Genomic DNA, 115,343 nt, shown 5'->3' with positions numbered 1-115,343 from the left:
AATATTAATGCAGTGGTAGAGAAGTTTGCCGGAAGGATTAGCGCCAGCACTATAAATACCGGAATCCACAACTCAATGAACGACGATTTGAAGGTTATTTCTTTACCTTCAATCTTAGCAAGATACCTCGCCACATATACCATTAGCACTATTGAGGCTAAGGCCGATGTTTGAAAGGTTACCCCAACAAACGGTACTTTTATCCAACGGCTAGCATTAGCCCCGTCTATAACCGTACCCTGAAAAAAGGTATATACCAGCAACAGTGCCACTATAGGCAACAGTATTTTGGACAACCCCTTATAGTAATGATAAGGCACTTTGTGTACAAAATAAATAAGGGTAAAACCTATAAAAATATGTACTAAGTGCTTAACCAGATAACCTATGGTAGAACCCTTACCGATTACATATACAAGGTTTGCACTTGCACTGAAAACCGGCATGAACGATATAAGAGCCAGTAGTACTACAAACGACCAGATCCCTTTATCTCCCTTTAGGCTATTGATTAATTGTTTCATCTTTACTCATTTTTGTCATCCTGACGAAGGAAGGACCTCTACAGATTCTTCGGCTTCATTACATTTAGCTCAGAATGACACCGGTTACTTACTATAAATTTTGCACGGCTGCCTTAAACTGCTTTCCGCGCTCTTCATAATTTTCAAAAAGATCAAAGCTTGCACATGCCGGAGACAGTAAAACCGTATCTCCTTTTTCAGCAAGACTTTGTGCTATTCTTACCGCCTCAGTCATATTTGTGGTTTCAACCATCACGTCTACCACATTACTAAAGGCGTTCATTATTTTATGATTATCTACACCAAGGCATATAATAGCCTTAACTTTTTCTCTTACAAGCGACATCAACTCATCGTAATCGTTACCTTTATCCACACCGCCTACAATCCATACCGTAGGAGTAGTCATACTATCCAGCGCAAAAAACGTAGCGTTTGTATTAGTTGCCTTAGAGTCGTTTATATACTGAACGTTTTGTATTTTCAATACTTTCTCCAAACGGTGTTCAACCCCCTGAAAATTTGAAAGACTCTCCCTAATGGTGTCTTTCCTTATGCGCATAAGTTGCGCTACTGCCGTTGCTGCCATAGCATTTTTTACGTTGTGCTTTCCTTCTAGTGATAATTCATTAATCGGCATAGTAAATTCTTCTTTATTGATGGTTGAAATAATCGTATTGTCTTTTACATAAATCCCTTCTTTTACTTTTCCCGACAGCGAAAAAGGGATGGTTTTCGCTTTGGTTTTATTCTTTTTGAGCCATTTGTTAATCTCTTCGTCATCGGCATCATAAATCAGGTAATCATCTTTTGTCTGATTCATGGTAATCCTGAACTTCGCTTCTATATACAGCTCATAATTGTATTCGTACCTGTCCAAATGATCCGGACTTAAATTTGTTATCACCGCAATGTTAGGACTGTAAGTCTCTATACCATCCAGTTGGAAACTGCTTAACTCCAGTACATAGCCCTCGTGCTTGTTTTCGGCAACCTGCCAGGCAAAACTTTTACCTATGTTACCTGCAAGCCCCATGTTTAAGCCTCCCTGTTTTATAAGGTAATGCGTTAGCATGGTGGTAGTGGTTTTCCCGTTACTCCCTGTTATGCCTATAGTTTTGTAATCCATAAACTTGTAGGCAAACTCAATTTCAGATATTACAGGAATACCTTTCTTTTTAAGTAGCTTTACAATGGGCGACTTATTGGGGATGCCGGGGCTTTTCATTACTACATCAGCATTAAGAATCAGCTCTTCTGTGTGCTTCTCCTCTTCCCATTCCAGTTTATTAAGTGCAAGAACTTCTTTATAGTTGTTTTTTATTTTCCCGAAATCAGACACAAACACGTCATATCCTTTTTTCTTTCCGAGAATCGCGGTTCCTACCCCGCTTTCTCCGCCGCCTAAAACTACTAACCTCATACTACCTTAGTTTTAATGAAACCAGTGAGAAAATAGCTAACAGTATTCCCACAATCCAGAAACGGGCAACAATCTTACTTTCATGGTATCCCTTTTTCTGGTAATGGTGGTGCAGTGGCGACATCAGGAATATCCGTCGGCCTTCCCCATATTTCTTTTTCGTATACTTAAAGTACCCTACCTGCAGTACTACAGAAAGGTTTTCTGCAAGGAAGATTCCGCATAAAATCGGTATCAGTAATTCTTTTCTAACCGCAATAGCCATAACCGCTATTATACCCCCTATGGTAAGGCTACCCGTATCTCCCATAAATACCGATGCGGGATAAGTATTATACCAAAGGAAACCTATAAGCGACCCCACAAAGGCAGAGATAAACACCGTCATCTCTCCCGAGTTGGGTATATACATTATATTGAGGTAATTTGAGAAAATGATATTACCCGAAACGAATGCAAATATCCCGAGGGTGAGCACCGCTATGGCCGATGTTCCTGCCGCGAGCCCGTCTATACCATCGGTAAGGTTAGCTCCGTTAGATACTGCTGTAACAATAAATATTACCATTGGTATAAATATTAACCATGCATAATTTTTATAGTTATCGCCAGTCCAGGCTAACAGCTCAGCATAATCAAACTCATTATTTTTAAAGAACGGGATAGTAGTTGCTGTAGACTTCTCTTCCTGCGGTTTTACGTTTGACTCTACCTGCTCAGTACTGTAAATATTACCTTTAGAAGTATCTGTTCTTACCGTAACTCCCGGATGGAAATACAGTATGTATCCCACTATAAGACCAAGTCCAACCTGACCTACTACCTTAAATCTACCTTTAAGACCTTCTTTATCTTTTTTGAATATCTTGATATAATCATCAATAAACCCAATGGTTCCCATCCAGAGTGTAGTGACTATAAGCAGCATTACATAAATATTATCCAGCTTTGCCAAAAGGATTACCGGAATAAGGGTTGCCATAATAATTATCAATCCACCCATGGTAGGCGTACCCGCTTTTTGAGCCTGTCCTTCAAGTCCAAGTTCCCTTACGGTTTCACCTATTTGCTGTCTTCTTAAAAAGTTGATAATCTTTTTACCGAAAACAGTTGATATAAGCAATGAAAGGATTACCGCCATACCCGAACGGAAGGTAATGTACTGAAACACCCCTGCCCCCGGAACGTCAAAATGTTTGTCTAAATAATCAAATAAATAATACAGCATAAAGAGCGCTTATTTGTTTAGTTCTTTTAAAATTTCCTTTACTATTTGCATATCATCAAAATCATGGCGAACACCTTTTATCTCCTGATAGGTTTCATGTCCTTTGCCCGCTATGAGTATAATGTCGTTCGGTTTAGCCAGTTGGCATGCTATTTTTATAGCCTGCTTTCTCTCAACCACCGAAAGTGTCTTTTTGTAATTTTGAGGCTCTACGCCTTTTTCCATATCCTCTATAATATCTACAGGATCTTCGCTTCGCGGATTGTCCGATGTGAAAATAGCAACATCACTTTTTGATGAAGCTATATGCGCCATTACCGGACGTTTAGTTTTGTCCCTGTCCCCACCACAACCTACAATAGTTATAAGCTGTTCGTTTCTTGTTCGTATATCCTCTATCGTCTTTAAAACATTGTCAAGCGCATCAGGCGTGTGAGCGTAGTCAACAATTGCCGTGATTTGTGAAGGCCCCGAAACGATAAACTGAAAACGTCCTGAAACGCTTTCTAGCTCACTCATTAGGCGAAGCACCTCCATATCTTCCAGTCCTAAATTGATAGCTGCTGCATATATAGCCAGTAAGTTGTACGCATTAAAAGCTCCTATAAGCTTAACCCAAACTTCCTGATCGTTTATTTTTAATAACAGTCCTGAAAACTGACTTTCCAGTATCTGAGCCCTGTAATCGGCATAGGTTTTTAGTGCATAGGTTAGCTTTTTGGCTACCGTATTCTGCAACATTACCAGTCCGTTCTTATCATCAATATTGGTAAGGGCAAATGCCGATTTTGGCAACTTGTCAAAAAACGATTTTTTCACATCTCTGTACTCACTAAATGACTTGTGGTAATCCAGGTGATCATGACTAAGGTTAGTAAAAATCCCCCCGGCAAAATGCAGTCCCTCAGTCCTTTTTTGGTGAATACCGTGCGAACTCACTTCCATAAAGCAGTACTCCACTCCGTCCTGCTGCATTTCGCTCAGGTAGCGGTTAATAGTCAGCGAATCGGGTGTTGTATGTGTTGCTTTATATTCCTTATCCCCTACCAGTATTTTTACTGTAGAAAGCAATCCTACTTTATAGCCTGCCTTTTTAAACAACTGGTACAGCAATGTTGCTATAGTGGTTTTACCGTTTGTACCGGTTATACCAACCAGTTTAAGATTGTTAGACGGGTTACCATAATAGTTAGCCGCCATAAAAGCCAGTGCCTTATGACTGTTTTTTACCAGTACATAGGTAATATTTTCGCTAAGCTCATCCGGGAATTCCTCACAAACTATAGCTTTTGCACCCAGGCTTATGGCCTTATCTATATAATCATGCCCGTTAGAAACCGTACCGTTTATGGCAACAAAAACATCTCCCTTACCTATTTGGCGGGAGTCAAACTCAACTTTATTCACAGTAATATCGGTTGAACCTTTTACTGCTTCAAGAGAGGCTTTGTATAATATGTCTTTTAATACCTTCACGATGATAATTCTAATGTTATAATTTGATCCCTTTCATAAGGCTGCCCGGCAGCCACCGATTGTTTTTTTACCTTACCCATACCTTTTACCTCTACTTTGAGCCCCATGTTCCCTAAAAGGGCTACAGCATCCATTCCGCTCATACCAACAAGGTTAGGTATAGTATTGTATTTTTTTTGAGCCTTAGTATAGTACGACTCATATTTTTTATCCTGTTGCTCTACTTCCCTGTCAAGGTTATCCACCTGATTAGTAGAAGGCACATCTGTAAATATCTTTTGGGCTATCCTTTTAAATACAGGCCCCGATACATCGGCTCCATAATACCCTTTGTAAATACTAGGCTTGTGAATAACCACTATACAGGAGTACTTAGGATTATCTGCCGGGAAATAACCTGCAAAAGACGACGAGTAATACATACCGTTATCTCTACCTTTTCCGCGACCGTAATTTACCTGAGCCGTTCCTGTTTTACCTGCCATCGAGAAATCTTCTGAATACAGCTTAGATCCCGTACCTTTTTTCACTACGTTTTCCAGTACAGCCTTTACCTTATCAATAGTTTCCTGAGAACATATTTTTGGGTTTAAAACCTCTTTATCAAACTTCTTTATGGTTTTATTCCACTCTTTTATCTCCTGAACAAAAAGCGGCTTAACCATCTCCCCGTCGTTTGCCACAGCATTGTACAACGACAGTGTTTGCAGCGGAGTCATACTCACCCCATAACCAAAAGCCATCCATGGTAATGATATTCCAGACCACGACTTGTCTCCCGGTTGCGGGATTCTTGGCCTTCCTTCCCCTTTTATAGAAACTCCAAGCCTGTTGTTTAACCCGAAAGCATTAATGTGATCTACAAACTGCTTAGGATTATCTTTATAATTATCATATACCGCCTGCACAAGTACTGTATTTGAAGAAAGTTCAAAACCTCTTGCCAGTGATATTTTACCGTAACCTCCCTTACGCGAGTCACGTACTTTTCTTTTATAATAGGTCACTATACCATCATGTGTATCATACACCTCACTGGTATCTACTTTTTTATCTTCAAGCAAAGTAATAAGCGATGCCAACTTAAATGTAGAACCCGGCTCCTGCGACTCCCCTACAGCATAATTAATAGTCTCGTAATACGAGCCATCGTTTGCCCTCCCTAAATTTGAAATAGCCCTTACATAACCGGTTTTGGTTTCCATAACCACCACACAACCATGATCGGCCTCATAATATTCCAACTGCTTTAGTAAAGCATGATGAGCAATATCCTGTATGTACACATCTATAGTCGAAACAATATCACATCCGTCTATAGGCTCTATCTGATTATTATCTCCTATTGGCTTCCATTGGTTTTTGGCAATCTTCTGCATCATCTGCTTTCCGTCCTTACCGTCAAGGTATTCGGCAAAAGCACCTTCAATTCCCACTTCACGCTCGTTACCACTACTGTCAAGCCTGTCGTAACCTATAGTTCTTTTCGCAATTTTACCTATAGGATGCTCCCTAACAGTACGTTGCTCTGTAATCATACCTCCTTTGTATGCCCCAAGGTTAAACAGCGGAAAGCTTTTCACCCTCATGTACTGAGTATAGCTTAATCCCCTGGCAATAAACAGGTACCTGTTATGGTTATTACGCGCCCTTTTAAGCGTATTGTAATAATAGCTGGACGGCTTACCAAACATTACCGAAAGTGAATCCGACAACGGTTTTAAATATTCTTTAAAGTTTTCACTTTTAGAAGCCATTGCATCAAACCTTATATCATAATTAGGTATTGATGTTGCCAGCAAACTCCCGTCAGACGAGTACACATTCCCCCTGTTAGCCGGTATGGTTATTTCCCTAACTGTACGTTTTTGTGCCAGTTCACGGTAATATTCACCTTCAACCCATTGAATATTGGTGAGCTTTACAGCTACAAGAATAGCCATCACAAAAATTGCGAAGGCTACCAGGTATATTCTGTAAGAGATATGTTTATCTTCAGCTCCCATATCTTCAATTTATATTTTAATCTTCCGTTTTATAAACCTTTATCTTCTTTGGCGGAACCGATGCCGGATAAATCCCCTTTGGCTCCATTTTTTTTGATATTGTGGACTCCATTTTGAGCTTCATTAACTGAGACCTCATATCCACAAATTCAGATCGCAGCTTTTTAACCTCATCATTCAGTTCGGTTTTACGATATACCTTTTGCTCATAGTTGTGCGAATTTGCAATAAGCACCATAGCTACTAAAATCAGGAACACAATAAAGCGCCAGTTTTTAACCGACCCCTCATCTACCAAATATTTAGCTTTCAGTAAACCGTAAACACCACCTTTCATGACCTTATAGTTTTTCTGCAATTCTTAACTTGGCACTTCTCGCCCTGTTATTCACCTCTATCTCCTCCTCTGTAGGCACTATCAGTTTTCCAACCGCTTTTAAAGGCACTTCAAAATTCCCAAACATATCACGCTCAGGCTCACCTTCAAACATTCCGTTTCTTATAAAGCGTTTCACCAACCTATCTTCAAGCGAGTGGTATGAAATAACACTCAGTCTTCCGCCCGGCTTCAATACCTCCAGAGTTTGCTCTAAAAACTCTTTAAGCACATCAATCTCCTGGTTCACCTCTATACGAATAGCCTGATAGATTTGCGCCAGTATCTTATTGCTTTTATGAGCCGGTAAAAAACGACTAAGCACCTGCTTAAGCTGCTCAGTACTCTTTATATTATTATCACGCCTTGCATTTACAATTGTATTTGCCAGCGCACCTGCATTTTTAAGCTCGCCATACTCAAAAAACATTTTTTTAAGCTGCTGCTCTTCATACTCATTTACCACATTGTAAGCACTAACAGCACTTTTTTGATTCATACGCATATCCAGCTCAGCATCAAAACGGGTAGAAAAACCACGCTCTGCAACATCAAACTGATGCGAGGAAACCCCAAAGTCTCCAAGCACTCCGTCTACCTCCTTAATACCATAAAACCTCAAGTACCTTTTTAAGAACCTGAAGTTTTCCGGAATCAAAGTAAATCTGTCGTCCTGTATTACGTTTGCCTGCGCATCCTCATCCTGATCAAAAGCAAACAGTTTCCCGTTAGGACCCAGCCTACTCATTATCTCCCTGGAGTGCCCTCCGCCACCAAAGGTGACATCCACATACACCCCGTCCGGTTTTATATCGAGTCCGTCTACGGTTTCTTTCAGCAAAACCGGGTTATGATATTCCATCGTCGTCATCATTTAAATTCCCCATTACTTCTTCTGCAAGATCAGCAAAATCAACAACCGAGTCGTCTATTGATTTTTCATACTTATCTTTGTCCCAAATCTCAACAATGTTAACCGCCGAAGAAAGCACAATCTCTTTATCAATCCCTGCAAAAGCAACAAGATCTTTTGAAATCAACAGCCTTCCGGCAGCATCTATCTCCACGATTTTCACACCAGCAGTAAACCTGCGGATGAAATCGTTATTCTTCTTCACAAAACGATTCAGCTTATTTATTTTCTGCATCATTTTATTCCACTCTGTCATCGGATACAATTCAAGACATGGCTGAAAAACCGAGCGTTTTAAAACGAAACCATCTTCCAGACCGGCATGCAGCTGTTTCTTCAAAGGGGCAGGAATCATCAGCCTTCCCTTCGAATCTACCTTACATTCGTATGTCCCTACAATGGTATTCAAGCAGTTACGTTTTGGGTTGTTTATTAGCAAATATATGGAAATATTTACCACTTATTACCACTTTCTACCACTTTGTTAATAAGTTTTACCCACTCATACCCACATGACAGAATTTTCTGCTACTTATCTCATTACTAACCTTTAAATAAATTTTAGCTTTTAAAAAGATATAATGAGGATTTTTTATTTTTTTAAGACTTATTAACACCTGTACTGAAAAAATTTAATTTTTTGAGAATAGATTATTTTTTTAACATTAAAAATTAAAAATCAGGTATTTACACTCTAAAAAAGGGTTAAGCGATGCTTACTGAATAAATTTCGCATGCATGCATAAAAATAAAGCCCGAATATTATCTATAATATTATATATTTGTGCATATTTGAAATTGTTACAAATTTAACATGCATACCACCAAGAAAGAAGGTAAATACACTTATTATGAAGCCGGTGAAGGCACTCCGATAATCATACTTCATGGTCTTATGGGAGGACTGAGTAACTTTGACGGTGTTGCAAAATACTTCCCGAAAGAAGGTTATAAGGTGGTTATTCCGGAACTGCCTATATACACACAGAGTATTTTAAAGACTAATGTAAAGGCTTTTGCTAAGTGGGTTAAAGACTTTATTACCCATATGGGATATGACAGGGTTATAATGCTGGGCAACTCCCTTGGAGGTCATATTGCATTATACCATACTAAAATGTATCCTGAAAAAATGCTGGGACTTATCATAACAGGTAGCTCAGGATTATATGAAAGCGCAATGGGCGACAGCTACCCAAGACGTGGCGACTACGAATACATTAAACGAAAAGCTGAAGATGTATTTTATGACCCGGCAGTAGCTACAAAAGAAATTGTAGACGAGGTTTTTGAAACAGCAAACGACCGACTTAAGCTTATAAAAACCTTAACGATTGCAAAAAGCGCCATACGCCATAACATGGCTAACGACCTGCCTAAAATGCACATCCCTACCTGTATAATATGGGGACGAAACGATAAGGTCACTCCTCCTGAAGTTGCAGAAGAGTTCCACAGCCTGCTACCAAACTCTGATCTTTACTGGATTGAACAGTGCGGACACGCAGCCATGATGGAGCATCCGGATGAGTTTAACAGGCTAATGCACGAATGGCTTAAAAAGTCAAACATATAAAAACACAGAATCCGGCTACTGCCGGATTTTTAATATAATCCCGACACATAATACCGTTTGTATATTTATACCTAAATTTGCAGGCATACGGCCTGGCCGGGAAACCAAATTTTTAAAAGATGAAGATAGATACCGCCGAATTTATTATCAGTAACTCTGACGTAAGCAAATGCCCTAAGGAACCACTTCCTGAGTATGCCTTTATAGGACGCTCTAACGTTGGGAAGTCATCTCTTATTAATATGCTTACCAATAATAAGAATCTGGCTAAAACTTCATCTAAGCCCGGAAAAACACAGCTTATAAACCATTTTAAGATAAACAGCAACTGGTTTTTGGTCGATTTACCTGGATATGGTTATGCCAAGGTTTCTAAGCACACCAAACAGGTTTTCCAAAAGTTCATTACACAATACTTTGAGAAACGCGAACAACTGGTATGCGCTTTTGTTTTGATTGACATTAGGCATGAAGCTCAAAAAATAGACCTTGAGTTTATTAACTACCTTGGTGAGACACAAGTGCCTTTCTGTATTATTTTTACCAAAGCCGATAAAATAAGTAAAGGAAAAATAGATCAACATATTGCAGCCTACAAAAAACAGCTACTGGCAAATAACTGGGAAGAAATGCCTCCGCATTTTGTAACCTCATCACAAGACGGTACAGGTCGCGATACAGTATTAGAGTATATAGACGAGGTAAACCAATCCATATTCAACAATACCGACTTTGTATAACTACAATAGCTTTTCCATAAAGTAATTAGTTAACACCTGTCCGTTTCGCTCCACCTGCTGTTGTTTCAGCACAGTATAACCGTGCTTTTCAAAAAAGGGTTTTGCCGTGATGGAAGCCGCCACTGTTATCCTGCTAATAGTATTAGCAAGGGCATGTTGCTCTATAGCCTCTTTAATTAAGGTAGCCACACCACACCCCTGATGATTTTTATGCACAAACAGATGATCAAAATATCCTGAGGCATCAATATCACCAAAGCCTGCAATAATACCGTTATGCTGCACCACTACTGTATAGTTTTGAGACAGCATCTTAGCCCAGCGCTCATAATCCAGTTCGGCTGGAGCCCAGGCCTCCAGTTGTGCATCGGTGTAATCTTTTTTATTTACTGAATGTACAGTTTGGTAAAACAGCCTTACCACCTCATTACAGTCTTCCTCTTTATATTGGCGAATAGTATACATATATAAAAACAAAAAGCGGCCGGAGCCGCTTTAATTAATTATCGTCTTTTTTAAGCTCAAGCTTCTCGGCAAAGTAATCACAAAAGTCCCTCATGGTCTCTGCCATTTTAGTTTCGGTAGTAGCACGCTCAAAAGTATGTGACATGGAAACCAACGTTTGGTGGAAAAACACCTTCATTTCATCTACAGGCATATCCTTAGTCCATAAATCAATACGCATGCTTTCCTGGCTTTTAGGATCCCATACCGAAAGCATCATAGCCTTGGTTTCCTGATTCACCACACCACCATCGCGGGCAGTCCAGCTTAGTTTCTCAGGAACCCTGTTCTCATCAAGCTCAACGTTTACTTTTATCTCTGATTTAAGTGTATTCTTAGACATTATTTTTTGGGTTTGTATTTAGAGTTATCAAAAATTGTTTTCGCATCCGTGTTTAAAAGATTCTGCAAAGTTACATCTTTATTGTTTTCCATGTATGCCCTAACAATTTGCCATCCCATCCAAACACCTAGCCTGCCCGGAGATTCGTTATCCAGCTCAAGATAAAACTTAGAGAAAGGCGCCGGATTTACAAAGCGTGCTGCCAGTTTAGCATCGGTATCAAATAAAACTTTGTTCTCTATAAAATAACGCCAAATTTCAGATTCGTTTTCCTCTGCCCAAAGCTCCTGCTCATCGGTATACCCCATTTTTGCAGCATCTGTAGCATTAGGGATAATAACATCTTTCATATACAGCTCCTTACCAAAATATACTATTAGCGCAAGGAACGTTCTGTTTTTAGCAGGAGCAATGTAATCTGTCGCAAAAGATGAAATCACATCGGGCACTATCTGGTTTGGCTCAAAAGTCTGCACCTGATAACTCGGCAAACCGTCATACAGTTTATTATCCTTACCTAAGTACAGGTTAATAGGTATAGCCACCACCTCTGGCGAGTATACTGCTCTTTGGCTTTCATTATCAGATATAATAGTAAACACCTCGGGCGTACTGAAATCATTAAAATAATATTTCATATGTTTGAATGCCGACTCTAAATCTGCCTCAAGGGTATTGAATTTAGTGAATTCCTTATCGGTTTCCTCTTTTAGCTGACGCATAAAAGGATCGTTCATATTATTTACCCAAACCGAGTCGGGGAAGTTTTGAGGGAAAAAGTACGGATAAGCCTCTTTCAGTTTAGGCAAATCTTCGGGCTTACTGTTGTAAAACACATCGTCAAACCTTACAATTTTCACCTCACCTACCTCTATTTTTTCAATTTCTTTTTCAATTTCGCTTTTGCCGTTACACGATATTAATACTAACGGAAAGATTAAAAGCAGAAAATATTTCTTCATAATTTGTGTTATCATTTAAAGTTTTCCTGTTTGGAATTATTTACTTTTACAGAGTATTTTTGTGCAAATATACATTACTAAACCTAATACCAAATATAATGGCTGCATCCCGAAAATTTAAAACCGAAACTGCAAACGAATATATAGTAAACTGGCTGCGTGATTATGCAACTAACGCAAAAGTAAAAGGTTTTGTTGTAGGGATATCGGGCGGAATTGATTCGGCAGTAACATCCAGCCTTTGTGCTCAAACCGGTTTACCTACATTATGTGTTGAAATGCCTATACACCAGGCAGAAAATCAGGTTAGCCGCGGCAGGGAACACATAAAGCAGCTTATGGAAAGGTTTGATAACGTATCTACAGTAGAAGCTGATCTTACTCCTGTTTTTGAAACTTTTAGAAAACAGGTTCCCGAAACCGAAAACCAATACCTGCAGGACTTAACCCTTGCTAACACAAGAGCACGACTACGAATGACCACCCTGTACTACTTTGCAGGTATAAACAGCGCCCTTGTAGCAGGAACAGGTAATAAGGTGGAAGATTTTGGGGTTGGTTTCTTTACCAAATATGGTGATGGCGGTGTAGACCTTAGCCCTATTGCCGATTTAATGAAATCGGAAGTACGTGAGCTTGCTAAATTCCTTAAAGTTCCGGAGAGTATTATTGCCGCAAAACCTACCGACGGATTGTTTGGCGATGATCGTAGTGATGAGGACCAATTAGGAGCAAGTTATGACGAATTGGAATGGGCAATGCTCGAAGCTGAAAAAGGGAAAAAGCACGACGACTTTACCGGCAGGCAAAAAGAGGTTTTTAACATTTATTTAAGACTAAACGCTATTAACCAGCACAAAATGAACCCAATACCAGTGTGTGAGATACCATTAAATTTGAAATAAAATTCTTTCATTCACAATACTTTAAGATTTTAATAAGATTTTAATTGCTAACTTTACTGTAAGTTTTAACTCAAAAAATAGCAATTATGATCAAACTATGCTTAGCGGATAATCATCCTGTAGTACACTACGGAATGAAGGCCTATTTTAGCGAAAATCCGGAAATCAGCTTTGCAGGGGTGGTAAACAATCTGGAAGGACTTATGGACGTGCTGAAAAAGAAGACTGTTGATGCCGCCATTATTGACCTGGAGTTAGACGGCTTAACGAGTATAAGCTCTGTTAAATCTCTTGTTAAGGACTATCCCGACACCAAGATTGTGATTTTTACCAATCTTGCCGAACAGATATATGCCCCAAATGCCTTAAAGGCCGGAGTATCGGCTTATGTGCATAAAAATGCAAAAATGGAAGACCTTGAAAACGCCATTAAAAAAGTAATGCAGGGCGAAGTAGTGTTTAGCGATCTTGTTAAAAAGAACCTTGCACTGCTGAATAAGGGTAAAAAATCTGAAAGGCTGTACAGGAAACTTTCTTCACGAGAAATTGAAGTATTACGCTACTTAAGCGAGGGTAAAAAGAATAAGGAAATTGCAAAACTGCTTGACCTTAACGAGAAAACTATAAGTACCTATAAATTAAGGTTACTTACCAAACTGCATGTTACTAACCTAGTAGACTTAGTTAACAAAGCTAAAACGCTGGAAATAGTTTAACCCTAACATTCATTCCGGGAACACAACTCTACCAAACCAATCACCTTTTATATTATCGGATTTTTTTGAGATGCTTTATACCATCATAAATGCATCGTGAAAGTGTATTGCCTATGTGGTACGTATGCGCTCTATACGTTTAAGTACGTTTTTATTAAGCTCGGTATAATCCATAATATCCTGCATGGCATCCCTGTTATCACCATCGGGGGTAATTTGTGCTATAAGCTCGTGTATAAGTTTTGTAATAAGGCGTGACCTCAAATCAAAAATGATTTGGGTTACGTGTTCCTCCACAGTCATGTGTTTAAGCTTTACCGGAATTTGCTGCTTGTCTTCCCATTCACTAAGCAAATACCTGTCATCATCCATATAAATATCAGACACCACATTTTGCAATTCAGACGGAAGATGGTTAACAAAGTTTTCCTGCTTGATTTCTTTATTAAGATAAATATCTATAAGCTCTTTATAAAGGGAACTAAACGTAGGATGAGTAAATTCTACCTCATCCTCCTGCAGATTAAGATAAACCCACTCATACACTTTACAGGCTTGGGTTTCGGTAAAGTTTACCTCATCCCCAAATTCGTTATACTTGGTAAATACGTTTTTAAACTCACAGTCTTTATCGCCATATAACTGTAACGCCTTTACAATTTCATATTCAATGCCGCTTAAATCATCCGGCTTAATTTTCTGCTCTGTTGGCATCTCCTCTACTACAGGCTGTAAGGCTTTAGCCTTTTGCTCCTCCTTCATTTTCTTACCGGCATCGGCTATATCCTTTTGTACCAGCTGCGCCAGTGTACTGATAAGCACCTGCTCAGATATATCCATGATACGGGCACACTCCTGTATATACACCTCCTGCTGAATCCTATCGGGTATTTTAGAGATACTGTTTACAATATCCCTTATAAGTCCGGCCTTTTTTACAGGATCGTTTTTAGCCTCATCCATAAGCAGGGAAGCCTTAAACTGTATAAAGTCTTTCGCATTATCCTGCAAATAAGCAATAAGCTCATCGTATGATGATTTTTTGGCAAAACTATCAGGATCTTCCCCGTCAGGGAATGTACAAACCTTTACATTCATACCTTCCTCCAGGATAAGATCAATACCCCTAAGCGATGCACGAAGTCCTGCCGCATCTCCATCAAAAAGTACCGTAATGTTTTTAGTAAGCCTGTTTACAAGACGAATCTGATCGGGCGTTAAAGCCGTACCGGAAGACGCCACAACGTTCTCCACCCCTGCCTGATGCAACTGTATTACATCGGTATACCCTTCAACCAGGAAACAGTTATCCAATTTGGCTATAGCCTGCTTGGCATGATAAATACCATACAGCACTTTACTCTTGTGGTAAATATCACTCTCGGGAGAGTTAAGGTATTTAGCTACCTTTTTATCATTACCCAAAATACGTCCGCCGAATCCTAAAACACGCCCCGACATACTTTGTATAGGAAACATAACACGCCCGCGGAACCTATCGGCATTTCTGCCATCCTCGCGCACTATGGTTAATCCTGTTTTTTCAAGAAATTCCAGTTTATAACCTTTTCCCAGCGCCTCTTTGCTAAAAGCATCCCACTCTTCCGGCGAATACCCCAAACCAAACTTCTTGATGGTTTCTCCGGTAAATCCTCTTTCCTTAAAATAAGAATAACCAATAGCCTGACCTTCGTCGGTATTTAAAAGTGTACTGTGAAAATATTTTTGTGCAAATTCGGAAACCAGATACATGCTCTCCCTTTCATTGGCTACTGCCTTCTGCTCATCTGTCTGTTCTGTTTCCTCAATTTCAATATTGTATCTTTTCGCCAGGTAGCGAATAGCCTCGGGGTACGAGAAATGTTCGTGTTCCATAAGGAAAGCAACAACATTACCGCCTTTACCCGAACTGAAGTCCTTCCATATCTGTTTTACAGGAGACACCATAAACGACGGTGACTTCTCGTTACTAAACGGACTAAGCCCTTTAAAGTTACTACCGGCACGCTTAAGGTTTATAAAATCGCCTATAACCTCCTCAACGCGGGCAGTCTCAAAAACAGTATCTATGGTACTTGGTGAAATCAAGGCTTAATCAAATATTAAAAAGGGGTGTAAAGTTACAAGAATTAGTAATCAAACTTTACTAAAGATAAAAAATCTTTATCACTCCTTACCTGCCAAACTATCTATCATACCGTTAAAAATAAAGTAATGAAACGGCAGTACCGAATACCAATACAACCTACCCCACAAGCCTTTAGGTCTAAAAACGGCTCTTTGCCACAACTTGCCCTTCTCTATCCTGAATTCCAGCCAAGCCTCACCGGGGAGTTTCATTTCGGCATAAAGTAGTAAACGCTTCTCTTTTTTATCAGCAAATAACACGCGCCAAAAGTCGAGCGCATCACCCGGTTGTAGTTTAGAAACATGAGTACGCCCCCTTCGTAACCCTATACCACCAAACATCTTATCAAGAAAACCTCTTGCTTTCCATAAAAAATCCCCGTAGTACCACCCCGTTTGCCCTCCCAAAGCCCATATACGGTTAAGCACTTCTTCCTCATTAGTCACTTTCCTGAATTTTATATCCTTAAAACAGCCGTATTTAGGAATGGTAATATATTTAGATATCTTCTCGCTAAAACGTCCGCTAACTATAGAATCCTTCCAACTGGAGAGTATGGCATCTTCCTCTATTTTCTGGAAAGCCTTTTCAACCGACTCCCTGTATGTTATAGGGTGTACATTTAGTATTTCGCTAAGGTTATTTGGACGTCCCACAATAGCAATCTTCATACTATCTACCAGTGAAGCTGCCAACTTAAATGTGGTAGAGGTTACAAAATACAACCAGTAAGACGACAGTTTAGGCGTCATTACCGGCAGTGTGAGTATGTATCGTTTAAGCCCCCTTACTTCGGCAAAAATGAGTAACATTTTTTTATAGGTAAGTACTTCGGGGCCATATATATCGTAGTTGTTATTGTAGAGTTGTTTGTTCCCTGCTGCTTTAGAGAGGTAACTCAGTACATCCCTTATGGCAATAGGCTGTGTTTTTGTATTAAGCCACTTTGGGGTAACCATAACCGGAAGCTTCTCTACCAGGTCTCTTATAATTTCGAAGGATGCACTGCCACTGCCTACTATTATACCCGCCCTGAAAGCAGTAAGCGCATAAGTACCGGTACTAAGCACTTGTTCTACCTGTTTCCTGGAACGTAAATGTTTGGAAAGCACCTCCTCATTCACAATACCGCTTAGGTAAATAACCTGCTGTAGCGACGTACTCTTTACATAATCGATAAAATTATAGGCACATGCGAGTTCCTGCTTTTCAAAATCGGCGGAAGCCGACATAGAGTGCATTAAATAATAGGCAGCATCAATATCTTTAGGGATTTGTATAGCCGAGGAATACACCAAAAAATCAATCTCTATAAAGGTTAGTGATTCAAGATCTTTAAATTCCTCTGGTACCCTGTTTAAATCTCTCACACAGCATACCAGTTCATGCCCCGCTTCCAGCAGAAACGGAATCAGTCTTTTTCCGATATAACCTGTAGTACCTGTAACGAGAATTTTCATGGTGTAAGAATAATTCTTATAAAGTTAGTCACAACTTTACAAAAACACACCATAAACAATTGTTATTTAATTACTAAAGACTAACTTAAATCTTCTACATCAAGCAGGTTGTGCTTTAAGGCGAATACAATAACACCAATAAAGTTTTTAGCACCCACTTTGGTTATCATACGTTGCCTATGGGTTTCAACAGTACGCTGGTGAATAAAAAGCTCTTCGGCTATTTCGGCAGAACTTTTCCCTTTACAGATAAGCTGAATAACCTCCTTCTCACGCTCACTTAAAAAATCTTTATCGGGCTGAAATTCGTTCCCTCCCTGCTGATACAACATAAGGTCTTTTAATACCGAACCTAGCTCAGGACCCAAATAAAAACCACTGGTATCCAGATTACGAATAGCCAGTTCTAATTGTTCGGGTTCAGAGTTTTTAGTTACAAAGCCATGAGCACCGCTTTGCATTACATGTCTTATGGTTTCTTTACTGGAAAGCTGAGAAATCATAAGTACTTTTATACTGTCATGTACCTTTAGTACTTTACCGCAAAGTGTATAGCCATCCATTTCGGGCATCTGGATATCCAGGAGGGCTATATCTACATTTTTATTCTCTTTAAGGTGTGATAAGAAGTCCTTACCGCTGTCGCTCTCATAAACTACCTCAACACCTTCAAAAGTACCTATAAGGGCAGCGAGGCTTTTCCTAAAAAGCTTATGATCGTCTACCAGGGCTACTTTAAGCATGGTTTATGTTTTTTATGGTTATGGTAAATTGGTTTCCTTTTGGTTTTTCTTCATTTTGGATTATAGTACCACCTATGGCGTGTAGCCTTGAGGTAATATTTTTAAGTCCGCTTGCGTTTGGCTTAGCTAAATTCTCTTTAAAGTTAAACGGAATACCGTTATCGCTTATTTCGATTTTAAGGCTATGTTTTTCCTGTAACAGATTAATTTCACTCTTACTAACATTGCCATACTTAATCATGTTAGTGGTAAGTTCCTGCAGTACCCTAAAAAGCTGGTATGCTACAAGAGGCGGAAGCTGGTCAACTCCGTTTGGGATAACCTCAAACTCTATTTGAGCTTTAGGCCCTACATTATTCAAATGATTTTTAAGTGCCGGCACCAAGCCTTCAGTATCCAATAAAGGCGGCATAAGATTATGTGATACGGCACGTGTATTTTGCAGGGCAGCATCTACCCCTTCTTTAATCTCATCAAAAATGGTTTTGTTTTCTGATTCTTTTTTAGCTAAAACACTAAGGTAGTTTTTAATAGCACTTAAGTCCCCCGAAACTCCGTCATGCAAATCGGCAGCAATACGGGCGCGTTCGTTTTTCTCGCTCTCCAGGCTAACCCTGAGCATATTTTCGGCTTCTTTGCGTTTCATCCTGAAAAAATGTCTTTGGTAAGTAACTACTATAAACATTAATCCAAACGCTAAAAACAGCATTATAGCTGTACCTATATAAAATAATGATACTACTTCTTCCCCCTGTCCCATCGTGTTGTGTATTCTAAAAAATCAGCAAAATGGTGGATTTTGCTTCTATACATCAAAAATACAATAAATATCGGGGTTTTAACACAATTTTAATTACGGCTTTTTCACAGTTGCTTTTAGTAGTCCTATTATCATCATAACACGCATAATCGTCCCTAAAAAAAGGAAAACCAACCAGTACTTAGTCCATAGCCCTGTAACTTTAAAAAGATATGGAGTCACTAAAGAAGGAACAACTCCCCCACATAAATAAAGTATAATACCTATTACAAAATAAAAAGCTGGTATTTTCCACAATGAAATCAATTCATCACCTTTAAACAGATCCTTAAACCACAAAACTGCCCATATCATAACAAATACAGTTTCCAAGGCTGCATAGTAACCTTCCATTTGATTATGGTTATCAATACTCCAGTAAAATAAAGAAGAAATATAAAAGAAGAGAAAAAGTATGGTAAAGGCAACATACATCCTCGTATATTTACCCAAAATCCTATATAACAAATAATTAAAAACCAAAAACTCTAACAAACCATATAAGCTATGCCAAAAAGCTGTTTGTACAAATAGTATTGTTGTGAAGACTAACTCATAAACACCACCTATAAACATAAGCCAAACAAAAGGTTTAACAGCAGTATATTCATTAGTATATTTTATCTTAGCACTCCTTCGGTAGAATATGAAAATCAATACAATACCAAATATTAGATATTGTATAACAAATGATGTTGATATATGATGCCATATATTATTTCTCATATTTATTTCATATTGATTGAATTATCAATATTCATTACAACCCTATATACAGTAATAAAATATTCTTATAAAATACTTTCAATGATGAGTAATCAAATCTCATAATGACAATGCAGAAAAAACCCTGCACTGTCATTATTTTTTTGTGATTTTTAATTTGACAAAGGACTTGTAGTGTCACAAACATTTGGACACTTTTCTGCCCTATCTAAAAGCAAACCATCTGTCATATCGTTACCGTTTGCATTTACTCCTACAATAACAACATTCTGTTCATTCCTTACTACATCAAAAGCTCTATACATACGTATCCCTACACAACCCTCCTGATCTATAACTGATTGTATTTTGTCGCTTCCTAAAAAGAAACATTTAGGCTCAGTAGGGAATGCAGCCTGATAAGTGTTTGTTAATTCTTTTGCCTCTGTAAGGTCGATAAATTCTCCGGTGTGTTTGTCAATTGGCATATTAATCAATTTTTAAATTTGTTATGCAAAACTACTAATTATGGTTTTCACTACAACATTTGCAGGAAAATACAATTTACATTTGTGGAAAATACGTAATTTATTTTTGTTAACAAAGTGTTAAAAATAAAAAAGCGCTTCCCGAATTACAAGGAAACGCCTTTTTGAAGTACAAAACTAACCCTAATTTGTTTAATTGAAATCAAATCTTATGCCAAGAGATACATTATTTTGATCTATTTCATTATTTTCGAAAACCGGCTGTAAATCATATTTAACATAAAGACTAATCGCCTCATAACCAACATATGCGCTAAGCCCGTAAACAAAATCATTTATATTATAATTACCTCTTCGTCTTTCCTTTACATCATTACCATCTGCATTCTCATATTTTAAAATTTGTTTTTCCTTCACATTTACACCGGCATACCCACCTAAACCAACTCTAAAACTATTATAAGTAGGGTAATATGTTTTACCTTCATTTTCCTGTTTTTTAGTAAAATCAAACTCTAAATGTACCGGAACGACTAGATTAACATACCTTAATCTGGCTAAATCGATATCAGTACCGCTATCAGCAAGAATAGTTTTACCCTCATCTGTTACAAAAACCTTATCGTCCTCCGGCCTTAGGTTATTGTACTGTAAAGACAGTCCGTACTTGGCATGCAGCAGATTATTATTTCTTAATATTCGGGTATTAAAAGTTAATCCCCATTCATAAAAATCAGATCTTAATTTATAGTTGTCATTATCCACTTTACCATCTGTCATCAATCGGTTAAAGCCCAAAGCAAATACAAACTGAGAGGTAGTTCTTTTAAACTCATAATATTTTTTGGTAACAGTCGTATCTTTTTTAAACTTTACAGTACCCGGATCATAAGTAATTGAAAAAGAGCGAAAGCTTTCTTCAATATTACCATCTATTCTGTCCTGCACCAGTTTATCCAGTTTTTCACGCTCTACGGCAACACGTTCTTCAATATTAGCAGCCCTTTTTTCGGCAAAGGCCAGTTTTCTCTTATTTGCCTCCTCTTTAGTTATATCATCTGTTTCAAGTAGTTTATTTACTTCTTCAACCTCAATTTTAAGAGAGTCTTTTTCCTCTTTGGAAATCTGGGCAATGTTATAGGAAATATCCCTAGCTCTCCTTTCAAAGGTCTGAGCCCCCATTTTACTGGCAGCAAGGCATAGCAAAGCCGTCAGATAAAAAATTATTGTTTTCATATCCTGTTTTTGTTTTGGTATTGTTTCAAGATTATTCGATGTTTCTGTTCACTACAGAAGTTTTAACCGCATTGTATTTCTCGGTTATCGTTTGCCATGTTTTACTTCTGTAATTATTGTCTAACTGGTCTTCAACCTCATTAAGTAGTGAGTTAGCACTTACCTTAACAGTTGGTTTCTCTTTAGGAAGTTTTACACTTAACAGCGTTTCCTCTAAAAGCTTTTCAGCCTCCATATCAGGTGTTAACGGAACAGACAAAGGAGTTCCCGACACTGCAAGATCAGAAGTATTATTAGCTATTGCTCCCGGTTGTGTATTTATATGTTTTGTTTTTACCCTGTTTTCCGGATTTTCTTTTACCGGATTTTGAGTATTTGCTACAGACTGTTGGATTACCATTGTAGCAGGCTTAACTACTGATTTTTGATTATTATCTAAAATATTACCTATGGTAATACTATCTGTCCCAAGGGGTGCTGTAGGGGCTACAACAAAACTATTTATATTATTATTAATTACAGGAACAGTCTCCTGATTTTGAGTCACTTTAAAAAACAAACTTGCGGTAAGCAGTATACCTATAAACCCAGCTGCCGCATACATCCATACACGAACCGGTTTTACCTTTTTCTTTTCTGTAACCGAAAGCATCGCATCCAGCCTGTCCCAAGCTGCATCAGTAGGCTGTATATCCCTGCTATTTAGCTTTTCCTTAATTTCTTTCTCCCAATTATTCGGTTCCATTAGAGTAACTCTTTAATTTATTAATTTGTTCCTGCAGCATTTTTCTGGCATGTGAAAGCTGCGATTTTGAAGTCCCTTCGTTAATCCCTAACATTTGGGCAATTTCATGGTGCTTATAACCTTCAATAATGTAGAGGTTAAATACCATTTTATAACCTTCGGGTAAATTATCTATTAAACATTGTATCTCCTCTACCGAAAGCTGCCACTCCACATCATTAACCGTTCCTTCGGTATAGTATTCGTCTTCAAGGAAATTCATTTTTTTATTTACCCTTAAATACGATATACATTCGTTAACCATAACCCTTCTTATCCAGCCTTCAAAACTACCTTTATGTTCAAAGTCCTTTAGCTTTGTAAAGACCTTCATAAATGCAGTAATCATAATATCTTCTGCCTGTTGAAGGTCTTTAATATACTGCCTGCACACGCTTAACATTTTTGGAGAATAGGTAGTATATATCCTGTGCTGGGCGTGACGGTTATTATCGACAGCCAGGCGGATTAAATCCTTTTCTTCCTGATGTAAGGCAATCACTTTCAAAGTGTTGGTTATTGGTTGTTTGTTTGGTGTGGTTACAATTTAACCGACTTCTATATACATAGACGAGTACTTATATAAAATAGTTGCATGAAAGGTAAAAAAAAAATAAAATTAAAAATTAAAGCCACTGAAATTCAGCGGCTTTAAACTATATTTTTCTATCTATAACGTAGTTTACCATGAGGGTAAGCGCATCTTTATATGGAGAAGAAGGATAATCTGAAAGCAACATTAAGGCTTCCTGCTGGAACTCTACCATTTTCTTCTCGGCATAATCAAGTCCTTTATTTTCTTTTACAAAAGCTATAACCTGTTTAACACGCTTTTTATCTTTATTATGATTTTTAATCGAATTGATTAACCACTTCTTTTCGTCTTTAGTACAGGTATTAAGCACATGTATAAGCGGAAGTGTCATTTTTTGTTCCTTGATATCAATACCGGTAGGTTTACCTATAGCATCATCAGTATAATCAAAAAGGTCATCTTTAATTTGAAAAGCCATACCTATTAGCTCACCAAACTTCCTCATTTTCTCCACATGCTCACTATCGGGATCTACAGAACAGGCTCCAAGTGAACAACAGGCAGCTATAAGTGTAGCAGTTTTTTGACGGATAATTTCATAATACACCTCTTCGGTAATATCAAGTCTTCGGGCTTTTTCAATTTGAAGAAGCTCTCCCTCACTCATTTCCCTAACAGCTACCGATATTATTTTTAACAAATCAAAATCTCCGTTATCAATAGAGAGTAATAATCCTTTTGATAAAAGATAATCACCCACTAAAACGGCAATTTTATTTTTCCATAATGCATTAATGGAGAAAAAACCACGACGTTTATTACTATCATCCACTACATCGTCATGAACCAGGGTTGCTGTATGTATAAGCTCTATAACCGAAGCCCCTCTATAAGTACGCTCATTAACCGTACCTTCGCTAATCATCTTAGCGGTAAGAAAAACAAACATAGGTCGCATTTGTTTCCCTTTACGGTTTACAATGTAGTAAGTAATTCTGTTAAGCAGTGCAACCTTAGAAGACATGGATTCATGAAACTTCTTTTCAAAAAGTTCCATCTCCTGTAATATAGGCTGCTTTATTTGCTCTGTGATTTTCATTGCGGTTTCAAAGATAGAAAATTGTTTGTTGTGATTACAATAAGAAACCGCAGTAAAACATGGTTATTACAAAATTAATTTGTTGCCGCTTCATTTTTATTAGCAAGCTGACCACAGGCTGCATCAATATCTTTACCGCGACTTCGCCTAACTTTTGCCACTATACCGTTATTTTCAAGAGCCGTAATATAATCTTCTATTGCCTGTGGTGATGCCTGTTGGAACTCACCATCATCAATAGGATTGTATTCAATAAGATTAACTTTACACGGCACATATTTGCAAAACTTAACCAGTGCATCTATATCGCGTTTGGAATCGTTTATTCCTTTCCAAACCACATACTCATAAGTAACACGACTTTTGGTTTTACTATACCAATATTCCAGCGACTCTCTTAAATCCTTTAACGGAAAGCTTTTACTAAACGGCATTATTTGAGATCTAACCTCATCTACCGCCGAGTGTAGTGATACTGCCAGTTTAAACCTAACCTCGTCATCTGCCAGTTTTTTAATCATTTTTGGCACCCCCGATGTAGAAACGGTAATACGCTTAGGCGACATTCCTAACCCTTCGGGTGATGTAATCATATCTATAGCAGCAATTACATTATTGTAATTCATTAAAGGCTCTCCCATCCCCATAAAAACAATATTGGAAAGAGGCCTGTCATGATACAGTCGGCTTTCATTATCTATTGCCGCTACCTGATCATAAATCTCATCAGGATTAAGGTTACGCATGCGTTTAAGCCTTGCAGTTGCACAAAAGTTACAGTCAAGACTACACCCTACCTGACTGGACACACAGGCTGTAGTACGGGTTTCGGTAGGGATTAGCACCGACTCAACCACCAGTCCGTCATGTAAGCGAACGGCATTTTTTACAGTACCATCACTACTTTTTTGCATTTGGTCTACCCGTATATGATTAATCACAAAGTTGTCTTCCAGCATTTGCCTGGTTGTTTTAGACACATTGGTCATATCATCAAAACTGTGTACACGCTTGCTCCACAGCCACTCATATACCTGATTGCCGCGAAATGCCTTGTCTCCATTTGCCACAAAAAAATCACGAATCTGTTCTTTTGTTAGCGCCCTTATATCTTTCTTTTGCGTTTGCATGGCGCAAAGTTAACAAGTATTAATTAAAAAAATTAGCCCTTAATAAATTAAGGGCTAAAAACTTATTTTTAAAAGGCTTGTTCTCCTCTATCTTTTTACTATTTTTTGAGAGTAAACACTGTTAGTATCGGCATTAACAGTTCTTAATATATAAATACCATTAGTGTAGTTTGAAAGGTCTATACTGTTATTAGATTGTGTTACCTTACCGGTTTTTACAACCTGACCCAATACATTATACACCTCATATTGTAATGATGAAACAGTATTGGCAAACTGAACAGTGAACACTCCGTTTGACGGATTAGGATAAACTTTTATTGTATTTACAGGCGCAGCAATATTGTCAAGACCAAGTGTACCATCATAATAATCAAGCATCATTACATTTGTACCGGAAGGATCTAACCAGTCTTTAAGCCTGCTTGACGATGAGCCTCCCGTATTCCACGAAACATTGAACCTTCCATAAACATCTCCAAGACCATTAGATTGTGTAGTGGTTTCCCATGTTTGTGTATTCAAATTACATTCAGAATCTCCACCAAGAAGCTGCCCTCTTATCCTTCCGTTATTATCAAATAAAGGGGAGCCAGATGAACCACCTTCGGTAACACCTTTATCCCAACTCGCTATTTCCCATACCTGAACATCTCCATACGATTGAACCTGTGTAACTGTTGAGGAAGGTGTATTATTATCTAACGATACTTTCATAATATCACCCGCCGGGTGATGTATACCAAAAGTTTTAGTTGGCGCAGTAACACTCCTGTCCCAGCCAGCATAAATCAAACCCCAGTTTGGATCAATAGGACCTGTTATTTGTACAAGACAAAAATCACTACCTATACGATTTGCTTTTAACTGAGCTCCACTTACTGTATGAAAATCAGAGTTACTAATACTTCCGCCATATGTTGCACACGACGGTGAAGTACTAATCCAGTTAAACCTAAAAGCCCATCCCGATGGTGAACTGGTTCCGCCCGAAGATTGGTAACAGTGGTTTGCCGTTAAAAAGTAAGGAGTACCATCGTTATTGGTATTATTTATTAATGCTCCTGTACATAGACCGCCTCCTACAATTATCATTGCAACCGACTTTTTGTTTATATCTTTTAAATCATCAATACCGCTACCCATAGTACAGTTTACATCATAATGACAGTTACCTGCACTACCAAGGTCATTAGTATTTTTCAATATATCGTTTGAAGTTCTGTAACCATGAATTAACTTATAAAGCTCAAGTTTTCCTTTATTTTTTTGAGCTTTTGGCTCATAATATTCTAACCAGATATCGTCTCCGGTTACCAGCCATGTACCCAAAACTCTTTCAGGGTTGTTTTGTTTTTCATCATAAGCCCCAAGTACATCCTTTCTGTCATTACTGTAAAGGCAAAGACTTGCTCCTTCGGGCATATAAAAATCACTAAACACAAAATTCATTGATTTAGCACCTTCAGAGTAAAAACGTATTCTCCAAATACGATCTCCATTCTCAAGTGTTTGCCAGCTACCACTGTTAGCCAGGTTATAGTCTACTAAAAACTCATAACCAAATCTGTATGGAATATCTTTTCGCTTATCGTTAACCTCATCTTCCTTTCTTAAAGCATCAAGATTTACAGAAGGCATAACAACAGGAGCGACACCATCCATATTTTGAACCTCCCAGCTTACGGGAGTAAAATCATTAGATATTTGCGCCTCACAAAAAGCAAATACGCTAATAAAAAGCAAAGTAAGTATTCTTTTCATTTTTAATTTATGGTTTATATGGAACAGCTAAAATAAGGCTTATATGTTTGCTTTTTAACAGTTACAACTCTTTTTAACATGTTAAAAGCATATATTCACCGCTAGCAGTTCTATATACTATAAACAAGGAACTCCATTTTTTGCCTATTTTTGTTATATATTTAAAAAAGGAACTTATGCATTTTATTTCTGAAGAACTGGAAGATTACGCAGCTCAACATAGTGAAAACGAACCTGATTTACTACAGAGGCTAAACAGGGAAACACATCAAAAAATATTACAGCCAAGAATGCTTAGCGGGCATTTTCAGGGAAGGGTACTTAGCATGATCTCTAAACTTGTTAACCCAAAAAATATACTGGAAATTGGCACTTATACGGGCTATGCAGCATTATGCCTTGCCGAAGGATTGGCTCCTGGCGGTGAACTGGACACTATAGATGTAAATGAGGAACTGGTTGATTTTCAAAGAAAATATTTTGACCTTAGCGATTATAAAAATCAAATACACCAGCATTTAGGAAGTGCCCTTGATATTATCCCTACACTAAACAAAAAGTTTGATCTTGTATTTATTGATGCCGACAAGGAAAACTACATTCACTACTTTAATATGATAGTACCCCTAATGAACAAAGGCGGAATTATACTATCTGACAACGTACTTTGGAGCGGTAAAGTACTTGAAGAACTAAAACCGAATGATATAAGTACTAAGGTATTACTGGAGTATAATAAATTACTTAAAGACGATCCTAGGGTAGAAACCGTACTTTTACCAATAAGAGACGGATTAACTGTTAGCAGGATTATCTAAACCCTGCTGATTTTTGGGAAGGAACTTTCGTAAAAAGCGATATAACATTAATAACAGCGAAGAGGTAAATATACCCCAAACAAATCCAGAAAGTATATCTCCCGGATAATGAAGTGCCAAATATATCCTGCTGTAAGCAAATATTAATGGCCACAGGAAAATAATCCACATGTGCTTAACATGAGGCTTTAAAACATGATACAAAAAGAAAGCACATGCCATGGAGTTAGAAGCATGACCGGAGAAAAAGCTATAGGACGAGCTGTACTTAAAGCCTCTTACAAATCCTGCTATATCCGGGTTATTAAGAGGCCTTAATCGTTGTACTGTATTTTTAAATAAATTAGTAGTCTGGTCTGTAAGGGTTATTAATAACGACAACATTATTATTACCAAAACGGTATTTCTCCAACCCAGGTTTTTAAACGTAAGATATAAAAGGAAAAGAAATACCGGAATCCAGTTTAACTGCTTTGTTATAAAAAGCCAAAAACCATCAAAAGCCGGTGTTCCAAGTGAATTTAGGTAAATTAATAGATTTTTGTCTAATTCAATAAGAGAATCAAGCATTATCTCATACGTTTTATAGGTCCAGAAGCATCTTCAATATTCTCCTTAACCTGATTTATTTCTTCTGTAATATTATTCCCTAAATTTTTTGTGTGCGATGTAACATCAGAACGAACATCGTTAAATGTATTTTTGATATCGTTAAAATCGGCATTCTTATTAATCTCCGACTTAATTTCGTTAGTTGCGTTCTTAAGCTGCTTCATACCCTTACCTAATGAACGGGCTATTTCAGGAATCTTATCAGACCCAAAAAGCATGAGTACCACAAGTATAACGAAGAAAAGTTCTCCTCCTCCTATTCCAAACATATTATGAGATTTTATACTACAAATGTAATTATAAATACGTAGCTAAACCTTTTCCAGATGTTTAAATCTGGATTTTTTACCGCATTTTAACTATTACTTACCTTCAAACTGGTCAAACTTAGACTGCACCTCCTCTTTAGGCCAGGTATTGTTTGTAACATCAATATCAGCAGTTAAAAGCTCTGGGTCAACCACAATTTTCTTAACCTGTTTTTCTGTAGCAAATACACGGGCAGCCGTTTGGTTGTTTTTACGCCAAATTTGTACCGGGAATTTATAATCTTCGGTAGTACCGTCTTCAAAAGTAAGCCTTACCAGTATAGGCATTAGCATATCTCCAGGCTTATTAAATGTCACCTCATAAAAATAACTTGGTTTTTTAAGCTGTGCTTTCTCGGCTGCCGAAAAGTTATCGTCTATGTAATTTTTAAGCAACTTAATATCTTCTGCTTTTTTAGTCTTTTTAGATTTCTCATCAACCATGTAAACAAACGGACCATTATCTCTGCCAAATCTTCCTTTTCTAACAGAATAATCTTCCATTCCTTCAGGCCTGTCATCGGTTACATAAAACTCTTTTACATCTTCAATGCCTATATCCACATAATCTGTAGAATAGAACCATCCTCTCCAAAACCAGTCAAGATCTACTGCCGATGCATCTTCCATTGTCCTGAAAAAATCTTCAGGTGTAGGATGCTTAAACTTCCAGCGGTTGGCATAGGTTTTAAATGCATAATCAAACAGTTCATGCCCCATTACTACCTCTCTCAACATATTAAGACCTGTTGCCGGCTTGGCATAAGCATTAGAACCAAACTGATAAATAAGTTCTGAATTAGTCATAACAGGTGTTAAAAAGTTTTGATCACCACTCATGTAAGGAACAATTTTAGCTGCCGGCCCTCTGTGTGACGGATAATCTTTTTCAAATTCCTGTTCAGTTAAATACTCCAGGAAAGTATTAAGCCCTTCGTCCATCCAGGTCCACTGTCTTTCGTCAGAGTTCACAATCATAGGGAAAAAGTTATGTCCCACCTCATGTATAATAACACTGGTCATACCATATTTTATCCTTTCACTAACAAAACCGTTAGCATCAGGGCGACCGTAATTCCAGCAAATCATTGGGTATTCCATTCCCTGATCTTCTGCCGAAACCGAAACCGCTTTAGGGTAAGGATAATCAAACGTATATTTTGAATAGGTTTTAATAGTGTGCGCCACAACCCTTGTAGACCTGTCGCCCCATAAAGGGTTACTCTCCTTAGGGTAAACAGATACTGCCATTGCCGTTTTACCCGACAGCTGCACTGCCATAGCGTCATAAATAAACTTTCTTGAAGTAGAGAAGGCAAAATCCCTTACGTTATCGGCCTTAAACTTCCATGTTTTCTTTTTATCGCTAAAACCTTTTTCAGCCGCTTCGGCCTCCTCCTGTGTTACAATAACCACAGGATTATCAAAGCTTTTTGTAGCCTGCTCATATCGTTTTACCTGCTCACGGGTAAATACATCTGCCCTGTTACTTAGCTCCCCAGTAGCTTCCATAACGTGATCTGCAGGTACTGTAATATTTACTTCAAAATTTCCAAACGGCAGTGCAAACTCTCCTGCACCCCAAAACTGCATGTTTTGCCATCCTTCCACATCGTTATAAACCGCCATTCTTGGATAAAACTGTGCTATTACATAAAGGTTGTTACCATCTTTATCAAAGTGTTCGTACCCTGAGCGTCCGCCTATTTTTCTGTAGTTATTAATATTATACCACCATTTAATAGAAAAAGACACCGTCTCACCCGATTTTAACGGCTTAGGCAAATTTATTCTCATCATGGTTTCATTTATCACATAGTTTAAAGGCTTGCCCGAAGCATCTTTAACATACTCTATTTTAAAACCTCCGTCAAAACCTTCCTCCATAAAACTACGGGAAAAGTTATCTGCTTTATACGCTTTCCCTATATGCTGATTTTCGGCAAGAGGCGACTGTGAAGTTCTTGATCTCCTGTTTTGATCCAACTGTACCCATAAGTACTCTAAATCTTCGGGCGCATTATTATGATAGGTTATGGTTTCTGTACCATAAAGCTTTGTATTTTTATCATCAAGCTCAATATCCATTTTATAATCGGCCTGCTGCTGATAGTAATCAGGTCCCGGCGCACCCGATGCGGTACGGTAACCGTTTGGGGTAGCCATTAAGTCATACATTTGGCTAAACCTGTTAGTATCATAATGCCCTTTTTCTTTTTTAGGAGCATCTTGTGCAGATAGCTGTGCCGTTGCCAATATGGCCAACAGATATAGTATTTTTTTCATAATCTAAAATTGTAAATTCCCCGTAGGACTATCATTAGTAAGCAAAAGACTCTTTTTGTTACTGTTAATATTAGTATTTATGATATTTTGCTGATCAGGGAATGATTCAAACAAGAGTGTGTTTTTTATTTCAAGGTCTTTTAATTTACCTTTTGCCTCTACGGTAAAGTAACCTATTAGTACGTCATCCTCTATTTCGTGTCCTAAAAAACTAATTGGTTTTTCACGACCGTTTACCTTAATTTTTATTTTTTCGGAAAAATATGCTGCAAGGTAATCATCCATACCCGGAACTTCTTTTTTGGTTGCCAGGTATAATTCTTTACCGTTTTTTTTAGAAAGGGCTGTATCAAGATCGTCTATAAAAACACGGGCTGTAATTTGAAGTTGTTTTTTAGCAGGCGCATGCTCTACTAAAAAAACAGCCACATAGTATTTATGTGCCGCAGCAGCAGTAAGCAGCCCGGCAAGCATAAAAAGGAACATATATCGGATTATAACCTTCACGTTCCAAATGTAATAAAACTTATTTTATTTCTCCCTTTTATGATACTCTTCGCCTTTTTTAAGTAAATACCCTGTAAGTTCAAACTCCTTATCGGGAGCTAAAAGCAATGCTGATTCTTTACCTTCATCGGCAAAAGCCAGAAAAAGCCCTATCTCCTCATGCTTTAGTTTTAGGGTTTCAGTGAAAAAGTAGTACGTATACCTCTCCTGTACCAGCTCGCTAAAAGTCCTGCCCTGCAAGTACTCTTTAGCCATATCTTTTTCTTTTTTCCTGGGTTTAAAAATCAAATCATAAACCTTAATAAAATCTATACCCGGCAATCGTCTTTCATTGCTTGGAAAAGCAGGATTAACCGGAATCTGGTCTTCTACATTAAGTCCTTCTGTAAGTAGTTTTGAGTTTAAATCAGAGGTAAACTTGCGTGTTTTTATATCCTTACTGTCCTCTTCAAGATTACCCGTAAGCGGAATAATAACTATTTCATCTAATACGGTTATGTTAGGTTCCATTCTCATAACCAGTTTTTTTTCCACAAAATGACTCTTATCCAAAACTAAAACCGCAGGCCTAAAACTTATACTGGAAAAATATAAAGTATCTGCCGGTTGGGCATATATGGTAAAATAACCATTATCATCGGTTATCGCCTTAATATTAGTGTTTTTATTAAGTACGGTTATATACTCTACCTTAATGGAATCGGCCACCATTTGTCCGCGGAGTATTTTCCTCCCTCCGCCCTGTGAAAAAACAACAGCTGGTAAAAACGTAATAAGTAATAAGAAGAAAAACTTTTTCATGGTCAGGATTTTTAATTGGGAGAGCTTGTATATAAAGATACAAAAATTAGATATTAAATAGTATTAAGATTATGTTTACTCCTCTTCATTTCCCTTCAGTATTTCAAGATATTTAAAAGCAAGATTCCTTAACAGGAATTTTGCCTTTTCATCATTATTTTCACTAATCGCCATTAGCACATCGCTATTTTCTACCGCATAATAAACAAAACCACCCACATACTCTTTAGGAACACTCAGCTTAGTATTAATATCTTCTTCTGTATACAACGAGTAGATTTGAGTCATAGCTGTAGATTTTGTTTCATACTCCAGTTCTTTTTTAAGCACCTTGGTTCTTCCTGTTATTGCATTTATTATTGCATCCAGAGATGCCATACCTAAAACCATAGCTACCACATCCCAAACCGATTTTATCTCTCCGGCTGTAAAAAGCTTTTTTTCGGCACGGGTATATTGTTTTTGCCCTTTAGGCACCAGCCCTAAACTTTCGGCATTAATATCTCCATATTTATCAATAACCACTTCTTCAAGTTCAAAAGAACCTAAATCTACAACAAGCATTTGCTTTAAATCTTTTTCGCGCACCACAACCCGACGCGTATAATAACTACTGGTTTGCACAACTATAGTATCAGTCACCATAGCCATTATTTTAAAATTACCAAGAGTATCAGACTTAGTATCTGTCCTGGAATTAAGATTCACCACCCCTCTTTGCGATACAGGAATACCTCCTGCCACTACTCTGCCTTTTATAAGCTGTCGCTCCTGCGCATAATTAATCAGAGTAAATAAAAAAGACAGGAGTAAAAGTTTAGTTTTCATCTTTTTCAATATTGGTATTTGGTTTGGTTTGTTGCAAGGTGTCTAACTCTATTAAAGCTCCGTTCTCATCTACCACGCCATCCTGCTTTAGCAATGAAACATACCTTATTGCCAGTTGTGTCATTAAAAACTTAGCGTGTACATCATCCTTTTCTCTTATTGTTTTAGCAAAATTCTTATCTTCAACTGCATAGTATATAAATCCACCTACATAATCTTTAGGAACCTTAAACTCTTTAACGATTTCTTCTTCGGTATAAATGTAATTAATTTTAGCCATGAGTTGCTCTTTTTTCTCATACTCTACAGCTTTTAACAAGGCTTTCTTTTTCCCGTTTAATGCGTTTATAAATCCGTCAAGACCATTGCTTGCGGTATATAGCTTTCTCTCGGCAGGAGTGTTACGCTTTTGTCCTTTCGGTACAAGCCCTAAAGATTCTGAAGTTATATTACCGTAATTCTCTATAACAAGTTCATCAAGCTCGGTAACCATTGCCTCAAGCTCAATAATAAAAAGTTCGCTATCAATATTTTCCTGCTGTACCTCATACTCCCTACCCACAATTTGTATAGCCGAAAAAATAAGAGTATCCTTAGGTTTAACCATAAGCGAGAAATATCCGCCGCGAGCCGTGGTAACATAAGCACCACTGGTTTTGTTCACCACATAAATTCCTTCAAGATCATCGGCAGTCGATTTTATTTTACCCTTTAGCTGTTTGATTTCGGCTTCCTGAGAAATAGCGGGTAATGCGGTAATAACAAGTGTAAACAGAAAAATTATCCTTTTCAATAGTATAGTATAATAAAGTGATGGTGAGTAAAAAAGATAAAGTGTAAAGTAAAAGCCACTCTCTCAGCTTAAAAATCTTTGTAACTTTACCTTTTGTTACAACACATAAAACGAATGAAAAAAATAATTATTGCAAGTACCTCCACTTTACACGGCGGCACTTACCTTGAATATCTTACCGAAACACTTAAAGAACATTTTAAAAACTGTAGCACCTTACTTTTTATACCTTATGCAAGGCCAGGCGGTATAACTCATGATGAGTACACCCAAAAAGCTGCCGAATTCTTTGGAAAGCTTGGCATTGAAGTAAAAGGAATACATGAGTTTGAAAACCCTGTAACAGCCGTACAAAATGCTGAGGCTATTTTTACGGGTGGCGGAAACACCTTTTTACTGGTTACACAACTTTACCAAAACAAAGTTATGGAGGTTGTTAAAACTGCTGTTGGAAACGGAACGCCTTATTTAGGCACTAGTGCAGGCAGTAACATTTGCGGACTTACAATGGAAACCACAAACGACATGCCTATTATCTATCCTCCAAGTTTTGATACTCTGGCACTGGTTCCGTTTAATATCAATCCGCATTACCTTGACCCTATAGCCGGCTCAACACACATGGGAGAAACCCGTGAAACCCGTATTAATGAGTTTCATCACTTTAACCCACAGCCTGTATTAGGACTTAGGGAAGGTAGCTGGCTGGAAGTAAAAGGTGACACCACTACATTAAGAGGCGAACTTGACGCGCGCCTGTTTAGACAAAACACACCACCGGAGGAAATAGCCACCGGAACCGATTTATCATGGCTTAAATAAAAAAATGGCACAAAAATTAGACAAGATACTGGTAGTAGATATTGAAGCTACCTGCTGGAACGGCCCTTTACCCGAGGGTATGACAAATGATATTATAGAAATAGGCATTTGTCTTTTAGATACCGTTACCGGTGAAATTACCGATAACAGAGGTATAATTGTTAAACCCGAACGCAGTACTGTTAGTCTGTTTTGTACCGAACTAACCACTATAACTCAGGAAATGGTAGACCAAGAAGGTATACCCTTTAGTGAAGCCTGTAAAATTTTACGTAAAGAATACCTTTCACAAAGCCGTGCATGGGCAAGTTTTGGCGCTTACGACTTAAAGCAGTTCCAAAAACAATGCACCGCTCTTAACATAGGGTATCCGTTTGGACCTTCACATATTAATGTAAAAACATTATTTGCCCTTAAGCACCAACTGCAACACGAGCAGGGAATGGCAGGAGCATTATCAATACTTAATATTCCGCTGGAAGGCACACACCACCGCGGTGTTGACGATGCAAAAAACATTGCTAAAATACTCAACAGTATATTAAAAAAATAAAGCAGCCCAAAAGGCTGCTTTATTTTTTTACAAACTTCTATAAACAAAAAACCCGGTCTTTTCAGATCGGGTTTTGGTTTTGAGCGGAAGACGAGGCTCGAACTCGCGACAACCAGCTTGGAAGGCTGGAGCTCTACCAACTGAGCTACTTCCGCATTATTGTGGTGCAAATATACGCAATAAGATTTGACAGATGCAAGCTTTTTTTAAAAAAATTTTTATCCTTAACCCGCATTATTACTTAAAATATTTATTATTAATTTGTTACCGTAAAAAAAATTTTAATGTATTCTGTAAAACAAATTAGTTCTCAGGAAACTTATCCTGTAAGACAACCGGTTTTAAGACCCGAAAAACCTATTGAGTCATGTATTTTCCCCGGAGACGACCTCCCTTCTACCACCCACTTTGGTGTTTTTGACAATAACAACCTGGTAGGAATCGCCTCTTTATTCCGCTCTAGCTCTCCGGATATTAAAGGAAGTACACAATACCAACTGCGTGGTATGGCAGTTTTAGCAACCCATCAGAAAAAAGGATTGGGCGATATGTTATTGTCTGCCGCCGAAAAACATGCTGCAAATCTCAATGCAGATGTAATTTGGTTTAATGCCCGCGAAGTTGCCGTTGGCTTTTACAAAAAAGCAGGTTATGAAATTGCAGGAGATATTTTCACAATCCCCGATGTAGGCCCACATTATGTAATGTTTAAATACATTTAGCTGATATTTAGATAAAAACAATGATTATTTAACTAAAACGATATAGTTATATAGCTTAATTTTGTAATTTTATTACAAACCTCAACCCCATGATTTCAAAAGTCTTAATAACAGGCTTTACGCTTTTGTTGTTAGGGTGCGCTAAAGACCCTCACACAGGCAAAAATTTGCCCGCCGCAAAAGCCGAAGTGATAATACTTCATCCCAATAACAAAACCTTTACGATAGACAGTAGTTACTTTAGTAAAGAAACAGCAGAGATAAAAAGTTATTATAAAAACAAAAACTATAACGCCTTGTGGGCTAATGAAAGCGACAGGAAAACCCTATTGCTTTGCATAGCCGCTTCAAAACAGGATGGCCTGCAGCCAAACGACTATAACTATAACACGCTTGCTGCCTTTGAAAAAAACAAAAGCCTCTCGGGTAAAGAGAGTATGGCATACGATTTATTGTTAACACAGTCGTTTTACAAACTGGCACTACACTTATTTAAGGGTAAAACTGAAGCAACCGGAATTTATGAAGACTGGGCATTACAGCAAAAAGAGCTAGACATAAACCCGCTGCTTGAAGAGGCTCTTAATAATCACACAGTTGATAAAATTATGGATCGCTGCAGGCCTCCTCATAAAATGTATGAGAGTTTACGCAAAAGCCTGGCTTACCTTAACAGTCTTCCGGACGACAGTAATCTGGAAAAAATAATTATTGAAGAATCTGTTAAGGAGAATGACTCCCTCCCTCAGGTAATACTAATTAAAAAAAGGCTTACCTACTGGAAAGACCTTGAAGTTAGCGATAGTATTACCTGCGTGTATGACGTCAAAGCCATTGAGGCAGTTAAAAAATTTCAGCAAAGACACGGTTTTTATCCTGACGGTGTTGTAGGTAAAAAAACTGCCGAAGCTTTAAATATATCACTTGAAGAACGAAAAGAACAGGTTATTGTGAACCTGGAACGATGGAGATGGTTCACACACGATTTTGGACAAAGCGCTGTTATTATCAACATACCTGATTACACTCTGGCTTTTGTTAACAACAATGACACCATTGCAACCCACAGAGTAGTAGTTGGAAAACCCGACAGACCTACACCTGTACTGGATTCAAAAATGAATTACCTTGTTATTAACCCTACATGGACCGTACCCCCCACTATACTCGAGAAAGATCTTACCCCAAAAGCCAAGGCTGACCTTAATTATTTTACAGAAAATAACATGCGAATTTTTGATAAGGAGAATAACGAGGTATCCCCCGAGGAATGGAATCCAAAACTTGCGGACACTTACAGATATGTACAAAACCCGGGAAATAGTAATGCCTTAGGCAATATCAAGTTTAATTACTATAACCGATTTTCAGTATACCTGCATGACACCAACCACAGGGAAATGTTCAGCAGATCTCATCGTGCTTTAAGCTCCGGGTGCATACGGGTACAAAACCCATTAGAACTGGCTGAAAAAATACTATCTAAAGAAGACAGCGAATGGAATACCGATAAGCTAAACGAAATGATAGCCGAAGGTGAAACCGAAAAGATTTACCTTAAAAACACTAATAACGTGCATCAGCTATACTGGACCGCCTGGATGGATAAGAACGGCCTACAGTTTAGAAACGATATTTACAATCTGGATAAAGTGCTCTATCAAAAATTAAGAAACTAATTTTGACGTAGAAACATAGTTTTTAGACGGGTGATAGATAAACAGGCATGATTTCCCTTTGATAAGATCAATCACCTCTTTAGATATCCTGTTAGGAAGCGCAGGGCAACCTAAGCTTCTCCCCAGTCTTTTATGTTGCTTGATAAAACCTTCGCTTACATAATCAGCACCATGAATCACTACAGCTCTGCTACGGGCATTACTGTTAATTCCTTTTTCAAGTCCGTCAAGACGAAGTGAGGTACCGTGCTTACCTATGTAAACTTCTCCCGTTGCATAAAAACCTAAACTACTCTTATTAGAGTTAGCAGCGTTAGAGAAAGCAGTAGCAAACTCATTACCACTGTTTCTTCCGTGAGCCACAAGGGTGTTATACAATACGGTTTTGGTACTCATATCAATAATCCAAAGTCTTTTGGTATTAGATGACTTGCTGAAATCAACAAGTGTAAGTAAGTCTTTTTTAATTTTACCCTGCTCCTTTAAAAGTACATAGCCTTCAAAAGCTCTTTCAAACGATTCATAATCCGGTAAGGAAAGGGAATTAGCATCAAGCTGGCTATACACTCCGCTTGCAGTTGCTACTGTAGTAGCTTCGGCAACAAGTGGTGCAGCTTTGGTTTCAGAAACAGTTTTGGTATTGGTGGTAATAGTAACAGGTGAGTTTACAGCTGACAGTAAAAATAAAATAGAGGTAAAAAAGTTGTAAATCATCTTCATTAATAGTTTTGTGTTTCTAACAGGTTGGCTAAAATAAATTAAAGTTTTCTAAACAAAAAACACCAACAGTGTTAAAATCAGTTATTTAACATTTTCATACGTAGCGAGCAAAAATATCACTACTTCCTTCACACACAATAACGTTTTAACAGCAAATCTATTATATTTTTAATAATAAAAAGTTAATTATTGCGATTTGCCTAATATTATACAAATACCTTACCAAAAACCAGAATAATTCAAATTTTATAAAAATATACTCAAATTTAACATTTATATACACCCCTACCCCAACACATTTTAATGGAAAATAGTACTTTTAACGAAATTTAATTTAATCCGCAGAAATTATAATAAGTCATGAATAAAAAAGTAATCCTCATGATACTTGACGGTTGGGGTAAATCACCAGACCCAAAAGTATCTGCAATAGACAATGCAAACACTCCTTTTATAGACAGCCTTTATACTAAATACCCAAACGCAAGTCTTCGTACCGACGGACTTAACGTAGGTTTACCGGAAGGACAAATGGGAAACAGTGAGGTAGGACACATGAACCTTGGCGCTGGTCGTATTGTATACCAGGACCTGGCAAAAATTAACCTGGCTGTACAAAACAAAACACTTAATACCGAAAAACCTCTTGTAGACGCGTTTAACTACGCTAAACAAAACAACAAAAAAGTACATTTTGTAGGTCTGCTTTCTAACGGTGGAGTACACTCACACATTGACCACCTTAAAGGACTGGTTGATGCTGCTCAGGAAGCCGGAGTTAACCACTCTTACATCCACGCCTTTACAGACGGACGTGATGTTGACCCTAAATCAGGACTTGGTTTTGTGACCGATATTGAAAAATATATTAAAAACACTCCTACACAACTGGCATCGATAGTTGGGCGTTACTATGCTATGGATCGTGATAAGCGATGGGAAAGGGTAAAACTGGCTTACGATCTGTTAGTTCACGGTTTAGGCGTACCTAGCACCAATGCAGAACAGAGCATAAAGCAAAGTTATACCGAAGGCGTTACAGATGAGTTTATCAAACCTATTGTAATGACTGAAGACGGCACTAACCCTATTGCTATTATTGAGGAAAACGATGTGGTTATCTTCTTTAACTTCAGGACAGATAGAGGAAGACAGCTTACCGAAGCGCTTACCCAAACTGATTTCCATGAGCAGAATATGCACAAAATGAACCTGTATTATGTTACCATGACTAACTATGATGACAACTACAAAAACGTTCATGTGATTTATGATAAAGACAACCTAACCGAAACGCTTGGTGAGGTAGTTGCCAAAAACGGTAAAAAACAAATACGTATTGCCGAAACCGAAAAATATCCGCACGTAACCTTCTTCTTCTCGGGTGGTCGTGAAGAACCTTTTGAAGGAGAATCAAGAATACTTTGTTCTTCACCAAAAGTTGCGACTTATGACCTGCAGCCTGAAATGAGCGCCTTCGATCTTACCAATGCTCTTGTACCGGAACTGAAGAAAAAAGAAGTAGACTTTGTTTGCCTTAACTTCGCTAACGGAGACATGGTAGGTCATACAGGTGTTATGGAAGCCGCTATTAAAGCATGTGAAGCAGTAGATACCTGCGTAAAACAGGTTATTGAAACAGCTTTAGAAAATGATTATACTACTATAGTAATTGCCGATCACGGTAACTGTGACACCATGGTAAACCCAGACGGTAGCCCTAACACAGCACACACCACTAACCCGGTGCCTATTATTTTAGTAGATAAAGACCTTAAACACGTAAAAGACGGTATACTGGGCGATATTGCCCCAACCATTTGCGAACTGATGGGAATACCACAACCGGAAGCTATGACACAACATTCATTAGTATCCTAATAACACAAAACCCTGCCAATTGGCAGGGTTTCTTTTTCAAAATTATCAATGCACTACATTCTCCTGAATGCTTCGTAGTAGCCTCTTTCAACAGACTCCCTGTGGTCAGGGTGGGCAATTTTAACCAGTTCCTTAACCCTTTGTTTTAAGTTTTTACCATACAGATCGGCTATACCATATTCGGTTACCACATACTGTACGTGGGAACGGGTAGTCACCACACCACCTCCCTGTTTAAGGAATGGTACAATTTTACTGTCTCCGTTTTTGGTAACAGACGGTAGTGCTATAATAGCCTTACCCCCGTCACTTAACGATGCCCCGCGGATAAAATCCATTTGCCCGCCAACACCCGAATACATGCGGTACCCGATAGAGTCGGCACTTACCTGTCCTGTAACATCTACCTCAATAGCAGAGTTAATGGCAATCATTTTCGGGTTTCTTCGTATTACCGATGTATCATTCACAAAGGAAGATTCCCTCATTTCGATAAAAAGGTTATCATCAACAAAGTCATACAGCCTTTTGGATCCTATCAGGAAAGTTGCCAAAGCCCTGCCTTTTGCCACTCCTTTATAATTACTGTTTATTACATTACTTTCAATAAGATCAATAACTCCGTCTGAAAACATTTCGGTATGTAACCCCAAATCCTTGTGGTTTACCAGTTTTTTAAGCGCAGCATTTGGTATAGAACCTATACCCATTTGCAGGGTACTCCTGTCATCAATAAGCGATGCCACATATTCACCTATCTTATCTTCCTGCTCACTAATTGGTGCAGGCTCATGCCCAAACAAAGGCACATCAACCTCAACCATATAATCAATTTCAGAAATATGAATCAAACCATCGCCAAACGTACGCGGCATGTTAGGGTTAACCTGTGCAATAACCATTTTGGCATTTTCTATAGCCGCCACCGTACCTTCCACCGAAACACCCAGCGAACAGTATCCGTGACTGTCGGGAGGCGTTACATGTATAAATACAACATCAAGCGATAATACCTGCTTCCTGAAAAGCCTGGGCAGCTCACTCAAAAACACCGGGGTATACGATCCGTTTCCGGCAGCAATGGTATGCCTAACATTTTTTCCTATAAAAAAAGAATTTACAAAAAAACTATCACTCAGTTCGGGGTTTGCATAAGGCGCATCGCCTTCGGTATGCAGGTGGCACACCTCCACATCACGAAGTTCGCCTGCCCTTTCGGCAAGTGCTTTAGTTAACACTCCCGGTGTGGCAGCCGCTGCCTGCACATACACCCTGTTACCCGACTGTACTGCTTTTACCGCCTCTTCGGCAGTTACATATTTTCCCATACCTAAAAATTTTACTGCAAAGTTATCGTCACATAAATTTACAAAACATGATAAAACTCATGCTTTAAAGGGGATTAAAAATAATCCGTTAGAAAGTTGTACTTTTGTGGCGGAAAAATTTTAGCATATGATTATCCAAAAGACCAGAGAAGAAATAGAACTGATGCGCGAAAGTGCCCTGATTGTTTCTAAAACACTAGGTATGATTGCCTCTGAAATAAAAGAGGGTGTAACCACCCTTCACCTTGACAGGCTTGCCGAAGAGTTTATTCGTGACCACGGTGCTGTACCGGGGTTTAAAGGACTTTATAACTGTCCGTCAACCCTGTTAACCAGCGTTAACGAACAGGTTGTACACGGATTACCTACTAACAGACCTATTGAGGATGGCGACATCGTATCGGTAGACTGTGGTGCTCTTAAAAATGAGTTTTACGGAGACCATGCCTATACTTTTGAAATAGGTAATGTTGCCGAAGAAACCCGCAAGCTATTAAAAGTTACTAAAGAATCACTATACATAGGTATAAGAGAATTTAAAATAGGGAACCGCGTGGAAGACGTAGGTCACGCCATACAACAATATACCGAAGGTCACGGCTATGGTGTAGTTAGGGACCTTGTAGGTCACGGACTTGGCAGAAAAATGCACGAAGATCCAAACATGCCTAACTATGGTAAACGCGGTCGTGGTAAAAAGTTCATTGAAGGTATGGTGGTTGCCATTGAACCTATGATTAACATGGGTACTAAAAATGTAAAGCAACTTAAAGACGGTTGGACTATTGTAACTGCCGACAAAAAACCAAGTGCACACTTTGAGCACGATGTAGCCCTTGTAGACGGCAAACCGGAACTGCTTTCTACTTTTGCTTATGTATACAAAGCTTTAGGAATTGAGTCTAACGAAGAAGATGAGTTTAGGGCTGTACCTTTAGTACTGTAATGAAAAAACTGTTTAAATTAGTTCTCAACACCATACCAAGACCATTGCTTATTAGGTTAAGCTATGTGGTTAGACCTGTAGTTGCATTAGCCTTAAAAGGTAATACATATACCGACCCTATAGACGGCAAAAGCTTTAAAAGCTTTTTGCCGTACGGTTACGGGCATCAGCGTAATAATGTATTGGCACCCGGCACCCTTTCCCTGGAAAGGCACCGCCTGCTATGGTTATACCTTAAAAACGAGACTGATTTTTTTACAGGTCACAAAAAAGTACTCCATTTTGCTCCCGAACAGGCTTTTTACAAACGCTTTAGGAACCAAAAAAACTTAGATTACACGACTACCGACCTTAACTCTCCTCTTGCAGATGTTAAGGCAGACATATGCAACCTCCCATTTGAGGACAACAGCTACGATTTCATACTGTGCAACCACGTTTTAGAACACATCCCAGATGATACCAAAGCCATGCAGGAGCTGTACCGCATAATGAAACCGGGAGGCATGGGGATTTTCCAGATTCCGCAGGATTTAAACCGCGAAACTACTTTTGAAGACGATTCTATTACCGACCCAAAAGAACGTGCCAGAATATTTGGGCAATATGACCACGTACGAGTATACGGTCGTGATTATTTTGACAAGTTAAGAAGCATCGGTTTCCGGGTCGTTGAGGAAGATTACACAAAAAAAATCGCCCCAGCTGATGTGGAGCGATTTTGTCTTGCCAAGGGAGAAATTATCCCTGTTTGTTATAAAGATTAATTTGCTTCTTCCGGCATAAGCATACCTATAACTTTATCTTTAGTAAGGTATTTTTTAGCAACAGCCTGTACCTGTTTTGCCGTCACCCCATTTATTCTTTCTTCTAAAGTAAATATTCTTTCTGGGCTTGTATTGTCTGTCCATTGCGATGTAAGATAACTTAACCAGTACCTGTTTTCTTTAATATTTTCTTTATAGTCCAAAAGCTCTCCTTCCTTATACTTAACAAGATCTTTTTCCTCAGGACCGTTATCCACTATCTTTTGCACCTCCTGCAAAGCCATCTCAGTAAGTTTTTCGGCATTCTCAGGTCCACAAGGGAAAGATATATTGAACCTGAAATTCTCTACAGGAAATTTATCCATACCACCACTTGCACGTATACCATACACACCACTTTCCTTTTCCCTTAATTCCTCGAGTAGCTTAATAGTAAGTATCTCTCCTAAAGCATTTAAAGCCAATGCCTCTTTAGCATCATACTTAGCATCTCCATAATACATAATGGTTACATTACTTTTTGGATCTGCTCCTTTGTGTACTACTTTTTTATGAGAACCCTTTATTTTCCTGTAACCTAAATCAGTTGCTTTCTCTCTTTTTTCAGAAGACGGCAGCGAAGCAAGATACTTAGAAGCAAACTCCTGTATATTATTATCATCAATATTACCTATAAAGAAAAACTCAAAATCGGCAGCATTAGAGAAACGCTCTTTAAAAATATCATGAGAAAGCTCATAATCCACATTATTCCATATCTCTTCATCAGGAAAAACTCTAATAAATCTTGGATTATCCTTATTAATAAAGGAATAAAATTCCTGACGGAAATAATAAGCAGGCTGAGAAAGCATGTTTTTTGTAAAGCCGCTTTGTTTTTGCTTATAGCGCTCAAAAGCTTCCTCATCATAGTTAACATCTGTAAAATAAGCATATACCATTTGGAACATATATTCCATATCTTTAGGAGTAGAACTTCCTGACAACATTTCAAAATAATCAGAAATAAACGGACGTACCGAAGCTATTTTACCCGTCATAAACTTATCTATGGCATTTTTGTCAAGACCAGAAAAACCAGCTTCATTTACAGCAGCAAAACCTAAATAAACTTTTCTGTAATCTTCATCGCTTACCAGATTAGAGCCTCCGTAACTAATAGCTCTCATTAAAACCTCATCATTTTTAAAGTCGGTCTTTTTATAAGTAACCTTAGCCCCGTTAGAAAGGAGTAATGTTGTAGTACCTAACTTATCGTTTGTTTCTTTTTTAACTACACTACCCGGTTTTAGCTCATTTCTCAACAGGCTTGTTGCAACAGGCTCATCTTCATAGGCTGTAAGATTACCAGCATCAACATTAAGAACTTCAAGAACTTCAGCCTCGGTAGGTTTTTTTAGTCCTTCCTTCTCTGGTCCGGTAAATACAACTACTCTGTTATCATCTTTAAGATAATCATTTATAAGCCTGTTAATATCATTTAATGACACCTCATTTATCAGCTTTTGTGATGTATTATAAATCCATTCAATACCCGGAACAGGTGTTTTATTAAGGAAATTTTCCTGGTATTGACCTACATAATAGGAAGACTCTTCTTTATCCCTATCATTATACTGAGTTTCAAGCATAGCATAAAACTCGGTTTTCGCCCTGTCAAGTTCACCCTGTGTAAACCCAAACTTTTTAACCCTTTCATTCTCCTCAACCAAAACCCTTAGAGCATCCAGCTGCTTGTCTTCCTGAGTCATTGCAAACGACTGATAGGCTTTTTTTGTCTTAGCCCAGGTTTCACCATGATACGTGTAACCAAAAACAAAAGGAGGGTTTGGTTTATTTGTAAATTCATTTAATCTATTGTTAAGCATGGTAGAAAAAAGCATTTCTGCCAATTCTTTTTCCATATCACTAACAGTCTCCATAGGCTTAGGCTCATCATGATCTTTATACATTAACTGCACCCTTGTACCCGAAGCCTCTTTATCTGTCTCTACACAAACAAAAGTTTCTTCATGGTTAGGCACTTCAAATACTTTTCTCGGGCGTTCGTTTTTAGGATTTTTATACGATGCAAAGTGTTTCTTTACTTTCTTTTCCATCTCATCCACATCGATATCTCCTACTACGATAACAGCCATAAGGTCCGGTCTGTACCAGTCTTTATAAAAACTCGTAATCTTATCGTAGGTAAAGTTTTCCAATATCTCTTTTTTACCAATAGGCATACGGTTAGCATAATGCGACTGATACATCACTTTTGGCATAAACTGTTTCCTCATTCTGTCATCGGCTCCAAGTCCAAGGCGGTATTCCTCCAACACCACTCCTCTTTCCTTATCAATTTCTTCAGGAGTCAGTACAGCATTAAAAGCCCAGTCTTCTATAATACTAAAGCCTTTTTCAAGCTTTTCGGGATCATCAGAAGGAATAGGAAGAAAATAAACTGTTTCATCAAAACTGGTATAAGCATTAAGGTGCTGCCCAAACTTTACCCCTATACTTTGCAGATAATCCACCAGTTTGTTTTTAGGAAAGTTTTTTGTGCCGTTAAAACACATGTGCTCCATAAAGTGAGCAAGTCCCTGCTGGTCGTCATTTTCCAAAATAGACCCTGCATTAATTACAAGCCTCAGGTCTACTTTATCTTCCGGCTTATTATTTTTCCTGATGTAATAGGTAAGTCCGTTTTTAAGTTTTCCGGTTCTTACATCCGGATCCAGGGGAATCGGGCTGTCGCCCTGAAGATCCTGAGCTGTCCCTAATAAAGGCGCAGCGACCAGGAACATCCATAGTCGAAGGTGTTTCATTTTAAAATATTTAGTTGGTTTAGTTTACAAACTCTAAAAGCCCTTATTTTATTGTACTGTTTTCCATAACAGGCATTTAAATATAAATTTAGGGCACAGGTTTTGATAAACGTTACGATGAAATAATATATTTGCTATATTTACTACCCTTATAAATAGTAATTAAGACATGCTTAAAGCCCGTTTACGACTTATTTGTCTCGCTTTCCTTATACAGTTCTCATACGCTAATGCTCAGGTATTAGAAGAAATGGCACCACCATACAACATCAAAACAGCCTCATTTATGCAAAACGGGGAAAATGTATATCCGTTTTTTAGGCTGGGCGAAAACTTCACTTTTGCTTTTGACGACCTTTTTGGTAACGAGGCTAATTACTATTACACACTTACACATTGTAATTACGACTGGACCAAATCGCAGTTAACAGTAAATGAATACATTTCGGGGTTTGACAACCAGCGTATACAAAACTATCAAAACTCGTTTAACACACTACAAATCTATTCGCATTACGTATTATCATTCCCTAACAGATTTACCCGTATACAACTTACAGGCAACTATATACTCAATATACTTAATGAAGACAGAGAGATTATAATGTCTCGCCGTTTTGTAGTATATGAGGAAAAAGTAGCCGTTCCGCTACAGGTTAAAAGAGCCAGGGGAATGGAGGAAATACAGGAAAAACACAACATGGATTTTGCCATAAAAACCAATGCTTTTATTTTTCAGATGCCTCACCAAAATGTTAAGGTTGCCCTTTTTCAAAACGGAAGATTTGACAACGCTATTTATAATATAAAACCACAGTACACCATAGGTAACGACCTTATATACAGGTATGACAAAGAAACCCAGTTTTGGGCAGGTAACGAATACCTTTATTTTGACAATAAAGACATTCGTAATGCTGTAAACAATGTATTGAGAGTAACAGGAGGTGAAATTTACAACAATACATTATACACTAATGAAGCCCGAGGCAGTAAACCCTATACTTACTTCCCCGATATTAACGGTAACTTTGTAACAAACAACAGCAATTTAAATGTTACTGATGTAACACTGGAGGCAGATTATGCATGGGTTTTCTTTAAACTGAGTGCACCTGCCTATTTTGAGAAGGATGATATTTACATAGGCGGTATGTTTAATAACTATGCCAAGACCGATGAATATAAAATGGAGTACAATGAAAAAACCGGCATGTATGAAAAGGCTATTATGATAAAGCAGGGGTTTAACAACTATATGTACATCTCTGCCAACTCAAAAGGAAAAGTGAACGGAGGAGCATCTCCCGACGGGAATTTCTTCCAGACAGAAAATGATTATAACGTAATTGTATACTACAGAGAAAATAACGAACGTTATGATAGAGTAATAGGTTTTGGACAAGCTAATTCCGAAAATATTATCAACTAAAAATCAACTACTTAAAAAATATTTTTTGTTAATTTAATATCCTGAATGAAACTACAACAATATTAAATTCGTATTTTTGTTTAGAAAACGCTGTGAAAAATTATGGTTACACAAATTACAAGAGGCATAAAGATATCTGTTTCGACTAGTTTTGAAGGTACTTACTTCAAGAACTACAAGATTCATTTTGCCTTTACTTATGAGGTAACTATAGAGAACCAAAGCAAAGACTCTGTACAGCTAAATTCCCGCCACTGGGAAATTTACGACTCCCTTAATGATATTGAAGTAGTAGACGGCGAAGGCGTAATAGGCAAAAAACCCGTACTAAAACCGGGCGAAAAGCACACTTACAGCTCAGGTTGCCTGCTGGCATCTCCTTTTGGAGCCATGAGAGGCTACTTTAATATGATTAACTTTACCTCAACAAGAACTTTCAGGGTAATAATACCTACTTTCAGGCTAAGCGCACCTTTTGCACTTAATTAGTATATTTTCAGGCATAAGCATTTATTGATGATTTTTTTGCAATTAAAGAGTAGAATATTTCCGTATATTTGCATTACTAAAAATTTTTTAATTGCTTAAATTATAAATTATTATGCCAAAAGGAATATACAATGTACCCGAGGCTTTTAACGAACCCGTTAAATCGTATGCTCCGGGAACTCCCGAAAGAGAGCAGGTTCTGGCCACTTTTAAAGAACTATACAACAGTACTGTTGATGTGCCTTTATACATTGGTACGGAAGAGATCCGTACAGGTAAAACCAAAACAATAAACCCTCCTTTTGACCACAAAAAAACGGTAGGTACTTACCACGAAGCCGAAAAGGAACATGTGGTAAAAGCTATTGATACTGCACTTGCTGCCAGAACAAAATGGGCTGCAATGGCATGGGAACAAAGAGCTTCAATATTCCTAAAAGCTGCCGACTTACTTGCAGGTCCATACCGTGCAAAAATAAACGCAGCTACCATGATAGCTCAGGCTAAAACCGTTCACCAGGCAGAGATTGATGCTGCTTGTGAGTTTATTGATTTCTTACGTTTTAATGTAGAATTCATGACTCAGATATACGCAGAACAGCCTGTATCTTCAGACGGAATATGGAACAGAATGGAGCACCGCCCGTTAGAAGGCTTCATTTATGCAATTACTCCTTTTAACTTTACAGCTATCGCAGGTAACCTTCCAGCCTCTCCTGCCCTAATGGGTAACGTAGTGGTATGGAAACCTAGTGCGGCTCAGGTATACAGTGCTAACGTAATCATGGAAGTATTTAAACTTGCGGGATTACCAGACGGTGTAATCAACATGGTTCACGGTGACCCTGTTATGATAACAGACACACTTTTAGAAAGCCCTGATTTTGCAGGAATACACTATACAGGATCTACAGCTGTATTTAACGGTATTTGGGCAAAAATAGGTCAGAATATGGGTAAAGGTATTTATAAAACCTACCCAAGAATTGTAGGTGAAACAGGTGGTAAGGATTTTGTTATCGCTCACCCGTCATCTATCCCTGCTCAGGTAGCAACAGCGCTTTCAAGAGGTGCTTTTGAATTCCAGGGGCAAAAATGTTCGGCTGCTTCAAGAGCATATATCCCTCAGTCAATATGGCCGGAGGTTAAAGAAAAACTTGTAGCCGATATCGCTTCAATGAAAATGGGTTCTCCTGAAGATCTTTCAAACTTTATCACTTGTGTTATTCACGAAGGATCGTTTGATAAGCTTGCAAGCTATATTGATGCTGCTAAAAACGCATCTGATGCCGAAATCATTGCTGGTGGTAAATATGACAAATCAGTAGGTTACTTTATAGAGCCAACAGTTATTTTAACTACAAACCCTCAGTATGAAACTATGCATACTGAACTTTTTGGCCCTGTACTAACCATCTATGTATACGAAGATGCTAAATGGGAAGAAACACTTACCCTTGTAGACCAAACTTCTCCATACGCATTAACGGGGGCTGTTTTCAGCCAGGATCGTTATGCTATTGAGCAGGCGGCAAAAGCGCTTGAAAACTGCGCAGGTAACTTCTATATCAACGATAAGCCAACAGGTGCCGTTGTAGGACAACAGCCTTTTGGTGGTGCGAGAGCATCGGGGACAAACGACAAAGCAGGATCTGTACTGAACCTGTTACGTTGGGTTTCTCCAAGAACAATCAAGGAAACTTTTGTTCCGCCAACAGATTACAGATATCCTTTCCTAGGATAAGACATAAAACCAAAAAAGGCTTCCGAAACGGAAGCCTTTTTTTATACTTTATATTTCATTGCCAGGTGCACTACCTTTTTGGTTTCGAAAAATTCATCATCAAAATAATTGGAAAGATCATAAAGCGTAGTCCTTTGGAAAACAGAAAGCTCTTCCGTAAGATCACCACCTTTTAAATACAATATACCGTTTGGTAAATCGTGGTTTTGTTCCTTTTTGACTTTACCCCTTACCCATTTCACAAAATCAGGCATATTGGTCACAGCACGGCTTACAATAAAATCGAAATCTCCATTTACCTTTTCGGCGCGCATTTGCTCTGCCTTTACATTGGTAAGCCCTAAAGCTTCTGCCACCCCGTTTACCACCTTTATTTTTTTGGCAATAACATCTATAAGATAAAACTGGGTTTCAGGAAACAGTATCGCCAGTGGTATCCCCGGAAAACCTCCTCCGGTACCTACATCCATAACCTTTGCTCCCGGTTTAAATTCCATAACCTTTGCAATACCAAGCGAATGCAATACGTGTTTAGTGTATAACGACTCAATATCCTTTCTGGAAATCACATTGATTTTTGAATTCCAGTCAATATAAAGTTCTTCAAGTTGTGCAAACTGCTCCTTCTGCCTCTCGGTAAGATTAGGAAAATATCTAACAATCTCCTCCATTAATTTTAATTTTAGACAAAAGTAAGCATTTTGAACGCTAATTTTTACATCATTTTTTTCGTTTTGCAATTCATTAATAACTACCTTTGAAGCCCTTGGATTTCAACTATAAGACAATGAATATCAATACTCCCGTTTTTTCAAAAAACGACTCTATAAAATTTTTCAGAACACTAAACAAACGTGTAAACGAATACTTTAAAGAAAACAACCTAAAAAAAACAGGTAACTGGAAACTGCATTTAAAAGCAATTATAATGTTTACCATGTTTTTAGCTCCTTACTTTTTAATACTTACCCTTAACATGCCGGTATGGGCACAGTTACTGCTAACTGTTGTTATGGGAGTAGGAATGGCAGGAGTAGGTATGAATGTAATGCACGACGGCAACCACGGTTCGTACTCATCAAAATCATGGTTAAACCAGTTTATGGGCGGCAGCATTTATGTTTTAGCAGGTAATGTATACAACTGGCAGGTACAACACAATGTACTACACCACACCTATACTAACATTCACGGTCATGACGAAGACCTTGATGCCGGAAGGATAATCCGTTTTACACATAGTGCAACATGGAGAAAGTTCCACAAATTCCAACACTACTACTCTATTTTCCTATACGGCTTACTAACCTTTAACTGGGCTATTACTACCGATATAAAACAAATGAGAAGGTATATTAAAAAAGGGCTTTCTTACGGTAAGTTCCAAAGTCCGGTAAAACAATGGACGGTACTGGTAATAACTAAGCTTATTTATGTTATTATATGGCTTGCCATCCCAATGATTTTAGGCATCACATGGTGGAAAGTACTAATAGGTTTCTTTGTAATGCATTACACAGCAGGACTTATACTAAGCGTTGTTTTCCAGCTGGCACACGTAGTAGAGGAAACCGATAACCCAATACCGGGCGAGAACGGTGAAATTGAAAACACATGGGCTGTACACCAACTGTACACTACAGCAAACTTTGCGCCTAAAAACAAAATTGTAAACTGGTTTACGGGAGGCCTAAACCACCAGATAGAACACCATATTTTTCCGAATATAAGCCACATCCATTATGGGGCTATCGCAAAAATTGTAAAACAAACAGCAAAAGAGCACAACCTGCCTTACCATGAGTTCAAAACCATGCGCGGTGCCATTGCAGCACATTTCAAGCATTTAAAAGAGCTGGGAATGAAACCGGCATTAAATTAATATCTTTACAAGTCAATTAAATACAGTAGAACGATGAATCAGCTTTCTGACAGGATTAATAATCTGTCTACCTCACAAACGCTTGCTATGGCAGCAAAAGCCAGAGAGCTAAAAGCACAGGGAAAAGACATTATAAGCCTTAGCCTTGGCGAACCGGATTTTAATACTCCGGACTTTATTAAGGAAGCGGCTAAAAAAGCCATTGACGAAAATTACAGCGCATACCCGCCGGTAGATGGTTATGCAGAGCTTAAAGAAGCGATATGTAATAAATTTAAAAGAGACAACGGGCTTGAATATAAGCCTTCGCAAATAGTGGTTTCTACAGGTGCAAAGCAATCGCTTTACAACATTGCACAGGTAATGCTTAACGATGGCGACGAGGTTATACTACCTGCTCCATACTGGGTAAGCTATGTAGAGATTGTAAAACTTTCGGGAGGTGTACCGGTAGAAGTACCTACATCTGTTGAAACTGATTTTAAAATGACTGCCGAACAGCTTGAGGCTGCTATCACACCAAAAACAAAAATGATGTGGTTTAGCTCTCCTTGTAACCCTAGTGGTTCTGTTTACAATCGTGAAGAGCTTACAGCTATTGCTAAAGTATTAGAGAAACACCCTAATATTTTTGTAGTATCTGATGAAATTTATGAGCACATAAACTACTCCGGTACTTTTTGCAGTATAGGTTCTATTCCGGGTATGCTGGAAAGAACAATCACTGTAAATGGTGTAGCGAAGGCATTCGCTATGACAGGATGGAGAATTGGTTATATAGGAGCTCCAGAGTTTATAGCTAAGGCATGTACAAAAATACAGGGACAGGTAACCAGTGGTGCAAACAGTATCGCACAGCGTGCTACTATTGCAGCTGTTGAAGCCGATCCTTCTGCTATTAAATACATGGTTGATGCTTTCCACAAACGCAGGGATTTAGTGGTTAACCTTGTAAAAGAAATACCGGGCTTTAAGATTAACGTACCTGAAGGAGCATTTTATGTTTTCCCTGACGTGTCTGAATACTTCGGAAAAACAGTTAACGGTTTTGAAATTAAAAATGCAGACGATTTCTCTATGTACTTACTGGAGCACGCTAACGTAGCTACTGTAACCGGAGATGCATTTGGTAATCCTAACTGTATCCGTTTTTCTTATGCCACAAGCGAAGATCAGTTGATTGAAGCCATACGAAGAATTAAGGAAGCACTTGCTTAATACAAAATACTGCCCTGCCCAAAGCAGGGCTTTTTGATTATACTAAATATGATTTGTCATTCCCCTCCTATGGAGGGGTGGCTGTAAGCCGGGGTGGTTTATGGATAAAGTAATAATAACACATATAAATACAATTCCTATATACAGAAATTATATAGAAAACTTACCATATAACCCCAACCTTAAAAACAGAGCAAAAGCACTAAGAAAAGCAGGTGTTTTATCTGAAGTTATATTCTGGCTACAGGTACATAAAGGTAAATTTTATAAAATAGATTTTGACCGACAACGAATTATCGGAAATTACATAGTTGATTTTTACATTAAACAATTAGGTTTAATAATAGAGATAGACGGAGCGAGTCATAATGATAAAGAGACTTATGATGAAAGAAGGCAGACTTACCTAATAAATCTAGGCTTGAATATTTATAGAATATCTGATTTAAGAGTAAAACATGATTTAGGAAATGTAATGAACGAGCTTGAAAATTATATCTTAGAAAAATATAGCACAAAATAAATGATCCACCCCGCCCTTAAGGGCACCCCTCCGCAGGAGGGGAATAGGTGAAACCCATAAAAAATATGCAAAAAAAAATACTTTTATTAGGTTCGGGAGAATTAGGTAAAGAGTTTGTAATCGCAGCACAGCGCATAGGTCAAACCGTTATAGCGGTAGACAGTTATGCAGGAGCTCCGGCAATGCAGGTTGCCGATGCTTTTGAGGTTATTAATATGCTTGACGGTACCGCTCTGGATGCCATCGTTGCAAAACACAACCCTGATTTTATAGTTCCTGAAATTGAAGCCATTAGAACCGAGCGTTTTTACGATTACGAAAAACAGGGTATCACCGTAGTACCATCGGCTAAAGCTGCTAACTTTACCATGAACCGTAAAGCCATACGTGACCTTGCTGCAAAAGATCTTGGTTTGCGTACAGCTAATTACCGTTATGCTACATCGGCAGATGAGCTTCAAAAAGCTGTAAGCGAAGTAGGTATGCCATGCGTGGTTAAGCCGTTAATGTCGTCTTCAGGTAAAGGACAGTCAACCATCAAAACTCAGGAAGATATTGAGAAAGCATGGAAATATGCTGTAGAAGGTTCTCGCGGTGATGTAGTGGAAGTAATTGTGGAGGCTTTTGTAAACTTCCATTCAGAAATCACCCTACTTACTGTAACACAAAACAACAATCCAACCCTGTTTTGCACCCCTATAGGCCACAGGCAGGAACGCGGCGATTACCAGGAAAGCTGGCAGCCGGCAAGGGTTAGCGATAAAGATATTGCCGAAGCTCAGGATATGGCACGTAAAGTAACCGAAGCCCTTGGCGGAGCAGGTATATTTGGCGTAGAGTTCTTCCTTACGGATGAAGGAGTATACTTCTCTGAACTTTCCCCAAGACCACACGATACAGGTATGGTTACACTTGCAGGAACTCAAAACTTTAACGAGTTTGAGCTGCACCTTAGAGCGATACTAAGCTTGCCAATACATGAAATTACTTTAGAGAGAACCGGCGCAAGTGCTGTTATACTGGCATCTGAAAACAGTGACAATCCTACTTTTACAGGAGTGGAAAAAATCGCTGCGCTTCCTAAAACCGATTTCAGACTGTTTGGAAAACCTACCTCACGTCCGTACCGCAGGATGGGTGTATCCCTAACTTATGACACTACCAGCACCCCAGTGGAAGAAGTAGTGGAAAAAGCAAAAGCAGCGGCAGCATTAGTTAAAGTTCACGCATAAATAAGTAAGACATAAAACAGCTTACATATAAAAGAAAAAAGTACTTTTACAGAAACCAACAAATCAACAATCAAATGAAACAATTAAAATTAGCTGCACTGGCATTGGTATTATCCCTTTCACTTTCTTCATGTTCAGGCAATGGTCCTGAGGATACTGCTAAAAAGTTTATTGAGTACACTAATCAGGGAGAGTTTAGCAAAGCTAAAGAACTAAGTACCGATAAAACGGCTGCTATGCTTGGAATGGCCGAAGGTTTTGCACAAGGCAAAATGGAGGAGATGAAAGAGAAAAACAAAGATGTAAAAGTAGAAATTACCTCATCTGAAGTAAACGAAGACAAAGCTACCGTTAAGTTTAAACTTACCGGAGGTGAAAACACCAGTGGCAGCGAGAACCAACTTAACCTTGTAAAGGTTGATGGTGAGTGGAAAGTAGACATGAATAAAGAAGGAGCAAGATAATTGCCGTCTAAATACTTTTTAATAAAGCATTACCGAACCCTGAAACTTTTTACAGGACCGGTAATGCTTTTTATTTTTGCCTTTATAGCTTATAAATCAGTTTTCTACTTTGATAAACAGGCAGAAAACGAATTGGTCAAACTACACAAAAACACTTCACGCCTTAGTGACCATGAGGTATCTTTAATTAAAGAAGGAGATTTTATACTGCGTAAAGGATTTGGGCATTTTAGTGATTTTATAGCGCAAAATCTCAATCACGGTTCGTTTGATATTACCCATTGTGGTATTATTATAAAAAAAGATAATGAGCTTTATGTAGTACATTCCTTGTCGTCAGATGTATCGGATATTGACGGTGTACAGGCACAGCCCCTCGAAACCTTTTTATCCTACAGTACTCCACAAAAAACAATAGTCACCAGAACTAAAAACACTACCGATGCCATAGGGCACAACATAGCATTGCAGGCACAACATTATTGCGAATTGCAAATTCCGTTTGACAGCTCAGGTACTATTGATGATGCCCAATCTTTTTACTGTACCGAACTCATTTGGCATATACTGGAAAAAGATTTACAACTCGTAAAACTCCCTACAGAGCATGAAGAACGAAAAAAGTTCTTTTATACTGTTGAAAACATTTACAGTACTGATTATTTTGACATCATTATTAATCAGTATTAATAATATATGGCTGTCTAAAATGTCATTATGAACGCAACAGAGTGAGTGAAGAGTCTCAACTGCTAAGAGATTTTTCCTATCGTCAAAATAACAAAAACCGAATTAAATAAATGGCTGTTTGAGGTTATCAAAAATCAAAAAAGCATAAGCAATACGAATATTTCTCCCATTGATTTTCTCATGACTACTATTTTGTTTTGTTTAATTACTAGTAGAAGAAATACTCAAAACACTACATTTTTAGGGCTATATTTCGGTATAAAGGCAGGCATAAGCACCGTTACTGTGAATTTCATAAAAATTTACTGCTTGTTGTAATTTGCAAATAATTAAGAATTCAATTCTTACTTTTGTATAAACGCCCTGTTAATAATATATGAAACTGCTAGTAGTAGAAGACGAACCCCAACTCCTCTCCATTATCCGTAAAGGACTTTCGGAAAAAAACTACGACGTGAGTGCTGCACTCGACGGTACTACTGCATTGGATATGATTAACAATAACAGGTTTGACGTAGTGGTACTGGATGTCATGTTACCCGATATTAACGGCATAGAAATTTGCCGCAGGCTAAGGGCTTCAGGTAATTTTGTACCTATACTTATGCTAACCGCACTAAACAGCAGTGAGAATATTGTTACCGGACTTAATGCAGGTGCCGATGATTATATGTCTAAACCATTTAAGTTTAGTGAGCTTGAGGCACGTATCAATGCATTGGCACGAAGAGCCGGACAGGACCAGAAACCTGCAGAGGTTATTACCATTGCCGACCTGGAGATAGACCGCCGTGCAAAAACCGTTAAACGCAACGGTGACCTTATCACCCTTACAGCAAAAGAATTTAAGTTACTGTATTACCTTGCCAAGAATACCGGTATTACGCTTTCACGCGAAAAAATACTGGACAATGTATGGAACATTAACTTCGATATGAATACCAACGTGGTTGATGTATACATTAACTACCTGAGAAAAAAAATAGACAAACCTTACACGGTTAAGCTTATACACACCATTAAAGGACTGGGCTACATTTTAAAACCCTGATTATGCAAATTAAAAAGAAAATTACCATTACCTATATTGTCCTTTCGGGGGTGAGCACGCTGGCGTTGTGCCTGCTTGTGTTCTTTCTTTTTAAGCAAAACAATCAGTACTATTTTTTAAAAAGGCTACAGGACAGGGCAAAAATTGTGGCTTCCATACATTACCAACATGACCCTATTAAAGCCGAGTACTACCAGAACCTTAAGAAAAACGGACTGGAAGAACTTATTAATGAAGATGACTTTGTACTTAGGGTAAACGGTGAAGATACTTTTGAATACAATACCAACCTTGATTTACCGTCGGAGTTTTATGCCGATGTAATGAAAAACGGATCCAGTTGGACCGTAAACAGTGAACATCAATACCACTATGCCCAGATTTTTAAAGAATCAGGGCAACGCTACATGGTAATTGTTACTGCACGCGACAGGCGTGGTAACACCAGTTTAATATACATTAGCCGTATATTGATTTTTGGCGGACTGGCTTTTATAATAATAGCCTACTTCTTTGGGCGCTTTTTAGCTACCCGGTTTATTAATCCGGTTTCCCGAATAACCAAAGAGGTAAAACGTATTAGTGCTTCTAATTTACATAACCGCCTTCCGGAAACAGAAGAATCTGACGAGCTGGCCGACCTTACCCGTACCTTTAACGATATGCTGGACAGGCTGGAGACTTCGTTTGAAATTCAGGCTAACTTTATAAACAACGCCTCACACGAATTAAAAACTCCTATAACCACCATTATAGCCGAAACCGAGATTGCCCTGCTAAAAGAAAGGGAAACAGGAGAATATGTTACTTCATTAGAAAACATTAATAAGCAGGCCTCACGCCTGGGTAACCTTACCGAAAGCCTTTTAAAACTTACCCAAACCGGGTATGACGGCAAAAAGCAGGTACAGGATATTGCCCGTATAGATGAGGTTTTAATGGATGTTAAGTGCGACATTAATAAAATTTACCCAAACAACAGGGTAACCATAAATCTTAGTAATTTACCCGAAGATGATTCTTTTTTAATGTTACCCTGCAACAGGCCTTTACTGGAACTGGCTATAGGTAACATTATTACAAACGGGGTAAAATACTCTGACAATGAAGAGGTTTTTGTAACCCTTAGTGCTAACAAAGAAAACATTAAAATAAGCATTACCGATATTGGTATTGGCATCCCTCCTGAGGATATTCCTTATCTTTATGAACCTTTCTTTAGAGGTAAAAAGGCTGCATCAAAATATGTAGGTTATGGCTTAGGACTTCCTTTAGCCATGAAAATCATACGTATGCACGGCGGCGAACTTTTAATCCAGTCGGAATCCGGTAAGGGAACAGTAGTAAACATTGTATTTACTACAGCTCAACATTAAAAATTCTAATATAAAATCTTATTAAATTCTAATATTGTTTTAAATCCGTTTTAAGACAGGAGCTGTTGTTTTGTATGTGTAAACCGAAAAGATTTATGCATTATGAAAAACATACTGATTCCTACTACGGTAGAAAATGACATCCTAGCTGCGGTAAAAACAGCAGTAAAGTATACCACAGGTACCAATTGCAGTATTGTTTTAATGATGCTGCAAAAAATCCCAAACACTTATTCTGCTTCTCAATTCCTAAGGGAAACAACTCCTTCCTGCACACCTGCACAAAACTCATTATTAAACCAGTGCAGGGAGGTTGTTACCCAAACGGGTAATTGCAGGCTCTTAATACATCACCAGTGTGGCATGTCGGCACCATTATTAAAAAACCTAATGGACCACCTGGGTACTGATTTGGTTATACTAACCAGATCGTACAAAGAAGAAAAAAACAATCTTCACACCACCTGCCGTCAATTACTGCTTAACAGCAAATACCCTATTCTTCACTTAGGGGACGAGAGTGAAGAGTACAACTTCAATAAAGCCCTGTATTTGGAATATCCCAAAGTTGACCTTGGCATACACGAAGTACAAAAACTTATTAACGAGCAGTTTTCATTTAAAATTGTGAGTCAGGCTAAAATTGAAGAGAGTATAGACGAGATGGTTCCGCATATAGCCGAGACCATTTCAAAAAACAATATAGATATACTGATTGAAGCGCGAAGGACCGCAAAGAAAAGCGGAAGAAAAGAACAGTCAGTTAACCACAACTTGGGATTACCACTGCTTTCTGTACATGCAGAAACGGTCACCTAATCCCGGATTTTAAACACTACCGCTATGCTATTAAAGAAAAAGATACCAATGAAATATGTACTGGGCAAGATTAAAGTTGAGCTTGTGCTGGTACTTTTATACACTATAGGGTTTGAGTTAGTACATCATTACTACCATGCCCTATCTATAGATATTCCTATTGCAGTACCTACCATTATAGGTACTATTATATCGTTACTACTTGCCTTTAAATCCAATCAGGCTTACGACCGCTGGTGGGAAGCCCGTATTGTTTGGGGCGCTATTGTAAACGATTCACGCACACTTATAAGGCAGGTTATAGGGTTTTACAAAGACCCCGACTTTTCTGTAGAGGCAAGCGATTTTAAAGAACGCTTTGCAAAAAGGCAGGCGGCATGGTGTTACAGCCTTGGTATGTCACTTAGAGGGAAAGACCCGTTACGACCTATAAAATCATTACTTACCGAGGAGGAGTACAATTTTGTAAAAAAACACAAACATGTGCCCAATGCGCTTTTGCTATTGCATGCAAAGGAACTAAAAAAGGCGAATAATCAGGACAGGATTAATGTATACCAGCAGGTAGAGATTGACAACACCCTTAGCAGGCTGTGTGACAGTATGGGTAAATGTGAGCGTATTAAAAACACGGTATTCCCTACTACATACAGCATGTATATACGATTTACGTTGCTGTTATTCCTAACCCTGCTGCCGTTTGGTCTTACCGATTTCCTTGGGTGGCTGCAAATACCACTGGTAACCACTATTGGTGCTGCATTCTTCCTTATCGAGAAGATGGCCATACACCTACAGGATCCGTTTGAAAACAGAGCTACAGATACTCCAATGATATCGATATCAAATAATATAGAAAAAAACCTGCTGCAAATGGTACACGAGTACAGGGACGAGTACAATGCCGACGACGATATGTTTGAGAGCCCTAAGCTAAACCACATGCAGCCCGAGAAGAATGCCTATTTTGTCTTATAGATTTGTAAGACGCTTCATAGACGTTTGGTTAGCGTTCGCCGCCCCTTTCCCCGGGGCGGTTTTTTTTATGGTATAGTTTAGTTGTGAAAAAGTTATATTTTTGTTGCAACAAAACAAAACTGAAACAACATGAAAGCATATGTATTTCCGGGTCAGGGTGCCCAGTTTACAGGAATGGGTAAAGAGCTTTATGAAAACTCTCCCCTTGCAAAGGAACTATTTGAAAAAGCTAACGATATACTAGGATTCCGTATAACAGATATTATGTTTGAAGGTACTGCAGAGCAGCTTAAGGAAACTAAAGTTACTCAGCCGGCTGTATTCCTTCACTCGGTTATATTAGCAAAAACCTTAGGTGATGATTTCAAACCTGAAATGGTAGCGGGTCACTCATTAGGAGAATTTTCGGCACTTGTAGCTGCCGGAGCACTTACTTTTGAAGACGGACTTAAACTTGTTTCTCAACGTGCTATGGCAATGCAAAAAGCATGTGAGATAACACCAAGTACTATGGCTGCCGTATTAGGTCTTGAAGACAAAATTGTTGAAGATATTTGTGAGCAAACCGAAGGTGTTGTGGTTGCTGCAAACTACAACTGCCCGGGACAGCTTGTAATTTCGGGTGAGACTACTGCTGTAGAAAGAGCCTGTGAAGCACTTAAAGCTGCCGGAGCAAAAAGAGCTCTAATACTACCTGTAGGTGGTGCTTTCCACTCTCCAATGATGGAACCTGCAAGAGAAGAACTTGCTGCCGCTATAGAGAAAACACAATTTGCTGCACCCGTATGCCCGGTATACCAAAACGTACCTGCAAGTGCAGTAACTAACCCGGATGAGATTAAACAAAACCTTATCATCCAGCTTACCGCTCCGGTAAAATGGACACAAAGCGTACAAAACATGATTACCGACGGTGCTACCCTGTTTACAGAGGTTGGTCCGGGTAATGTGTTACAAGGTCTTGTTAAGAAAATAAATAAAGAGGCTGAGACTGCTTCAGCTTAATAAAATTTCTACTTTTTTTAAAGCCCCCGTTATCACTCATAGCGGGGGTTTTTGTATATTTATAGTACGCAACCACCCCATTTACCGCTATTTAGAAATGTTTTTGAAAAGAGAAGCCGAAAACTTTACAGAGTAGGCATTATTATATACAACCAACCACATGAAAACATTTTTAAAAACCGTAAACAATGCCATTAAGTATTGGTACATCTTTTTAATTATCGGGGTTTTATTTGCAGCACTGGGGCTTTATGTATTTGCTACACCCCTAAAATCATTTATAACACTGGCACTGTTTTTTAGCCTGTCGTTTATCTTTAGCGGACTTTCGGAAATTATATTCGCCTCCTTTAATCGTAAGGAAGTAGATAACTGGGGCTGGATACTGGCATCGGGCGTAATAAGCCTCCTACTGGGTATTATCATGACAGTAAGACCCGAAATTTCGATGGCGACACTACCGTTTTACATAGGTTTTATAGTTCTTTTCCGTTCGTTTATGGCGATAAGTACTGCTATTGACCTTCAAAATTATGACTCATCAAATTACAACGGGCTATTGCTTTTGGGAATACTCGGTCTTATTTTCTCCTTTGTTATGCTGTGGAATCCTGTTTTCGCCGGAATGACCTTGGTTTTCTGGACCGGTGCAGCCCTGCTTTCTATAGGGATTTACAATATATTCCTTGCCTTTAAACTTAGGCGCATCCATAAAACACATCAGGAAATATCAGATGAACTAAAGGAGAAACTGCATCAGATAAAAAAAGAAATACATGAAGAGTTGAAAGACAAATAACAACCCTTTTATAAAACTTACCATCCCTTTTGCAGCAACAAAAGGGATTTTTATTTTTTATATATTGCCACCCTATTAATAAACCCGAAAATACACACCATACTTTGAACGAATTTCCGCTTCACACCAAATTCAAATATCCTTGGCGAAAATATCAGGAAAGGGTACTCCATGAACTGGAAGACCATTTATACAACAGGCACCTGCATGTAATTGCGCCTCCGGGATCGGGTAAAACCATACTGGGACTGGAAGTAATGAAAAGGCTTAACCGCCCTACCCTTGTACTTGCCCCAACCATATCAATTAGAAACCAGTGGATTTCACGTTTTTGCGAATTATTTCTTGACACAGATGTTGTGCCCGACTGGATTTCACGCGATATAAAAAACCCTAAATTCCTTACCATAAGTACCTATCAGGGTATGCATGCTGCCTGTAATAACAGACAGGAAAAGGAAGAAGATATTGCCGAAGAAGAGGAAAACGGTTATAGAGAGGAAAAAAGCACCAATGAAAACCTTGTTAAAATAGTTAAAGGATTACAGGCTCAAAATGTAAAAACCATTGTTATTGACGAAGCTCACCACCTGAAAAACGAATGGTGGGATACACTTACCAAAATAAAAAAACAACTGGATCCTGTAATTGTAGCCCTTACAGCTACACCTCCCTATGATGTTACACCTGCAGAATGGGAACGCTACACCGAACTGAACGGACCGGTAGATACCGAAATAACAGTACCCGAACTGGTAAAGGAAAACGACCTATGCCCGCATCAGGATTATATATACTTTACGCTACCCTCACAAACAGAACAGGAGAGCATTAAAAAATTCAGAGACAAAGTACAGCAGGCAATATCTGCAATTAGGGAAGATGCTGCTTTTGTAACAGCTCTGGAAAGTCTGCCTGCATATGCCAATCCTCAGGATAACATTGAATGGATTTACGACAACTTTGAGGTTTACATAAACATCCTTATATTTTTCAATAGCATTGGCAAAACAATAGATCCTTATCATTTTGAGGTGGTAGGTGACAATACCGTTAATATACCCGCACTTGATAATGACCGACTCATATCGCTACTACAGTTCTATTTATTTAAAGAAAAAGAACTTTTTGAAGAATATGAAGAGCATAAGGAGTCAATGCTGAAAATGCTGAAGCATTATGGTGTAACCCAGAAAAAAAACATAAGCTTTGAGCTGGACAGAAAAGCTTCTGCAAGCCTTACTTCGAGCATCAGTAAACTGGATGGTATTAAAAAAATAACCAATCTGGAATTTGGTAACCTGAAGAATGACCTAAGAATGGTCATTCTTTGTGATTTCATCCGTAAGGAGTTTTATACATCGGGAGAACTTAATGATAAAAAGCTGGATAAAATTGGCGTAATGCCCGTTTTTGAAAAACTAAGAAGGGATAATCCTGATAATATAAAGTTGGGAGTACTTACAGGCTCGTTAATAATTATTCCTAAAACAGCTTATACTTCCTTTAAGCAGAAAACCGAAAAATACAACCTTAAAGAGGTAAGCTGCACCCCTGTTTCTTTCGACGATAATTATCTTTTAATAACACCAAACGAACAGCTTAAACACAACATTGTTACCATAATAACCCAAATATTTGAGGAAGGTAATATTGAAATCCTAACCGGAACAAAATCTTTACTGGGTGAAGGCTGGGATGCTCCCTGTATCAACTCACTCATACTGGCGAGTTTTGTAGGTTCGTTTGTACTCTCAAACCAAATGAGAGGAAGGGCTATACGGGCACAAAAAGGGAATACCGATAAAACAGGTAATATATGGCACCTGGTATGTATAGACCCAACAGAACAGAATGGTGGTAACGACCTTCAAATGCTTCAAAGACGCTTTAGGGGATTTGTTGGAATATCCTTTAAAGACAATGAAGGAATAGAAAACGGCATAGCCCGACTTAATATCCCAAAAAACATTTATAAAGGAAACGTTATAAATGCCAAAAATGAGGAAATGTTCTCGTATGCCTTAAAAAGAGATATATTAAAAAAACGCTGGCATGATGCGATTGATAAAGGAGTAAGTCTGGTAGATGAAATAACAATACCCTACACCCTGCCTCAGGAGCATAAAGAGAAGACCGTACCTCAGTTAAAAAATCTTTACTTTAACAAAACTATAGGCTACTTAATTGCACAACTCTTTTCGGGGATACTATTATACCTAACAACATCATTTGAAGCTCTTGGACGAACTGCCAAAAACATCAAAACCTGGACCGATTTTTATGTATTTCTCTCCCTGTTTGTGGGTGTTGGATTTGTAACACTGGGCAGGCAGGCATATAAAACCTTTAAGGTTTATATTACCTATCGTGATATAACAAAAGACATACAACAAATAGGTAAAACCGTTCTTAAAAGTCTTATTGATGCAGGCTGCATACATACACCCAGTAACCAAACCAGGGTAATAACCGATATAGGTAAAGACGGTGATATGTTTTGCTATTTAATGGGCGGTACATCTTTTGAAAAATCGGTTTTTATAGAATCACTTATGGAGATACTTGCTCCTATTGATAATCCGCGTTACATCATAATAAGGAAAAGTAAAAAAGGACTGATTGTACAAAAGGATTACCATGCCGTACCTGAAATAATAGGACGAAATAAAAAGCTGGCACAAAATTTTGAAGACCTTTGGACCGAGTATATAGGCGAATGCGAACTGGTATATGTAAGAACTCCGGAAGGTAGAAAAACACTTTTAAAATCAAGGGTACAAGCATTATCAGCACAATTTGAACCAAAACCCGAAAGAGGTAACAAATGGCGATAATAACACAACCGTAACATCCTTACACGCAACCTTTAACACTATTGCTAATCTTATTAGAAAACACCTTTTATGAAAAAGCATCTGATAGCTGTATTACTGCTATGCCTTACCTCATGTGCTACAATCACTAATTCCAAAACCTATGCGCTAAGGGTAAACACCAATGCACAAAATGCATCGGCAAAAGTGTATGACAGCGTTTATAAATTACCTGCAGATGTTGAGGTAACAAGGAGCAATAAACCACTACAGGTTACCCTGACTTACGATACCATAACAAGGGATTATAGTGTAAAATCTAAAACAATGTCAAAAAGCAGTGTAGGAAATATTCTGTTTGGGGGTCTTTACCCCGAAGCCCTGCTGGTAGATTTACTTACCAAAAAAGGGTATTACTATGGTGACGAAATTTTTCTGGACATCAGCGATTCGCTTGCGGAAGCAAAGCGTATTTTTTTAACTCCAAAGTATGTCCCTAACCAAAAAAACAGCTTTAATATCGATATTGCACTGCCTTATGTAAACGGATTTCTTTTTCAACCGGAAGGTCAAGGTGTAAGGAAAGGTATTGGTTTTATGGGTATTAGTGGCGGAGTTGAATACTTTTACAAAAACAATAAGTTTGCAAAAATTAATACCGGTATAACAACAAACTACCCTTTCCCCTTTCCGGCTGCTGTGATTTTTGACGGAGGACGTGAAATATTCAATTCCTATTATGTAACACTTACCGATAATTATCAGCTAAACCGTTTCAGCCTGGGGTATGGACTTAGCTATTCAAGCTATAAATGGAAGTATAATTATGGGGATGATAATTACAATAACGAAAAGAATAAAAGGGAAAAAGGACAAAGCCTTGGGCTCTCCTTAAATACCTATTTCAGGCTGGGCAGGTATTTTCAGGTTGGGGTACTATACACCCCAACTTTGGTTAGTATAAAACCACAAACCGAACTGCTTTACCAGCACTCCATAAGTTTTGAGCTTTTATGGAAAATACAGATAAAAAAATAAGGGGTTATTTACCCCTTACTTTCTGTTCCCATTTCCAGGCCGATGCCAGTGCATCATCGAGCGAGAGCTCTGCCTTCCAGCCTAAAACGTTATTTGCTTTTGTAGTATCGGCATAGGCTTCGGTTACATCACCTGCCCTGCGGTCTACTATTTTATAGTTTAGTTTTTGTCCGCTTACTTTCTCAAAGGCATTAATAACTTCCAGTACCGAGTTTCCTTTACCCGTACCTAGGTTAAACACCTCAACCTTTTCGGCATTCTTTTTATCAATAAGGCGTTGTAAAGCCGTTACGTGAGCCTTGGCTAAATCTACAACATGGATATAATCACGTACACAGGTACCATCGGTCGTTTGGTAATCATTACCAAAAACCGAAAGCTGCTCCCTAATACCTATAGCTGTTTGCGTAATAAACGGTACAAGGTTTAAAGGAACTCCCAGCGGAAGTTCGCCTATATTTACAGAAGGGTGCGCCCCAACCGGATTAAAATAGCGTAACAACACAGAGTTGATTCCGCTTACTTTAGCCACGTCCTTAATAATTTCCTCACCTATTTGCTTGGTATTACCATAAGGTGACATTGCTCCCTGTATTGGTGCCTCCTCAGTAATAGGCATTTTCTCTGCCTGCCCGTAAACAGTACACGACGAACTGAAAATAAAATGAGACTCCTGTTTCTTTTGCAGTTCCTGTAAAAGATACACCAGCGAACCTATATTGTTTTCATAGTACAGTAACGGATTCTCCACACTTTCACCAACAGCTTTTGAAGCTGCAAAATGGATTACACCTGTAACATCCAGATATTTTACAAAGAAGTCTTTTACTACCTGTTTTTCACGCAGGTCTATCTTTTCAAACTCTGGCTTCTTTCCGGTTATGGCTTCTATACCGTTAAGCACATCTAACGATGAGTTTGAAAGGTCGTCTATAACTACCACATCAAAACCTTCGTTTTGCAGCTCTACAACCGTATGCGAACCTATAAAACCTAAGCCTCCTGTTACAAGTATTTTCATTTTATATTGATTGGTTATTTATGCTTTATCGAAAAATCAAACAGTTTATTGCCTTACAACACTGTAATTATCTTACAGAAGCCCTGTACTATTTTCTAAAAGCCTGTTAGGTAAGAAACTCTAATACCGTATCAGTTATAAATTTAATTTGCTCGCCATCAAGCTCAGTATGCATAGGTAGTGACATTACCTCATCAACCAATTGATTGGTCACGGTAAAATCGGCCTCATTATACCTTTCGTCAAGATATGCCTTTTGCCTGTGTAGCGGTATAGGATAGTAAATAGCACAAGGAATACCTTTTTCCTGAAGGTGCTTCATTAAAGCATCTCTTTGTCCGTTAAGTATCCTTAAAGTATACTGGTGGAATACATGGCTGTCTTTATCTCCTTTTGTAACCGGAGTAACAATATTAGCATGACCTGCAAAAGCTGCATTGTACTTTTCGGCAGCAGCCTGTCTTGCCTCATTGTATGAATCCAGTAACGGAAGCTTAGCGTTAAGTACAGCAGCCTGTACACTATCCAGCCTTGAGTTCACCCCTACCACATCGTGGTGGTAACGCTCATACATACCGTGATTCACTATACCTCTTATTGTATGTGCCAGTTCGTCATTATTGGTAAAAATAGCTCCACCGTCACCATAACAACCCAGGTTTTTTGACGGGAAGAAAGAAGTAGACGCCACATCACTTATAGCACCAACTTTCTTTTTAGATCCGTCGGCATATTTGTAGTTTGCCCCTATAGCCTGTGCATTATCTTCAATTACATACAGGTTATGCTCTTTAGCAATTGCCGAGATAGCCTCCATGTTAGCTGCCTGTCCAAAAAGGTGTACCGGAACGATAGCTTTTGTTCTTGGAGTAATGGCATTGCGAATTCCTTCTATCGAAATATTAAAAGTATCCGGTTCAACATCTACCAATACCGGTGTTAACTGTAATAAAGCGATAACTTCTACCGTAGCGGCAAAAGTAAAATCGGCAGTGATAACTTCATCACCCGGTTTAAGCCCAAGGCCCATCATGGCAATTTGTAAAGCATCGGTACCGTTAGCACACGGGATAACGTGTTTTACACCAAGATATTCTTCTAAATTCTTTTGGAACTCATGTACCTGAGGTCCGTTTATGTATGCGGTATTGTCTAAAACTTCCTGAATGGAATTATTTACTGTATCTTTGATTTTATCGTATTGACTCTTAAGGTCAACCATCTGTAATTTTCTCATCTGCCTGTTAAATTTAAGCCATAGCAAAACTACTAATTTAATGGCTGCCTGCCAATGAAAATAATATAAAGTATTAATTTAGCAGCTCAATATTTCTGTTATGTTTTTTCTGTACAACCTGCTTACACTACTTGCCGGATTCCTATTAAAAATCGTTGCACTTTTTAGCCACAAAATCAGGCTTTTTACAGACGGAAGGAAAACCGTTTTCAATACCCTGCAACAAAATATAAACCCGCAGGATAAAACCATTTGGTTTCATTCGGCATCACTGGGCGAATACGAACAGGGACTACCGATTATGGAGAAGATAAAACAAAAATATCCTGACCATAAAATTGTACTTACTTTTTTCTCCCCGTCGGGCTATGAGATACGTAAAAACACTAAGGCTGCCGATGTGGTAGTATACCTCCCGTTAGACACAGCCGCTAACGCCAAAAAGTTCATGGCGCTGGTACAGCCAGATATGGCTTTCTTTATTAAGTATGAATTTTGGCCCAACTATCTTAAAGAACTCAAAAAAGCCAACACGCCTACTTATCTTATATCGGGACTTATGCGTAAAGACCAGGTGTTCTTTAAATGGTATGGCGGCTTTTACCGAAAAGCACTGCAAACCTTTACCCGCTTTTTTGTTCAGGACAACAGCTCTAAAGAGCTGCTGCAGGGTGCAGGGTTTCATAATGTAATGATAAGTGGTGACACCCGTTTTGACAGAGTTAGCGAAATACTGGAACGCGACAACTCACTACCGTTTGTACAGGAGTTTAAAAACAACAAAATTACCATGGTAGCAGGGAGTTCATGGCCTAAAGACGAAAGTATGTTTACAGATTTTATTAATTCGTCAAATAACACTAAATTTATAATAGCTCCACACAACATAAAAACCGAGCAAATACAGGAACTTAAAAACAGTATTACTAAGAAAACCGTACTGTTTTCTGAAAAGGAAGGTAAAAATCTTGCCGAATATGATGTTTTTATTATTGACACCATTGGCATATTAAGCAAAGTATACAGCTATGCTGACCTGGCTTATGTGGGCGGAGGATTCGGGACATCGGGACTGCACAATATACTGGAACCTGCCGCTTTTGGCATTCCTATAGTGATAGGTCCTAACCACAGTAAGTTCCCCGAGGCAATTGCCATGACACACATGGGCGGATGTATTGCCGTGAAGGATAAAACAGAGATGGAAGAAACGCTTTCATCCCTTGTATATGATGATGACTACAGGCACGAAAAAGGCCATATTGCAGGTACTTTCGTTTCCATGAACCGCGGAGCGGTAAAACGTATTATGAGTAACATTTCTAACTAATGCCCGTTACTTTCAAACCCGTAAGGGTTACCGATATTGACCGTACTGTTGCCATGATGCAGGATTTTTATGCCATAGATAATTATCCTATAGACCCTTTTGTTTCAAAATCACTCCTAAAGGAGTTTATAGACAATGAAGAACTGGGCAGAAGCTGGCTTATTTTAAATAATGATGAGGTTGTGGGATATGTAATTCTCACCTTTATTTTCAGTTTTGAATACAAGGGTCGCATTGCATTTCTTGACGAACTATACATAGCACCCCCAGGGCGTGGTAAAAGCATAGGCAAACAAACGGTAGACTTTATACACGAACAGGCTCTTGACCTTGCCATAAACGTGATTTACCTTGAAGTGGAAGGTCACAACACCATAGCCCAGAAACTATATCTTTCTAAAGATTTCACCATACACAACCGCAAGTTAATGAAGCTTACCGTAAAAAATAAAAAGTAGTTTCAGGATATGTGTCATTTCGACGGAAGGAGAAATCTCTTATTATAAAACATTGAGATTTTTCGACTTCACTTCGTTACGCTCAAAATGACAAACTGAAACTACTTTTTTAGCTTTATAATAAAATTATTCCGGCATTAAGTGCGTAGAGATAGACATACGGTTCCAGCCGTTAATAGCTACTATTGCAATAATAGCTACAGCAATATATTTCTCCCCTAAAAGGTTCACTGCATCTTCATAAGTACTATCACTAACACGTCCTGTTATGTTTGTAACCTCTTCGGTAAGGGCAAGCAGTGCTCTTTCTTCAGGGGTAAAGTAGTTAGTATCCCACCACGCATTAAGTGCATAAATACGTTTTTCGGTTTCCCCGTCTTTCCTTGCTTCTTCGGTATGCATATTAATACAAAACGCACAGCCGTTTATTTGTGAAGCTCTTATCTTGATAAGGTGTTTATGAGCCTGAGTAAGTTCACTACCGTTAATGTATTTTTCCAACCCAAACATAGCTTTGTAAGCATCGGGGGCTACAACTCCTAAATTCATTCTTGTTTTCATAATAACTGTATTTTAATTTGTTAGGACAAAGTTCCTGTACAGCCGTTACAAAAAACTTAAAGTAGTTTAAGAAAACACATTTACCCCTTTTTCGCCCTTAGCATACTTAAAAATTCGGGCGTAAAACCAAGGTAAGAGGCCACAAGGTATTGCGGAACCCGTTGTACAAATTCGGGATAGTGTTCCGAGAAGTGCCTGTAGCGTTCTTCTGCCGAGAAGTTGAACATATAATGGGTACGCATAAGGGAGGCAGCATAAGCTTTTTCAAGCACCAGCCTGAAGTACCGTTCCATTTGCGGAAGCTCCTTTAAAAGCTCTTCCTGCTCTGCTGCACCTATCATAACTACCTGCGCTGGCTCTACAGCCTGTATATTGCACCTAGCAGGCATGTTAGTGTTAAAAGTAAAATAATCGGTAATCCACCATCCTTCAATAGCAAAATGAATTACCTGCTCCACCCCCTTCTCATTAAGGGTATACATACGCACCACTCCGCTGTTTACAAAATACTTACCTGTACACATTTCGCCTTCTTCCAGCAGATGTTTCTTTTTAGCATAATCCTCTATTTTCAGGTAAGAGCACAACACCTTTTCCTCCTTAGGCGACAGGGACACAAACCGTTTTACATGAGCAATTATTTTATCGAACATTTTTTAACAGATTACCAATAATACCGAAAGATATAACACATATAGCAAACAAAAACACCTATTATGCTATTTTGTTTCAAAAATTGTAACTTGCGTCCACTAAACTTTTTTAAGAAACACTATGAAATTTTTACGACTGCTTGTCCTTTTACTGGTAATCCCTGCCTATGCACAACAGGGAGGCATGTGGATACCGTCCCTGCTTAAAGGAATGAACGAGAAAGAAATGAAAAGCCTAGGCATGAAAATGTCGGCTTCAGACATTTATGATGTAAACCATTCCAGCCTTAAAGATGCCGTACCTCAGTTTAACGGAGGATGTACATCGGAAGTTATCTCACCAAACGGACTGTTATTAACCAACCACCACTGTGGTTATGGTGAAATACAGGCTCACTCTACCGTAGAGCACGATTACCTTACCGATGGTTTTTGGGCTATGACACTGGAAGACGAGCTTCCAAACCCAGATCTTGAGGTTACCTTTATAGTAAAAATAGAAGATGTAACTACACAGGTATTGGATGGAACATCTACCATTACCGATGAAGAGGCTAAGCAGAAAAAAATTCAGGAAAATATAGCTAACGTAACTAAAAACTCTCCAAAGGAAAGCTGGCAGGAAAACAGGGTACGTACTTTTTATGAAGGTAACCAGTACATGCTTTTTGTTGTAGAATCGTATACTGATGTTCGCCTTGTGGGTGCACCACCATCATCAATAGGTAAATTTGGTTCTGATACCGATAACTGGGTATGGCCAAGACACACGGGCGACTTCTCTATGTTTAGAATATATGCCGATAAAAACAACCGTCCGGCAGCCTACTCTAAAGATAATGTACCATACAAACCTAAGCACTACTTCCCTGTATCTATAGGAGGAATTCAGGAAGACGACTTTACACTTGTTTTCGGTTACCCTGGAAGAACTACAGAATATCTTCCTTCGGTTGCTGTAGAACAGATTTTAAGCAGCCTTAACCCTGCAAAAATCGAGATAAGGGACGAAGCCCTAAAAGTGACTGATAGCTTTATGAGAAGGGATCCTGCCATTAAAATACAATATGCAGCAAAATATGCCCGTATTGCCAACTACTGGAAAAAATGGATAGGCGAATCTCAGGGTCTTGAAAAAACCAATGCCGTTGCTGCTAAAAAAGCTTACGAGAAAAACTTTATAGAACAGGCAAACAAAACCGGAAAACAAAATGAGTACGGTAATCTGTTTAACGACTTTGAGGCAAAATATAACGAAATTGCACCTTATGCTCTTAGCAGGGACTACTTCCTTGAGGTTGTACTAAGAAATACCGAACTGCTGACTGTAGGTTTCAGGTTATATCAGTTAGAGCAGGTATATAATATGAGAGGAGAACAGTCGTTTAACGACCGTAAAGGTAATACCCTTGCTGCTCTTGAAGGGACTTACAAAGACTTCAATAAAAACGTAGACGAAAAGGTATTTGAAAAGCTTATTGAATTATATGCTACAAAATCACCTAAACAGTTCTTACCGTCCGGACTTATTAATGCCGATTATAAGCTTTTAACCAAAAATGTTTACGGCGAATCTAAACTTACCAGCTACAATGGCGTTAAAGAACTTTTAAGCGGTGATGCTAAAGAGGTTATAGAAAAGCTGAACAATGACAAAGGGTTCCAGCTTGTAAAAGCTATATCAGACTCTTTTATTGCCAATGTTAACCCTAAGTATGAGCAAATAAACCTAGAGATAGAAGCATTACAACGCACCTATATGAAAGGTATTTTAGAGCTTAGTCCTAAAGATGCACGTATTTTCCCAGATGCTAACAGTACACTAAGGGTAACCTATGGTAAAGTAAAAGGGTACTCTCCAAGAGATGCTGTTTACTACGAGCCTGTAACTTACCTTGACGGTGTTATGGAAAAATATGTACCGGGTGACTATGAGTTTGATGTTCCGCAAAAGCTTATAGAGCTGTACAATAAAAAAGATTTTGGGCAGTATGGTGAGAACGGAAAAATGCCGGTATGTTTTATAGGTACAAATCACACTACAGGAGGTAACTCGGGTAGCCCTGCCATCGATGCAAAAGGTAACCTTATAGGGTTAAACTTTGACCGCGTTTGGGAAGGTACTATGAGTGATATTTATTATGACCCTTCTATTTGCAGAAACATAATGGTAGACATGCGTTATGTACTGTTTATTATAGACAAATATGCAGGTTGTACCCGCCTTATTGACGAGATGGAAATTGTAAATAAAAGAAAAAAATAAGGGTTCGGGTTAACCTTACAAAAACAAAGTAAACGGTTAAAAAACATCTTTAAGAATCTTTTTAAGTACATAGTACCAAACCCCCTGTGTTTACACCGAAAACGATGTATTTAAAAGCCTGAATTTCAAGCATAAAAGATTTTTAAAAATTTTAGCACTATTTATTTTGTGATGTCAAAAAATTTATATCTTTGCTTCGAATTAATAATTAACCTTTATAATTTAGTAAGATGAAAAAAGTTGTTTTAAGCCTAGCTGTTATGGCTATGATCTCTTTCGTTTCTTGTAAAGAAACTGCAAAAGAAGAAACTCCAGAAGCTACAGAAGTTGAAGCTCCAGCTGTTGAAGAAACTCCTGCTGTTGAAGAAACTCCTGCTGTTGAAGCTGACTCTACTGCTAACGCTACTGAAGAAGCTCACACTGAAGAGGCTCACGAAGAAGCTGCTCACTAAGATTTTAGTAAGTAAAAGCATAAAAGCCCCGCAATCGCGGGGCTTTTCATTTTAGTAAACCTAACAAACACATCAAAATCAAAATTTGATACTTTACTTGCTACAGTCCGGCTACACTTAGTATTGTAACCTGCTGCAACAGGTCACAATCACAACCGGAGTTTATGGCAATATCTTTTTTAGTCTTTTCAGTTTATTTATGATGGTAAAAAAGGGAATGTCGCGGATAAAACCTCCTTTAACCTGTTGACATTAAGTACCCCTATCATCTAAAAAATACTATTTAAAAAGGTTACCAAATTGTTAAATCAGGATTACTGTTCTTTAACCTCTTAAAAACATCCTTTCTGTAAAACTAGCGCATAAAAAAACTGCCTTCGTAATGAAGACAGTCTTATTCATTTCTTTATAAAATACTGAATCAGGTCGTGATATAAATCCTTATAGTTTGTTAGTTGATGCTTCCTATAATAACACTGTTACCAAAGTCACACTGGCTGCAGCCATCGGTACCAAAAAGTCCGTCAGTACCTTTACAGGCAGCAAAATTCCAGAAATCACGTGTACGGAAAAGAGGCCCTTTACCCGAAGCTCCCCATGTACCGCTAAAGTTAAACTCGGTTTTTTCGCAAGACATAGCTACTAAATCATTCCAGGTACCATACTCGTCTCCTGCATCAGCCGGATTTCTGTAATCACCATAGTAAGTACACTCGTAACCGAAGAAGCTTGAAGAACGTGAGTTATGGTACATACCATGTGCTTTTTTACCCACATAAGCAACCACCCTGGTACCTGAAGATACATTTCTCCAGTCTTTAGTATACCAGCCACCGTGCTGGAAATAAGTAACAGTTATTATTTTTTGAGTAGATTTTTTAACCTGTAGCACGATATGCTCCCAGTCATAATCGTGACCTCCCTGTCCTACTGCACAAGGCTCCTGGCGCTTGTAAGTAAACCAGTATTCGATAAAAATCTTATCAGAATCAGACGGGTGCTCCTGTACATCATAATAAGTAGGAAAAACAGGCGCAGCAGGTGCTGTTGCGTCTGTAAGGGAAAGCTCACCCTCACACACCTTACCGCCATCGGCAGAACTGGACCATACCGCCTCAACAGAAGCAGGATAATCAGGTGCCGCACGGTCAAACTTAACAAGTGGTGCAAACTGGTTCGCCCAGTTAGCAGCAGTACTACCGTTTACTTTTGTAGCACTCTCACTACAATTACAGTTTAAAAACGGATGAACATTAGTAACTTTTGTATTAAAGGCTACTGTGTTGGTTTCTTCTGTTTCCGGAGTGGAACATTTAACAAAAACAATTGCACTGAACGCTACGATCAGTACTCTTAGAAAATTGGTTTTCATCTTTATAAAAAATTTTTTAGTTGGTTTCAGATTTATAATCTGATTCAATATTTTATAAAGAAGATTTTTACCACGACACTGCAAATAACAGCATCTAAAATTAACTAAGCGTCTGCTAAATATTTATAAATCATTACTATTAAGTTAAGTAGGTAAATATTTCCACTTACTGCAACTCACCCTCGCCTTCATAATAACAAATGGAAAGCTGCGGTTGTAAAGGGAACATAAGGGTTTCATACCCTGTAGCATCATCAGTATTAAGGGAAACCAGGTAAGCATTATTAATCACTCCTAAAAAAGTAAAAAGGGGTGAATACAAAGTAATCCCCACCTTATGTTTGGAAACATCGGTTATATCGGTATTAATAATATCGAATTTATATCCCGTAAAAGGAAAAAACGTACTCCCCAACACATCGGTATACCTGTAAAAGCTTTTATTGAACTGAGCAATATAACTATCGGCTGCAATACCGGTAAGGAAATGCAACTGATCTGCTCCCGGGTTAACTGCTAATAATTCCCTAAACGTATTTACAGGCTCTTCCTTACTGTTAAACCTTTGCTGCTGCATAAGGTATTCCTTATACGTATCTTCAAAAATGTATTTTTCCCAATTAGCTACCGAAGACTGACCTATAATCACTCTTAGTGCTAAACGTATTTTTGCTTTTGCCATAATTCAGTACTTTTTAAATAAGAAAAAGAGAGAAACGTAATTTCTCTCTTTTACTAATTAACCAACAAAAAACCTAATCAACCTTATGAAGACTGTTTATTTTTATATTATTAAGCCGAAACCTTAATAGTTTGTGTAATAGTGAAACCTTCGCTTAAGCTTCCGGTAATTGCACCAATCTCTACACCATCGGTGTCGTCTGAAAAAACATTATCGTTTGCATTATATGTATAACCGCTCATACCCTTTGTATAGCCATTCTCGGTAGAAGCGTTAACCTGTACCACAGCACTGTCGCTACTTTCAGGGAATGCTATTTGTGTTACCAGCAGTGAATTGCCCGATTCATTATAAACATGTACATGGATGTGGGTAGCTCTACTGGTGTACCATCCTGGAAATATCGAGGTAAACGCTACCTGACCATCGGCATTTGTAGTTTGCCTTCCTCTTAAAAAGTGTACAGATGTATAATCTGTTTGCTGCATACCTATACCCCCGTACTCCGAGTAGTTTCCGTCTTTATCACAATGCCAAATATCCACAATAGCACCTTCGAGCACATTACAATCATCGTTTACATTCTGGATTATAATATCAATATTAAAAGGCACCCCTGTCCTGTCTGAAGTGATATCACTTCTCACCAGGCTTGAAGGTGTTTTGGTAGGAAACGGCCCTTCTGTTTCGCTGGGGGCAACAACACAGTTAGCCGTATCTCCACCACCTGTTCCTGATCCGGAACCACTATCGGTTCCGCCTCCTGTATCTGTACTCCCGGACGTATCTCCGGTTACCGAATCGTCATCATTACTACAGGAGTTAAGAACTCTAAATCCTGTAAGGGCAAGCCCCGCAAGCCCCATGTTCTTAAAAAACTGCTTTCTTTCCATTATAAATAGTATTTAAGTTAGTCAATGAGCTTTATATTCTTAACGGGCTAATTTTCCCTTTATTTAAAAATTGAGGTTAACCACTACTTTTTTGCGGTTAACTGGTTTTATACACTTCAATAAGGAGTATTACGGCACTTTCAGACAGGGCTTCAAAATCTATCTCATCACAACCCCACACACTAAGGGCATCGCGCTCTTCCAGCAGCCTGCCACTTACCTCAAACGCCCCGCTAATTACAAATATCAGCAGACCATTATCGGGACTTTGCAGTTTGTACAGTTCTTCCCTTCGGCCGTCATACATTCCTATATACCCTTTTAATCCGGTTAATCCCTGAACAAATGCATGCAATTTATTGCGTACATCAAGGTCGACAACACTAAGCTCAGCTCTTTCAATAAAGCGTTTTTGGGAAAAAGATGCCTCAAGGTATATAACCGGATCTTTATCATAAGGGTTATTAATTTTTAATAGTGTTTCAGGAAATGAAATACTCACAATCTCCCCCGGCATTATAGCTTTTACAACACCATTGTTACACTGATATTCAAGCGCCCCGACAAGGGGGATAATAATATGCGCTTCGTTGCCGGATAAATGTTTAACAAACTGCCCGGGATGCAATGCTACCTCCCTAAATGCAATAAGAGAATTAAAGGGTTCCTTACCACCCTCTCCTCCTGTATTAAACAACGAAGCGGTATTACTACCTGAATCCTTATGCACTTCCCTTTGACGGGACCTGAATATTTGTGACGGGAATTGCCTCATCATAATCTTTCTTACTTCTTTTACTCAAATTTATTTTATGATTTTAACACCTAAAAATTTATGAGGTAAACAGGAGGTATTAACGGGTAAATGAGCTCCCTAAAGCAAAAAAACACTGAAAAAAAACAGGATACAAATAAAAAAGCCCCGCTATCGCGAGGCTTTTTTATTATATAGATATTGATATTATTTTAAAGCTTTTTTTATTGCTTTTCGAAGAGAGTCTGTTCCTCCCTCAGTATGTCCTGATTTCACTTTAATCAAATTTCCTTCTTTATCATAAAGAATAACTGTAGGAAACAAACTTACACCTAAGTCTTCATGAATGTTTTCACCAGTTCTGTAAGTAGATAAATAATTCATCTTTTTATATTCGATATATTCAGTCACATCTTGCTGATCATCAACATGATTAACCCCAATAATAACCAAATCATCTTTAAATTCTTCCTGTAGCTCAATTAATCCGGGTATAGACTTAACACAATATTTGCAGGTCCTGTACCAAAAATCAAGTAACACTACCTTACCTTTTAGCCCCTTAAGCTTAACTGTTTCCCCATTATTAAGCTTTAACTCCAAATCTGGAATCTGTTTTATATCTTTTTTTGTTTGAGCTCTAACAGTATAAAGACTAAATACTGTTAAAAAAAGACTCAATATAATTGTAAAAGAAACTTTTCTTCTCATCGTTACTTAAATTAGAATTAGTTTATTGACTCCTTATTAATTTTCTCTTTAAATACTTTGTATCGTTCTGCTAAGTTGACAGTTTGATCTTTATCAACTTTAAATTCCTCTAGAGAAATTTCAGGGTTAATCGAGAGGTATTCAACTTCATAATATTCATAGCTCTCCATGTTCTCCCACTGCCAAAAAGATGAACCGCCCGCAGGCAGGTAATCTGATTTATCTATATAAAGCTTTTCAACCCTATTCCTAGCATTTTCATTATCCTCAAATTTAAGTGTAATACAGTAAACCGCCTTATTATTAAATACCTCTTCTGTTATCAAAACATTTGGAGCCTGCGAATCACCTTTACCGGAAGGTTTCCTCAATGCAAAATGCTCTCCCAGCAACAGGAAACTATAACTATGCACTATTTGCTCCAGGTTTCTCTTACCTTTATCTATATAAGGCTCCCTGTAAACATCAAGAGAATCTATCAACTTACTTAAATAAAATGCCCTTTTACCATCATATCTCAAATGCGCAAAACCTTTACCGTATGATGAAGCATATCCTTTATCCACAATATGGTAGGCTTTCAATCTGTCTTTAGGAGCAATATACAATGAGCATATAGCAGTGGTATATGTAGTATCTTTTTCTGAAAGCCCCTTCTTTTTATGATCTATTTTATAGACCACAGTATTAACTTTATCAGAAGATTCAAATACTTTTTTAATTACCTCGTCCGAATCTGTTTTTGAAAGCTGTGATTGTGCGTTAACGGTTAACACCCCTCCAAATACCGTTAAAAAAAACAGTATAATTGTAAAAAAAGATTTTATGATCATTATGTATTTAATTAACTATTGATTATTATTCTTTGATTTTTCTTTAAACACTTTGTATCGTTCCACCAAATTAACAGTATGATCTTTAGCAACTTTAAATTCATCCGGAGAAATTTCAGGATTAATTGCTAAATATTCAACATCAAAATATTCATAACTCTCCATGTTTTCCCATCTCCAAAAAGAATAACTCCCCACCGGCAAATAATTAGATTTACTAATATAAATTTTTTGAATCCTATCCCTTGAATTCTCGTTATCCATATAAGTCATAGTAATTGCATAAACCGGAGTATCTTTAAACGTTTCCTCTGTTAGCAATATATTTTCTGCAAAGGAATCATAACCTATTAAAGACTTATTTTTACCGAAATATTTATCTAACAATAAATAATTATAGCTACTTAGCCAAGCCTCCATATCTACCTCATTTTTTAATATTTGAGGTTTTTTATAAGCATCAAGAGAATCAACTGGATTAGTTAGACTAAAAAGCATCTCTCCGTTATATATTTTATGTCCGTACTTACGGGATTTAGCACTTCCAAATTCCTCATCAACAATATTATAACTACTCACCTTATTTGTAGGATCTATATATAATGTACAAACAGCTACAGTACTAAAAGTATTTTTTTCAGTAAGCCTTTTACTATCATGATTTATTCTATATGTTACCGTTTTAATATCTGCACAAGATTTATTTATTTTTCGCAACAGTTCAACTTTTTCTTTTGTTGTAAATTGTGATTGTGCATTAACCGTAAATGAACTCAATAAGGTAATTACAGAGCCCAACAGGAAACATAAATATTTTCTATTCATAGTTTCGTTTTAAATGATTAGTAAGATAGGTTGAAAGATTGTTTTCGGGTATTTGAAAACTAACTGTACAAATACAGAAATAAGTGTAAGGATTAGACAGTAAAATTGCCGGACGGTAAAACAGGTATCTCATAAGGTGTGGTTGTTTGGTTTGCAATGATACAACAAAACTTGTACCATTAACGCAAAAAAACAGCACTTTTACCTGTTTTATATCAAAATATAACAAAAAAAGCCTGAACGAAAGTTCAGGCTTTATAGTACTCAAGGCGGGACTTGAACCCGCACGGGCATTACTACCCACTGGATTTTAAGTCCAGCGTGTCTACCAATTCCACCACTCGAGCATTTTGGTAGTATTTGAGCGAAAAACGGGGTTCGAACCCGCGACCTCAACCTTGGCAAGGTTGCGCTCTACCAACTGAGCTATTTTCGCATTATTACAATCGCTGTTTATTGCTGTATTGCGGTGCAAATGTAGCACATTTATTCAATTCTGCAAGCGTTTTTCTAAAAAAAATTAATCAAAAAATATAACCTGTTGATAACGTTAATTTTAAAATTAAAACTTTTTTAAACGTTTTATTCCACACTACAATCTTTCACTTTACCTATAATATCCGAAGCCTTATAAAAGTAATCCTCCTTTGAAACAGGACTACCTATTATACTGTAATGAAACTCAAAATCATTATTACAACAATATGCAAATACCAACTTCTTCTCATAATCATCCAGGCTTCCCTGCAGGTACATTTCTCTGCTATTATTAGTCTTATCAAGCTCTGGTATTTCCCGCAGCCTGTAAATTCCACATTCAAATATTTTAAATACATAATTACCAATACCATTAAAAACGTTATTCCCCATCTCAATATAATGTGTTAAAAAACTAGGCTTAATCTCACCGTTTTTCATACCACTTATATACATTTCCTTTATTTCGTTCTTTAAACTTTTGTCTTTACCCATTTCAAGATAATGAAGAAAAACATTTAAAGGCAGCTTAAAATCATCTTTATACCCCCCTATGGTAACCGCAACACCTAACTTCTTTTCAGAATAATATCCGTTCTTTTTAACATAATTAAACAGGTTTATAGTATTATTCCTGAAAAGAACTTCCAGAGTATCCGGGAGCTCCCAACTATCACGGTATTTAGTAAGTCTTAATTTATTATAAGCAGAATCTTTTTTTCTAAATTCATCAAGATCTGAAAGGTATTGCCTGTTTGCCTTAAAGCTCTTTTGCCTTACCTTTTTTGCTTTTTGCTTTATTTTCAAAAAAATCCTGCTACCACTGTAACCCTCAAATACTTTTCTTTCAAACAACTCTGCTCCCACTCCTTTATCGGCAAGCCTGTCTGCAAAAAGAAAAAACTGCTCTTTATTGTTTTGCTTATGCGCACAAACAGCAGCATTATAGAGATCAATATTAAATTCTATTCCTGTCTCAGTAAAGGCTTTACTGTATTTTTCAAGCGCTTGTTTGTAATCACCATCAACAATACTTAACTCAGCCTCATTCACAAAATTATTATACTGCTCTCCTACACTTTGAGCAGTTAAAGCATTTGTAAAAATTAATATAGTGAAAAATAAAAAAAGTGTAAGGCGTATCATAACAATAAATAATTATTCACTGTTACAAACGAAAAACACGGTGTTTTGTTATCCGGAAATTACTTTACCAGCATTCGTTTAATCTCATTCAGCTTCATTAGCGCCTCTACAGGAGTCAGTGTATTAATATCAAGATTAACAATTTCCTCTTTTATTTCCTCCAGTAACGGATCATCAAGGTTAAAGAAACTTAATTGCAGTTCGTCGTCATTAGCCGCTTTCCCGCTAGACAGTGCTTCACCCGAATGGTCTTTCTCCAGTTTTTTAAGCAGCTTTTGTGCTTTTTGGATAACCGTTTGCGGCATACCCGCCATTTTAGCCACATGTATACCAAAACTGTGAGCGCTACCTCCTTTTACCAGTTTACGTATAAAAAGCACATTATCCTTAAGCTCTTTTACCGATACGTTATAGTTTTGAATACGTTCAAAAATATCCTGCATTTCATTTAGCTCATGGTAATGGGTAGCAAAAAGAGTTTTAGGCTGCGCCGGATGCTCGTGCAAAAACTCGGCAATAGCCCATGCTATAGAGATACCATCGTAAGTACTGGTACCACGACCGATCTCATCCAGCAGGATAAGGCTTCGGTCTGATATATTGTTAAGAATAGAAGCCGTTTCATTCATTTCTACCATGAAAGTAGATTCTCCCATAGAGATATTATCTGACGCTCCTACACGGGTAAATATTTTATCTACCACACCCATCCTAACACTTTCGGCAGGAACAAAGCTTCCCATTTGAGCTAGCAGTACGATAAGTGCCGTTTGCCTTAGTATTGCCGACTTACCCGACATGTTAGGACCCGTAATCATTATGATTTGCTGCGAAGTCCTGTCCAGATAAACATCGTTAGTGATGTAAGGCACATCTACCGGAAGTTGTTTTTCAATAACCGGGTGGCGACCTTCCTTAATTTCAAGATCATGACTATCATCTATATCAGGGCAAACATATTTGTTTTCCATTGCCAGTTGCGAGAACGACGACAGGCAGTCAAGCTGTGCTACCAGCCCGGCGTTTAACTGTACCGGCTTAATATAAGAGGCAATCCATACTACTAGCTGTTCAAAAAGTTGTGTTTCCAGTTGGTGTATTTTTTCCTCAGCTCCTAATATTTTCGCTTCATATTCTTTAAGTTCTTCGGTAATATAGCGCTCGGCATTTACAAGTGTTTGTTTCCTTATCCACTCTGCCGGAACTTTATCTTTATGTGTATTACGTACTTCTATATAATAACCAAATACGTTATTAAAGGCTATTTTAAGCGAAGTAATCCCTGTGCGTTCTGACTCACGTTTTTCAATACCCTCGAGGTATTCCTTACCTGAATAGGCAATACTGCGAAGCTCATCCAGTTCAGGATGTACCCCTGTGGCAATAGCATTACCTTTATTTATAGATACAGGAGCCTCCGGGTGTACCGTAGTTTTTATTTTCTCCCTTAAAAGGTCACAACTATGCAGGCTGTCACCTATGGCTTTAAGGGCTTCATTATCACTTTTAAGCGCAAGCTCCTTTATAGGCACAATAGCATCTAGGGAATCCTTAAGGTAAATTACCTCCCTTGGCGATACCTTGCCTGCTGCTATTTTAGAAATAAGCCTTTCAAGGTCGGATATTTGTTTTATCTGTTGTTGTATCTCTCCCAGCACACCGCTGTTTTGGGTCAGGTAAGTCACAACCTCATGCCTTGCCCTTATTTTATTGGCATCCTTAAGCGGAAGTGCCAACCAGCGTTTTAACAGCCTTCCTCCCATTGGCGAAAGTGTCCTGTCTATAACATCCAGAAGCGTAACCGCATTAGGATTGGTACTGTTATAAAGTTCAAGGTTACGTATAGTAAAACGATCCATCCAAACATAGGCATCTTCTGCAATACGCTGAATAGAGGTTATATGCTGTACTTTTTTATGCTGTGTTTCAGAAAGGTAATATAGTACCGCACCCGATGCAATTACACCTTCCTGCAGTTCCTCTATACCAAAACCTTTAAGGGAGTTGGTTTGGAAATGACCGGTAAGGCTTTCAAAAGCATAGTCTTCCTTATACACCCAGTCTTCCAAAAAGAACGTATGATAATCTTCTCCAAAGGCCTGCCTGAAATTACTTTTCTCCTGTTTGGAAACCAGTACCTCACTCGGGCTGAAGTTTTGCAGCAGTTTATCTATATACTCCTCGTTACCCTGAGCGGTAAGAAATTCACCGGTAGACACATCAAGAAATGAAACCCCCAGTGTTTTTTTACCAAAGTAAACCGATGCCAAAAAGTTATTGGACTTGGCGCTCAGCACCTCATCGTTCATGGAAACACCCGGTGTAACCAGTTCGGTCACGCCTCTTTTCACAATGGTCTTGGTCATTTTCGGGTCTTCCAACTGATCGCAAATCGCTACTCGAAGCCCAGCCTTAACCAGTTTAGGTAAATAGGTGTTTAACGAGTGGTGCGGAAACCCTGCCAAAGCGGTTTCGGTCTCACTACCGTTTCCTCTTTTGGTAAGTACAATACCTAAAATACCCGCCGTCCTTATGGCGTCTTCTCCAAAAGTTTCATAAAAATCACCCACACGAAACAACAGGCAGGCATCAGGATATTTTACCTTAATGCTGTTATACTGCTTCATTAACGGGGTCTCTTTCGCTTTTTTCTCTTTTGTTGCCAAGGGGAGTATTTTTTTCTGATTGAATTAAAAGGCGAATTTAATCAAATTCCAAAAAACTAAAGGTACACTGTTAGCAAATGGTGGATAATTAAATCACATAAATATGATTACTTTTGCAAACGGAAATTAAAACGGAACGATGAGAAAACTGGCAAACAGCGAACTGAACAGAAAAAGTGTTGAAGATTTTAAAAAAGCAGACAAAACTCCTGTAATCATTATTCTTGATGATATAAGGAGCCTGCACAATATTGGGTCTGTTTTTCGTACTGCCGATGCCTTTCTTATCGAAAAAATTTACCTGTGTGGCATTACCGCTACCCCTCCGCATAAAGAAATCCATAAAACAGCTCTTGGCGCTACCGATACAGTAGCCTGGGAGTACCAGAAAAATGTAACCGATGTTATTACTTCACTGAAAGAAGACGGCGCAAAAGTATGGGCTATTGAGCAGGTAGACAACGCTGTTTTCCTGAACGATTTTACCCCTGAAGCAGGCAAAAGATATGCTCTTGTTTTTGGTAACGAAGTGAAAGGCGTTTCGCAGGAAGCCATAAAACTTTGTGACGGGACTATCGAAATTCCGCAATTAGGAACTAAACATTCCCTCAACATTTCGGTAAGTACAGGCATTGTTGTATGGGATATCTTCCAAAAACTACAACATTAACACCCCTAAAACGTTTTTTTGCTACTTTTACGGGATGAAGTCCCATAAATCCGCATTTTTAGTTCTTTTAGTATCCTGTTTTTTTAGCCTTACAGCAAAAGCTCAGGACAACCCTCCTGTACTTACAGCCACAGGCGACCAAATATATTGTCCCGGCACTCCGGCAAACATCGTTAGCACCTTTACTATTACTGATACCGACGATACCGAAACCAATGCTATATACATACAAATATCATCGGGCTACGTAAACGGACAAGATGTACTTTCACTAAATACAACCATACCTAATATTACCAGCAGTTGGAATTCCTCATCGGGTAAACTTACCATTGAGGGCGTAGGCGGGCAAAGTGTACCCTACAGCAGCCTAATCACTGCCGTGCAAAATGTGGTTTACAACAACACATCTAACAATCCCAGTGGTACGAGGACATTTTCCATAACCATAGGTCAGGCAAACTACCTCCCTTCTACCGATCATTACTATCAGTTTGTACCATCCATAGGCATTAGCTGGACCGCCGCCAGGGATGCAGCCGAAAACACCACCTATTACGGATTACAGGGCTACCTGGCAACCATACTATCGGCAGAGGAAGCCCAACTGGTGGGCGAACAGGCTACCGGAACAGGATGGATAGGCGGAAGCGATGCGCAAACCGAAGGTGTATGGAAATGGGTAACAGGCCCTGAAGCCGGAACTACCTTTTGGAACGGAGGCGTAAATGGCTCTACACCAAACTTTGCTTTTTGGAACACAGGAGAACCTAACAATCAGGGGGAAGAAGATTATGCCCATATAACCGCACCGGGTGTAGGAATACAGGGATCATGGAACGATTTACCCGTAAACGGAAGCACAGGGGATTACGTCCCTAAAGGCTACATAGTGGAATATGGTGGCATGCCGGGCGACCCTGTATTACAAATATCAGCAAGTACCACACTTACCATACCTACTATTTCAAGCACTACCGATGCTGCTAATTGCGGAGAAGGCAGTGTAACATTACAGGCAGAAGCCGAAAACGGAACTGTATACTGGTACAGCACTGCAATAGGCGGAACACCTATTGCCACAGGCAACAGTTTCACTACGCCAACATTAAGTACAGAAACAGTTTATTATGCCTCTGCTTTTGATGAAACCTGTACTACTGCAACGAGAACAGCCGTTACAGCAGCCGTTACAACAATACCAACATTAACAGTTACTAACCCCACCCCTATTTGTGGTGAGGGCACTACATTACTGGAGGCAACGCCTTCGGCAGGGACAGTACAATGGTACACCACACCAACAGGAGGTTCGCCTTTTGCTACAGGCAGCAGCGTTACCAGTCCTGAAATAAACACCGAGACTACTTTTTATGCCGAAGCAGTAAATAATGGATGTACCTCTGAAAACAGGGAAGCGGTTATTGTCACAGTAAATGAATTACCTGATACCGGAGAAAACGAAGAAGTGGTGTTTTGCGAAAATAGCCAGGCTACACTTGATGCCTCAGCCAGTGATGTAACCTACCTGTGGTCTACCGGAGAAACAACTGCTATAATAACCGTAAACCAACCCGGCACTTACACTGTTGAATATACCAATACAGCAGGTTGTACAGCAACAAAAACATTTACTGTAACCGCACTACCGGCACCAAATATTGAAAAAGTTGTTGTAAATACTACCAATGCTACAGTAGTAATGGCTGAGAATGACCCTGAGAATTATGAATATTCCCTTGACGGAGTGCATTACCAGTCAAACAACATATTCATCAATCTAAATGCGGGTCCTCATGTGGTATATGCCCGTTCTATAAACGGATGCGGTATTGATATTCAAAACTTTTATGTATTGCTTATCCCTAAATACATCACACCTAATAACGATTCGGTTAATGATGTATTTACCATAGCAGGTATGGCAAATTACCCTTATGCCAGTATTACGATATTTGACCGTTACGGAAAAACAATAACGAGATTAAACAGTCGTAACCGTAGTTGGGACGGCACGTATAACGGGCACAATCTACCGGCAAGCGATTACTGGTATGTTATACAGCTATCTCCTTCTGAACCCGAGATAAAAGGACATTTTGCGTTAATCCGCTAAGGTATGTTGCTTAATAGTGTCGAGCACTGTTAGGTAATCCTGCTGATTGTTCACAAAATCGAGTCCGTCAACATCAATTACGAGTATATTAAGGTCTTTTTGCAACCTTATGTACTCCATATAACCACTATTCAGTTTATTGAGATAGTCCGGTTGAATATCCTGTTCGTAAGATCTTCCGCGTTGTTTTATCTGTTGCAGCAGGGCATCAGTTTTCCTGTAAAGATAAATATACAGGTCTGGCTTTGGGGTTTCCTTATTTATAATATCAAAAAGCTTTTGATACAGTCTGTATTCGTCTTCCGTCAGGGTAACTTTAGCAAATATCAGTGACTTGAAAATATGATAGTCAGATACCACAAAATCACTAAATAAGTCCAGCTGCGACATATCGTCTGAAAGCTGCTGGTGCCTGTCGGCAAGGAAAGACATTTCAAGAGAAAAGGCATAACGTGCCGGTTCTTTATAAAATTTAGGTAAAAACGGATTATCGGCAAAACGCTCCAGCACAATTTTTGCATTAAAATCTTCGGCAATCCTTCCCGCAAGCGAGGTTTTACCTGCCCCTATATTACCTTCAACAGCCATATAATTCACTCCGCTAAATACAATATCACTAATAGGATTACTTAGTTGTAAAACCAGTTTACAATTACTGTCATCAGGTGATTGTGCTATAAGGGCATCAATATCTTTTTTAAGCACCGGATGCTCCCAACCCGGACTTACATCTTTTAACGGATACAATACAAAATTCCTGTCCTGCATTCGTGGGTGCGGGACTATCAGGTCTGTTTCCGAAATTACCTGATTATTAAAAGCTATAATATCTATATCAATAGAACGGGCACTGTAACCTTCCTCTTCAGTTCTTATCCTACCGGCTTCAATTTCGGCTTTTAGTATTTCATCTAATAATACTTTAGCCGATTTGTGGGTATGTACCATAATGGCACAGTTGTAAAAATCATCGCTATCAAAACCCCACGACGGAGTTTCATACAGCCCCGACACCCTTACCACCGTAGCAATATGATTATGAATATGATTAATACACGACTCTATATGTTGCTGCCTGTCGCCCTGGTTACTCCCTAAAGATAATATGGCCTCGTTTTGAAATTTCATAGGCTGCAAAGTAACTAAAACAATTTTAAAGGCAGTTACATTTAAAACCTGTGTTAACAAATTTGCACCACCTCTTTTAAATATTTTTTAAAATTCTACCTTTAACAACTGTAACACTTTTAGTACATATGCTACTTATATACTACACAATAAAAAAATAGTACCATGCAATTTTTAAAAAACATTTTATCAACCGTAATAGGCATATTTGTATTTTGCCTTCTTTCTTTCTTCCTATTGATATTAATAGGGATTGCTGCCGCGGCAAGCGGAGGTAACGAAGATGTTGTAACTGTAAAAGACAACTCTGTTATAGAACTTAATATCGAAGATGTACATAATGATTATGCCGGAAAATTTTATAACGACAAGCTTTCTTTCTTAAACGATACACCACACGACGGACTTATAAATATCCTTAACGCTATCGAGTCGGCTAAAACCGATGACAAAATTAAAGGTATCACTATCACCAACAGTGCAGTTGGTCTTGGTATTGCCCAAAGCAAAGCTCTAAGAGATAAACTTGAAGATTTTAAATCATCGGGTAAATTTATCGTTGCCTATTCAGATAATTTCAGCCAGTCTGACTACTACCTGAACTCGGTTGCCGATACTATTTACATGAACCCTGTAGCCGACCTTGACTTTAAAGGGCTTTCTTCTGAAATAATGTTCTACAAAGACTTTCAGGAAAAAACAGGTATCAAGATGGAGGTAATCCGTCATGGTAAATATAAAAGTGCCGTAGAGCCTTTCCTTAGCAACAGCATGAGTGATGCTAACAGAGAGCAGATATCAGAACTGCTTGGATCAGTATGGGAATCTGTAGTGAATGATATTTCCAAAAGCCGTAACATACCGGTAGACAGTCTTAACGGCATTGCCAATAAACTTGCTGCCCGTACTGCCGAAATGGCTAAAAACAAAAAACTTATTGATAAAGTAGGTTATGAAGATCAATACCGCGATGGTATTAGACATGCACTTAAAGTTGCTAAAAACGAAAAATACAACTCGGTAGATATTGTTGACTATGCTGAGGCAAACTCAATAAGCGACTTACTTAATAGCGCTGAAGATGAAATTGCAGTTGTATATGCACAGGGAGAAATAAGAAGTGGAGAAGGTTCACTGGATATAATAGGTGAAGGCGCTATGAGAAAAGCCCTTAAAGAAGCCCGTGAAAACGATAATGTAAAAGCTGTTGTACTTAGAGTTAACTCTCCGGGAGGTAGCGCACTGACATCAGAGTTAATATGGAGAGAAGTAGAACTTACAAAACAGGTAAAACCGGTTGTAGTTTCTATGAGTAACTATGCTGCATCGGGCGGATATTATATTTCATGTGGTGCTAACAGGATTTTTGCTGAGCCGGGTACTATTACAGGTTCTATAGGTGTATTTGGTATGCTGCCTAATGTAAGTCAGTTAGCTAATAACATGGGAATACATACTGAAAAAGTAAGCACTCACGATAATGCTTCAGGTTACAGCCTGTTCACTCCGCTTGAAGATGATACAAGAGCTATTATTACCGAAGGTGTGGAAAACATTTACAACACTTTTGTAAACCGTGTGGCCACCGGAAGAAACATGACCTTTGAGCAGGTAGACTCTATTGCACAGGGACGTGTATGGTCGGGCAAGGATGCTCTTAACAAGGGCCTTGTAGACGAAATAGGCGGACTTGATACTGCCATTGCTTATGCAGCTCAACTGGGAGAGACCGAAAGTTATAAAACCGTAAACTACCCTGAATACGAAATGACATTTGACAAATTCCTTGCAGGTAAAAGCGGACTTCCTTTTGCACAGTCTAAAGAAGACCTTATTAAAGAGGAAATTGGTGAGGAAAACTATATTATGCTACAACGTATAAGAAGAATAAACCAACTTAGAGGTAATCAGGTAATTCTTCCTTACGAAATAACAATCAGATAATTTACGTTATAAATCTTTATTTGTATTTTTAGAGCTTCTAACTAAATATTATGATCAAGAAAATTTTAAAATGGGCAGGTATAATCCTGCTCATCCTCATTATTGCACTGGTATCTGTGCCATTCCTTTTTAAAGACAAAATAAAGTCTATGGTCACCAAGGCCATTAACGAACAGGTAGATGCTACCGTAGCGTTTGAAGACGTTAGCCTGAGCCTGTTTAAAAACTTCCCGATGGCAAACGTATCGGTAGACAAGCTGAGCATTATTAATAAAGCTCCGTTTGAAGGCGACACGTTGGTATACATGGGTAATATAGACCTTACCATGTCAGTTAAGGAATTATTTAAAGGTGAAGGCGAACCTATGAATCTGGAATCGCTTTCTACCAAAGACGGTATCATTAACATCCTTATCAACAAAGACGGTGTAGGTAACTTTGACATCGCTTTAAAATCAGACGAGGAAGATACTCCGGGTGATGATAGCGAAAGTAAACCGTTTGCCCTTAACATGCAGGATTACAAAATTGAAAATCTTCGATTTAAATATTTTGACGAAGGCTCTAAAATCAAAATGGTTATAGACAGCCTGAACCACGAAGGTAAAGGTAACTTTGCAGCTTCTAAACTGGATCTTGACACTAAAACATCGGCTAAACTTTCCCTTGATATGGACAACACCAATTACATGAGGGATGTTGTACTTAAGCTGGATGCGGTATTAGGTATTGATTTAGAAAACAGCGTTTATACATTTAAAGAGAATAAAGCATTTATAAACCAGCTTCCGCTGGAATTTGATGGTAGCGTGGCGCTTAAAGACGAAGGACAACAAATAGACCTTACCTTTAAAACCCCTACTTCATCGTTTAAAAACTTCCTTGGACTTGTACCGGAAGCCTATTCGGGTAACCTGAGTTCGGTTCAAACCGAAGGTGACTTTACTATTGACGGTAAGGTAAAAGGACTTAACGGCGAAAACAGCATCCCTACATTTAATGTAGCTATTGCTTCAAACAACGCTTCATTTAAATACCCTGACCTTCCGAAGTCTGTTGAGAATATTGTTATAGATACCAAAATTATAAACGAAACAGGTGTACTTAACGATACTTATGTAAACCTTGACAAACTGTCTTTCAGGATAGATCAGGATGTATTCAACGCTAAGGCAACTGTTAGAAACATAGTTGACAACGCACTTGTAAATGCCGACCTGAACGGAACCATTAACCTGGCTAACGTAAGCAAAGCTTACCCTGTGCAGTTAGACACTCCGCTATCGGGAATACTAAAAGCTAACCTTTCTACCAAATTCGACATGCAGTCGGTAGAGAAAAGTGAGTACGAAAAAATGCAGAACAACGGTAGCATGAGCCTTTCGGGCTTTACCTACTCGGGCGAAGGATTACCTAACCCAATTGATATTACCCAGGCAAGTATTCAGTTTAACCCTAGCAGAATTACCCTTAGCGAGTTTAAAGCTAAAACAGGAAAATCAGACATTGCCGTATCGGGTACGCTTGATAACTTCTACGGATTTATATTTAAGGATCAAACCCTTAAAGGTAACTTCGACATGAATTCTAACCAGTTAATGGTTGCTGATTTCATGGCTCCGGAAAGTGCCACTCCTGCTGCTAAAACAGAAGGCGAAGCAAAAACAGAGGCTAAAGCCGCTACGGCATCATCATCTGAAGCGGTTAAAATACCTGCTTTCCTTGACTGTACCATTACGGCAAAAGCAAACACTGTAATTTACGATAACCTGAACCTTAAAAACGTATCGGGTAAAATGGTTGTTAAAGATGAAGCTGTTGCACTACAAAATATCAGCACTGATATATTTGGCGGAAAAATAGGATTTAACGGTAATGTCTCTACCAAAGCTGCTACACCAACATTCAAAATGGATTTATCGCTTAACGCTGTAGATATTACCCAGTCGTTTACACAACTGGACATGCTTAAATCTATCGCGCCTATAGCAAATGTTATTAGCGGTAAAATAAACTCTACCATAAACCTATCAGGTAATCTGGACAGTAAGGAAATGACTCCGGACCTTAACAGCCTTACCGGAGATTTACTGGGACAGTTACTTAATACCAGCGTAAACAAAGAAAACTCTAAAATGCTTACGGCTCTTGACAGCAACCTAAGCTTTATTGATATAGACAAACTTAACATCAACAACCTGAAAACATACCTTAGTTTTGAAAATGGTAAGGTTATAATCAAACCTTTCAATATTAAGTATCAGGACATTGATGTACAAATAGGCGGACAACATGGTTTTGACCAGTCTATGAATTATAACATTGCCTTTAATGTACCTGCAAAATATTTAGGCAGCGACGTAAACAAACTGATAAGCTCACTAAACGGTACTGATGCCAGCAAAATAAGCATACCTGTTAATGCAGTAGTAAGCGGTAACTTTAACAACCCTAAAGTTAGTACCGACCTGAGTAAAGCTGTAGGTAACCTTACTAATCAGCTTGTAAACCAGCAAAAAGACAAGTTAAAACAACAGGGAGAAGACAAGGTAAAAGATGCTCTTAACAACCTGTTAGGTGGTGGCAAAAAAGAAGAGGATAAAACAGATACATCTGCAACCTCTAAGGAAAACACTACTAATAACCAAACACAGCAAACTGCTGAGGATAAAGCAAAAGAAGCCGGAAAAGATTTGATAAACGGTCTCTTTAAAAAGAAAGACAAAAAAGAAGAATAAATAAAAAAGTCCCGCCAATGGCGGGACTTTTTTATTATAATGACACTGTTATTATTGTACAGTAATAATTACTTCAAAACCTTCGTTAGACCTTACGTTAAACACAGTACCATCTTCAAATATAAGGTACTGCCCCTTCACTCCCATAAGCTTACCGCTATAAGCAGGGGTTTTGGTTAGGTTAAGGCTACTTATTTTGGCAGGATATTCCAGTACAGGATATTCCAGTGTGTACAAATGCTCAGGAGTGGTATCAAAATACTCTTTCACCTCATCCGGCAGTAGTTCTTTTATTTCATTTCTCTTGCTAACTAAATCAATTGGCGGTACATGGTTAACCAACATTTTTTTCCAGTTTATCTTATCAGAAAAATGATCCTTTAAAGCTACCTCAGTTATACCTGCCAAATACCTGTTTGGTACTTCTACAATAGGAATAGCCTGCGATGCTCCCTGATCTATCCAACGTGTAGGAATTTGTGATTTACGGGTAACCCCCACTTTCATATCGCTCGATGATGCCAGGTATACAATATGCGGTTGTAACTGTGCCTTTTGTTCAAATTCTAAATCTCTATCGGCTATACCTAAGTGCGCTGTACTCAGTTCCGGGCGCATAATCCAGTCACCCGCCTGCGGAATCTTGTAAAAACAGTCATAACAAAAGCCCATTCTGTAAATCTTTTTGTTCTTACCGCAGTTAAGGCACTTAAATCCCTGAAAATTAATCTCAAGTTCTCTGCCTAATAACTGATTCATATTCAAAAAGCTGTTTTCAAACACCAGATAATACTGTATCGGGCTGCCCGCTTCTGTCTGCATTTTTGTTAGTACACCTTCGTATTGCATGGAAAATTTAGTATTTTTATGGCATAAAGATACTATAAAATATGGCTTTGGCGATTATCAATTCGGTTGCTTCCTGGATTTTGAAAAAAAGAATCCATCAGATAGAATTGTTTCTAAAATATCCTAACGAAGTACAGGAAGAATTGCTTCATAACCTTATCCGATGGGCCGAAAATACCTCTTTCGGTAAGAAATATGATTTTTCATCCATAAGGAATTACAGCACTTTTGCCGAAAGGATACCTATTTCCACCTACGAGGATTTAGAACCGCTTATTGAGCAAACCCGCCGCGGAGAGCAAAATGTAATTTGGCCTACACAAATAAAATGGTTTGCCAAATCAAGCGGTACAACCAATGCCAAAAGCAAGTTTATACCTGTTAGCCCCGAAGCGCTTGAGGACTGCCATTACAAGGCTGCAAAAGACCTATTGTGCCTTTACTTAAACAACAATGAGGATGCACAGCTGTTTACCGGAAAAAGCCTTAGGCTGGGTGGCAGCAAACAGTTATATGAGGACAACAATACCTTTTTTGGTGACCTTTCGGCTATCCTTATTGAAAATATGCCGATGTGGGCAGAGTTTAGCAGCACCCCTAGCAATAAGGTTTCCCTTATGAGTGAATGGGAAAGCAAGCTATCGGCCATTGTAAAGGAAACCACAAACGAAAACGTAACCAGTTTTGCCGGAGTTCCTTCATGGATGCTTGTTTTAATGAACAGGATACTGGAAGAAACAGGAAAAGGCAACCTGCATGAAATATGGCCTAATGTGGAAGTGTACTTCCACGGCGGAGTAAGTTTTGAACCTTATCGCGACCAATACAAAAAGATACTGCCAAAAAGCGATTTTAAATACTACGAGATCTATAACGCCTCAGAAGGCTTTTTTGCCATACAGGACAGCAACGATAGTGACGAACTTTTATTAATGCTTGATTACGGTATTTTCTATGAGTTTATCCCTATGGACAGCTTTGGGAAACCAAACCAAAAAGCTGTACGACTTGCCGATGTGGAACTGAATAGAAATTACGCCGTACTTATTACTACTAACTCGGGATTATGGCGATACCTTATTGGCGATACCGTACGCTTTACTTCGCTTAACCCATATCGCATAAAAATAACCGGAAGAACCAAACACCACATTAATGTTTTTGGTGAAGAACTGATGGTAGAAAATACCGACAGGGCTATAGCCAAAGCCTGTAACATTACCGGTGCCGATGTGGTAGATTATACCGTTGCCCCTATTTTTATGGACGGCAAGGAAAAAGGCGCGCACGAATGGATTATTGAATTTGGGAAACATCCGGAAGACGTAGAAGCCTTTAGGAAACATCTTGATGAGGCATTACAGTCCCTTAACTCTGATTATGAAGCCAAGCGCTACAATAATATGACCCTTAACCCTCTTGTTCTTAATGTGGCAAGACCTAAGCTGTTTTACGACTGGCTTAAAGCACAGGATAAACTGGGCGGGCAACATAAAATACCACGACTTTCTAACGAGCGTGATTACCTTGAAAAACTAAAGTCTATGCAAATAGCCGATGTAAACGCATAAATACAACTGTTAAATAATCAGTGGTTTATATTGTAGTTTTTATCTTTGTAAAAAAGCGAACACTATGAAAAAGACTTATGTACTGGCATTTGGCGCCTCGGTATTACTATTAGCTTCCTGCGGACCCAAGCGACTGGGCTGTAACGGCAGAAAATGGTGTGATACCGAAAACATGCAAAAAACAGAAAAGACAACCACAGTAAAAAAAGATGTATAAATAAAAAGGCTGCCATTAGGCAGCCTTTTTATTTATTATATACGAGCAATTATGATGCTGCTTTTAAACGCTTAAGTAAGGTTTTGTTTAAGTGATGCTCCACATATTCCTTATCAATATTAAGCTCTGTTTCATCAGAACCCGGAATTTCATACATCGCTTCATTTAGTATTGCTTCACAAAGTGAACGTAGTCCCCTTGCACCAAGCTTATACTCTAACGCTTTGTCTACAATATAATCAAGAGCCTCATTATTAATAGATAACTCAACATCATCCATTGCAAACAGCTTTTTATATTGTTTTACAAGCGCATTTTTAGGCTCTGTAAGTATCGCTCTTAATGTTTCCCTGTCAAGCGGATCCATGTGTGTTAGAACCGGAAGCCTACCTATAATCTCAGGGATAAGACCAAAGTCTTTCACATCTTTAGGGATAATGTATTGTAACAGGTTATCGTTATCAATCTCATCAGCATTACGCGATGTGCTGTAACCTACAGCCTGCCTGTTAAGCCTTTTTGATATAACACGGTCAATACCGTCAAAAGCACCGCCGGCAATAAACAGGATATCCTGAGTATTCACCTCTATAAACTTTTGGTCAGGGTGTTTTCTTCCTCCCTTAGGCGGAACATTCACCACAGTACCTTCAAGAAGCTTTAGTAAAGCCTGTTGTACCCCTTCTCCCGATACATCTCGTGTAATAGAAGGGTTATCGCTCTTACGGGCAATTTTATCTATCTCATCAATAAATACGATACCTCTTTCTGCCTTTTTCACATCATAGTCGGCTGCCTGTAGTAAACGTGTAAGTATACTCTCAACGTCTTCACCTACATAACCGGCTTCTGTAAGTACAGTGGCATCTACAATGGTAAGCGGTACATTTAACATCCTTGCAATGGTTTTAGCTACCAGGGTTTTCCCCGTACCGGTTTGCCCTACCATAAGGATGTTACTTTTTTCAATCTCTACCCCTTCATCATCCTGCTTTTGCATCAACCTTTTGTAGTGATTGTAAACTGCTACCGACAGTACCTTTTTAGTTTGATCCTGTCCGATAACATACTGATCAAGGAAAGTCCTAATCTCTTTCGGCCTTTTAAGCTCAAGCTCAGCCGCAAGCGTAGATGATCCGCTTTGCTTAAGCTCCTCAAGCACTATACCGTGAGCCTGCTCTATGCATCGGTCACAAATATGCGCATTAATACCTGCTATAAGCAAATTGGTTTCAGGCTTTTTCCTGCCACAAAAAGAACACTCTAAAATCTCTTTAGCCATATGTTTTACTCTATGTTTTAAAGGCCGGATTATGAGTCCGGCCAATTAAAACGCAAATATACTATTTATTTCTTATTTACTCTCTTATAAGCACTTCGTCAATCATACCATATTCCTTAGCCTCAGTTGCTTTCATCCAGTAATCTCTCTCACTGTCTTTAAATACTTTGTCGTAATCCTGCTTAGAGTGCTTAGATATTATACGATATAACTCCTCTTTTAGTTTTAGCATTTCACGAAGATTGATCTCCATATCAGTAGCAACACCCTGTGCACCTCCTGATGGCTGGTGAATCATAACTCTTGAATGCGGTAATGCCGAACGCTTACCATCGGCTCCTGCACATAGAAGTACAGCACCCATAGAAGCTGCCATACCTGTACAGATAGTAGCTACATCAGGCCTAATGTACTGCATGGTATCATACATACCTAAACCGGCATATACGCTACCACCCGGAGAGTTAATGTAGATTTGAATGTCTTTTGAAGCGTCTGTACTTTCAAGGAACAATAACTGCGCCTGTACAATGTTTGCCACCTGGTCGTCTATACCAGTACCTAAAAAGATAATCCTATCCATCATTAAACGTGAAAAGACGTCAAGCTGAGCCACATTCATCTGGCGCTCTTCCATGATGTAAGGAGTCATTCCCACCGGAGTAACTCGGTTAACTAATTTATCGTAATATAGATTGTTTATGCCATGATGTTTTGTGGCATATTTTCTAAATTCTTTGCCGTAATTCATAGTCCGTTTTTGATTTAAATTTAATTAAGTGTAAAAAAAAGCGTCAGGATAAAAATCCTGACGCTCAAATATACTCATTTTTTACGAGATTTACTCTCCGTACATTTCCTTAATGAACGCCTCGTAAGTAACTTCTTTTTCTTTAGCTTTCACGTTCTCCTTAAACAGGTTAAGCATTTTTTCGCTCATTACCTGCTCAGATAACCTCTTAACTTCGTCTTTGTTAGAAAGTACTCTAGACACGATACCTTCAACATCTTCGTCTGTTGGATTCATCTGACCGAACTGTGCCATTTGTTTTTTAATAACCTCTGCAGTGTATGCTTTAAGATCATCAAAAGTTATTTGAAGGTTGTTTTCAGTAATAACTTTACCTTCAATTAACTGGTAACGTAAACCTTTTTCAGATTTGTTGTACTCTTCCTCAGCCTGCTCTGGAGATAGCGGGTTTTCACCAGCTGTTTGTATCCATTTTTTAAGGAATTCTGCAGGAAGATCAAACTTAGTGTTCTCAATAAGGAACTCAGTTACATCGTTAAGGAATTTCTGATCTGCCTGAGTAGCAAACTGCTGCTCTGCATCTTCCTTAATTTTTTCTTTTAACTGCTCTACAGATGTTACAACACCTTCCCCAAATAACTTATCAAAAAGCTCCTGGTTAAGTTCTGCTTTCTCTGTAGTATTAATTTCTTCAATAGTGAAGTCAACATCAATTTCAAGACCGTGAACATCGTCGTGACCTACTTTAAGGTACTCCATAAGTTTGTGGTCGTCATCAAACAGGTTTTTAGTAGAAACAGTAACTACATCACCAACTTTTTTACCGATGAATTTTTTACCTGCTGTTTTAGTTTTGAAGATAGACGGAGTAATTGTTACATTATTGTTGATACCTTTCTCTTCGTTAGTGAAAGTACCTTTAATATCATCTCCTTCTTCTGATTTCTCTTTAGAAACAAGTTTACCGTATTGTTTTTGTATACGCTCTACCTGCTCATCAAGCATTTTCTCGTCTGCTGTGATGTTGTATTTTACAAGTTTGTTTTTAGCTGCAAGATCTACAGCAAACTCAGGCGCAAGACCAAGTTCAAACTCAAAAGCATAATCATCTGCATCCCAGTTAAAATCTTCAGTGATTTTTGGAAGCGGATTACCAAGAATATCCAGTTTCTCCTCAACAAGGTAATCGTTTAGTGAAGTCTGAAGTAATTTGTTTACCTCATCTACAAGAACGGCTTTACCATATTGTTTTTGTATAAGGCTCATTGGCACAGCACCTTTCCTGAATCCAGGGATACTGGCGTTTTTTCTGTAATCACCTAATACCTTATCTACGTTTGGTTTATAATCTTCTTTTGTAATGGCTACTGTTACAACAGCATTTAGCGCATCTACCTGCTCTCTTGTAATATTCATTATCTAAAATTGTTTAAACACCATAAAATTATGGGTTGCAAAAATATATTTTTTTTACAACCCACACAAGTTTTTAATTTATTGTATTTCAATACCCTTAAAAAGAATACTGATATTAATTACGTGATTCTTTTTCAGACAGTCCCACTACCAGTGACTGACAGAAAGACAACAGCAGACTAAACAGTAATGCATACCAAAAACCACTAACTGTAAAACCGGGAACCAGCTCATCACACAGCAAAATAATTATAGCGTTTATTACCAGTAAAAACAGCCCCAAGGTAAAAATTGTTGCCGGTAAAGTAAAAAGCACCAGTATAGGCTTTACAAATATATTTAAAAGTCCAAGTACCACAGCAACTAATAGTGCTGTTACCCAATTAGTAACATTTACCCCCGGAAGCAGGTTTGCCAATATGAGCACAAAAACCGTGGTAAAGAAAATTTTTATAAGTGTTTTCATATAAAATCAATTTGATTGATACCTATAAAAATAAAAAAAGCATCGGGGAAATCCGATGCTTTTTAAGAAAATATTATCTCTTTTCTAATCTTTTAGTTCGTAGGCAATACCGTAGCACCAGGGTAATAACCCGGTACAATGTTAGGCAGCTTAGCATTGTAATAGCTGTTAATCACTTTAATGATTTCATTAGCTACCATTGCATAACCTCTAGCATTAGGGTGAACACCATCAAGAGAGAACACAGTTGTATTTAATGCCGAAGTACTAAAGTAATCTGCAGTATAAATTTGCCCGTCCTCTACTCTTAATCCACTTACAAGCTGATTAAGTATAGCATTCATATCGGCAACTGCCAGTCCTTTTGAAGCAGCAATAGCTTTAATTGTATTATTATAGCTTGTTGTAGCCACTTTAACCATTTCGCCCTCAGCAGCTGTTAATACATGACTATCCTGTAACGGATAAGTAATACCAAAACTATTAAACGGTGCAGGCACACCCGCTGGAGCAGTACCTATTACACCTCTTGTTGTTAAAAGCACCAAATCGTTTGCTGTAGCCTGTCTAGCCTGTCCGTAAGTTTGCCCTAAAAAGTCGGCTATAGGAGCATATTGTGGAATAGTAGAAGCAACAGCGGTAATTTGAGCACTTAAATCGGTAAGACTTTCATCTTTTATCAATAAGGGATTAGCAGCTCCTAAATCAAGAGCATTAATTCTGTCTCCCGCTCCAAAATTGGTTAATATCTGATCTAAAACACTATATAATTGCTGATTAAGCTGAGTCATTGTAGCAGCACCAACCTGTGAATCACCACCTCCTAATAAATTAGTAGTTAACGGATTGTAAGGAACCGTAGTAAAGAAAGGTATCGAAGTAACATCCGGTATGGTTGCCACTACTCCTTTAGCTCCGCCAGATGTAAGCATATCTGTAATTGCAGAATAAGTTGCTGCAAACACATTAGGATCGGTAATATCATTACCTCCGTAAGTTGACGGATCCAGGTTACCCGTTTGATCTACTCCTACACCTCCCGATGTTGCATACGAAAGCACATCGTTACTACCAATCCAGTTAGTAAAGAAGGTAGGATTTTTAGTCATTGCATCACCCATTACTGTAGCAGTTGGCGATGTTGCATGACGAGCAAAATAAGGGTTTGCCTGCCCTGACGGTACACCTGCAAGGTTACCATAACCAGACGCCAGTAAATGGAACGACTTTGCTCCCGGTACACCCATATTATTATAAGCCATTGCCTGCTGATTAGCCAAATCAATAGTAGACGTTCCGTTAATAGTCTCCGGACCTCCGGCCGTTGCGTTAATAATTAACCTTGTTGGAAAACGATTTACCTCATCATCCAATAATGGTTGCCCATTAAAGACAAGCCCTCCATAGTCATTAACATCATCATCATAAGATGGTTGTGTAAACGCGCCTCCGCCTACTACAGCAAACTGTTGCGAAAGCAGGTTAGGAAACGAATACATTTGCCCACCACGGGACATAGTACCATCCATATAACCTGCCGTTAATGAGTTACCTATTGCTACGTATGATGAAAAATCGGCATCACCCGCACTGTAACTCGCGTTTGTCACTTCATTATTAAATTCAGGTTCACAGGCAATAAGCCCGGCTGCAAGTAACGATAAGTATATAAATTTATTTTTCATGTCGTTTTTTTTAGAAATTGTAACTTAAACCTACACCAGGAGAGAACACCACATTTTTGTACGTACCTCCAAAAGTAGTATTCTGACCATCTTCCTGATAGTAGTCATACGAGTTATTAACTTCTTTAAAGTGTAGGAAAAGGAATGAGAAATCTACCCCTAATCTTTGGTTAATTTGGTAACTTAAACCGCCTGTATATCCCATAGAATCATTTCTGGGTGTCTCCGGAGCAAAGTAACCATCCTGTACCGGGCTCTCATCAAAGTACCAACCTGCACGGAAAGAGAATTTTTCGTTAGCTGTATACTGAGCACCTACCCTGTAAGTACTTGCATCTTTGTAATTTCTTGGATTAACCGATGTTGGCGCTGCATTGTGGAAATCAACAATAAGCGATTTGTATACATTCCAGTAAGCTCTGTTATAATCAAAAGCTACAAGAAGTTTATCATTAACCTTATAAGAGAAACCTACCGTAAGTTCTGCAGGAAGCGGAAGATCGGCATCAAAAGTAGTATTTGTTAATGTAGTGGAAAGGAATCCAGGAACATCATGGAAAGTTGCATCTCCATCGCGAGCTTCCATAGTAATTTCAGAACGGTAGTTAGCACCAATAGTAAGGTTTTCTGTTGGCTTTAACATCATACCTGCTGTCCATCCCCATGCTGTAACACCTCCGGCATCAATAGTAACATCAGTCCTGTTACCCTGCTCATCGGTTTGGCTACGGCTAATATTCCTGTTAAAGTTAACACTACCCGATACAAATATAGGACCACCGCCCACACTAAAATAATCGTTTACTTTTAACGAGATAGACGGCTGAAAATAAATTGCCTCAAGGTCTATATTATTAACAAGGTGAGAACCCTGCCAGTCCTGATCCCACTCTACGGCACTACCGTAAGGTGTATATACTGCTAAACCAACAGAAAGCCAGTCGGTAGCCCTGTACGAAACATAAGCACTAAATGGTGTACCGAAGTTTTCGGTTGAGTTGGTCCAGTTGTTTGCCTGATTTTGAAATTTGGTTCTTGCAAATAATCCATTTGCTCCTACCGAGGCGTTAAAACGGTTTTCAAGAAACGCCATACCCGACGGGTTAAAGAACAAAACCTCGGCACTGTTTACAACACCAACCCCGGTGTGTCCCATTGCCAACTGCTTTTGTCCCTGAAGACTAACCCTATATCCTCCTGCAAAAGCCGAAGCAGCCGTTAAGGCTGTTAGGGTTAAAGATAATAGTTTTCTCATGGTTAAATAAGTATTAGTTTTTTCATATTGTAAATAGCTTATATCAAATTTAGGATATTTTATGAAAAATACAACGATTGAGATAAAAATATTATGCATTCATAATAATTTATTTTTTAAAAAACCCCTATATTTTTTAACAATCTACCGAAAAACGTAGTTATTTTTTAAATAAATAACATATTATTAACCTTTTTAAGACTTCAACAGTCTCATTATAATAACTTTAACAGCGATACTATTAACAAAAACATAAAACACATTTATAAGCCCTAAAAACGTAGTACCTTAACGGTATAAACCAAAATACCAATGTCACTCTTAAAAAAAATACTCATAGGATTAGCCATACTAATTGTTATAGGAACCGTTGCTAATTACGGATTAAGTTACTGGATATCAAGAAAACTACCTAACATCATCCAGTCAGACAAAGACATGCCTTATAACATCAGCTACACCGACCTGGATATAGTCTTACTAAAAGGCAATATTACAGTACTCAACGCCTCACTATCTCCTAAAGACAGTACCGCACAATTAAAAAGCGGTGCTTACGGTCAAATTGAAAAAATACGTATAGAACATTTTAGCCTTTGGGCACTTTTAAAAAACAACAAGATAAGTGTTGATAATATCATTATAGATAAACCCGAAATTATACTATACCCCGAAGAAAACAAGTACAATGTAAAAGGTGATCTTGTAAAACCATTTAAAAACACTGTTTTTACAGAAACGGTTGAAGTAAACAGAGGTAAATTTACCCTGCTTGACACGACCGACAATACCAAACTGAAAGCATCTAATATAAATATGCTTTTTAGGAACATTAAAATAGACAGCACTACTATTGATGATAATTTACCTGTAAAATATTCGTCTTACAGCTTAAAGTGTGACAGCTTATTTTATCAGGCAGGCAAACAATACAACATCACAACACAAGAGCTTAATATTAGCGATACTGCCATTACCGTTAACAATTTTAAGCTAACGCCGGAACAGAGCCGTATGGAATTTGCACAGTCTATCCCAAAGGAGAAAGACCAATACCGCATTGAAGTAAACAAAATACACATCCCTGATTTACTTTGGGGTTTTGTGAACGACACCTTATATGTACGCACACCCCTTGTCGATTTAACTAAAGTAAACGCAGTTATATACAGACCCAAAATGGCTCCCGATGATTTATCGGTTAAAAAACTATATAGCCAGATGCTTCGCGAAATAAAGTTTGACCTTAAAACCGACACCATAAAACTAAACGACTCGTATGTGGAATATCAGGAGCAGCAAAGCTATGATAAGCCCGCTGCCAAAGTAATGTTCTCTGATTTTAATGCCACAATAAAAAACATATACAGCCCGATTAATAAAACCGAAACCCCGCAAACCACCCTCGACGTTAATTGTCTTTTCATGAAATCGTCCCCATTAAATGTACACTGGACTTTTGATATTACCGATAAAACCGATGCTTTTACCATACAGGGAAAACTGCAAAATGTAAAAAGCAGTGTGATTGACCCGGTAGCGAAACCGTTAATGAACATTACCACTACGGGCGACCTAAAAGAAATTTACTTTACATTTAACGGAAACCGCAACAACTCAAACGGAGATTTTGCCATTAGATATGACGACCTCAAAGTAAAGCTTTACAAAAAGGACGGAAAGGACAAAAATAAACTCATGTCGGCCGTTGGTAACCTATTGGTTAAAAATGATAGTGAAGGCGAACTGAAAGAAACAGAGGTAAGCGTAGAAAGAGTTAAAGACAAATCGGTATTTAATTTCCTGTGGCGCTTTTTATATGAAGGACTCAAAAAAACACTCCTCCCCAAAATCATTAGCGGAGGGGATTAAAATAAAAAAGAGAACTGTAAAAACAGTCCTCTTTTTTATTTTGTTATGCAGTGAGAAACTCCAGCGTCTCTGCCACAAAATCCTTCGGATTTTCGGCATGCAGCCAGTGCCCTGCATTTTTAATATCCTTTATAATCGCTTTAGGGAAGTGATTATGAATCATTTCAAAATCCTCATCCTTAATATAATTAGACCTGTCTCCTCTTAAAAACAATACAGGTCCGTCATACACACTACCTTCAGGCAATGCGGCTCCTATATTTTCAATCTTATCGGTAAGCACTTTCAGGTTAAACCTAAAATCCAGTTGCCCCGGTTCTTTCCAATACAGGTTTTTCATAAGAAACTGACGGGTACCAAAATCATCAATATACTTTTTAAGAATTTCCTCTACATCACTCCTACCCGGTTTTACCGAAAAGTCTACTGCATTTAAGCCCGCTAGTATATCCTGATGGTGCGGCCTGTAATATTTTGGCCCTATATCGGCAATCACCAGCCTATCCAGCATTTCGGGATGCGCCATAGCAAAAAACATACTGGCCTTACCTCCCATTGAGTGACCAATAACATCTATTTTCTCTAACTTATAATACAGACAGTAATCATAAATATCCTGAACCATAGCATTGTAATCAAACTCTTCCGAATGAAAACTCTTACCGTGATTCCTCATATCTATGGCATGCACCTGATATCCTTTTTCGGAATATTGACCACCAAGGGTTTTCCAGTTGTCAGACATGCCTAAAAAACCGTGTATTATAAGCAACGGCTTACCTTCTCCTTCTACTCTGGAATGCAACATAGTTATTTTAGTTTTTGAAGATACATATTCACAACATTTTCCAGCCCAAGGTAAAGCGACTCTGCTATAAGCGCATGTCCTATAGACACCTCTAAAAGACCGGGAATGTTTTCTTTAAAAAACTTAATATTATCCAAGCTCAGGTCATGACCTGCATTTATACCTAACCCTAAATCGTTAGCCAGTTTTGCCGAAGCAACATACGGATCAATACCGGCAGTATTACCTAAACCATACTCATGAGCAAAAGCCTCAGTATATAATTCAATCCTGTCGGTACCGATTTCTTTAGCCCCTTCTATCATTTCTAAAACCGGATCTACAAATATAGAAGTACGTATACCGTTACTTTTAAACTCGGTAATAACATCCTGTAAAAACGATTTATGTTTTACGGTATCCCATCCGGCATTAGATGTTATAGCATCGTCGGCATCAGGAACAAGAGTAACCTGCGTAGGCTTTACCTCCAGTACAAGATCGATAAACTTTTTTACAGGGTTTCCTTCTATGTTATACTCGGTATGCACAACAGGTACTAAATCCCTGGCATCCTGATAACGGATGTGTCTTTCATCAGGCCTTGGGTGTATGGTAACACCTTGTGCTCCAAACTTCTGAACATCGGCTGCAACTTTAAGTAAATCGGGAACATTACCTCCTCTGGAGTTTCTTAACGTTGCTATTTTATTTATATTTACACTAAGTTTTGTCATTACACGGTTGTTTAACTCAAATTTTACACAAAAATACAAAGTAAAATTAAGGTAGGATATTCTAATTTTTGATTATTTTGCAGTAATAACTCATACTCCCCAACATGATTGATATTAACGACTTTATCAACAACCAAATCAAACCGTTAAATATAACCGAATCCATAGCTGATGCTCAGGATCTTTTTGCCGAATACACCTTTTCCCATTTTCCTGTAACAGAAAATGGTATATATATAGGCTGTGCCAGTGCCGAGGATACCGAACTTATGGATATTGAAAAAACACTTGAAGATATGCGCTATACTCTTGAAAGGTTTTTTGTACGCGACACCACCATGTGGCTGGACGTATTGGAAATATTTGCCAAAAACGAAACCAATGTGGTTCCTATTCTGGATAAAGACAATAATTATTTGGGATATTATGAGATTACCGATATTATTCAGTTTTTCCACCAAACCCCTTTCTTAAAAGAAGACGGAGGTATACTGGTAGTACAAAAGGGCATTGCCGATTACAGCATGAGTGAAGTAGCTCAAATTGTGGAAAGCAATAACGGCAGGCTGCTGGGGCTTTTCATATCTGAAGCCAATCTTGAAAAGGTACAAATAACCCTAAAAATAAGCCTTGGCGGATTAAGTGAAATCATCCAGACTTTCAGAAGATACAATTACGAAATCATATCAGAGCACCAGGAGGATGCCTACATCAATACATTAAAAGACCGTTCTGACTATTTAGACAAATACCTGAACATATAATAAGCGTGAGGAACATGAGGATAGCAGTATACGGACAGTATTATAAAGACAACACCGAAGACATTATTGAAAAAATGTTTGCGGTTTTTGAAGGCCATACCACCGAAGTTATTTTTGAAGCCAAATTTTACAATGCCATAAAAGAGAAAGAACTCCTTAAAGAGGAGTATGCTACTTTTAGCAACCACGAGGAACTGGACCGCAGGTTTGATATGCTTATCAGTATTGGCGGCGACGGCACCATGTTAAGGTCGGCAACTTATGTACGCGACAAAAACATACCTGTATTAGGTATTAATGCCGGGCGTTTAGGATTTTTGGCAACTGTTCAGCAGGATGAAATTGAAACCCTGCTACCCCTTATTTTTGAAAACAAATACAAAATTTCCCCTCGTACACTTTTATCCCTTGACTATGAAGGAATGGAAAAGGAAGACGGACTGGATTTTGCCCTTAACGAAATTACCGTAAGCCGTAAAGACACTACTTCCATGATTACCGTAGAGGTAAAGCTAAACGGAGACTACCTTAATGCTTACTGGGCAGACGGGTTAATAATATCTACCCCTACCGGTTCTACCGGCTATTCACTTAGTTGTGGCGGCCCGCTACTGATACCTGAAGTAAACAGCCTTGTTATCACCCCCATTGCACCACACAACCTTAATGCAAGACCACTGGTAATACCTGATGATACCGAACTGGAACTTAAAGTAAGCGGCAGAGAACCACAGCACCTTATCTCACTTGACTCAAGAATACTTACTGTAGATACCGAAACCTCCTTTTTTATTAAAAAGACAGGTTTTAAAATCAACATGGTAGAGTTCCCGGATGAGAAATTTATAAAAACGCTACGCAAAAAACTGTTATGGGGTGAGGATAAAAGAAACTAATAGCAACTTTTTTACCTACACCACATACTACACCGCATCTTCTTTCGTTTTTTAGTCTGAACCGTGATTGCAAATTTTCAATTTATAGACGTAAAAAGTCTAAACAGAGGCGAAATAGAAATCTATATTGTTATATTTGCACCTATTTTGATGTAATGAGTAGAGTTTTAGTAGTTTTATTTTTAATTATTGCTTCATTTAACGCCGAAGCCCAAATCAATGAAGTGGGTATTTTTGTGGGCGGAAGCAACTATATAGGTGATGTAGGACCTACAGATTATATAGCCCCTAAAGATCTTGCTTTAGGATTCCTGTATAAGTACAACCGTAGTCCGCGACACTCCTATAGAGCTTCCTTTACCTATGCAAAAATATCTGCTAACGATGCTGATTCAGACATGAGTGCCAGAAAACAAAGAGGCTATTCATTTGATAATACTGTAAAAGAATTATCTTTAGGCCTTGAATTCAATTTTTTTGACTTCAATCTGCACGAAACTGATTTTCAGCTAACCCCTTATGTATATGGGGGACTGAGCTATTTTTGGTATGATGAGCAGTATATTAATAACGGACGAACTTACGACAACGGTAACAGCAGTGCGCTGGCAATACCAATGACCGTAGGTATAAAAACTAATGTTTTACCAAACTTTGTAATAGGATTTGAAGTGGGTGCGAGATATACTTTTAGCGACAATTTAGACGGAAGTTATCCTGAAGATGATACCTACCAAAACCTTCGCTTTGGTAACTTAGAAAGCGACGACTGGTATGTATTTACCGGATTTACTCTTACCTACACCTTTGGTGAAAAACCTTGCTACTGCCCTAACTAAAATCATGGACAAATCAACTACCATAAATACTGAAAATATACCTAACCACATCGCCATAATTATGGACGGTAACGGCCGTTGGGCTAAAAAACGCGGATTACTTCGCGCATTAGGTCATGAAAGCGGATCGAAATCGGTAAAGGATGTGGTAGAAAACTGTAAGAATATAGGCGTAAAATACCTAACCCTTTATGCCTTCTCTACAGAAAACTGGAACAGGCCAAGGCTTGAAGTGGAAGCTTTAATGAAACTGCTTATCCGTTCATTAAAAAAAGAACTTCCTGTACTTCAAAAAAACAACATCAAGCTAAGTACAATTGGCAATACCGATAAACTTCCTGAAAAAGCAAGAAAACAACTTTTAGAGGTTATAGATGAAACCAAGGACAATACCAAAATGCTGGTAACCCTTGCTTTAAGCTATGGCTCAAGGGAAGAAATAGTATCGGCAGTTAAAAAAATTAGTGAACAAGTAAAAACAAACGCGATAGCGGTAACAGATATAAATGAAGAGATAATTACTCAAAACCTTTACACACACAACCTCCCGGATGTAGACCTACTTATAAGAACAAGTGGTGAACAACGAATTAGCAATTTCCTGCTATGGCAGTGTGCGTATGCAGAATTTTATTTTACCGACGTATTATGGCCGGACTTTACAGAAGAAGACCTGCACCAAGCAATTATCAGTTACCAAAAAAGAGAACGTAGATTTGGAAAAACCAGTGAACAAGTTAAATAAAACCGAGATGTTTTATAAACGCATTAAATTATTTTCAGCAATTTTTCTATGCTTAGCCTCATTTACAGCTAAAGCACAGGACAGAATTGAACCAGGACAGTATGTAGTTGCTGATATTAAAGTAAACGGAGACCTTTCATACAGCGAACAAAACGTTATATATTTTACCCACTTAGAAAAAGGTCAACGTATTAATGTACCCGGAGAAGAAATAAGTAATGCCATTAGAAAACTGGCCAGCCTTAAATTATTTGAAGACATCAACTTTTATGCTACAAAAGTGGTGGGCGACAGTATTTATCTTGAACTTAGTGTAAATGAACTTCCTAAACTTAGCGAAGTAAAAATGCAGGGGCTTAAGAAAAGTAAAATTGAAGGATTAATCAAGGATACCGAACTTACTAAAGGAAAAATAGTTAATGAAAACCTTGTTACTACTACAAAAAACTACATAGAAAACAAGTATAAAAAAGATGGTTACTATAACACTAAAGTAGCCGTTAATGTTATACCAGACAGTAGCAATACTGTAAAAATGGTAGTTAATATAGACCGCGGTAAGAAAGTAAAAGTTTCTTCAATTAAATTTGATGGCAACACTATGCTTTCAGACGGTAAGCTAAGAGGCGCCATGAGGAACACCAAGAAAAAAAGCTTCTTGAACCCGCTACGTATTTTTAAATCATCTAAATATATAAGAGAAAAATACAAAGAAGACTTAGCAAGTATTATAGATAAATACAAAGAAAAAGGATATCGTGACGCCCGTGTTATTGAAGATACTGTTGCTTATAATAAAGATAAAAACACTGTTGACATCAAAATACAAATTGAAGAAGGGCGTAAGTATTACTTTGGTAACATTAAGTTTTTAGGTAACACTGTATACACAAACAATGTATTAAGTCAGGTTCTGGGTATTAAAAAAGGAGAAACCTACAACGGTATACTACTACAGGAAAGAATTGCCAACCCAAATAAACCGGATGGTGAAGACTTAACTAACCTGTATCAAAACAACGGTTACCTTTTCTCAAACATAAATGCAGTAGAGGTACGTACCGAAAACGACACTATTGACTTTGAAATCCGTATAGTTGAAGGACCAATTGCTTACCTAAATAATGTAAGTGTTATAGGTAACGACAAAACCAATGACCATGTAATATACCGTGAACTTTTAACAAGACCGGGGCAAAAATGGAATAAGGAAGACGTTATTAATACAGTAAGACAGCTGGGGGCTTTAGGTTTCTTTGATGCAGAGACTATTCGTCCTGATGTTAAAAATGCTGATCCTTCAACCGGTACTGTAGATGTAGAATGGAATGTAACCGAAAGAGGTTCGAGTCAAATTGAGCTACAGGGAGGTTATGGTGGCGGTGGTTTCATCGGTACACTTGGACTTTCGTTCAATAACTTCTCTATGCGTAATATTTTTAATAAGGAAGCATACAAACCTATACCTATGGGTGATGGTCAAAAACTTTCATTACGACTACAGGGTAGTACTTATTTCCAAACGTACAGCCTTTCGTTTACAGAACCATGGTTTGGAGGTAAAAAGCCTATACAGCTTTTCAGTTCGTTATCTCACAGCAGACAGTTCCTGTACAACTTCCAAACAAGGGATGTTGACAGAAGCCAAAGCTTCACCATTAGCTCTATTACATTAGGTATGTCAAAAAGGTTAAGTGGTATTTATGATAACCTGAGAGTCTCACACTCACTATCATTCCAGTATTACAACCTTAACAACTATAATACCGGTTTATTTACATTTGGTAACGGTAGCTCTCGCAACCTTGCTTACACACTTGAAGTTACAAGAGACAACAGAGGATCACTTATCTACCCAATGTCAGGCTCATTATTCAGCGTAAGTGCAAAAATGACATTACCATACTCTTTATTTAACGGTATTGATTATGAAAACTTAGGAGATAAACCAGAGTACAAATTAACAAACTCAAACGGACAGTATGTACATAATTATGGTACAGATGCCAATCCGGATATCAGAGTTGTAGATGATTATCGTGACGCTTCTGTAGATAAGAGTAAAGTAGACCAGCAAAGATTCAACTGGCTGGAATATTACAAAATTAAGGTCAAAGCTGATTGGTATACAAAAATTTATAATAAATTAGTACTTCGAACACTTGGCGAATTTGGATTCCTTGGCTCTTACAATTCAGCCAGAGGTCTGGTGCCTTTTGAAAGATTCTTTGTGGGTGGTGACGGTTTAGCAAACTATTCGTTAGACGGCCGTGAGGTTATACAGTTAAGGGGTTACCCTAATCAGGCATTATCTTCTATAAACGGAGGTACGGTGTACAATAAATTCTCACTAGAGCTACGCTATCCTATCACACTTAAACCACAGGCATCTATTTATGTATTAACTTTCCTTGAGGCAGGTAATTCATACGATTCGTTTAGTGAATACGACCCGTTTGTACTTAAACGTTCGGCAGGTTTTGGTCTTAGGGTATTTATGCCGGCGTTCGGTTTATTAGGTATAGACTTCGGTAACGGATTCGATCCGCTTCCGGGCTACACTCAAAAGAATGGTTGGGAAACACACTTTATCATCGGTCAGCAGTTTTAAAAAAATGGCATGATATTTTCTAATAAGAAGTAAACTATGAAAAAACATTTATTAATATTACTCACCTTGTTCTCTGTTGCTGCTGCAACGGCGCAGTCTCGCGGACTTAAAATCGCTTATATAGACATGGACTATATACTTGAGAAAGTACCTGACTATGCTGAGGCGAAAAACCAACTTGAGCTTAAAGCCCAAAAATGGAAACAGGAACTGGAACAGAAAAAAAATGATATTAATAAATTAAAAGAAAGTCTTGATACCGAAAAACCTCTTTTAACAAAAGAGCTAATTGAGGAAAGAGAAGAAGAAATTAAGTTTCTTGAAAACGACCTGATAGAATATCAGCTAAAACGATTTGGTCCAAATGGCGACCTTATCACACAAAAAGCAGTACTTGTAAAACCGGTACAGGACCAGGTATTTAATATCGTTCAGGATTTAGCCGAATCAAGAAACTACGACTTTATATTTGACAAGTCATCAGATATGACTATGCTATTCTCTGCTAAAAGACACGATATAAGCGACTTTGTAATAAGAAGAATAACAAGAGCTGCTAAGAGAGAAAAGCTAAGCGGTAAAGAGCTTAAGCAACTTGAAGAAATGGAAAAACAGGAAGAGCTTGAAGCCGATCCTCAATACCAGGAAAGACAGCAAAAACTTGAAGACCGAAAAGCCGAAAGAGAAAGAATAATTGAAGAGAGAAGGAAAGCGCAGGAGGAAAAAAGAAGACAATACGAAGAAAGAAGAGAACAGCTTAAAAAAGAGAGAGAAGCTAAGAGAAACGGCACTAAGGCAGACAAAGATACCACAGATGGGGCTGACGGAGAAAACACCTCTGAAAGACCGGCTGCTGCTGAAGATGCAAAATCTACCAGCAGAGAAGACGCTATCCAGGCTGCAAAAGAAGAAAGAGAAAGAAAAATCGAAGAAAGAAAAAAACAAATAGAAGAGCGTAAAAAACAAATATTAGAGCAAAGAGAAGCTGCAAAAAAAGCCCGTGAGGAGCAACGTAATAAAAACACGAAGCAACAAGACGGGGAAAATGATGAAACAACTCCGCAGGAGGAAAATAACCAAGGATAAAAAACTTAAAACAAAAATTAAAAACTTAAATGATGAAACAATTAAAATCTTTATTAATCGCTGCTGTACTACTATTAGGACTTAGCCAAACTGCAAATGCACAGTCTAAAGTAGCACATATTGATGTATCAGAACTAATGAGCCAAATGCCGGAGATGAAAGCAGCTAATTCACAATTAGAACAATTAAGCAAATCATACGATACAGAATACAGAACAATGGTACAGGAATTTCAGGCTAAAATCAAAAAATATGATGAAGAAGCCGCTACAGCAGGAGATGCTCTAAACGAGACTCGCGCTAAAGAAGTTCAGGATCTTCAACAAAGAATCCAACAGTATCAACAAAATGCTACTAAAGAGCTTCAGGACAAACAAGAAGCTATTTATAAGCCAATTCTTGAAAAATCAAGAAATGCTATCCAAAAAGTAGCAAGAGCTAAAGGTTACCTTTACGTACTTGATGCTTCTACAGGAAGCGGTGTTATTCTTGCTGATGGCCCAGATCTTATGGCTGACGTAAAAAAAGAATTAGGTTTCTAATAAAAACATCATTTCTATACTAAAAAAACGGCTCAAAAATTTGAGCCGTTTTTTTATATTTGTTAAATGAATAAACGCACAAATCCTATAGGCTTATTCGACTCAGGTGTGGGAGGAACTTCCATATGGAGAGAAATTCATAATATACTCCCAAACGAAAACACCATATATCTTGCCGATAGTAAAAATGCACCTTACGGACAGAAAAGTAAAGAAGAAATCATAGAGCTTAGTATCAAAAATACAGAGTTCCTGCTTCACCAAAACTGTAAAATGATAGTTGTTGCCTGCAATACCGCAACAACAAATGCCATAAAAGAATTACGCACTAAGTTTGATATACCTTTTATAGGCATTGAACCCGCTATTAAACCGGCAGCAAATTCAACTAAAACCCAAACCATAGGTATATTAGCCACACAGGGCACACTTAACAGCGATTTATTCCATAAAGCAGTACTTGACTATAAGGACATAAAAATTATTGAACAGGTAGGCCACGGACTCGTAAAACTAATTGAGGAAGGATCATTAGAATCTGCTGATATGAAAGAGCTTTTACAAGACTACCTAACCCCTATGATAAAAGCAAATATAGACTACCTAGTACTAGGATGCAGCCACTATCCTTATCTTATACCACAAATCAAAGAAATACTCCCAGAGAGCGTTAAAATAATAGATTCCGGTCAAGCGGTAGCAAGACAAACAAAAAATGTCCTGGTTACCCAAGACATTCTTAATAATTCTCTACATAAAGGCAATACTCTTTTCTATACCAACAGTACCCCTAAAGTGCTAAGTTCAATTTTAGAGAACAAATATGATGTAGAAGAAAGAGACTTCTAAATTCATTTATTTGTTATCACCATTTTCAGCTTCCTTAAACCAGGAAGAATACATTACATAATTATTAGATATTCTCCCTATCTCACCAGCAAAGTCAGAAGCATTAATATCTTTCACCTTTCTGGCAGGGATACCTGCATATATAGTCCCTGATTCTACAACGGTGTTTTGTGTCACTACAGATCCGGCTGCTATTATAGAGTTACTCTCTATTACACAATTATCCATCACAATAGCTCCCATACCTATCAGTACATTATCGTGTACTTTGCATCCGTGAACTATAGCATTATGCCCTATAGAAACATTATTACCAATCTCTGTAGGATGTTTTTCATAAGTACAATGAATTACTGCGCCGTCCTGTATGTTTACCTTATTCCCTACTTTAATGTAGTTTACATCACCCCTTACTACGGCATTAAACCACACACTACACTCCTTACCAAAAGAAACATCACCCACAATAGTAGCATTTTCAGCTACAAAACAATCTTCAGGTATTTGCGGGTACTTACCCCTTACTTCTTTAATTACCATATTTCAAAACAAAAAAAAGTCCCGATAAAATCGGGACAGAATTAATAATGCTTTATAATTAGTTTACGGCCGGACAATTACAATCGTAACGCTCTCTTCCGCAGAATAGGTTAATACCTAAAGTAATTTGATGGAATCCACTATTATCAAACTTAACATCTCCTGTTAGGTAAGAGTAAGTGTAAGCAAACATAAACTGCTTGTAGTTAACACCTATTATTGGTGTAAAATACTGTAGGTTTTGATCTTTAGCACCATTACCGTCAATATATTGAGCACCATCTAAATATCTTCTGTACGAAACACCTCCCCAAACTCTTCCAAAATCAACTTCTTTATACACCTTAAGGTTAACATCTATTGATTTTTCTTTAGTCTCATCAACAACCTGGAACATTACAGATGGCTCCCATTGTAAACGATCAGAATCACCAAATACATAACCTGCACTTACCAAATATTTTCTTAAGTTATCGCTTTCTACATCTGTATAAATATCCCTTTTACTCGCTATAACGTTTTTAGCTGTAAAGTGCGCATAAAAATCAAGATAGTGATAAGAAGCACCAATATCAATATTAAAGTAAGAATCCTTTTGTTTCATTCCTCCATCAATAATAGGATCGAAATCAGGCTCAAATTCTGTCTCATCCAAGCGACTTTGAACAAGGCCTGCACTCATACCGAATGATAACTGATTCAAATCATAATCACTTCTTGAAAAACGAATATGGTGAGCATAAGTAAGCTTTGCTCCGGTTTGTGAATGATATCCGTTTTTATCATTAAAAGCTATAATACCTACACCTGACTGTTCCCCTATCCTTCCGTTAAAACTTAATGTTTGTAACTGAGGGGCGTCATCCTGACCAAACCATTGCTGACGGGCAGTCAACCTGATTTTAGCACAGTTTGCAGCACCAGCCATAGACGGGTGTATTAGGTAATAGTTATCTGATAAATAATCTGAGTAAACCGCAATCCCTTCTTGCGAAAAAGACAGCTGAGTTAGTAATAATCCAAAAAATAGATAAATCTTTTTAAAATTCATGTCGACCTTATCGTTTAATGAGAAATGCGCTTTCGCTTATTGGTGTTTATTAATGTATAACGGTCCTATGGCTAAAATTATTATTAATATTTTTCCATAGCGGTCAAATATATAAATTTTTGCGTTAGGTTGGTAATTTAACCTAATAATATTATATAAAATGCTGCCATTCCTGACAGCATTTTATATATTAACTTGGTTTTCTGCTATCTCTTCAATGAGAAGTGAGCTTTAAACTCTTTCTCTACAGGCTGTCCGTTTACCAGTTCACGGTAGGTTACACTAAACCAGTAGTCCGTTGC

The 115,343-nt window shown here is 38.2% G+C and carries 107 protein-coding genes and 3 tRNA genes (1 of these 110 running past the window's edge); 48 read left to right on the top strand and 62 right to left on the bottom strand.

Annotated elements, in window-relative coordinates; all coding sequences use genetic code 11:
- The 8 genes from GN157_RS15745 to mraZ all read right to left on the bottom strand — a co-directional run.
- Nucleotides 1-524, bottom strand: partial view of an FtsW/RodA/SpoVE family cell cycle protein gene (locus GN157_RS15745; RefSeq protein ID WP_157484451.1) — the 5' portion only. It extends 784 nt beyond the left edge of the window; the window shows 524 of its 1,308 coding nt (coding positions 1-524); the start codon lies at nucleotides 522-524; the stop codon falls past the left edge of the window.
- Nucleotides 525-615: 91 nt separating this feature from the next.
- A complete protein-coding gene (gene murD, locus GN157_RS15740) occupies nucleotides 616-1,947 on the bottom strand; it encodes a UDP-N-acetylmuramoyl-L-alanine--D-glutamate ligase (protein WP_157484450.1) in 1,332 nt (443 codons plus the stop codon).
- Between the two features lies 1 nt (nucleotide 1,948).
- Nucleotides 1,949-3,175, bottom strand: a complete 1,227-nt coding sequence (mraY, locus tag GN157_RS15735; RefSeq protein WP_035134954.1) for a phospho-N-acetylmuramoyl-pentapeptide-transferase — start codon at nucleotides 3,173-3,175, stop codon at nucleotides 1,949-1,951.
- 9 nt (nucleotides 3,176-3,184) lie between these two features.
- Entirely contained in the window at nucleotides 3,185-4,651 is a 1,467-nt protein-coding gene (locus tag GN157_RS15730) for a UDP-N-acetylmuramoyl-L-alanyl-D-glutamate--2,6-diaminopimelate ligase (protein ID WP_317163549.1), read from the bottom strand.
- Nucleotides 4,648-6,657, bottom strand: coding sequence for a penicillin-binding protein (locus GN157_RS15725; protein WP_157484449.1), 2,010 nt, complete (start codon nucleotides 6,655-6,657; stop codon nucleotides 4,648-4,650). The genes GN157_RS15730 and GN157_RS15725 overlap by 4 nt, the downstream gene beginning before the upstream one ends.
- A gap of 16 nt (nucleotides 6,658-6,673) precedes the next feature.
- Nucleotides 6,674-6,994 carry an FtsL-like putative cell division protein gene (locus tag GN157_RS15720; RefSeq protein ID WP_157484448.1) on the bottom strand — a complete coding sequence of 107 codons (321 nt, stop codon included), beginning with the start codon at nucleotides 6,992-6,994 and terminating at the stop codon, nucleotides 6,674-6,676.
- 4 nt (nucleotides 6,995-6,998) lie between these two features.
- A complete protein-coding gene (gene rsmH, locus GN157_RS15715) occupies nucleotides 6,999-7,907 on the bottom strand; it encodes a 16S rRNA (cytosine(1402)-N(4))-methyltransferase RsmH (RefSeq protein WP_197429477.1) in 909 nt (302 codons plus the stop codon).
- Complete coding sequence (gene mraZ, locus GN157_RS15710; RefSeq protein ID WP_035134965.1) at nucleotides 7,882-8,355, bottom strand: division/cell wall cluster transcriptional repressor MraZ; 474 nt, start codon at nucleotides 8,353-8,355, stop codon at nucleotides 7,882-7,884. Before mraZ ends, rsmH begins: the two co-directional genes overlap by 26 nt.
- A gap of 405 nt (nucleotides 8,356-8,760) precedes the next feature.
- Between mraZ and GN157_RS15705 the strand changes: the two genes are divergently transcribed.
- Together GN157_RS15705 and yihA are read left to right on the top strand one after the other, a co-directional pair.
- The gene (locus GN157_RS15705; protein ID WP_157484447.1) at nucleotides 8,761-9,522 is read left to right on the top strand and encodes an alpha/beta fold hydrolase; all 762 of its coding nucleotides are present in this window, start codon (nucleotides 8,761-8,763) and stop codon (nucleotides 9,520-9,522) included.
- A gap of 119 nt (nucleotides 9,523-9,641) precedes the next feature.
- Nucleotides 9,642-10,262, top strand: a complete 621-nt coding sequence (gene yihA / locus GN157_RS15700; protein ID WP_157484446.1) for a ribosome biogenesis GTP-binding protein YihA/YsxC — start codon at nucleotides 9,642-9,644, stop codon at nucleotides 10,260-10,262.
- On the opposite strand, the gene GN157_RS15695 is transcribed toward yihA, so the two are convergent.
- Genes GN157_RS15695 through gldB form a run of 3 tightly spaced genes read right to left on the bottom strand, consistent with a single transcriptional unit; the run spans nucleotide 10,263 to nucleotide 12,071 of the window.
- Entirely contained in the window at nucleotides 10,263-10,727 is a 465-nt protein-coding gene (locus GN157_RS15695) for a GNAT family N-acetyltransferase (protein ID WP_157484445.1), read from the bottom strand.
- 34 nt (nucleotides 10,728-10,761) lie between these two features.
- Nucleotides 10,762-11,109, bottom strand: a complete 348-nt coding sequence (gene gldC / locus GN157_RS15690) for a gliding motility protein GldC (protein WP_035134973.1) — start codon at nucleotides 11,107-11,109, stop codon at nucleotides 10,762-10,764.
- Nucleotides 11,109-12,071, bottom strand: a complete 963-nt coding sequence (gene gldB, locus GN157_RS15685) for a gliding motility lipoprotein GldB (RefSeq protein ID WP_157484444.1) — start codon at nucleotides 12,069-12,071, stop codon at nucleotides 11,109-11,111. Before gldB ends, gldC begins: the two co-directional genes overlap by 1 nt.
- Nucleotides 12,072-12,169: 98 nt before the next feature.
- Between gldB and nadE the strand changes: the two genes are divergently transcribed.
- Complete coding sequence (nadE, locus tag GN157_RS15680) at nucleotides 12,170-12,976, top strand: NAD(+) synthase (RefSeq protein WP_157484443.1); 807 nt, start codon at nucleotides 12,170-12,172, stop codon at nucleotides 12,974-12,976.
- An 86-nt stretch (nucleotides 12,977-13,062) separates the two neighbouring features.
- Nucleotides 13,063-13,692, top strand: a complete 630-nt coding sequence (locus GN157_RS15675) for a response regulator transcription factor (protein ID WP_157484442.1) — start codon at nucleotides 13,063-13,065, stop codon at nucleotides 13,690-13,692.
- Nucleotides 13,693-13,803: 111 nt separating this feature from the next.
- On the opposite strand, the gene dnaG is transcribed toward GN157_RS15675, so the two are convergent.
- From dnaG to GN157_RS15615, 12 genes are all read right to left on the bottom strand, one after another.
- Nucleotides 13,804-15,780 (bottom strand): DNA primase, encoded by a 1,977-nt coding sequence (gene dnaG, locus GN157_RS15670; RefSeq protein WP_157484441.1) that lies wholly within the window; start codon nucleotides 15,778-15,780, stop codon nucleotides 13,804-13,806.
- A 78-nt stretch (nucleotides 15,781-15,858) separates the two neighbouring features.
- A complete protein-coding gene (locus GN157_RS15665) occupies nucleotides 15,859-17,280 on the bottom strand; it encodes an SDR family oxidoreductase (RefSeq protein ID WP_157484440.1) in 1,422 nt (473 codons plus the stop codon).
- A gap of 80 nt (nucleotides 17,281-17,360) precedes the next feature.
- Nucleotides 17,361-18,023 (bottom strand): response regulator, encoded by a 663-nt coding sequence (locus tag GN157_RS15660; RefSeq protein WP_157484439.1) that lies wholly within the window; start codon nucleotides 18,021-18,023, stop codon nucleotides 17,361-17,363.
- Nucleotides 18,016-18,783, bottom strand: coding sequence for a sensor histidine kinase (locus GN157_RS15655; protein WP_157484438.1), 768 nt, complete (start codon nucleotides 18,781-18,783; stop codon nucleotides 18,016-18,018). Before GN157_RS15655 ends, GN157_RS15660 begins: the two co-directional genes overlap by 8 nt.
- A gap of 93 nt (nucleotides 18,784-18,876) precedes the next feature.
- Nucleotides 18,877-19,548 (bottom strand): hypothetical protein, encoded by a 672-nt coding sequence (locus GN157_RS15650; protein ID WP_157484437.1) that lies wholly within the window; start codon nucleotides 19,546-19,548, stop codon nucleotides 18,877-18,879.
- Between the two features lie 152 nt (nucleotides 19,549-19,700).
- On the bottom strand, nucleotides 19,701-20,015 hold the full coding sequence (locus GN157_RS15645) for a hypothetical protein (protein ID WP_157484436.1): 315 nt from the start codon (nucleotides 20,013-20,015) through the stop codon (nucleotides 19,701-19,703).
- 192 nt (nucleotides 20,016-20,207) lie between these two features.
- Complete coding sequence (locus GN157_RS15640) at nucleotides 20,208-21,251, bottom strand: hypothetical protein (RefSeq protein ID WP_157484435.1); 1,044 nt, start codon at nucleotides 21,249-21,251, stop codon at nucleotides 20,208-20,210.
- Between the two features lie 31 nt (nucleotides 21,252-21,282).
- Nucleotides 21,283-21,996 carry a hypothetical protein gene (locus GN157_RS15635; RefSeq protein ID WP_157484434.1) on the bottom strand — a complete coding sequence of 238 codons (714 nt, stop codon included), beginning with the start codon at nucleotides 21,994-21,996 and terminating at the stop codon, nucleotides 21,283-21,285.
- On the bottom strand, nucleotides 21,983-22,543 hold the full coding sequence (locus tag GN157_RS15630; RefSeq protein ID WP_157484433.1) for an RNA polymerase sigma factor: 561 nt from the start codon (nucleotides 22,541-22,543) through the stop codon (nucleotides 21,983-21,985). Before GN157_RS15630 ends, GN157_RS15635 begins: the two co-directional genes overlap by 14 nt.
- A gap of 148 nt (nucleotides 22,544-22,691) precedes the next feature.
- A complete protein-coding gene (locus GN157_RS15625) occupies nucleotides 22,692-23,669 on the bottom strand; it encodes a polyprenyl synthetase family protein (RefSeq protein ID WP_157484432.1) in 978 nt (325 codons plus the stop codon).
- A 74-nt stretch (nucleotides 23,670-23,743) separates the two neighbouring features.
- Nucleotides 23,744-24,799, bottom strand: a complete 1,056-nt coding sequence (gene rlmN / locus GN157_RS15620; protein WP_157484431.1) for a 23S rRNA (adenine(2503)-C(2))-methyltransferase RlmN — start codon at nucleotides 24,797-24,799, stop codon at nucleotides 23,744-23,746.
- Nucleotides 24,800-24,886: 87 nt separating this feature from the next.
- Nucleotides 24,887-26,563 (bottom strand): T9SS type A sorting domain-containing protein, encoded by a 1,677-nt coding sequence (locus GN157_RS15615; protein WP_157484430.1) that lies wholly within the window; start codon nucleotides 26,561-26,563, stop codon nucleotides 24,887-24,889.
- A gap of 176 nt (nucleotides 26,564-26,739) precedes the next feature.
- Here GN157_RS15615 and GN157_RS15610 point away from each other — a divergent pair, with 176 nt between their 5' ends.
- Nucleotides 26,740-27,381, top strand: coding sequence for an O-methyltransferase (locus GN157_RS15610; RefSeq protein WP_157484429.1), 642 nt, complete (start codon nucleotides 26,740-26,742; stop codon nucleotides 27,379-27,381).
- Here GN157_RS15610 and GN157_RS15605 read toward each other — a convergent pair.
- From GN157_RS15605 to GN157_RS15575, 7 genes are all read right to left on the bottom strand, one after another.
- Entirely contained in the window at nucleotides 27,358-27,951 is a 594-nt protein-coding gene (locus tag GN157_RS15605; protein WP_157484428.1) for a phosphatase PAP2 family protein, read from the bottom strand. The genes GN157_RS15610 and GN157_RS15605 overlap by 24 nt on opposite strands.
- Nucleotides 27,951-28,262: a Sec-independent protein translocase subunit TatA/TatB gene (locus GN157_RS15600; protein ID WP_157484427.1), complete on the bottom strand. Its 312-nt coding sequence runs from the start codon at nucleotides 28,260-28,262 to the stop codon at nucleotides 27,951-27,953. Before GN157_RS15600 ends, GN157_RS15605 begins: the two co-directional genes overlap by 1 nt.
- Before the next feature lie 93 nt (nucleotides 28,263-28,355).
- Entirely contained in the window at nucleotides 28,356-30,587 is a 2,232-nt protein-coding gene (locus GN157_RS15595) for a M1 family metallopeptidase (RefSeq protein WP_157484426.1), read from the bottom strand.
- A 3-nt stretch (nucleotides 30,588-30,590) separates the two neighbouring features.
- Nucleotides 30,591-31,073 (bottom strand): DUF6702 family protein, encoded by a 483-nt coding sequence (locus tag GN157_RS15590; RefSeq protein ID WP_157484425.1) that lies wholly within the window; start codon nucleotides 31,071-31,073, stop codon nucleotides 30,591-30,593.
- A gap of 45 nt (nucleotides 31,074-31,118) precedes the next feature.
- Nucleotides 31,119-31,895 (bottom strand): carboxypeptidase-like regulatory domain-containing protein, encoded by a 777-nt coding sequence (locus GN157_RS15585; protein WP_157484424.1) that lies wholly within the window; start codon nucleotides 31,893-31,895, stop codon nucleotides 31,119-31,121.
- Nucleotides 31,896-31,970: 75 nt separating this feature from the next.
- Nucleotides 31,971-32,723, bottom strand: a complete 753-nt coding sequence (locus GN157_RS15580) for a hypothetical protein (RefSeq protein WP_157484423.1) — start codon at nucleotides 32,721-32,723, stop codon at nucleotides 31,971-31,973.
- Entirely contained in the window at nucleotides 32,713-33,516 is an 804-nt protein-coding gene (locus GN157_RS15575; RefSeq protein WP_157484422.1) for a hypothetical protein, read from the bottom strand. Before GN157_RS15575 ends, GN157_RS15580 begins: the two co-directional genes overlap by 11 nt.
- Nucleotides 33,517-33,630: 114 nt before the next feature.
- Here GN157_RS15575 and pepE point away from each other — a divergent pair, with 114 nt between their 5' ends.
- Both pepE and GN157_RS15565 read left to right on the top strand, forming a co-directional pair.
- Complete coding sequence (gene pepE / locus GN157_RS15570; protein WP_157484421.1) at nucleotides 33,631-34,338, top strand: dipeptidase PepE; 708 nt, start codon at nucleotides 33,631-33,633, stop codon at nucleotides 34,336-34,338.
- A 4-nt stretch (nucleotides 34,339-34,342) separates the two neighbouring features.
- Nucleotides 34,343-34,891 (top strand): 3'-5' exonuclease, encoded by a 549-nt coding sequence (locus GN157_RS15565; RefSeq protein WP_157484420.1) that lies wholly within the window; start codon nucleotides 34,343-34,345, stop codon nucleotides 34,889-34,891.
- Between the two features lie 82 nt (nucleotides 34,892-34,973).
- Here the strand turns inward: GN157_RS15565 and GN157_RS15560 are convergent.
- Nucleotides 34,974-35,046, bottom strand: a tRNA-Gly gene (locus GN157_RS15560).
- Nucleotides 35,047-35,175: 129 nt separating this feature from the next.
- Here GN157_RS15560 and GN157_RS15555 point away from each other — a divergent pair.
- Nucleotides 35,176-35,613, top strand: a complete 438-nt coding sequence (locus GN157_RS15555) for a GNAT family N-acetyltransferase (protein ID WP_157484419.1) — start codon at nucleotides 35,176-35,178, stop codon at nucleotides 35,611-35,613.
- Nucleotides 35,614-35,702: 89 nt separating this feature from the next.
- Nucleotides 35,703-37,292, top strand: a complete 1,590-nt coding sequence (locus GN157_RS15550) for a L,D-transpeptidase family protein (protein WP_157484418.1) — start codon at nucleotides 35,703-35,705, stop codon at nucleotides 37,290-37,292.
- On the opposite strand, the gene GN157_RS15545 is transcribed toward GN157_RS15550, so the two are convergent.
- Nucleotides 37,281-38,012, bottom strand: a complete 732-nt coding sequence (locus GN157_RS15545; RefSeq protein ID WP_317163548.1) for a murein L,D-transpeptidase catalytic domain family protein — start codon at nucleotides 38,010-38,012, stop codon at nucleotides 37,281-37,283. The genes GN157_RS15550 and GN157_RS15545 overlap by 12 nt on opposite strands.
- A gap of 360 nt (nucleotides 38,013-38,372) precedes the next feature.
- Between GN157_RS15545 and gpmI the strand changes: the two genes are divergently transcribed.
- Nucleotides 38,373-39,893, top strand: coding sequence for a 2,3-bisphosphoglycerate-independent phosphoglycerate mutase (gene gpmI / locus GN157_RS15540; RefSeq protein WP_157484417.1), 1,521 nt, complete (start codon nucleotides 38,373-38,375; stop codon nucleotides 39,891-39,893).
- A 53-nt stretch (nucleotides 39,894-39,946) separates the two neighbouring features.
- Here gpmI and GN157_RS15535 read toward each other — a convergent pair whose 3' ends face one another.
- Nucleotides 39,947-41,221, bottom strand: a complete 1,275-nt coding sequence (locus GN157_RS15535; protein WP_157484416.1) for an acetyl-CoA hydrolase/transferase family protein — start codon at nucleotides 41,219-41,221, stop codon at nucleotides 39,947-39,949.
- A 127-nt stretch (nucleotides 41,222-41,348) separates the two neighbouring features.
- On the opposite strand from GN157_RS15535, the gene map reads away from it, so the two are divergent.
- Together map and GN157_RS15525 are read left to right on the top strand one after the other, a co-directional pair.
- On the top strand, nucleotides 41,349-42,167 hold the full coding sequence (map, locus tag GN157_RS15530; RefSeq protein ID WP_157484415.1) for a type I methionyl aminopeptidase: 819 nt from the start codon (nucleotides 41,349-41,351) through the stop codon (nucleotides 42,165-42,167).
- Nucleotides 42,167-42,934 carry a class I SAM-dependent methyltransferase gene (locus GN157_RS15525; protein WP_157484414.1) on the top strand — a complete coding sequence of 256 codons (768 nt, stop codon included), beginning with the start codon at nucleotides 42,167-42,169 and terminating at the stop codon, nucleotides 42,932-42,934. The genes map and GN157_RS15525 overlap by 1 nt, the downstream gene beginning before the upstream one ends.
- Here the strand turns inward: GN157_RS15525 and GN157_RS15520 are convergent.
- Nucleotides 42,931-45,741, bottom strand: a complete 2,811-nt coding sequence (locus tag GN157_RS15520) for a M16 family metallopeptidase (protein ID WP_157484413.1) — start codon at nucleotides 45,739-45,741, stop codon at nucleotides 42,931-42,933. The two genes, GN157_RS15525 and GN157_RS15520, sit on opposite strands and share 4 nt — an antisense overlap.
- A 169-nt stretch (nucleotides 45,742-45,910) precedes the next feature.
- Between GN157_RS15520 and GN157_RS15515 the strand changes: the two genes are divergently transcribed.
- The 3 genes from GN157_RS15515 to pruA all read left to right on the top strand — a co-directional run bounded on the left by GN157_RS15515 (nucleotide 45,911) and on the right by pruA (nucleotide 49,406).
- A complete protein-coding gene (locus tag GN157_RS15515; RefSeq protein WP_157484412.1) occupies nucleotides 45,911-47,173 on the top strand; it encodes a type IX secretion system plug protein in 1,263 nt (420 codons plus the stop codon).
- Nucleotides 47,174-47,275: 102 nt separating this feature from the next.
- Nucleotides 47,276-47,662, top strand: coding sequence for a Co2+/Mg2+ efflux protein ApaG (apaG, locus tag GN157_RS15510; protein ID WP_035135027.1), 387 nt, complete (start codon nucleotides 47,276-47,278; stop codon nucleotides 47,660-47,662).
- A gap of 112 nt (nucleotides 47,663-47,774) precedes the next feature.
- On the top strand, nucleotides 47,775-49,406 hold the full coding sequence (gene pruA, locus GN157_RS15505; protein WP_157484411.1) for an L-glutamate gamma-semialdehyde dehydrogenase: 1,632 nt from the start codon (nucleotides 47,775-47,777) through the stop codon (nucleotides 49,404-49,406).
- A gap of 41 nt (nucleotides 49,407-49,447) precedes the next feature.
- Here the strand turns inward: pruA and rsmG are convergent, their stop codons facing one another.
- The gene (gene rsmG, locus GN157_RS15500) at nucleotides 49,448-50,077 is read right to left on the bottom strand and encodes a 16S rRNA (guanine(527)-N(7))-methyltransferase RsmG (protein WP_157484410.1); all 630 of its coding nucleotides are present in this window, start codon (nucleotides 50,075-50,077) and stop codon (nucleotides 49,448-49,450) included.
- A gap of 116 nt (nucleotides 50,078-50,193) precedes the next feature.
- Between rsmG and GN157_RS15495 the strand changes: the two genes are divergently transcribed.
- From GN157_RS15495 to GN157_RS15430, 14 genes are all read left to right on the top strand, one after another.
- The gene (locus GN157_RS15495; protein ID WP_157484409.1) at nucleotides 50,194-51,288 is read left to right on the top strand and encodes a fatty acid desaturase family protein; all 1,095 of its coding nucleotides are present in this window, start codon (nucleotides 50,194-50,196) and stop codon (nucleotides 51,286-51,288) included.
- A gap of 33 nt (nucleotides 51,289-51,321) precedes the next feature.
- Nucleotides 51,322-52,506, top strand: a complete 1,185-nt coding sequence (locus tag GN157_RS15490; protein ID WP_157484408.1) for a pyridoxal phosphate-dependent aminotransferase — start codon at nucleotides 51,322-51,324, stop codon at nucleotides 52,504-52,506.
- A 100-nt stretch (nucleotides 52,507-52,606) separates the two neighbouring features.
- Entirely contained in the window at nucleotides 52,607-53,029 is a 423-nt protein-coding gene (locus tag GN157_RS15485; RefSeq protein WP_157484407.1) for an endonuclease domain-containing protein, read from the top strand.
- A 65-nt stretch (nucleotides 53,030-53,094) separates the two neighbouring features.
- Nucleotides 53,095-54,261 carry a formate-dependent phosphoribosylglycinamide formyltransferase gene (gene purT, locus GN157_RS15480; RefSeq protein ID WP_157484406.1) on the top strand — a complete coding sequence of 389 codons (1,167 nt, stop codon included), beginning with the start codon at nucleotides 53,095-53,097 and terminating at the stop codon, nucleotides 54,259-54,261.
- Between the two features lie 74 nt (nucleotides 54,262-54,335).
- Nucleotides 54,336-54,725 (top strand): DUF4878 domain-containing protein, encoded by a 390-nt coding sequence (locus GN157_RS15475; RefSeq protein WP_157484405.1) that lies wholly within the window; start codon nucleotides 54,336-54,338, stop codon nucleotides 54,723-54,725.
- A gap of 63 nt (nucleotides 54,726-54,788) precedes the next feature.
- Nucleotides 54,789-55,415, top strand: a complete 627-nt coding sequence (locus GN157_RS15470; RefSeq protein ID WP_157484404.1) for a YiiX/YebB-like N1pC/P60 family cysteine hydrolase — start codon at nucleotides 54,789-54,791, stop codon at nucleotides 55,413-55,415.
- 376 nt (nucleotides 55,416-55,791) lie between these two features.
- The gene (locus GN157_RS15465; RefSeq protein WP_157484403.1) at nucleotides 55,792-56,466 is read left to right on the top strand and encodes a response regulator transcription factor; all 675 of its coding nucleotides are present in this window, start codon (nucleotides 55,792-55,794) and stop codon (nucleotides 56,464-56,466) included.
- A gap of 2 nt (nucleotides 56,467-56,468) precedes the next feature.
- Nucleotides 56,469-57,842, top strand: a complete 1,374-nt coding sequence (locus tag GN157_RS15460) for a sensor histidine kinase (RefSeq protein ID WP_231749152.1) — start codon at nucleotides 56,469-56,471, stop codon at nucleotides 57,840-57,842.
- 102 nt (nucleotides 57,843-57,944) lie between these two features.
- Nucleotides 57,945-58,661: a hypothetical protein gene (locus GN157_RS15455; protein ID WP_157484402.1), complete on the top strand. Its 717-nt coding sequence runs from the start codon at nucleotides 57,945-57,947 to the stop codon at nucleotides 58,659-58,661.
- Between the two features lie 24 nt (nucleotides 58,662-58,685).
- Nucleotides 58,686-59,639, top strand: coding sequence for a bestrophin family protein (locus GN157_RS15450; RefSeq protein ID WP_157484401.1), 954 nt, complete (start codon nucleotides 58,686-58,688; stop codon nucleotides 59,637-59,639).
- 129 nt (nucleotides 59,640-59,768) lie between these two features.
- The gene (gene fabD, locus GN157_RS15445) at nucleotides 59,769-60,644 is read left to right on the top strand and encodes an ACP S-malonyltransferase (RefSeq protein WP_157484400.1); all 876 of its coding nucleotides are present in this window, start codon (nucleotides 59,769-59,771) and stop codon (nucleotides 60,642-60,644) included.
- A gap of 160 nt (nucleotides 60,645-60,804) precedes the next feature.
- Nucleotides 60,805-61,443, top strand: a complete 639-nt coding sequence (locus GN157_RS15440) for an HdeD family acid-resistance protein (protein WP_157484399.1) — start codon at nucleotides 60,805-60,807, stop codon at nucleotides 61,441-61,443.
- Nucleotides 61,444-61,547: 104 nt separating this feature from the next.
- A complete protein-coding gene (locus tag GN157_RS15435) occupies nucleotides 61,548-64,280 on the top strand; it encodes a DEAD/DEAH box helicase family protein (RefSeq protein WP_157484398.1) in 2,733 nt (910 codons plus the stop codon).
- A gap of 69 nt (nucleotides 64,281-64,349) precedes the next feature.
- Nucleotides 64,350-65,297, top strand: coding sequence for a hypothetical protein (locus tag GN157_RS15430; RefSeq protein ID WP_157484397.1), 948 nt, complete (start codon nucleotides 64,350-64,352; stop codon nucleotides 65,295-65,297).
- Nucleotides 65,298-65,301: 4 nt separating this feature from the next.
- Here GN157_RS15430 and galE read toward each other — a convergent pair whose 3' ends face one another.
- Nucleotides 65,302-66,318 carry a UDP-glucose 4-epimerase GalE gene (gene galE / locus GN157_RS15425; protein WP_157484396.1) on the bottom strand — a complete coding sequence of 339 codons (1,017 nt, stop codon included), beginning with the start codon at nucleotides 66,316-66,318 and terminating at the stop codon, nucleotides 65,302-65,304.
- A 106-nt stretch (nucleotides 66,319-66,424) separates the two neighbouring features.
- On the bottom strand, nucleotides 66,425-67,555 hold the full coding sequence (locus GN157_RS15420) for a DegT/DnrJ/EryC1/StrS family aminotransferase (protein ID WP_157484395.1): 1,131 nt from the start codon (nucleotides 67,553-67,555) through the stop codon (nucleotides 66,425-66,427).
- A gap of 100 nt (nucleotides 67,556-67,655) precedes the next feature.
- Between GN157_RS15420 and GN157_RS15415 the strand changes: the two genes are divergently transcribed.
- Nucleotides 67,656-68,885, top strand: a complete 1,230-nt coding sequence (locus GN157_RS15415) for a 3-deoxy-D-manno-octulosonic acid transferase (protein ID WP_157484394.1) — start codon at nucleotides 67,656-67,658, stop codon at nucleotides 68,883-68,885.
- Nucleotides 68,885-69,343, top strand: coding sequence for a GNAT family N-acetyltransferase (locus tag GN157_RS15410; protein WP_231749151.1), 459 nt, complete (start codon nucleotides 68,885-68,887; stop codon nucleotides 69,341-69,343). The genes GN157_RS15415 and GN157_RS15410 overlap by 1 nt, the downstream gene beginning before the upstream one ends.
- A gap of 126 nt (nucleotides 69,344-69,469) precedes the next feature.
- Here GN157_RS15410 and GN157_RS15405 read toward each other — a convergent pair whose 3' ends face one another.
- Complete coding sequence (locus GN157_RS15405) at nucleotides 69,470-69,904, bottom strand: carboxymuconolactone decarboxylase family protein (RefSeq protein WP_035135066.1); 435 nt, start codon at nucleotides 69,902-69,904, stop codon at nucleotides 69,470-69,472.
- 80 nt (nucleotides 69,905-69,984) lie between these two features.
- Nucleotides 69,985-70,557 carry a Crp/Fnr family transcriptional regulator gene (locus GN157_RS15400; RefSeq protein WP_157484393.1) on the bottom strand — a complete coding sequence of 191 codons (573 nt, stop codon included), beginning with the start codon at nucleotides 70,555-70,557 and terminating at the stop codon, nucleotides 69,985-69,987.
- Between the two features lie 121 nt (nucleotides 70,558-70,678).
- Between GN157_RS15400 and GN157_RS15395 the strand changes: the two genes are divergently transcribed.
- Both GN157_RS15395 and GN157_RS15390 read left to right on the top strand, forming a co-directional pair.
- Entirely contained in the window at nucleotides 70,679-72,823 is a 2,145-nt protein-coding gene (locus tag GN157_RS15395) for a S46 family peptidase (RefSeq protein ID WP_157484392.1), read from the top strand.
- A 230-nt stretch (nucleotides 72,824-73,053) separates the two neighbouring features.
- Entirely contained in the window at nucleotides 73,054-73,275 is a 222-nt protein-coding gene (locus tag GN157_RS15390; RefSeq protein WP_157484391.1) for a PG1828 family lipoprotein, read from the top strand.
- Between the two features lie 451 nt (nucleotides 73,276-73,726).
- Here the strand turns inward: GN157_RS15390 and GN157_RS15385 are convergent, their stop codons facing one another.
- From GN157_RS15385 to mutS, 11 genes are all read right to left on the bottom strand, one after another.
- Nucleotides 73,727-74,647 carry an NPP1 family protein gene (locus tag GN157_RS15385; protein ID WP_157484390.1) on the bottom strand — a complete coding sequence of 307 codons (921 nt, stop codon included), beginning with the start codon at nucleotides 74,645-74,647 and terminating at the stop codon, nucleotides 73,727-73,729.
- A gap of 166 nt (nucleotides 74,648-74,813) precedes the next feature.
- Nucleotides 74,814-75,329 carry a hypothetical protein gene (locus GN157_RS15380; RefSeq protein WP_157484389.1) on the bottom strand — a complete coding sequence of 172 codons (516 nt, stop codon included), beginning with the start codon at nucleotides 75,327-75,329 and terminating at the stop codon, nucleotides 74,814-74,816.
- A gap of 110 nt (nucleotides 75,330-75,439) precedes the next feature.
- The gene (locus tag GN157_RS15375; RefSeq protein ID WP_157484388.1) at nucleotides 75,440-76,222 is read right to left on the bottom strand and encodes a dioxygenase family protein; all 783 of its coding nucleotides are present in this window, start codon (nucleotides 76,220-76,222) and stop codon (nucleotides 75,440-75,442) included.
- Between the two features lie 97 nt (nucleotides 76,223-76,319).
- Nucleotides 76,320-77,000, bottom strand: coding sequence for a pirin family protein (locus GN157_RS15370; protein ID WP_157484387.1), 681 nt, complete (start codon nucleotides 76,998-77,000; stop codon nucleotides 76,320-76,322).
- Between the two features lie 183 nt (nucleotides 77,001-77,183).
- Nucleotides 77,184-77,687 (bottom strand): TlpA family protein disulfide reductase, encoded by a 504-nt coding sequence (locus tag GN157_RS15365; protein ID WP_157484386.1) that lies wholly within the window; start codon nucleotides 77,685-77,687, stop codon nucleotides 77,184-77,186.
- Between the two features lie 17 nt (nucleotides 77,688-77,704).
- Nucleotides 77,705-78,520, bottom strand: a complete 816-nt coding sequence (locus tag GN157_RS15360) for a hypothetical protein (protein ID WP_157484385.1) — start codon at nucleotides 78,518-78,520, stop codon at nucleotides 77,705-77,707.
- Between the two features lie 15 nt (nucleotides 78,521-78,535).
- The gene (locus GN157_RS15355) at nucleotides 78,536-79,345 is read right to left on the bottom strand and encodes a hypothetical protein (protein ID WP_157484384.1); all 810 of its coding nucleotides are present in this window, start codon (nucleotides 79,343-79,345) and stop codon (nucleotides 78,536-78,538) included.
- A 261-nt stretch (nucleotides 79,346-79,606) separates the two neighbouring features.
- Nucleotides 79,607-79,692, bottom strand: a tRNA-Leu gene (locus tag GN157_RS15350).
- A 16-nt stretch (nucleotides 79,693-79,708) separates the two neighbouring features.
- Nucleotides 79,709-79,781, bottom strand: a tRNA-Gly gene (locus GN157_RS15345).
- A 146-nt stretch (nucleotides 79,782-79,927) separates the two neighbouring features.
- The gene (locus tag GN157_RS15340) at nucleotides 79,928-80,968 is read right to left on the bottom strand and encodes a hypothetical protein (protein WP_157484383.1); all 1,041 of its coding nucleotides are present in this window, start codon (nucleotides 80,966-80,968) and stop codon (nucleotides 79,928-79,930) included.
- Nucleotides 80,969-81,027: 59 nt separating this feature from the next.
- Nucleotides 81,028-83,634 (bottom strand): DNA mismatch repair protein MutS, encoded by a 2,607-nt coding sequence (gene mutS, locus GN157_RS15335; protein ID WP_157484382.1) that lies wholly within the window; start codon nucleotides 83,632-83,634, stop codon nucleotides 81,028-81,030.
- 139 nt (nucleotides 83,635-83,773) lie between these two features.
- On the opposite strand from mutS, the gene GN157_RS15330 reads away from it, so the two are divergent.
- A complete protein-coding gene (locus GN157_RS15330; RefSeq protein ID WP_157484381.1) occupies nucleotides 83,774-84,304 on the top strand; it encodes an RNA methyltransferase in 531 nt (176 codons plus the stop codon).
- A gap of 34 nt (nucleotides 84,305-84,338) precedes the next feature.
- Entirely contained in the window at nucleotides 84,339-86,420 is a 2,082-nt protein-coding gene (locus GN157_RS15325; RefSeq protein ID WP_157484380.1) for an Ig-like domain-containing protein, read from the top strand.
- Here GN157_RS15325 and folK read toward each other — a convergent pair.
- Nucleotides 86,409-87,548, bottom strand: coding sequence for a 2-amino-4-hydroxy-6-hydroxymethyldihydropteridine diphosphokinase (gene folK, locus GN157_RS15320; protein WP_157484379.1), 1,140 nt, complete (start codon nucleotides 87,546-87,548; stop codon nucleotides 86,409-86,411). The two genes, GN157_RS15325 and folK, sit on opposite strands and share 12 nt — an antisense overlap.
- Before the next feature lie 165 nt (nucleotides 87,549-87,713).
- Here folK and sppA point away from each other — a divergent pair, with 165 nt between their 5' ends.
- Both sppA and GN157_RS15310 read left to right on the top strand, forming a co-directional pair.
- Nucleotides 87,714-89,492 (top strand): signal peptide peptidase SppA, encoded by a 1,779-nt coding sequence (gene sppA / locus GN157_RS15315; protein WP_157484378.1) that lies wholly within the window; start codon nucleotides 87,714-87,716, stop codon nucleotides 89,490-89,492.
- A 50-nt stretch (nucleotides 89,493-89,542) separates the two neighbouring features.
- Nucleotides 89,543-92,230, top strand: a complete 2,688-nt coding sequence (locus tag GN157_RS15310; RefSeq protein ID WP_157484377.1) for an AsmA-like C-terminal region-containing protein — start codon at nucleotides 89,543-89,545, stop codon at nucleotides 92,228-92,230.
- A 51-nt stretch (nucleotides 92,231-92,281) separates the two neighbouring features.
- On the opposite strand, the gene GN157_RS15305 is transcribed toward GN157_RS15310, so the two are convergent.
- A complete protein-coding gene (locus GN157_RS15305; RefSeq protein WP_157484376.1) occupies nucleotides 92,282-93,079 on the bottom strand; it encodes a DUF2797 domain-containing protein in 798 nt (265 codons plus the stop codon).
- Between the two features lie 41 nt (nucleotides 93,080-93,120).
- Between GN157_RS15305 and GN157_RS15300 the strand changes: the two genes are divergently transcribed.
- Both GN157_RS15300 and GN157_RS15295 read left to right on the top strand, forming a co-directional pair.
- Complete coding sequence (locus GN157_RS15300) at nucleotides 93,121-94,650, top strand: GH3 auxin-responsive promoter family protein (protein ID WP_157484375.1); 1,530 nt, start codon at nucleotides 93,121-93,123, stop codon at nucleotides 94,648-94,650.
- Between the two features lie 64 nt (nucleotides 94,651-94,714).
- Entirely contained in the window at nucleotides 94,715-94,867 is a 153-nt protein-coding gene (locus GN157_RS15295) for a hypothetical protein (RefSeq protein ID WP_157484374.1), read from the top strand.
- Nucleotides 94,868-94,916: 49 nt separating this feature from the next.
- Here the strand turns inward: GN157_RS15295 and clpX are convergent, their stop codons facing one another.
- The 6 genes from clpX to GN157_RS15265 form a co-directional block, all read right to left on the bottom strand.
- The gene (clpX, locus tag GN157_RS15290) at nucleotides 94,917-96,149 is read right to left on the bottom strand and encodes an ATP-dependent Clp protease ATP-binding subunit ClpX (RefSeq protein WP_157484373.1); all 1,233 of its coding nucleotides are present in this window, start codon (nucleotides 96,147-96,149) and stop codon (nucleotides 94,917-94,919) included.
- 76 nt (nucleotides 96,150-96,225) lie between these two features.
- Nucleotides 96,226-96,900: an ATP-dependent Clp endopeptidase proteolytic subunit ClpP gene (gene clpP, locus GN157_RS15285; protein WP_157484372.1), complete on the bottom strand. Its 675-nt coding sequence runs from the start codon at nucleotides 96,898-96,900 to the stop codon at nucleotides 96,226-96,228.
- Between the two features lie 90 nt (nucleotides 96,901-96,990).
- Nucleotides 96,991-98,316, bottom strand: coding sequence for a trigger factor (gene tig, locus GN157_RS15280; protein WP_157484371.1), 1,326 nt, complete (start codon nucleotides 98,314-98,316; stop codon nucleotides 96,991-96,993).
- A gap of 115 nt (nucleotides 98,317-98,431) precedes the next feature.
- The gene (locus tag GN157_RS15275) at nucleotides 98,432-98,782 is read right to left on the bottom strand and encodes a phage holin family protein (protein ID WP_157484370.1); all 351 of its coding nucleotides are present in this window, start codon (nucleotides 98,780-98,782) and stop codon (nucleotides 98,432-98,434) included.
- Nucleotides 98,783-98,874: 92 nt separating this feature from the next.
- Nucleotides 98,875-100,467: an SGNH/GDSL hydrolase family protein gene (locus tag GN157_RS15270; protein ID WP_157484369.1), complete on the bottom strand. Its 1,593-nt coding sequence runs from the start codon at nucleotides 100,465-100,467 to the stop codon at nucleotides 98,875-98,877.
- Nucleotides 100,468-100,477: 10 nt separating this feature from the next.
- Nucleotides 100,478-101,722 (bottom strand): OmpP1/FadL family transporter, encoded by a 1,245-nt coding sequence (locus GN157_RS15265; protein ID WP_157484368.1) that lies wholly within the window; start codon nucleotides 101,720-101,722, stop codon nucleotides 100,478-100,480.
- A 312-nt stretch (nucleotides 101,723-102,034) separates the two neighbouring features.
- Here GN157_RS15265 and GN157_RS15260 point away from each other — a divergent pair, with 312 nt between their 5' ends.
- Nucleotides 102,035-103,594, top strand: a complete 1,560-nt coding sequence (locus GN157_RS15260) for an AsmA family protein (protein WP_157484367.1) — start codon at nucleotides 102,035-102,037, stop codon at nucleotides 103,592-103,594.
- Nucleotides 103,595-103,637: 43 nt separating this feature from the next.
- Here GN157_RS15260 and GN157_RS15255 read toward each other — a convergent pair whose 3' ends face one another.
- Nucleotides 103,638-104,402, bottom strand: coding sequence for an alpha/beta fold hydrolase (locus tag GN157_RS15255; RefSeq protein ID WP_157484366.1), 765 nt, complete (start codon nucleotides 104,400-104,402; stop codon nucleotides 103,638-103,640).
- A 2-nt stretch (nucleotides 104,403-104,404) separates the two neighbouring features.
- Nucleotides 104,405-105,118 (bottom strand): pyridoxine 5'-phosphate synthase, encoded by a 714-nt coding sequence (locus GN157_RS15250; RefSeq protein ID WP_157484365.1) that lies wholly within the window; start codon nucleotides 105,116-105,118, stop codon nucleotides 104,405-104,407.
- 104 nt (nucleotides 105,119-105,222) lie between these two features.
- On the opposite strand from GN157_RS15250, the gene GN157_RS15245 reads away from it, so the two are divergent.
- From GN157_RS15245 to murI, 8 genes are all read left to right on the top strand, one after another.
- Entirely contained in the window at nucleotides 105,223-105,882 is a 660-nt protein-coding gene (locus tag GN157_RS15245; protein ID WP_157484364.1) for a CBS domain-containing protein, read from the top strand.
- A 14-nt stretch (nucleotides 105,883-105,896) separates the two neighbouring features.
- A complete protein-coding gene (locus GN157_RS15240; protein WP_157484363.1) occupies nucleotides 105,897-106,778 on the top strand; it encodes an NAD kinase in 882 nt (293 codons plus the stop codon).
- 155 nt (nucleotides 106,779-106,933) lie between these two features.
- Nucleotides 106,934-107,617 carry a type IX secretion system protein PorG gene (porG, locus tag GN157_RS15235; protein WP_035135117.1) on the top strand — a complete coding sequence of 228 codons (684 nt, stop codon included), beginning with the start codon at nucleotides 106,934-106,936 and terminating at the stop codon, nucleotides 107,615-107,617.
- 4 nt (nucleotides 107,618-107,621) lie between these two features.
- Entirely contained in the window at nucleotides 107,622-108,362 is a 741-nt protein-coding gene (locus GN157_RS15230) for an isoprenyl transferase (RefSeq protein ID WP_157484362.1), read from the top strand.
- A gap of 7 nt (nucleotides 108,363-108,369) precedes the next feature.
- A complete protein-coding gene (bamA, locus tag GN157_RS15225; protein WP_157484459.1) occupies nucleotides 108,370-110,973 on the top strand; it encodes an outer membrane protein assembly factor BamA in 2,604 nt (867 codons plus the stop codon).
- A 36-nt stretch (nucleotides 110,974-111,009) separates the two neighbouring features.
- Nucleotides 111,010-112,059, top strand: coding sequence for an OmpH family outer membrane protein (locus GN157_RS15220; protein ID WP_157484361.1), 1,050 nt, complete (start codon nucleotides 111,010-111,012; stop codon nucleotides 112,057-112,059).
- Nucleotides 112,060-112,091: 32 nt separating this feature from the next.
- A complete protein-coding gene (locus GN157_RS15215; protein WP_157484458.1) occupies nucleotides 112,092-112,601 on the top strand; it encodes an OmpH family outer membrane protein in 510 nt (169 codons plus the stop codon).
- 66 nt (nucleotides 112,602-112,667) lie between these two features.
- Complete coding sequence (gene murI, locus GN157_RS15210) at nucleotides 112,668-113,450, top strand: glutamate racemase (RefSeq protein WP_157484360.1); 783 nt, start codon at nucleotides 112,668-112,670, stop codon at nucleotides 113,448-113,450.
- Nucleotides 113,451-113,456: 6 nt separating this feature from the next.
- Here murI and GN157_RS15205 read toward each other — a convergent pair whose 3' ends face one another.
- Nucleotides 113,457-113,990, bottom strand: coding sequence for a gamma carbonic anhydrase family protein (locus tag GN157_RS15205; RefSeq protein ID WP_157484359.1), 534 nt, complete (start codon nucleotides 113,988-113,990; stop codon nucleotides 113,457-113,459).
- Between the two features lie 58 nt (nucleotides 113,991-114,048).
- A complete protein-coding gene (locus GN157_RS15200) occupies nucleotides 114,049-115,041 on the bottom strand; it encodes a PorP/SprF family type IX secretion system membrane protein (protein WP_157484358.1) in 993 nt (330 codons plus the stop codon).
- Between the last annotated feature and the right edge of the window lie 302 nt (nucleotides 115,042-115,343).

Origin of the sequence: Flavobacterium rakeshii (assembly GCF_009741375.1) — a bacterium.
GTDB lineage: Bacteria > Bacteroidota > Bacteroidia > Flavobacteriales > Flavobacteriaceae > Flavobacterium > Flavobacterium rakeshii.
Note: the sequence above shows the minus strand (reverse complement) of the source record. Positions and strands in the feature narration are given on the sequence as shown.

Coding starts and splice junctions, on each gene's coding strand:
- murD (WP_157484450.1), bottom strand. CDS start 1,947: ATGAGGTTAGTAGTTTTAGGCGGCGGAGAAAGCGGGGTAGGAACCGCG.
- mraY (WP_035134954.1), bottom strand. CDS start 3,175: ATGCTGTATTATTTATTTGATTATTTAGACAAACATTTTGACGTTCCG.
- GN157_RS15725 (WP_157484449.1), bottom strand. CDS start 6,657: ATGGGAGCTGAAGATAAACATATCTCTTACAGAATATACCTGGTAGCC.
- GN157_RS15720 (WP_157484448.1), bottom strand. CDS start 6,994: ATGAAAGGTGGTGTTTACGGTTTACTGAAAGCTAAATATTTGGTAGAT.
- rsmH (WP_197429477.1), bottom strand. CDS start 7,907: ATGATGACGACGATGGAATATCATAACCCGGTTTTGCTGAAAGAAACC.
- GN157_RS15705 (WP_157484447.1), top strand. CDS start 8,761: ATGCATACCACCAAGAAAGAAGGTAAATACACTTATTATGAAGCCGGT.
- yihA (WP_157484446.1), top strand. CDS start 9,642: ATGAAGATAGATACCGCCGAATTTATTATCAGTAACTCTGACGTAAGC.
- GN157_RS15695 (WP_157484445.1), bottom strand. CDS start 10,727: ATGTATACTATTCGCCAATATAAAGAGGAAGACTGTAATGAGGTGGTA.
- gldC (WP_035134973.1), bottom strand. CDS start 11,109: ATGTCTAAGAATACACTTAAATCAGAGATAAAAGTAAACGTTGAGCTT.
- gldB (WP_157484444.1), bottom strand. CDS start 12,071: ATGAAGAAATATTTTCTGCTTTTAATCTTTCCGTTAGTATTAATATCG.
- nadE (WP_157484443.1), top strand. CDS start 12,170: ATGGCTGCATCCCGAAAATTTAAAACCGAAACTGCAAACGAATATATA.
- GN157_RS15675 (WP_157484442.1), top strand. CDS start 13,063: ATGATCAAACTATGCTTAGCGGATAATCATCCTGTAGTACACTACGGA.
- GN157_RS15665 (WP_157484440.1), bottom strand. CDS start 17,280: ATGAAAATTCTCGTTACAGGTACTACAGGTTATATCGGAAAAAGACTG.
- GN157_RS15660 (WP_157484439.1), bottom strand. CDS start 18,023: ATGCTTAAAGTAGCCCTGGTAGACGATCATAAGCTTTTTAGGAAAAGC.
- GN157_RS15655 (WP_157484438.1), bottom strand. CDS start 18,783: ATGGGACAGGGGGAAGAAGTAGTATCATTATTTTATATAGGTACAGCT.
- GN157_RS15650 (WP_157484437.1), bottom strand. CDS start 19,548: ATGAGAAATAATATATGGCATCATATATCAACATCATTTGTTATACAA.
- GN157_RS15645 (WP_157484436.1), bottom strand. CDS start 20,015: ATGCCAATTGACAAACACACCGGAGAATTTATCGACCTTACAGAGGCA.
- GN157_RS15640 (WP_157484435.1), bottom strand. CDS start 21,251: ATGAAAACAATAATTTTTTATCTGACGGCTTTGCTATGCCTTGCTGCC.
- GN157_RS15635 (WP_157484434.1), bottom strand. CDS start 21,996: ATGGAACCGAATAATTGGGAGAAAGAAATTAAGGAAAAGCTAAATAGC.
- GN157_RS15625 (WP_157484432.1), bottom strand. CDS start 23,669: ATGAAAATCACAGAGCAAATAAAGCAGCCTATATTACAGGAGATGGAA.
- rlmN (WP_157484431.1), bottom strand. CDS start 24,799: ATGCAAACGCAAAAGAAAGATATAAGGGCGCTAACAAAAGAACAGATT.
- GN157_RS15615 (WP_157484430.1), bottom strand. CDS start 26,563: ATGAAAAGAATACTTACTTTGCTTTTTATTAGCGTATTTGCTTTTTGT.
- GN157_RS15610 (WP_157484429.1), top strand. CDS start 26,740: ATGCATTTTATTTCTGAAGAACTGGAAGATTACGCAGCTCAACATAGT.
- GN157_RS15605 (WP_157484428.1), bottom strand. CDS start 27,951: ATGCTTGATTCTCTTATTGAATTAGACAAAAATCTATTAATTTACCTA.
- GN157_RS15600 (WP_157484427.1), bottom strand. CDS start 28,262: ATGTTTGGAATAGGAGGAGGAGAACTTTTCTTCGTTATACTTGTGGTA.
- GN157_RS15595 (WP_157484426.1), bottom strand. CDS start 30,587: ATGAAAAAAATACTATATCTGTTGGCCATATTGGCAACGGCACAGCTA.
- GN157_RS15590 (WP_157484425.1), bottom strand. CDS start 31,073: ATGTTCCTTTTTATGCTTGCCGGGCTGCTTACTGCTGCTGCGGCACAT.
- GN157_RS15585 (WP_157484424.1), bottom strand. CDS start 31,895: ATGAAAAAGTTTTTCTTCTTATTACTTATTACGTTTTTACCAGCTGTT.
- GN157_RS15580 (WP_157484423.1), bottom strand. CDS start 32,723: ATGAAAACTAAACTTTTACTCCTGTCTTTTTTATTTACTCTGATTAAT.
- pepE (WP_157484421.1), top strand. CDS start 33,631: ATGAAAAAAATAATTATTGCAAGTACCTCCACTTTACACGGCGGCACT.
- GN157_RS15565 (WP_157484420.1), top strand. CDS start 34,343: ATGGCACAAAAATTAGACAAGATACTGGTAGTAGATATTGAAGCTACC.
- GN157_RS15555 (WP_157484419.1), top strand. CDS start 35,176: ATGTATTCTGTAAAACAAATTAGTTCTCAGGAAACTTATCCTGTAAGA.
- GN157_RS15550 (WP_157484418.1), top strand. CDS start 35,703: ATGATTTCAAAAGTCTTAATAACAGGCTTTACGCTTTTGTTGTTAGGG.
- GN157_RS15545 (WP_317163548.1), bottom strand. CDS start 38,012: ATGAAGATGATTTACAACTTTTTTACCTCTATTTTATTTTTACTGTCA.
- gpmI (WP_157484417.1), top strand. CDS start 38,373: ATGAATAAAAAAGTAATCCTCATGATACTTGACGGTTGGGGTAAATCA.
- GN157_RS15535 (WP_157484416.1), bottom strand. CDS start 41,221: ATGGGAAAATATGTAACTGCCGAAGAGGCGGTAAAAGCAGTACAGTCG.
- map (WP_157484415.1), top strand. CDS start 41,349: ATGATTATCCAAAAGACCAGAGAAGAAATAGAACTGATGCGCGAAAGT.
- GN157_RS15525 (WP_157484414.1), top strand. CDS start 42,167: ATGAAAAAACTGTTTAAATTAGTTCTCAACACCATACCAAGACCATTG.
- GN157_RS15520 (WP_157484413.1), bottom strand. CDS start 45,741: ATGAAACACCTTCGACTATGGATGTTCCTGGTCGCTGCGCCTTTATTA.
- GN157_RS15515 (WP_157484412.1), top strand. CDS start 45,911: ATGCTTAAAGCCCGTTTACGACTTATTTGTCTCGCTTTCCTTATACAG.
- apaG (WP_035135027.1), top strand. CDS start 47,276: ATGGTTACACAAATTACAAGAGGCATAAAGATATCTGTTTCGACTAGT.
- pruA (WP_157484411.1), top strand. CDS start 47,775: ATGCCAAAAGGAATATACAATGTACCCGAGGCTTTTAACGAACCCGTT.
- rsmG (WP_157484410.1), bottom strand. CDS start 50,077: ATGGAGGAGATTGTTAGATATTTTCCTAATCTTACCGAGAGGCAGAAG.
- GN157_RS15495 (WP_157484409.1), top strand. CDS start 50,194: ATGAATATCAATACTCCCGTTTTTTCAAAAAACGACTCTATAAAATTT.
- GN157_RS15490 (WP_157484408.1), top strand. CDS start 51,322: ATGAATCAGCTTTCTGACAGGATTAATAATCTGTCTACCTCACAAACG.
- GN157_RS15485 (WP_157484407.1), top strand. CDS start 52,607: ATGGATAAAGTAATAATAACACATATAAATACAATTCCTATATACAGA.
- purT (WP_157484406.1), top strand. CDS start 53,095: ATGCAAAAAAAAATACTTTTATTAGGTTCGGGAGAATTAGGTAAAGAG.
- GN157_RS15475 (WP_157484405.1), top strand. CDS start 54,336: ATGAAACAATTAAAATTAGCTGCACTGGCATTGGTATTATCCCTTTCA.
- GN157_RS15470 (WP_157484404.1), top strand. CDS start 54,789: ATGCTTTTTATTTTTGCCTTTATAGCTTATAAATCAGTTTTCTACTTT.
- GN157_RS15465 (WP_157484403.1), top strand. CDS start 55,792: ATGAAACTGCTAGTAGTAGAAGACGAACCCCAACTCCTCTCCATTATC.
- GN157_RS15460 (WP_231749152.1), top strand. CDS start 56,469: ATGCAAATTAAAAAGAAAATTACCATTACCTATATTGTCCTTTCGGGG.
- GN157_RS15455 (WP_157484402.1), top strand. CDS start 57,945: ATGAAAAACATACTGATTCCTACTACGGTAGAAAATGACATCCTAGCT.
- GN157_RS15450 (WP_157484401.1), top strand. CDS start 58,686: ATGCTATTAAAGAAAAAGATACCAATGAAATATGTACTGGGCAAGATT.
- fabD (WP_157484400.1), top strand. CDS start 59,769: ATGAAAGCATATGTATTTCCGGGTCAGGGTGCCCAGTTTACAGGAATG.
- GN157_RS15440 (WP_157484399.1), top strand. CDS start 60,805: ATGAAAACATTTTTAAAAACCGTAAACAATGCCATTAAGTATTGGTAC.
- GN157_RS15430 (WP_157484397.1), top strand. CDS start 64,350: ATGAAAAAGCATCTGATAGCTGTATTACTGCTATGCCTTACCTCATGT.
- galE (WP_157484396.1), bottom strand. CDS start 66,318: ATGAAAATACTTGTAACAGGAGGCTTAGGTTTTATAGGTTCGCATACG.
- GN157_RS15420 (WP_157484395.1), bottom strand. CDS start 67,555: ATGAGAAAATTACAGATGGTTGACCTTAAGAGTCAATACGATAAAATC.
- GN157_RS15415 (WP_157484394.1), top strand. CDS start 67,656: ATGTTTTTTCTGTACAACCTGCTTACACTACTTGCCGGATTCCTATTA.
- GN157_RS15410 (WP_231749151.1), top strand. CDS start 68,885: ATGCCCGTTACTTTCAAACCCGTAAGGGTTACCGATATTGACCGTACT.
- GN157_RS15405 (WP_035135066.1), bottom strand. CDS start 69,904: ATGAAAACAAGAATGAATTTAGGAGTTGTAGCCCCCGATGCTTACAAA.
- GN157_RS15400 (WP_157484393.1), bottom strand. CDS start 70,557: ATGTTCGATAAAATAATTGCTCATGTAAAACGGTTTGTGTCCCTGTCG.
- GN157_RS15395 (WP_157484392.1), top strand. CDS start 70,679: ATGAAATTTTTACGACTGCTTGTCCTTTTACTGGTAATCCCTGCCTAT.
- GN157_RS15390 (WP_157484391.1), top strand. CDS start 73,054: ATGAAAAAAGTTGTTTTAAGCCTAGCTGTTATGGCTATGATCTCTTTC.
- GN157_RS15385 (WP_157484390.1), bottom strand. CDS start 74,647: ATGAAAACCAATTTTCTAAGAGTACTGATCGTAGCGTTCAGTGCAATT.
- GN157_RS15380 (WP_157484389.1), bottom strand. CDS start 75,329: ATGGCAAAAGCAAAAATACGTTTAGCACTAAGAGTGATTATAGGTCAG.
- GN157_RS15375 (WP_157484388.1), bottom strand. CDS start 76,222: ATGGAAAGAAAGCAGTTTTTTAAGAACATGGGGCTTGCGGGGCTTGCC.
- GN157_RS15370 (WP_157484387.1), bottom strand. CDS start 77,000: ATGATGAGGCAATTCCCGTCACAAATATTCAGGTCCCGTCAAAGGGAA.
- GN157_RS15365 (WP_157484386.1), bottom strand. CDS start 77,687: ATGAGAAGAAAAGTTTCTTTTACAATTATATTGAGTCTTTTTTTAACA.
- GN157_RS15360 (WP_157484385.1), bottom strand. CDS start 78,520: ATGATCATAAAATCTTTTTTTACAATTATACTGTTTTTTTTAACGGTA.
- GN157_RS15355 (WP_157484384.1), bottom strand. CDS start 79,345: ATGAATAGAAAATATTTATGTTTCCTGTTGGGCTCTGTAATTACCTTA.
- GN157_RS15340 (WP_157484383.1), bottom strand. CDS start 80,968: ATGATACGCCTTACACTTTTTTTATTTTTCACTATATTAATTTTTACA.
- GN157_RS15330 (WP_157484381.1), top strand. CDS start 83,774: ATGAGAAAACTGGCAAACAGCGAACTGAACAGAAAAAGTGTTGAAGAT.
- GN157_RS15325 (WP_157484380.1), top strand. CDS start 84,339: ATGAAGTCCCATAAATCCGCATTTTTAGTTCTTTTAGTATCCTGTTTT.
- folK (WP_157484379.1), bottom strand. CDS start 87,548: ATGAAATTTCAAAACGAGGCCATATTATCTTTAGGGAGTAACCAGGGC.
- sppA (WP_157484378.1), top strand. CDS start 87,714: ATGCAATTTTTAAAAAACATTTTATCAACCGTAATAGGCATATTTGTA.
- GN157_RS15310 (WP_157484377.1), top strand. CDS start 89,543: ATGATCAAGAAAATTTTAAAATGGGCAGGTATAATCCTGCTCATCCTC.
- GN157_RS15305 (WP_157484376.1), bottom strand. CDS start 93,079: ATGCAATACGAAGGTGTACTAACAAAAATGCAGACAGAAGCGGGCAGC.
- GN157_RS15300 (WP_157484375.1), top strand. CDS start 93,121: ATGGCTTTGGCGATTATCAATTCGGTTGCTTCCTGGATTTTGAAAAAA.
- GN157_RS15295 (WP_157484374.1), top strand. CDS start 94,715: ATGAAAAAGACTTATGTACTGGCATTTGGCGCCTCGGTATTACTATTA.
- clpX (WP_157484373.1), bottom strand. CDS start 96,149: ATGGCTAAAGAGATTTTAGAGTGTTCTTTTTGTGGCAGGAAAAAGCCT.
- clpP (WP_157484372.1), bottom strand. CDS start 96,900: ATGAATTACGGCAAAGAATTTAGAAAATATGCCACAAAACATCATGGC.
- tig (WP_157484371.1), bottom strand. CDS start 98,316: ATGAATATTACAAGAGAGCAGGTAGATGCGCTAAATGCTGTTGTAACA.
- GN157_RS15275 (WP_157484370.1), bottom strand. CDS start 98,782: ATGAAAACACTTATAAAAATTTTCTTTACCACGGTTTTTGTGCTCATA.
- GN157_RS15270 (WP_157484369.1), bottom strand. CDS start 100,467: ATGAAAAATAAATTTATATACTTATCGTTACTTGCAGCCGGGCTTATT.
- GN157_RS15265 (WP_157484368.1), bottom strand. CDS start 101,722: ATGAGAAAACTATTATCTTTAACCCTAACAGCCTTAACGGCTGCTTCG.
- GN157_RS15260 (WP_157484367.1), top strand. CDS start 102,035: ATGTCACTCTTAAAAAAAATACTCATAGGATTAGCCATACTAATTGTT.
- GN157_RS15255 (WP_157484366.1), bottom strand. CDS start 104,402: ATGTTGCATTCCAGAGTAGAAGGAGAAGGTAAGCCGTTGCTTATAATA.
- GN157_RS15250 (WP_157484365.1), bottom strand. CDS start 105,118: ATGACAAAACTTAGTGTAAATATAAATAAAATAGCAACGTTAAGAAAC.
- GN157_RS15245 (WP_157484364.1), top strand. CDS start 105,223: ATGATTGATATTAACGACTTTATCAACAACCAAATCAAACCGTTAAAT.
- GN157_RS15240 (WP_157484363.1), top strand. CDS start 105,897: ATGAGGATAGCAGTATACGGACAGTATTATAAAGACAACACCGAAGAC.
- porG (WP_035135117.1), top strand. CDS start 106,934: ATGAGTAGAGTTTTAGTAGTTTTATTTTTAATTATTGCTTCATTTAAC.
- GN157_RS15230 (WP_157484362.1), top strand. CDS start 107,622: ATGGACAAATCAACTACCATAAATACTGAAAATATACCTAACCACATC.
- bamA (WP_157484459.1), top strand. CDS start 108,370: ATGTTTTATAAACGCATTAAATTATTTTCAGCAATTTTTCTATGCTTA.
- GN157_RS15220 (WP_157484361.1), top strand. CDS start 111,010: ATGAAAAAACATTTATTAATATTACTCACCTTGTTCTCTGTTGCTGCT.
- GN157_RS15215 (WP_157484458.1), top strand. CDS start 112,092: ATGAAACAATTAAAATCTTTATTAATCGCTGCTGTACTACTATTAGGA.
- murI (WP_157484360.1), top strand. CDS start 112,668: ATGAATAAACGCACAAATCCTATAGGCTTATTCGACTCAGGTGTGGGA.
- GN157_RS15205 (WP_157484359.1), bottom strand. CDS start 113,990: ATGGTAATTAAAGAAGTAAGGGGTAAGTACCCGCAAATACCTGAAGAT.
- GN157_RS15200 (WP_157484358.1), bottom strand. CDS start 115,041: ATGAATTTTAAAAAGATTTATCTATTTTTTGGATTATTACTAACTCAG.